Origin of the sequence: Candidatus Pelagibacter sp. RS40 (assembly GCF_002101295.1) — a bacterium.
Lineage (GTDB): Bacteria > Pseudomonadota > Alphaproteobacteria > Pelagibacterales > Pelagibacteraceae > Pelagibacter.
This window is the reverse complement of the sequence record NZ_CP020778.1, coordinates 842672-958014: the sequence shown is the minus strand read 5'-3', so window position 1 is coordinate 958014 and position 115343 is coordinate 842672. Positions and strand designations below refer to the sequence as shown.

General features: G+C 31.0%; 107 protein-coding genes, 2 tRNA genes and 1 other RNA gene (2 of these 110 running past the window's edge). 36 read left to right on the top strand and 74 right to left on the bottom strand.

Annotated elements, in window-relative coordinates; all coding sequences use genetic code 11:
* The 13 genes from B8063_RS05040 to B8063_RS04980 form a co-directional block, all read left to right on the top strand.
* Positions 1–528, top strand: the 3' portion of a protein-coding gene (locus B8063_RS05040; protein ID WP_085070101.1) for a class II aldolase/adducin family protein. Its footprint begins 198 nt before the window's first position; 528 of the gene's 726 nt are visible here — the last part of the coding sequence; the start codon falls outside the window, past its left edge; it ends in the stop codon at positions 526–528.
* Between the two features lies 1 nt (position 529).
* Entirely contained in the window at positions 530–997 is a 468-nt protein-coding gene (locus B8063_RS05035) for a thioesterase family protein (protein ID WP_085070100.1), read from the top strand.
* Positions 998–999: 2 nt separating this feature from the next.
* The gene (locus B8063_RS05030) at positions 1000–1827 is read left to right on the top strand and encodes a TauD/TfdA dioxygenase family protein (RefSeq protein ID WP_085070099.1); all 828 of its coding nucleotides are present in this window, start codon (positions 1000–1002) and stop codon (positions 1825–1827) included.
* A 5-nt stretch (positions 1828–1832) separates the two neighbouring features.
* On the top strand, positions 1833–2369 hold the full coding sequence (locus B8063_RS05025) for an HD domain-containing protein (RefSeq protein WP_085070098.1): 537 nt from the start codon (positions 1833–1835) through the stop codon (positions 2367–2369).
* The gene (locus B8063_RS05020; RefSeq protein ID WP_085070097.1) at positions 2366–3949 is read left to right on the top strand and encodes a choline dehydrogenase; all 1584 of its coding nucleotides are present in this window, start codon (positions 2366–2368) and stop codon (positions 3947–3949) included. The genes B8063_RS05025 and B8063_RS05020 overlap by 4 nt, the downstream gene beginning before the upstream one ends.
* 35 nt (positions 3950–3984) lie before the next feature.
* Positions 3985–4935: a DMT family transporter gene (locus tag B8063_RS05015; RefSeq protein WP_085070096.1), complete on the top strand. Its 951-nt coding sequence runs from the start codon at positions 3985–3987 to the stop codon at positions 4933–4935.
* Positions 4935–5900, top strand: coding sequence for a 2OG-Fe(II) oxygenase family protein (locus B8063_RS05010; protein ID WP_232311383.1), 966 nt, complete (start codon positions 4935–4937; stop codon positions 5898–5900). Before B8063_RS05015 ends, B8063_RS05010 begins: the two co-directional genes overlap by 1 nt.
* A 107-nt stretch (positions 5901–6007) precedes the next feature.
* A complete protein-coding gene (locus B8063_RS05005) occupies positions 6008–7177 on the top strand; it encodes an LLM class flavin-dependent oxidoreductase (protein ID WP_085070094.1) in 1170 nt (389 codons plus the stop codon).
* The gene (locus tag B8063_RS05000; protein ID WP_085070093.1) at positions 7174–8871 is read left to right on the top strand and encodes a thiamine pyrophosphate-binding protein; all 1698 of its coding nucleotides are present in this window, start codon (positions 7174–7176) and stop codon (positions 8869–8871) included. The genes B8063_RS05005 and B8063_RS05000 overlap by 4 nt, the downstream gene beginning before the upstream one ends.
* A complete protein-coding gene (locus tag B8063_RS04995) occupies positions 8871–9455 on the top strand; it encodes an amino acid synthesis family protein (RefSeq protein WP_085070092.1) in 585 nt (194 codons plus the stop codon). The genes B8063_RS05000 and B8063_RS04995 overlap by 1 nt, the downstream gene beginning before the upstream one ends.
* A 3-nt stretch (positions 9456–9458) precedes the next feature.
* Positions 9459–10232, top strand: coding sequence for an alpha/beta fold hydrolase (locus B8063_RS04990; protein ID WP_085070091.1), 774 nt, complete (start codon positions 9459–9461; stop codon positions 10230–10232).
* The gene (locus B8063_RS04985) at positions 10225–11706 is read left to right on the top strand and encodes an aldehyde dehydrogenase (RefSeq protein WP_085070090.1); all 1482 of its coding nucleotides are present in this window, start codon (positions 10225–10227) and stop codon (positions 11704–11706) included. Before B8063_RS04990 ends, B8063_RS04985 begins: the two co-directional genes overlap by 8 nt.
* 91 nt (positions 11707–11797) lie before the next feature.
* Positions 11798–12979, top strand: a complete 1182-nt coding sequence (locus B8063_RS04980; protein WP_085070897.1) for an ABC transporter substrate-binding protein — start codon at positions 11798–11800, stop codon at positions 12977–12979.
* A gap of 188 nt (positions 12980–13167) precedes the next feature.
* Here the strand turns inward: B8063_RS04980 and B8063_RS04975 are convergent, their stop codons facing one another.
* The 7 genes from B8063_RS04975 to B8063_RS04945 all read right to left on the bottom strand — a co-directional run bounded on the left by B8063_RS04975 (position 13168) and on the right by B8063_RS04945 (position 19064).
* On the bottom strand, positions 13168–14499 hold the full coding sequence (locus B8063_RS04975; protein ID WP_085070895.1) for a branched-chain amino acid ABC transporter permease: 1332 nt from the start codon (positions 14497–14499) through the stop codon (positions 13168–13170).
* Positions 14500–14534: 35 nt separating this feature from the next.
* Entirely contained in the window at positions 14535–15545 is a 1011-nt protein-coding gene (locus B8063_RS04970; RefSeq protein WP_085070893.1) for a branched-chain amino acid ABC transporter permease, read from the bottom strand.
* Positions 15545–16252 carry an ABC transporter ATP-binding protein gene (locus tag B8063_RS04965; RefSeq protein ID WP_085070089.1) on the bottom strand — a complete coding sequence of 236 codons (708 nt, stop codon included), beginning with the start codon at positions 16250–16252 and terminating at the stop codon, positions 15545–15547. Before B8063_RS04965 ends, B8063_RS04970 begins: the two co-directional genes overlap by 1 nt.
* Positions 16252–17037: an ABC transporter ATP-binding protein gene (locus B8063_RS04960; protein ID WP_085070088.1), complete on the bottom strand. Its 786-nt coding sequence runs from the start codon at positions 17035–17037 to the stop codon at positions 16252–16254. Before B8063_RS04960 ends, B8063_RS04965 begins: the two co-directional genes overlap by 1 nt.
* Positions 17038–17042: 5 nt before the next feature.
* The gene (locus B8063_RS04955; protein ID WP_085070087.1) at positions 17043–17810 is read right to left on the bottom strand and encodes a pyrroline-5-carboxylate reductase; all 768 of its coding nucleotides are present in this window, start codon (positions 17808–17810) and stop codon (positions 17043–17045) included.
* 75 nt (positions 17811–17885) lie between these two features.
* Entirely contained in the window at positions 17886–18392 is a 507-nt protein-coding gene (locus B8063_RS04950) for a pentapeptide repeat-containing protein (RefSeq protein WP_085070085.1), read from the bottom strand.
* A gap of 57 nt (positions 18393–18449) precedes the next feature.
* Entirely contained in the window at positions 18450–19064 is a 615-nt protein-coding gene (locus B8063_RS04945) for a LysE family translocator (RefSeq protein ID WP_085070083.1), read from the bottom strand.
* Positions 19065–19181: 117 nt separating this feature from the next.
* Between B8063_RS04945 and B8063_RS04940 the strand changes: the two genes are divergently transcribed.
* Together B8063_RS04940 and grxC are read left to right on the top strand one after the other, a co-directional pair.
* Positions 19182–19478 (top strand): TIGR03643 family protein, encoded by a 297-nt coding sequence (locus B8063_RS04940; protein WP_085070081.1) that lies wholly within the window; start codon positions 19182–19184, stop codon positions 19476–19478.
* Positions 19479–19509: 31 nt separating this feature from the next.
* Positions 19510–19764 carry a glutaredoxin 3 gene (grxC, locus tag B8063_RS04935; RefSeq protein WP_085070079.1) on the top strand — a complete coding sequence of 85 codons (255 nt, stop codon included), beginning with the start codon at positions 19510–19512 and terminating at the stop codon, positions 19762–19764.
* Positions 19765–19777: 13 nt separating this feature from the next.
* On the opposite strand, the gene B8063_RS04930 is transcribed toward grxC, so the two are convergent.
* From B8063_RS04930 to B8063_RS07295, 17 genes are all read right to left on the bottom strand, one after another.
* Positions 19778–20635, bottom strand: coding sequence for a hypothetical protein (locus B8063_RS04930; protein ID WP_085070077.1), 858 nt, complete (start codon positions 20633–20635; stop codon positions 19778–19780).
* Positions 20636–21484 (bottom strand): inverse autotransporter beta domain-containing protein, encoded by an 849-nt coding sequence (locus B8063_RS04925; RefSeq protein WP_085070075.1) that lies wholly within the window; start codon positions 21482–21484, stop codon positions 20636–20638.
* Positions 21485–21520: 36 nt separating this feature from the next.
* Entirely contained in the window at positions 21521–21892 is a 372-nt protein-coding gene (gene msrB, locus B8063_RS04920; RefSeq protein ID WP_085070073.1) for a peptide-methionine (R)-S-oxide reductase MsrB, read from the bottom strand.
* A 1-nt stretch (position 21893) separates the two neighbouring features.
* A complete protein-coding gene (locus tag B8063_RS04915) occupies positions 21894–22787 on the bottom strand; it encodes a histone deacetylase family protein (RefSeq protein WP_085070071.1) in 894 nt (297 codons plus the stop codon).
* A 1-nt stretch (position 22788) separates the two neighbouring features.
* Entirely contained in the window at positions 22789–23739 is a 951-nt protein-coding gene (locus tag B8063_RS04910; RefSeq protein WP_085070069.1) for a D-2-hydroxyacid dehydrogenase family protein, read from the bottom strand.
* Entirely contained in the window at positions 23732–24643 is a 912-nt protein-coding gene (locus B8063_RS04905) for a DMT family transporter (protein ID WP_232311381.1), read from the bottom strand. The genes B8063_RS04910 and B8063_RS04905 overlap by 8 nt, the downstream gene beginning before the upstream one ends.
* A 58-nt stretch (positions 24644–24701) precedes the next feature.
* Positions 24702–29090, bottom strand: coding sequence for a PilC/PilY family type IV pilus protein (locus B8063_RS04900; RefSeq protein WP_085070067.1), 4389 nt, complete (start codon positions 29088–29090; stop codon positions 24702–24704).
* Between the two features lie 61 nt (positions 29091–29151).
* Positions 29152–33588, bottom strand: a complete 4437-nt coding sequence (locus B8063_RS04895; protein WP_085070065.1) for a PilC/PilY family type IV pilus protein — start codon at positions 33586–33588, stop codon at positions 29152–29154.
* A gap of 86 nt (positions 33589–33674) precedes the next feature.
* The gene (locus B8063_RS04890) at positions 33675–34916 is read right to left on the bottom strand and encodes an NAD(P)/FAD-dependent oxidoreductase (RefSeq protein ID WP_085070063.1); all 1242 of its coding nucleotides are present in this window, start codon (positions 34914–34916) and stop codon (positions 33675–33677) included.
* A gap of 66 nt (positions 34917–34982) precedes the next feature.
* Positions 34983–35324, bottom strand: coding sequence for a hypothetical protein (locus B8063_RS04885; protein WP_075521224.1), 342 nt, complete (start codon positions 35322–35324; stop codon positions 34983–34985).
* Complete coding sequence (locus B8063_RS04880) at positions 35325–35651, bottom strand: hypothetical protein (RefSeq protein WP_085070061.1); 327 nt, start codon at positions 35649–35651, stop codon at positions 35325–35327.
* A 105-nt stretch (positions 35652–35756) separates the two neighbouring features.
* Positions 35757–37988 (bottom strand): ammonium transporter, encoded by a 2232-nt coding sequence (amt, locus tag B8063_RS04875; RefSeq protein WP_085070059.1) that lies wholly within the window; start codon positions 37986–37988, stop codon positions 35757–35759.
* Positions 37989–37998: 10 nt separating this feature from the next.
* A complete protein-coding gene (locus tag B8063_RS04870; RefSeq protein WP_075521227.1) occupies positions 37999–38325 on the bottom strand; it encodes a heavy-metal-associated domain-containing protein in 327 nt (108 codons plus the stop codon).
* Between the two features lie 83 nt (positions 38326–38408).
* Positions 38409–40517: an ammonium transporter gene (gene amt / locus B8063_RS04865; RefSeq protein WP_085070057.1), complete on the bottom strand. Its 2109-nt coding sequence runs from the start codon at positions 40515–40517 to the stop codon at positions 38409–38411.
* A 9-nt stretch (positions 40518–40526) separates the two neighbouring features.
* Positions 40527–40769 (bottom strand): hypothetical protein, encoded by a 243-nt coding sequence (locus B8063_RS04860; protein ID WP_075521229.1) that lies wholly within the window; start codon positions 40767–40769, stop codon positions 40527–40529.
* Between the two features lie 15 nt (positions 40770–40784).
* Positions 40785–41219: a type IV pilin protein gene (locus tag B8063_RS04855; protein WP_075521230.1), complete on the bottom strand. Its 435-nt coding sequence runs from the start codon at positions 41217–41219 to the stop codon at positions 40785–40787.
* A 6-nt stretch (positions 41220–41225) separates the two neighbouring features.
* Positions 41226–41717, bottom strand: a complete 492-nt coding sequence (locus B8063_RS07295) for a type II secretion system protein (RefSeq protein ID WP_085070055.1) — start codon at positions 41715–41717, stop codon at positions 41226–41228.
* Between the two features lie 154 nt (positions 41718–41871).
* Here B8063_RS07295 and B8063_RS04845 point away from each other — a divergent pair, with 154 nt between their 5' ends.
* Entirely contained in the window at positions 41872–42171 is a 300-nt protein-coding gene (locus tag B8063_RS04845) for an STAS domain-containing protein (RefSeq protein ID WP_075521232.1), read from the top strand.
* Positions 42171–42581, top strand: coding sequence for an ATP-binding protein (locus B8063_RS04840; protein ID WP_085070053.1), 411 nt, complete (start codon positions 42171–42173; stop codon positions 42579–42581). Before B8063_RS04845 ends, B8063_RS04840 begins: the two co-directional genes overlap by 1 nt.
* A gap of 4 nt (positions 42582–42585) precedes the next feature.
* Here B8063_RS04840 and B8063_RS04835 read toward each other — a convergent pair whose 3' ends face one another.
* From B8063_RS04835 to pilM, 6 genes are read right to left on the bottom strand one after another with little or no spacing between them, the layout of a single operon-like run.
* Entirely contained in the window at positions 42586–43827 is a 1242-nt protein-coding gene (locus tag B8063_RS04835) for a type II secretion system F family protein (protein WP_085070051.1), read from the bottom strand.
* Between the two features lie 9 nt (positions 43828–43836).
* Positions 43837–45585 (bottom strand): GspE/PulE family protein, encoded by a 1749-nt coding sequence (locus B8063_RS04830; protein ID WP_085070049.1) that lies wholly within the window; start codon positions 45583–45585, stop codon positions 43837–43839.
* Positions 45585–47129, bottom strand: coding sequence for a type IV pilus secretin PilQ (gene pilQ / locus B8063_RS04825; protein ID WP_085070047.1), 1545 nt, complete (start codon positions 47127–47129; stop codon positions 45585–45587). Before pilQ ends, B8063_RS04830 begins: the two co-directional genes overlap by 1 nt.
* Positions 47119–47565 (bottom strand): hypothetical protein, encoded by a 447-nt coding sequence (locus B8063_RS04820; protein ID WP_085070045.1) that lies wholly within the window; start codon positions 47563–47565, stop codon positions 47119–47121. Before B8063_RS04820 ends, pilQ begins: the two co-directional genes overlap by 11 nt.
* Positions 47552–48190, bottom strand: coding sequence for a pilus assembly protein PilO (locus B8063_RS04815; RefSeq protein WP_085070043.1), 639 nt, complete (start codon positions 48188–48190; stop codon positions 47552–47554). The genes B8063_RS04820 and B8063_RS04815 overlap by 14 nt, the downstream gene beginning before the upstream one ends.
* Entirely contained in the window at positions 48190–49896 is a 1707-nt protein-coding gene (gene pilM / locus B8063_RS04810; RefSeq protein ID WP_085070041.1) for a pilus assembly protein PilM, read from the bottom strand. Before pilM ends, B8063_RS04815 begins: the two co-directional genes overlap by 1 nt.
* A gap of 163 nt (positions 49897–50059) precedes the next feature.
* On the opposite strand from pilM, the gene B8063_RS04805 reads away from it, so the two are divergent.
* The 7 genes from B8063_RS04805 to B8063_RS04775 all read left to right on the top strand — a co-directional run bounded on the left by B8063_RS04805 (position 50060) and on the right by B8063_RS04775 (position 58815).
* On the top strand, positions 50060–51076 hold the full coding sequence (locus tag B8063_RS04805; RefSeq protein ID WP_075521240.1) for a type IV pilus twitching motility protein PilT: 1017 nt from the start codon (positions 50060–50062) through the stop codon (positions 51074–51076).
* Entirely contained in the window at positions 51048–51713 is a 666-nt protein-coding gene (locus tag B8063_RS04800; protein WP_085070039.1) for a type II secretion system protein, read from the top strand. Before B8063_RS04805 ends, B8063_RS04800 begins: the two co-directional genes overlap by 29 nt.
* Positions 51694–52236, top strand: a complete 543-nt coding sequence (locus B8063_RS04795) for a type IV pilus modification PilV family protein (protein ID WP_085070037.1) — start codon at positions 51694–51696, stop codon at positions 52234–52236. Before B8063_RS04800 ends, B8063_RS04795 begins: the two co-directional genes overlap by 20 nt.
* Positions 52236–53075, top strand: a complete 840-nt coding sequence (locus B8063_RS04790) for a PilW family protein (RefSeq protein WP_085070035.1) — start codon at positions 52236–52238, stop codon at positions 53073–53075. Before B8063_RS04795 ends, B8063_RS04790 begins: the two co-directional genes overlap by 1 nt.
* Positions 53075–53743 carry a pilus assembly PilX family protein gene (locus B8063_RS07220; RefSeq protein ID WP_198150951.1) on the top strand — a complete coding sequence of 223 codons (669 nt, stop codon included), beginning with the start codon at positions 53075–53077 and terminating at the stop codon, positions 53741–53743. Before B8063_RS04790 ends, B8063_RS07220 begins: the two co-directional genes overlap by 1 nt.
* A 116-nt stretch (positions 53744–53859) precedes the next feature.
* Positions 53860–54405: a hypothetical protein gene (locus tag B8063_RS04780; RefSeq protein WP_085070033.1), complete on the top strand. Its 546-nt coding sequence runs from the start codon at positions 53860–53862 to the stop codon at positions 54403–54405.
* Entirely contained in the window at positions 54406–58815 is a 4410-nt protein-coding gene (locus B8063_RS04775; protein ID WP_085070031.1) for a PilC/PilY family type IV pilus protein, read from the top strand.
* Here the strand turns inward: B8063_RS04775 and B8063_RS04770 are convergent.
* The 5 genes from B8063_RS04770 to B8063_RS04750 are packed head-to-tail and all read right to left on the bottom strand — an operon-like array spanning position 58812 to position 64026.
* Positions 58812–59561: a DUF748 domain-containing protein gene (locus tag B8063_RS04770; RefSeq protein WP_085070029.1), complete on the bottom strand. Its 750-nt coding sequence runs from the start codon at positions 59559–59561 to the stop codon at positions 58812–58814. The two genes, B8063_RS04775 and B8063_RS04770, sit on opposite strands and share 4 nt — an antisense overlap.
* 4 nt (positions 59562–59565) lie before the next feature.
* On the bottom strand, positions 59566–61473 hold the full coding sequence (locus B8063_RS04765) for a transglutaminase family protein (RefSeq protein WP_085070027.1): 1908 nt from the start codon (positions 61471–61473) through the stop codon (positions 59566–59568).
* Positions 61460–62383: a DUF58 domain-containing protein gene (locus B8063_RS04760; RefSeq protein ID WP_085070025.1), complete on the bottom strand. Its 924-nt coding sequence runs from the start codon at positions 62381–62383 to the stop codon at positions 61460–61462. The genes B8063_RS04765 and B8063_RS04760 overlap by 14 nt, the downstream gene beginning before the upstream one ends.
* The gene (locus B8063_RS04755; protein ID WP_085070023.1) at positions 62380–63261 is read right to left on the bottom strand and encodes an AAA family ATPase; all 882 of its coding nucleotides are present in this window, start codon (positions 63259–63261) and stop codon (positions 62380–62382) included. Before B8063_RS04755 ends, B8063_RS04760 begins: the two co-directional genes overlap by 4 nt.
* 3 nt (positions 63262–63264) lie before the next feature.
* Positions 63265–64026 carry a prepilin peptidase gene (locus B8063_RS04750; protein WP_232311380.1) on the bottom strand — a complete coding sequence of 254 codons (762 nt, stop codon included), beginning with the start codon at positions 64024–64026 and terminating at the stop codon, positions 63265–63267.
* 173 nt (positions 64027–64199) lie between these two features.
* Between B8063_RS04750 and B8063_RS04745 the strand changes: the two genes are divergently transcribed.
* Positions 64200–65495, top strand: a complete 1296-nt coding sequence (locus B8063_RS04745) for a GAF domain-containing SpoIIE family protein phosphatase (RefSeq protein ID WP_085070020.1) — start codon at positions 64200–64202, stop codon at positions 65493–65495.
* Here the strand turns inward: B8063_RS04745 and B8063_RS04740 are convergent.
* From B8063_RS04740 to hflK, 16 genes are all read right to left on the bottom strand, one after another.
* Complete coding sequence (locus B8063_RS04740; RefSeq protein ID WP_085070018.1) at positions 65492–66484, bottom strand: DeoR family transcriptional regulator; 993 nt, start codon at positions 66482–66484, stop codon at positions 65492–65494. The genes B8063_RS04745 and B8063_RS04740 overlap by 4 nt on opposite strands.
* The gene (locus tag B8063_RS04735; protein WP_085070016.1) at positions 66471–67340 is read right to left on the bottom strand and encodes a bile acid:sodium symporter family protein; all 870 of its coding nucleotides are present in this window, start codon (positions 67338–67340) and stop codon (positions 66471–66473) included. The genes B8063_RS04740 and B8063_RS04735 overlap by 14 nt, the downstream gene beginning before the upstream one ends.
* A gap of 42 nt (positions 67341–67382) precedes the next feature.
* Positions 67383–68513: a rod shape-determining protein RodA gene (rodA, locus tag B8063_RS04730; RefSeq protein ID WP_085070015.1), complete on the bottom strand. Its 1131-nt coding sequence runs from the start codon at positions 68511–68513 to the stop codon at positions 67383–67385.
* Entirely contained in the window at positions 68513–70480 is a 1968-nt protein-coding gene (mrdA, locus tag B8063_RS04725; protein WP_085070014.1) for a penicillin-binding protein 2, read from the bottom strand. The genes rodA and mrdA overlap by 1 nt, the downstream gene beginning before the upstream one ends.
* Positions 70470–70994: a hypothetical protein gene (locus B8063_RS04720; RefSeq protein ID WP_085070012.1), complete on the bottom strand. Its 525-nt coding sequence runs from the start codon at positions 70992–70994 to the stop codon at positions 70470–70472. The genes mrdA and B8063_RS04720 overlap by 11 nt, the downstream gene beginning before the upstream one ends.
* A gap of 1 nt (position 70995) precedes the next feature.
* The gene (gene mreC / locus B8063_RS04715) at positions 70996–71832 is read right to left on the bottom strand and encodes a rod shape-determining protein MreC (protein ID WP_085070010.1); all 837 of its coding nucleotides are present in this window, start codon (positions 71830–71832) and stop codon (positions 70996–70998) included.
* Between the two features lie 5 nt (positions 71833–71837).
* Complete coding sequence (locus tag B8063_RS04710; RefSeq protein ID WP_085070008.1) at positions 71838–72869, bottom strand: rod shape-determining protein; 1032 nt, start codon at positions 72867–72869, stop codon at positions 71838–71840.
* A gap of 4 nt (positions 72870–72873) precedes the next feature.
* The gene (locus B8063_RS04705; RefSeq protein WP_085070006.1) at positions 72874–74448 is read right to left on the bottom strand and encodes a 2-isopropylmalate synthase; all 1575 of its coding nucleotides are present in this window, start codon (positions 74446–74448) and stop codon (positions 72874–72876) included.
* A gap of 94 nt (positions 74449–74542) precedes the next feature.
* Positions 74543–75565 carry a ketol-acid reductoisomerase gene (ilvC, locus tag B8063_RS04700; RefSeq protein ID WP_075521260.1) on the bottom strand — a complete coding sequence of 341 codons (1023 nt, stop codon included), beginning with the start codon at positions 75563–75565 and terminating at the stop codon, positions 74543–74545.
* Between the two features lie 15 nt (positions 75566–75580).
* On the bottom strand, positions 75581–76129 hold the full coding sequence (ilvN, locus tag B8063_RS04695) for an acetolactate synthase small subunit (protein WP_085070004.1): 549 nt from the start codon (positions 76127–76129) through the stop codon (positions 75581–75583).
* Positions 76129–77895 carry an acetolactate synthase 3 large subunit gene (locus tag B8063_RS04690; protein WP_085070001.1) on the bottom strand — a complete coding sequence of 589 codons (1767 nt, stop codon included), beginning with the start codon at positions 77893–77895 and terminating at the stop codon, positions 76129–76131. The genes ilvN and B8063_RS04690 overlap by 1 nt, the downstream gene beginning before the upstream one ends.
* Positions 77896–77948: 53 nt before the next feature.
* Positions 77949–78857 carry a tRNA (adenosine(37)-N6)-dimethylallyltransferase MiaA gene (miaA, locus tag B8063_RS04685; RefSeq protein WP_085069999.1) on the bottom strand — a complete coding sequence of 303 codons (909 nt, stop codon included), beginning with the start codon at positions 78855–78857 and terminating at the stop codon, positions 77949–77951.
* Positions 78857–80263, bottom strand: coding sequence for a Do family serine endopeptidase (locus tag B8063_RS04680; protein WP_085069997.1), 1407 nt, complete (start codon positions 80261–80263; stop codon positions 78857–78859). Before B8063_RS04680 ends, miaA begins: the two co-directional genes overlap by 1 nt.
* Positions 80260–80445: a DUF2065 domain-containing protein gene (locus B8063_RS04675; RefSeq protein ID WP_085069995.1), complete on the bottom strand. Its 186-nt coding sequence runs from the start codon at positions 80443–80445 to the stop codon at positions 80260–80262. The genes B8063_RS04680 and B8063_RS04675 overlap by 4 nt, the downstream gene beginning before the upstream one ends.
* A 9-nt stretch (positions 80446–80454) precedes the next feature.
* The gene (gene hflC, locus B8063_RS04670) at positions 80455–81324 is read right to left on the bottom strand and encodes a protease modulator HflC (protein ID WP_085069992.1); all 870 of its coding nucleotides are present in this window, start codon (positions 81322–81324) and stop codon (positions 80455–80457) included.
* Entirely contained in the window at positions 81325–82416 is a 1092-nt protein-coding gene (hflK, locus tag B8063_RS04665; RefSeq protein WP_085069990.1) for an FtsH protease activity modulator HflK, read from the bottom strand.
* Positions 82417–82468: 52 nt separating this feature from the next.
* On the opposite strand from hflK, the gene B8063_RS04660 reads away from it, so the two are divergent.
* Positions 82469–83293: an Mrp/NBP35 family ATP-binding protein gene (locus B8063_RS04660; RefSeq protein WP_085069989.1), complete on the top strand. Its 825-nt coding sequence runs from the start codon at positions 82469–82471 to the stop codon at positions 83291–83293.
* Here the strand turns inward: B8063_RS04660 and thyX are convergent.
* Positions 83274–84221, bottom strand: a complete 948-nt coding sequence (thyX, locus tag B8063_RS04655; RefSeq protein WP_085069988.1) for an FAD-dependent thymidylate synthase — start codon at positions 84219–84221, stop codon at positions 83274–83276. The two genes, B8063_RS04660 and thyX, sit on opposite strands and share 20 nt — an antisense overlap.
* Before the next feature lie 6 nt (positions 84222–84227).
* Between thyX and ssrA the strand changes: the two genes are divergently transcribed.
* Positions 84228–84526, top strand: a transfer-messenger RNA (tmRNA) gene (ssrA, locus tag B8063_RS04650).
* Positions 84527–84549: 23 nt separating this feature from the next.
* On the opposite strand, the gene B8063_RS04645 is transcribed toward ssrA, so the two are convergent.
* Positions 84550–84635: transfer RNA gene (locus B8063_RS04645), tRNA-Leu, on the bottom strand.
* 58 nt (positions 84636–84693) lie between these two features.
* Between B8063_RS04645 and nadA the strand changes: the two genes are divergently transcribed.
* Complete coding sequence (gene nadA, locus B8063_RS04640; RefSeq protein ID WP_085069986.1) at positions 84694–85683, top strand: quinolinate synthase NadA; 990 nt, start codon at positions 84694–84696, stop codon at positions 85681–85683.
* A gap of 5 nt (positions 85684–85688) precedes the next feature.
* Positions 85689–86525 (top strand): carboxylating nicotinate-nucleotide diphosphorylase, encoded by an 837-nt coding sequence (gene nadC / locus B8063_RS04635; RefSeq protein ID WP_085069984.1) that lies wholly within the window; start codon positions 85689–85691, stop codon positions 86523–86525.
* A gap of 5 nt (positions 86526–86530) precedes the next feature.
* On the opposite strand, the gene ppdK is transcribed toward nadC, so the two are convergent.
* The 4 genes from ppdK to B8063_RS04615 are packed head-to-tail and all read right to left on the bottom strand — an operon-like array spanning position 86531 to position 92936.
* A complete protein-coding gene (gene ppdK, locus B8063_RS04630) occupies positions 86531–89188 on the bottom strand; it encodes a pyruvate, phosphate dikinase (RefSeq protein ID WP_085069982.1) in 2658 nt (885 codons plus the stop codon).
* The gene (glyS, locus tag B8063_RS04625) at positions 89188–91251 is read right to left on the bottom strand and encodes a glycine--tRNA ligase subunit beta (protein WP_085069979.1); all 2064 of its coding nucleotides are present in this window, start codon (positions 91249–91251) and stop codon (positions 89188–89190) included. Before glyS ends, ppdK begins: the two co-directional genes overlap by 1 nt.
* A 1-nt stretch (position 91252) precedes the next feature.
* Positions 91253–92137: a glycine--tRNA ligase subunit alpha gene (locus B8063_RS04620; RefSeq protein ID WP_085069977.1), complete on the bottom strand. Its 885-nt coding sequence runs from the start codon at positions 92135–92137 to the stop codon at positions 91253–91255.
* Positions 92127–92936 (bottom strand): S49 family peptidase, encoded by an 810-nt coding sequence (locus tag B8063_RS04615; RefSeq protein ID WP_085069975.1) that lies wholly within the window; start codon positions 92934–92936, stop codon positions 92127–92129. Before B8063_RS04615 ends, B8063_RS04620 begins: the two co-directional genes overlap by 11 nt.
* A 109-nt stretch (positions 92937–93045) precedes the next feature.
* On the opposite strand from B8063_RS04615, the gene B8063_RS04610 reads away from it, so the two are divergent.
* Complete coding sequence (locus tag B8063_RS04610) at positions 93046–94059, top strand: polyprenyl synthetase family protein (protein ID WP_085069973.1); 1014 nt, start codon at positions 93046–93048, stop codon at positions 94057–94059.
* On the opposite strand, the gene pdxH is transcribed toward B8063_RS04610, so the two are convergent.
* Entirely contained in the window at positions 94056–94679 is a 624-nt protein-coding gene (pdxH, locus tag B8063_RS04605; protein WP_085070887.1) for a pyridoxamine 5'-phosphate oxidase, read from the bottom strand. The two genes, B8063_RS04610 and pdxH, sit on opposite strands and share 4 nt — an antisense overlap.
* Positions 94680–94711: 32 nt before the next feature.
* Between pdxH and aroC the strand changes: the two genes are divergently transcribed.
* Positions 94712–95797 carry a chorismate synthase gene (gene aroC, locus B8063_RS04600; protein ID WP_085069971.1) on the top strand — a complete coding sequence of 362 codons (1086 nt, stop codon included), beginning with the start codon at positions 94712–94714 and terminating at the stop codon, positions 95795–95797.
* Here the strand turns inward: aroC and dxs are convergent.
* The 3 genes from dxs to B8063_RS04585 are packed head-to-tail and all read right to left on the bottom strand — an operon-like array spanning position 95794 to position 98806.
* Positions 95794–97704: a 1-deoxy-D-xylulose-5-phosphate synthase gene (gene dxs, locus B8063_RS04595; RefSeq protein ID WP_085069969.1), complete on the bottom strand. Its 1911-nt coding sequence runs from the start codon at positions 97702–97704 to the stop codon at positions 95794–95796. The genes aroC and dxs overlap by 4 nt on opposite strands.
* Positions 97705–98574 (bottom strand): polyprenyl synthetase family protein, encoded by an 870-nt coding sequence (locus B8063_RS04590; RefSeq protein WP_085069967.1) that lies wholly within the window; start codon positions 98572–98574, stop codon positions 97705–97707. It lies immediately after the preceding gene.
* Complete coding sequence (locus B8063_RS04585; protein ID WP_085069965.1) at positions 98555–98806, bottom strand: exonuclease VII small subunit; 252 nt, start codon at positions 98804–98806, stop codon at positions 98555–98557. Before B8063_RS04585 ends, B8063_RS04590 begins: the two co-directional genes overlap by 20 nt.
* Before the next feature lie 20 nt (positions 98807–98826).
* Here B8063_RS04585 and B8063_RS04580 point away from each other — a divergent pair, with 20 nt between their 5' ends.
* From B8063_RS04580 to B8063_RS04570, 3 genes are read left to right on the top strand one after another with little or no spacing between them, the layout of a single operon-like run.
* Positions 98827–99756, top strand: coding sequence for an L-threonylcarbamoyladenylate synthase (locus tag B8063_RS04580; RefSeq protein ID WP_085069962.1), 930 nt, complete (start codon positions 98827–98829; stop codon positions 99754–99756).
* A complete protein-coding gene (locus tag B8063_RS04575; RefSeq protein WP_085069959.1) occupies positions 99753–100490 on the top strand; it encodes an ABC transporter ATP-binding protein in 738 nt (245 codons plus the stop codon). The genes B8063_RS04580 and B8063_RS04575 overlap by 4 nt, the downstream gene beginning before the upstream one ends.
* Positions 100477–101268 (top strand): ABC transporter permease, encoded by a 792-nt coding sequence (locus tag B8063_RS04570; protein WP_085069957.1) that lies wholly within the window; start codon positions 100477–100479, stop codon positions 101266–101268. Before B8063_RS04575 ends, B8063_RS04570 begins: the two co-directional genes overlap by 14 nt.
* On the opposite strand, the gene B8063_RS04565 is transcribed toward B8063_RS04570, so the two are convergent.
* Positions 101269–101345: transfer RNA gene (locus tag B8063_RS04565), tRNA-Arg, on the bottom strand. It lies immediately after the preceding gene.
* 23 nt (positions 101346–101368) lie between these two features.
* Between B8063_RS04565 and B8063_RS04560 the strand changes: the two genes are divergently transcribed.
* Both B8063_RS04560 and rpoH read left to right on the top strand, forming a co-directional pair.
* Positions 101369–102343 (top strand): RluA family pseudouridine synthase, encoded by a 975-nt coding sequence (locus B8063_RS04560; protein WP_085069954.1) that lies wholly within the window; start codon positions 101369–101371, stop codon positions 102341–102343.
* Positions 102344–102391: 48 nt separating this feature from the next.
* Positions 102392–103282 (top strand): RNA polymerase sigma factor RpoH, encoded by an 891-nt coding sequence (gene rpoH, locus B8063_RS04555; RefSeq protein ID WP_085069952.1) that lies wholly within the window; start codon positions 102392–102394, stop codon positions 103280–103282.
* On the opposite strand, the gene B8063_RS04550 is transcribed toward rpoH, so the two are convergent.
* The 12 genes from B8063_RS04550 to tolQ all read right to left on the bottom strand — a co-directional run.
* Positions 103279–104571 (bottom strand): adenylosuccinate synthase, encoded by a 1293-nt coding sequence (locus B8063_RS04550; protein ID WP_085069950.1) that lies wholly within the window; start codon positions 104569–104571, stop codon positions 103279–103281. The genes rpoH and B8063_RS04550 overlap by 4 nt on opposite strands.
* Positions 104568–105380: a bifunctional hydroxymethylpyrimidine kinase/phosphomethylpyrimidine kinase gene (thiD, locus tag B8063_RS04545; protein WP_085069947.1), complete on the bottom strand. Its 813-nt coding sequence runs from the start codon at positions 105378–105380 to the stop codon at positions 104568–104570. Before thiD ends, B8063_RS04550 begins: the two co-directional genes overlap by 4 nt.
* Before the next feature lies 1 nt (position 105381).
* A complete protein-coding gene (gene glmM / locus B8063_RS04540; protein ID WP_085069944.1) occupies positions 105382–106713 on the bottom strand; it encodes a phosphoglucosamine mutase in 1332 nt (443 codons plus the stop codon).
* Entirely contained in the window at positions 106713–107756 is a 1044-nt protein-coding gene (gene folP, locus B8063_RS04535; protein WP_085069942.1) for a dihydropteroate synthase, read from the bottom strand. The genes glmM and folP overlap by 1 nt, the downstream gene beginning before the upstream one ends.
* 5 nt (positions 107757–107761) lie before the next feature.
* Entirely contained in the window at positions 107762–109654 is a 1893-nt protein-coding gene (ftsH, locus tag B8063_RS04530; RefSeq protein WP_085069939.1) for an ATP-dependent zinc metalloprotease FtsH, read from the bottom strand.
* Between the two features lie 66 nt (positions 109655–109720).
* Positions 109721–110761: a tRNA lysidine(34) synthetase TilS gene (gene tilS / locus B8063_RS04525; protein ID WP_085069937.1), complete on the bottom strand. Its 1041-nt coding sequence runs from the start codon at positions 110759–110761 to the stop codon at positions 109721–109723.
* Complete coding sequence (ybgF, locus tag B8063_RS04520; protein ID WP_085069934.1) at positions 110721–111710, bottom strand: tol-pal system protein YbgF; 990 nt, start codon at positions 111708–111710, stop codon at positions 110721–110723. Before ybgF ends, tilS begins: the two co-directional genes overlap by 41 nt.
* A 79-nt stretch (positions 111711–111789) precedes the next feature.
* On the bottom strand, positions 111790–112278 hold the full coding sequence (pal, locus tag B8063_RS04515; RefSeq protein ID WP_085069932.1) for a peptidoglycan-associated lipoprotein Pal: 489 nt from the start codon (positions 112276–112278) through the stop codon (positions 111790–111792).
* A 97-nt stretch (positions 112279–112375) separates the two neighbouring features.
* Positions 112376–113728 (bottom strand): Tol-Pal system beta propeller repeat protein TolB, encoded by a 1353-nt coding sequence (gene tolB / locus B8063_RS04510; RefSeq protein ID WP_085069930.1) that lies wholly within the window; start codon positions 113726–113728, stop codon positions 112376–112378.
* Positions 113728–114672 (bottom strand): cell envelope biogenesis protein TolA, encoded by a 945-nt coding sequence (locus tag B8063_RS04505; protein WP_445082350.1) that lies wholly within the window; start codon positions 114670–114672, stop codon positions 113728–113730. Before B8063_RS04505 ends, tolB begins: the two co-directional genes overlap by 1 nt.
* Positions 114673–114701: 29 nt before the next feature.
* The gene (gene tolR, locus B8063_RS04500) at positions 114702–115118 is read right to left on the bottom strand and encodes a protein TolR (RefSeq protein WP_085069925.1); all 417 of its coding nucleotides are present in this window, start codon (positions 115116–115118) and stop codon (positions 114702–114704) included.
* A 2-nt stretch (positions 115119–115120) separates the two neighbouring features.
* A protein-coding gene (gene tolQ, locus B8063_RS04495; protein ID WP_085069923.1) for a protein TolQ crosses the window boundary here: on the bottom strand, positions 115121–115343 show its final stretch. 452 nt of this gene lie beyond the right edge of the window; the window shows 223 of its 675 coding nt (coding positions 453–675); the start codon falls outside the window, past its right edge; it ends in the stop codon at positions 115121–115123.

The window sequence follows — 115343 nt, the reverse complement described above, 5'->3', positions numbered from 1 at the left end:
GAACTTAGAAATAAACCTGAAGTAGTAGATTCAACAGCATTAAATATACATGGAACTATTCATGAAAAAGCTCCACATGCTAAATGCATTTTTCATCTTCACTCAAAATATGCAACTGTTCTTTCGACATTAAAAGATCCAACGCTTAAACCAATAGATCAAAATACTATGTTTTTTTATAATAGAGTTGCTGTTTATGATGATTTTGGAGGGTTGGGATTTGAGGAAGAGTCTATCAAAATGGCAAGTGCTCTTGGAAATAAACAGCATATGATTTTAGCAAATCATGGTATCATAACAACTGGAGAGACAGTTGCTGAAGGTTTTAATTCTTTGTACTATTTTGAAAAAGCTGCAGAAACTTACATTACAGCTCTATCAACAAACAAAAATTTAAATATTGTCAGTCATGAGGTTGCAGAAAAAACTTGTGAGGAAGCTGCAAATTATCCTGTTGATACGGCAAAACAATTCTTATCGCAAATTAGACTAATCTTAGATAAAGAAGAACCTGAATATGTAAATTAATATGAGTATATTTCTTAAAAGCCAAAAAATTATTAAAGATTGGATTGATTACAATGGCCATATGAATGTTGCCTATTATGTATTGATATTTGATGAAGCATCAGAGGGTATGCTTAATAAATTTAAAATGGGAGCAATTGATGCAAAGGCAAATAATAGAAGTACAATGGTCGTTGAGTCGAGAATTACATACAATAACGAGGTAAAAGAAAATGAGGAGGTTGACGTTTATTGTAATTTCTTCGATCATGACAAGAAAAGACTAGTTGTTAGATATGAAATGTATGAAAAAGAGACCAAAAAATTAGCCGCTACTTTAGAGTCTATGTCACTTTATATAGACCTTGAAAAAAGAAAAGTTACAGAATTTGAGCAAGAAAAATTAGATATCATGGATAAATTTATTAATGAAAATAAGGAAAAATTTAATTCAGAAAATTTAGTATTATCTGGTAAACTGAAAAAATAGATATGGAAGTAAAATTATTATCAGGCGCATTAGGTGCAGAAGTTTCTGGGATAGATTTAACAGATAGTTCAGATGAAAACTTTAATAAAATTAATGAATTATTATTAGAGCATAAAGTAATATTTTTTAGAGATCAACCTTTAACCTCTGAACAACAAGTTTTACTTGCAAAAAAATTTGGTCCTCTTGAAACGCATGCTTATGTAAAAGGTTTAGAAAATTTTCCAGAAATAGTAAGAATTAAAAAGGCACCTGAAGAAAAACATCAGTGGGGAGAAACGTGGCATACCGATGTAAGTTATAATCCAAAGCCTACAAAAGTTATTATTTTAAAATCAGTAAAAATTCCACCAGTTGGAGGGGATACCATGTTTTCAAATATGGAAACTGCTTATGACACTTTATCAGATGAGATGAAAGAAAAAATCAAAGGTAAAAAAGCTGTTCATAGTTCTCTTGGTGCAGAGGCGTTTGTAAAAAAATATAAAGAGATGGAAGGTAATGGAAATTTAGATGAATATTCAAATATCCATCCGATAGTTAGAGTTCACCCAGAAACAGGTAATAAAATACTTTATGTAAACTCGATGTACACAAAACAGATAATTGATATGGATAAAGATGAAAGTGATAAAATTTTAAAAGAATTATTCCTCCATCAAGAAAGATTAGATTTTACATGTAGGTTTAAATGGACTGAAAATGCTGTTGCAATTTGGGATAATAGAAGTACGCAACATCAAGGTCTAACCGATTTTTTTCCAAACAGAGGTCTTGGATTTGAAAGAGTAATGGATCGTATAGCTATTGAGGGTGATCATCCTCAATAATCTAGATGCAGATTATCGAAAAAATCATTTCAAATTTTTCTAATAATAATTCTTTATACATTGGGGAAAAACTTACAATGTCAGAGCACATGATCCAATCCGCGATGCTTGCTGAAAAATCTAAATGTAATGATGATTTAATATGTTCCTGTTTGCTGCATGACTATGGACATTTTTTAATAGATAGCCCTGATGAACTTGTAAAAAATAAATTAGACGGTGGGCATGAGTTAATTGGATATGAATATTTAAAAAAATTCTTTAAAAAACAAATAGTAGAGCCAATTAGATATCATGTATTAGCTAAAAGATATCTTGCAAGAAACAAAACATATTTTGAAAAACTATCGAAAGCATCAAAAGTAAGCTTAGAACTTCAAGGTGGTATATTAAATGATAAAGATACCGAGAGTTTTAAAAGGAAATCTTATTTCAAATCATCAATTTTACTGAGAAAATTTGATGAGGCTGCAAAAAAAACATATGTCAAAATGAAAACTATCCATGATTATAAAAAATTGCTAATTTCAAAAATAATATGAATTTCGATTATTTAATAGTTGGAGCTGGTTCGGCTGGATGTGTGGTTGCAAACAGATTATCGGAAGATACAAATAATACTGTTGCAATTTTTGAGGCAGGTGGTTCTAGTGATATTTGGAAAGTTAAGATGCCATTGGCGCTATTGTATACAATGCATGATCCAAAATATAATTGGAAGTATTATTCAGAACCTGAGCCATACTTAAATAATAGACGTGTTTTTTGTCCAAGGGGAAAGATGATTGGTGGATGTTCATCACATAACGGAATGGTTTTTGTTAGAGGTAATAGAGATGATTACACAAGATGGGAAAATTTTGGTTTAAGTAATTGGTCTTACGATAAAGTACTACCTTATTTTAAAAAAATAGAGACTTGGTCTGGTGGAGAAAATCAATTTAGAGGTTCCTTGGGTCCTCTTCCAGTAAATCTATCTAAAAATTCAAATCCATTATTTAAAGCATTTATTGATGCAGCAGCTGAAGCAGGCCACAGAACAAATATAGATATGAACGGTGAAGAGCAAGAAGGATTTGGTATGTTTGATACTACTATGCACGAAGGCGAAAGAGCTGGTGTTGCAAAATATTATTTAAATCCTGTTAAAAATAGAAAAAATTTAAATATTTTAAAAAATTCATTTGTTGAGAAAATATTATTTGAAGGGAAAAAGGCAGTCGGCCTTCAAGTAAAAATTAAAAATAAAGTACAAAAAATCTATGCAAATAAAGAGGTAATATTGAGCGGAGGATCTATAAATTCTCCTCAATTGTTAATGTTATCAGGTATTGGTGATGAAGCTCACTTAAGAGATAATGGAATTGAAGTTGTACATAACTCAAAAGGTGTTGGAAAAAATTTACAAGACCATCTTGAAACTTACATTCAACAAAAATGTAAGACACCCAACACTCTTTATACATACACAAAATTAATACCTAAAGTTTTAGCAGGTATACAATGGTTTATGTTTAAATCAGGACCTTGTTCAAAATCATTTTTGGAGGCTGGTGGTTTTGCAAAATCTTCACCAGAGAGAAAAGTTGCTAACATTCAATTTCATTTCTTTCCATCTTTTGTAATAAATCATGGATTAGAAGATCCAGACTCGCACGGTTATCAATTACACGCGAGTCCAAATCATCCAAAAAGTAGAGGTGAGATAACTCTAAATTCATCAGATCCATACGATTACCCTAAAATTTTATTTAATTATTTAAAAGAAGAAGAAGATCTAAAACAAACTAGAGAATGTATTCATGTTGCAAGAAAAATTCTATCTCAACCAGCTCTTGCAGAACATGCTGGAGATGAAGTTGGACCAGGTTTCAACGCTCAGTCAGATGATGAATTAAATGAATATATAAGATCTAAAGCTGATACTGCTTATCACCCTTGTGGAACTTGTAAAATGGGAGTGGATGACATGGCGGTTGTAGATCAAGATTTAAAAGTAAATGGAATTGGAAATTTAAGGGTAATTGATGCATCAGTTATACCTGAAATACCAAGCGCTAATTTAAATGCCCCTACCCTAATGATTGCTGAAAAAGGTTCTGAGGCTATTCTTAATAATTAATATTATAATCATTCTCGATTTGATATAGGTGTCTGATGGATACAAACCAAAATACCAAAGGCATTTTTTTTATAATGACTGGTATGGCATTTTTTTCAATTCAAGACGGTTTAATAAAATTTATTTTTGAGGATATAGCGTTATTTGAACTTTATTTTGGAAGAACACTTATCCAAGCAATATTTTTGTTATGTTTTATTATTATAACAAAAAAATCAATCTCATTAAAAACACACTATCCTATATTGACTTTAATAAGAGTTGTTTGTTTTTTCTTTGGATTTAGTTTTTTTTATATTTCTTTAACATTCATGACACTTGCTATGACGAGTGCGTTATTCTTCTCCTGTCCATTTTTTATGTCCATGTTTGCAAAGTTTTTTTTAAAAGAAAAAATCGGTATTAGAAGATGGAGTGCGATTGTTGTTGGTTTTATTGGTGTATTAATTGTTTTAAATCCAACATTGGGAGATTTTAATTTTTTTAAATTAGCACCAGTTGCTTGTGCGCTCTGTTATTCAATATCTATGACAATAACCAAATATACATCCGATAAAGATAGCATTTACACACAAATGACATGGCTTTATATTTTTGCATTACTTGCAAGTTTATTTATATTTGCTGTGAGTGGGGATGGTAAATTTAATACCTTCACTGATCCAACATTACAATTTATTGTGAGAGAATGGTTCACAAATCCATCCGATGCTTGGCCTTATGTTTTAATAATGGGAACAGTTGCATCAATTTCATTTTTTTGTGTATTTACTGCTTATAGTATTGCATCACCTTCGGTTGTATCATTGTTTGAATATTCTTACATAATCTGGGCGGTATTAGCTGGCTATATCTTATTTGAAACTATTCCAGTGCCGAGAACTTTGTTTGGAGCATGTATAATTATTGGAGCTGGTGTTTATATTTACTTCAGAGAGAAAGTTAGAGGTCAAATGATTGCAACTGATACACCACCAAATAAATAATGAAATCCTATATCCCTACAATTAATATATCCTCTTTAATAGATGGTAAATTCGTTTCAAAGGAAGCAAAAAAAACTATTCAATCAATTAAAAAAGCATGTGTAGAAGTTGGTTTTTTTCAAGTAATTGGTCATGGTTTAAAAAATGAAGAAATCAAAAACATTTGTGCTGTTGGAAATAAATTTTTCAATATGAAAGATAAATACAAAAGAAAATTGTCTCCTAAAAAATGGAATAAACAAAATAAAAATATTTATAGAGGCTATTTTCCCAATGATGTTAATGGAAAAGAAGGTTTAGACTTAGGAGATTTAAACGTCTCTTCTAAATACTCAAATAATATCAAAAACCAATATATTGAATATTTAAATCTTCAAAAATGTTTTAATTCAAAAGCAGTTAAAAAATTAAATAATTACTTTGATAATATTTTTAGTTTAAGTGAAATACTTTTTAAGAGTATTATAGTTTATTACAAAAAAGATCCCAAAATTTCAAATCAAGCTTTTTCAAGACTAAAAACTCTAAGCACATTAAGGTTCAATAATTATCCAAATCAAAAAAAGCCTGTTGAGATCTCAAAACAAGATGGTGTTGCATTAGGATGTGAAACACACGTAGATAGTGGTATTTTCACTGTTCTCTATCAAGATAAAAAAGGTGGATTACAAGTTCAAAACCTAAAGAGTAAAAAATGGTATGATGTACCATTTAATAAAAAGGCATTTGTGGTCAACACTGGAAGAGCTTTAGAATACTTAACCAAAGGAAAATTTAAGGCAACAAATCATCGTGTGCTTTGGAATAGATCAAAGAGGATGTCTATCCCATTTTTTTTTGAGCCGTCTTTTGATTTTAAAATGCATCCTTCATATTTGTTGAGCAAAAAAACTGTAAATAAAGGTCAAATTTACGAAAAGTTTTTAAATAGATCCTTAAAGAAATTTGTTGAATATCAACGATAGTAATAATAAGGTTATTAAATAAAGCGATACATAACTCGTCGTAACTATTTCTAGGCTATACGAAAGTGGGATCGGTCGTCTTTAAATTAAATTTTAAAGGAGGCTTTATGAAGTTTGGTTATTTTTGTAACACAACCAATTGGACACACAAACCATATCATCAATTACTAGATGAAACTAAAGAGATCACTGAATATTGTGATAAAAATAAGTGGAATTCTATATGGTTTACAGAACATCATTTTAATCATGAGGGAATGGAGTCATGCACTAATCCTTTAATGTTAGGAGTAGATGCAGCAGCAAGGACAAAAAATATTAGAATAGGACAAGCTGCGAACGTAATCACATTCCATAACCCAATTAGATTGGCAGAAGATATTGCAACACTTGATCAGCTTTCCAAAGGAAGAGTGGAAGTAGGTGTGGCCAGAGGTGTTTATGGGCGAGAAGCTATAAATTTAAATAAAGAGGCTGATTTAAAAGATCAAGCAAAAAACTTTAGATTGTTTGCTGAGACACTAGAAATTTTAAAAAAAGCTTGGTCCGAAAAATTTTTTAATCACGATGGAGAATTTTATACTTATCCATCCCCTAACTATGTATGGCAACATGATATGAGTCCGCCAAGTGAGGAATTTATGAATATGGAAGACAGCACCATGAAAAAAATAAGTGTTGTACCAAAGCCTTATCAGAACCCACACCCGCCTATTCATCAAGTTGTAGATGGAATAAGATCTATTGAGTGGGCAGCAGAAAATAATATTAATGTAATCATGTGGATTCCTACAGTAAAGGCTCTGAAAATAAGATTTGAGGCATACAAAAATAAAAGATCTGAAGTTACTAAAAAAAATGTTCCTTTAGGAGAAGGGGTTACTCTTGTTCGAGACATGTTTGTTGCTGATACAATGGAAGAGGCAAAAGAAATGGCAGGAGAACATATGGTTAATTACATGAAATGGGTTTGTCATTGGAGAGGTCTTGGTAATCATATGGATCCAGGTGAAGAGCTTCCAAAAACTAAAGGCAAATTAGATTTATTAAATTATGAATTCCTTCATCAAAGAAATATGCTTTTTGGTACGCCGGAGTATGTGATTGATAAAATTCATGAATTAAAATCAGAACTAAACTTACAAAATCTGCAAGTTTGGTCGAATTTTCCAGGTGTAAAACATAAAGATTGTATGAAAAGTATAAAGTTATTCACTGAAAAAGTAATGCCACATTTTAAAGATGATCTAGACACTGAAGTCAAAAAAGTTTCGTGAAGCTCAAGTCAAGAAAGCTTACCGGTGGTCAAGCTGCAATAAAGTCCTTAAGAAAAGAGCAAGTTAAACATGTATTTGGTTTAATTGGATCAGCTACTATGGAAATGTTTGATGCTATTTATCATGATAAAAAAATTAAATTTATTGATGTAAGAGATGAAAGAACAGGAACCCATATGGCTGATGGGTATGCAAGAGCATCTAATCAACCAGGTGTAATTATTGCTGGGCAAAATGGTCCTGGTGCAACAAATTTAGTTACAGGGCTTGCTCAAGCAAAAGCTGCTTTTTCACCAGTTGTATCCTTAGCGGGACTATATTCAACAAAAGATAAAATGGAGGATGCATTTCAAGGACTTGATCAGCAATCTTTGTTTGAACCTGTAACTAAAAAAACAATTACATTAAAGAACAGTAAAAATATTCCAAATGCGATATCAGATGGATTTAATGTTGCGATGTCACCAAGAAGAGGCCCAGTTTGTATAAATTTACCAAGAAACCTACTTGCTGAAAAAAATAATTATAAAATAAATGAAAAAATAAAATCGTTTAAAAACACAAATAATACTCAATCTAATCCTAATTCAATTAAAAGAGCTGCAAAATTAATAAGTAATTCATCTAAAGGAATAATTATTGTTGGAGGAGGAATAAAATATACTTCAGGTTTTAAACCAGTCATAGAACTTGCGGAATATTTGAATGTTCCAATTGTAACAGCTGCTGGTCATGGTGATGCAATTCCTTTTAATCATAAATTAAATGCTGGACAAATGGGACCAAGAGGAAATCCTGTTGCAACAAAATTGACTAAAGAGGCAGATATTATTTTAGCAATTGGAACAAGACTTGGTTTTAATTCAACTTTTTATTCTTTCGAGAACATAAATAAAAAAGCAAAAATTATACAAGTTGAACTAGAAAAAAAAATGTTAGGAAAATATTTTCCAATTAAAATTGGAATAAATGCAGATGCAGCAACAACTGCAAATCAATTGCTTAAAGAGTTTAAAAAACAAAAAATTAAATCTGAGGTAAAAATTTGGACAGAAAGGTTTAAAAATGAAAGATCAAAGTACTTGTTTCAACGTAATAATATACCTTCTAAAAACTATCCAATCCAACCACCAGGGCTTTTCAAAGAACTAAGAAAAGTTTTACCCAAAAACTCAGCAATTACTTTGGATGCTGGAACCCTTTGTTTGCAAGCGACAGATGCTTTAGAATATTACAATCCACCTAGTTTATTTACTCCTTTAGATTTTGGTTTAGTTGGATTTTCATATGCATGTGGATTAGGTGTAAAAGTTGCAAAACCTAAAAGAACTGTTGTAAGTCTAATGGGTGATGGTGGATTTGGTATGACAATATCTGAATTAAGCACCGCTGTAGAACATAAAATTAATACTATAACAATCGTAATGAATAATAAAAGTTGGGGTGCAGAAAAAGCATATCAAAAAGATTTTTTTGGAAAAAGATATTTAGGCGCTGATATTTCAAGTCCACCCTTTAGCAAAGTAGCAGAGCTCTATGGAGCTAAAGGATATAAAGTGAGGAAGTTGTCTGAAATTAATGATGCCGTTAAAAGTGCGCTTAAAGTAAATAAGCCTGTAGTGATTGATGTTGATGTAGATCCAAAAGCACTGTACAGTTTTAGGAGAGATAGCTTTAAACACAGATCAAAATAATGAAATTACAATTACGTAAATTTACGAAGTTTGTAGATAAAACATTTATAGAGGGTGGAAAGGATGCAAAGGAACCTGTACTTTTAGTTTCAGTTGCTGCTGTAATTGAAAATCCTTGGGCAGGAAGAGGTTTTGTTGAAGATATAAAGCCTGAAATTTTAGAACTGGCACCAAAGATTGGGGATATTTTAGTTCCAGAACTTATTAAAGAGATAGGTTCAGGAGATAAAATTCAAGCATATGGGAAGGCTGCAATAGTTGGTCTTAATGGAGAAATAGAACATGCATCTGCTTTTATACATACTTTGAGATTTGGAAATAAGTTTAGAGATGCAGTTGGTGGAACTGCCTATTTAAGTTTTACAAATACAAGGGGACCAGCAGGATCAAAGATTTCTATTCCCATGATGCATAAAACAGATCCTGGATTAAGGCCATTTTATTTAACACATGAATTTACAATTCATGACGCTCCAAATGAAGATGAGATAGTTGTTGCAATAGGTGGTGCTCCATTTGGGAGAGCGCATGCAAGAACTGGAGACAGATATCAAGATATGAAAGAAATGGGCATTGAACAATAAATAATGATCAATGCAAAAGATTCTCACAATACTTTTTACTCCTTAAATCAAAAATCTGGAATTCCTTTGGTATTTATCCATGGTGTAGGCTTGAATAATACGATTTGGGAACCTCAAGTAAACGCATTTGAAAATAGTGTATTAACATATGATATTCTAGGACATGGAAAAACACCTCTCGACAAAGATGAAATTTCATTTGATATTTTTTCAGATCAATTGTTAAATTTGATTAATGAACTTAATATTGAAAAAATCCACTTAATTGGTTTTTCAATTGGATCATTAATAGCAAGAAATTTTGCATGCAAATTTAATGAAAGACTTCAGTCTTTAACATTGCTCTGTTCAATATTTAAAAGAAGTACAGAACAACAAAAATTAGTAAATGATAGATTTGAACTTGCCAAAAAAAGTAAGAAATTATCTAAACAAGCGTTAAATAGATGGTTTACAGATGATTACTTAAAAAAAAATCCTGATACATATAATAAAATAAGTAGCTTATTGGACACCAATAACATGAATAATTTTTTAAAAGTATATTCACTTTTTGTAAATCATAAAGATCAAGAGGATTTTTCAAAAATAAAAGTAAAAACCTTAGTAATGACTGGAGAGGGTGATGTAGGTTCTACGCCTCAAATGTCTGAGGAATTAAGTAAAGAAATTGAGAATTCTTACTTTAAAATAATTCCTAAAGGGAAACATCTATGTAGTATTGAATGTTCTGATAATGTAAATTTAGAAATTAAAAAACATATAGAAAATGCCTGAATTAAAAAAATATAAAATGTTTATAAATGGTGAGTGGGTTAACTCAGATACTGAAAAGATTTTTGAAACACTTAATCCTGAAAATAATAAACCTTGGGCTGCAGTTCCAGAGGCAAGTGTAAGCGATGTTGACAGAGCTGTCAAAGCTGCACAAAATGCATTTGAAGGTGAGTGGCCAAAATTATTACCAAAAGAAAGAGCAAGATATCTGAGGATGATAGGAGATAAACTTAGAGAAAATGCTGAACATTTAGGAAAAATAGAAACAATTGATACTGGAAAACTTTATAGAGAAACATATAAACAGGCTAATTACATAGCTGAATATTATGATTATTATGCAGGTCTTGCTGATAAGGTTGAAGGAACCGTTCTTCCAATAGACAAACCAAACATTCAAGCAATAACGACAAGAATACCAATCGGTGTAATTGCTGCAATTGTTCCATGGAACTCGCAAATGTTTTTAACAGCTACAAAACTTGCACCGGCATTAGCAATGGGTAACACTGTTGTTATTAAATGCTCTGAGTTAGCGCCTGCAACAATGTTTGAATTTGCAAAGTTAATTCAAGAAACTGGTATTCCAAAAGGAGTTGTAAATGTTATTTCTGGTTTTGGAGAACCTTGTGGTAAAGCTCTTACATCACATAATCTAGTTGAAAAAATTGCATTCACTGGTGGGCCAGAAACAGCACGTCATATCATTAGAAATTCTGCAGAAAATTTATCTGAAGTAAGTTTAGAACTTGGAGGAAAAAGTCCTGTTGCAGTATTTAATGATGCAAATCAAGAAAATGCTATTAACGGAATTACCGCTGGAATTTTTGGTGCCAGTGGACAGAGTTGCATTGCTGGGTCTAGGCTTTATTTGCAGGAAGGAATTTATGATGAATTTTTAGACAAACTATCAAATAGAGCTAAGAAAATAAAAATTGGAGCTCCAATGGATCCTGAAACTGAGATGGGTCCGATAAGTAATTATAAACAATTAGAGGTCATTGAAAAAAATATCAAACTAACTCTTGAACAAGGTGGAAGATTAAAATGTGGTGGACAAAGACATTCATTTTCTAATGAAGGTTATTACTTTCCAGCAACAATTATAGAATGTGATAATCATAATTTACCAGTTGCTGAGAATGAATTGTTTGGACCTGTTTTATCAGTGATGAAATTTAAAACTGAAGAAGAAGTTGTTTCAAAAATGAATGATAACCAGTATGGATTATCATCAGGTGTATACACGTCCGACCTTGCAAGAGGCATGAGGGTTTCAAAAGCAATTAGAGCTGGAATTACTTTTGTTAATACTTATAGACTGATTTCACCAACTGCTCCATTTGGTGGTATAAAGGATAGTGGATATGGAAAAGAGGCTGGACTAGAATCTATTAAAGATTACACTCGAGTAAAGACTACATGGTTTTATACTTCTGACGAACCAACACTGGATCCATTTTCAATTAGATAACATCAAAAATATTAGCCAAAATTACTTATTGAAATATTAACTGAATAATATTTAAATTAGTCTTTATAAATTGTTAACAATTAGAGGAAAAATGAAAAAATTAATTATGACTGCAACAATTTTTGTCATGACAATGACATCAAATGTTCTTGCAGATATCAAAATGGGGATAATATTAGGATTTACAGGTCCTATTGAGTCTCTTACTCCAGCAATGGCTGCTTCAGCTGAGCTTGCATTTAAAGAAGCTTCAGACTCAGGTTCATTATTAGGTGGAGAAAAAATTTCAATTGAGAGAGCAGATTCTACCTGTGTAGATTCAGCGGCAGCTACTACAGCAGCTGAAGGCTTAGTATCTGGCGGAGTTGTTGCTATTATGGGTGCTGACTGTTCAGGTGTAACTGGTGCAATTGCAACTAATGTTGCTGTACCAAATGGTGTTGTTATGATTTCGCCATCTGCGACTTCTCCAGGATTAACAGATTTGAATGATAATGGTTATTTCTTCAGAACTGCACCGTCTGATGCAAGAGGTGGTCAAGTCTTAGCTGATATTACTAAAGACAGAAAAGTAAAATCAATTGCTGTTACTCACACAAACAATGACTATGGTAAAGGTTTAGCAGACGTATACGTAGCAGCTGTGAAAGCACACGGTATAAATGTTACAGCAGTCACTGCCCATGAAGAAGGTAAAGGAGACTATGGTGCAGAAGTAGCTACTCTAGCTGCAGCAGGAGGTGATGCTTTAGCAGTACTTGGTTACCTTGATCAAGCTGGTGGTATGATTATTCAAGGATCATTAGATTCTGGTGCATTTGATGTATTTGTGCTTTCAGATGGAATGATTGGCGACTCTTTAACTGACAGATTTGGAAAAGATTTGAACAAATCATTTGGCTCTTTACCTGGATCAACAGGAAAAGGTGCTGGAAAATTTGCTGAAGTTGCAAAAGCTGGTGGAATTGACTCGTCAGGGCCATACACTGGCGAATCATATGATGCAGCAGCATTAATAGCTCTTTCTATGCAAGCAGGTGGAAAAGCAGATAGAGGAACAATTCAAGCAAACGTTATGAATGTTGCAAACGCACCTGGAACAAAAATTTACCCAGGCGAACTAAAAAAAGCTCTTGATTTATTAGCTAAAGGAAAAAAGGTTAATTACGAGGGAGCAACTGGCGTTGAATTTACTGATGTTGGTGAAGCTTTTGGATCTTTCTTAGAAAAAGAAATCAAAGGTGGAAAGTTTAAAACAAAAAAACAAAGATAATACTTAATATTTTTATACCCCAGCGAATTCTTCGCTGGGGTTTTTTCGTAAATTAATTCCTTATAATTTTTTAATATGTAAAAAATTTATATATCTAAATCAGTTTTTGTAAAAATTTTAAAAAAATAAATACTTATCTGCCATGTACAAAGCCCAAGCTATTGCAGCACCTGTAATAATATATTTCATTATTGTTTAATTATTTTTTCTGGTATTATACCTTTAGGTCTATATCTCATAATCATCAATAATCCAATTCCAATCACGAGAAACCTAAAGTATGAAGCACTCTCAATTAAATGAACTCTTAAAGCATGAGTTTCAGGCATATGAGAAGTAAATAAATTGATCAAAAATAAAGCTATAGGAGCCGCCTCGACCCAAAGAAACCATACAACAAATCCACCAAGTATAGCCCCAAAGTTATTTCCAGTTCCACCTACAATAACCATAACCCATATAACAAAAGTATATCTCATTGGGCGATAACTCCCAGGAGTGAACAAGCCATCATTAGTAACCATCATTGCCCCAGCAAGTCCAACCACAGCAGATCCTAAAACAAATATAAGTAAATGTTCTTTGACAATATTTTTACCCATTGCACTGGCAGCTTCCTCATTGTCCCTAATTGCTCTCATCTTACGGCCCCATGGAGAGTATAAAGCCTTTTGAGTAACGATTAATAAAATAACCACAACTGTTAAAAATAGACCAGTAAAGCAAAGTTTCACATAAACAGAGGAAGCTTCTATAACCATTTGATTAAGAGCTTCCTGTTTTTCTGTTACTGAGCTAATTAAGCTTAATTTTTTTGAATGAAATTTTTCGACTAAATTAATAAACCAATCAGATTTTTGTAAATCAATTTCATATGGCGCAGGTCTTTTTAGTCCAATTACATTTTTGACACCTCTTGCTAACCATTCTTCATGTTTGATTATTGAGACTACGATTTCAGCAATTAAAAGTGTTGCGATTGCAAGATAATCTGCTCTCAAACCTAAGGCAATTTTTCCAATCACAAATGCTAACCCTGCAGCAAATAAACCTCCCACAAACCATGAGAATAAAACTGGCATGCCAAGTCCACCCAGAAAACCTGTTTTTGCAGGATCAATCGATTCGATAGCTTCTATGCCAGGAGTAGCGGTAATATTTAATAGAAGTATCCCTCCAATAATAATTGAAGTAATACTATAATTTCTTATTTTTGATTTTTTAAAATGTTTTAAAAGGTATTTTACAGTTACCACCATGGCCACTATTATCAATATACAGGCAAGAATGTTTAATCCACCCACTTGCCATGCTTTTTTAACTGGATCTACTGAAACTAAAACTACGGCTAATCCACCAAGTGCGGTATACCCCATGATACCAAAGTTTATTAAACCCGCATAACCCCATTGTATATTTGCACCAATAGTCATAACAGCTGAAATTAAACAATAATTCATTATAGTAAGAGCGATCGACCAAGATTGAAATATTCCTACCAATATTATTAAAACTAACATTATTGAATAGGCTGCAATTACATTTGAATAATTCCTCATAGGGTTTTGCCTTTAAATATTCCTGATGGTTTTACTAACAATACAATTACTAAAATTGAGAATGAAATCGCAAATTTATAATCTGTGGAAAGTAGCTGTAACAAAGAGTTGGGTTCTAAAGACTCTGGTAAAAGATATGAAATAAATCTTTTGTATGCATAAGTTAAAAATATTTCTGCAAATGCAATTACATATCCTCCAAGGAATGCTCCAAAAGGATTGCCTATACCTCCAACAATTGCAGCTGCAAAAATTGGAAGCATATTGTTAAAATAAACAAATGGCCTATAACTTTTATCCAAACCATATAAAACTCCACCGATTGTTGCTAATATTCCAGCAATAATCCAAGTTATCATTACAACTTTTTTAGGATCTATACCTGACAATAAAGCTAAATCTTCATTATCAGAGTAAGCTCTCATACTTTTTCCTGTTTTAGTCTTATTTAAAAACCAAAACATGATTGAAACTATAATTATAGTTACAATAACAGTAATTGCTTGAGAGGATTTTAAAGTTATCCCTTCATTTAATCCTGTGATTTCTTTAAATTCGTTTGCTTTTAAAATAAATTTTTCTCCGTCAATAAATCTTCTGTCTGATGGTCCTATAACAATTCTTATAATTGCTTGAGTTACAAACATAACCCCAACACTAACCATAGCAAATTGGACAGGAGGACTTTTTTTTATTCGATAATAACTAAAAACAAATTTATCAATTAAAAGCATATAAATAACCATCGCAATTATTGCAAAAGGAATTGTCAACAATGCCGTTGGTAGAAAACCAAAATTAATTCCAATAGTTTGAAAATAATAAGTCAACAAAACAGCAAACATGGTCCCAAAGGACATCATGTCTCCAGTTGCAAAATTAGCAAACCTTAAAACTGCATAAATTAATGTTACAAATATTGCACCTAATGCAAGCTGAGATCCATAAGCCAAGGCCGGTATAACTGTGAAATTTATCAAAACTGTTAAAGCGTTTAATAAGTCCATCATCCACCTAAGAAAGATCTTCTAACCTCTGGGTCTTTAAGTAGTTGGTCACCTGACCCCTCAAATTTATTTTTTCCAGTAACAAGCACATATCCCCTATCAGAGATATTAAGTGCCTGTTTTGCATTTTGTTCAACCATAATTATGGCAACATTAGTTTTTTTTACTTTTATAATATGTTCAAATAATTCATCCATTACTATTGGTGATACACCAGCCGTTGGTTCGTCTAACATCAACACAGATGGTTCGCTCATTAAAGCTCTTCCAAGTGCCACTTGTTGTCTTTGACCACCTGATAATTGACCAACAATTTGTGATTGTTTTTCTTTTAATATTGGAAATAGCTCATAGATATTATTAATCATTTCCTCTAATCCATCTTCTCTTAAGAAGCCTCCGATTTCTAAATTTTCTCTTACTGTTAACTCTGCAAAAACATTTTTTGTTTGAGGTACAAAAGAAATTCCTTTTTTTACTCTATCTTGAGGAGACATTTTTGAAATATCCTCGCCATCTAAACAAACACTTCCTGATTTCAAAGTAAGAAGACCTAACATAGCTTTCATTGCTGTAGATTTTCCTGCCCCGTTTGGGCCTAGTATGGCTACTATTTCTCCTCTATTAGCATTTATATTACATGAGCTAATAATATCTGGTCCATCTCCATAGCCACCTGTCATTTTTATTCCCTCAAAAAAAGCCATTATTTTCCTTTTGAAATTGTGGATTTTCCAAGATAACTCTCTATTACCTTATCATTTTTTTTTACTTCTTCAGACTTACCTTCAAACAGCACTGAACCTTCGGCCATTACGATAACTGGATCACACATTCTGCTTATAAAATCCATATCGTGTTCAATCATACAAAAAGTATAATTTTTTTCTTTATTTAGTTTTAAAATTGCAGTTCCTAAATCTTTAAGTAATGACCTATTTACTCCCGCTCCAACTTCATCCAATAAAACTAACTTAGCATCAACCATCATTGTTCTGCCTAATTCGAGAAGTTTTTTTTGACCTCCAGATAGATTTCCTGCTCTCTCGTTTGCTAAATGTTTTAAATTTAAAAATTCAATTACTTCATATGCTTTTAATCTATTAACTTCCTCCTCTTCTTTTACTTTTTTAGGCTTTAGAAGTGCATTTAATAGATTTTCACCAGATTGATTTGGGGGAACCATCATCAAATTTTCAAGCACACTTAAGTTTGAGAATTCATGTGCTATTTGAAATGTTCTTAAAAGTCCTTTTGAAAATAGTTCATGAGAGGGTAAATCGGTAATCTTTTCATTATTAAAAATAACACTACCCTTAGAAGATTTTAAATTCCCAGCAATTAAATTAAAAAGGGTAGTTTTTCCTGAACCATTTGGACCAATTATTCCAGTTATAGAACCCTTTTTAATTTTCAGCGAACAATTAGATACAGCTGCTAATCCACCAAAATATTTTGATAGATTTTCTACCTGTAAAATACTTTCGGACATTTAATTTATTTCTTAAGTCGCTTAAGAATACTATTTGTAGTTTTGTTTAAAGATTTATAAAAGCCAGATTTTCTAAGTTCATTTACAGCTTGTTCATTTAAACCTTTTGGAGTTTGTGAATTTTGGACCAACAATTTTAAATCATTTTTTGAATTAATTTTTGCATCCTCAGAAAGTGCTATAAAAAGAGAAGTAATATATTTTTGTGCATCTGATTTACTAATTCCTTTTTGATTAAGCCATACCGACAACGTATATAATAACTCGTAAAATGGTGCCATCATAGATGAAGTAGACCAAAAATTTAAAGATAAATTCTCATTTTCTATCTCAACAGTGGTGCCCAAATGATCAAAGAAATTTTTGACACTTTTGTTGGGTGGATATAAAGGTATAGGTCCCTTTCTAATTGAAATTGGGGGTAGTGGTATAGCCCTAAAAATTTTAGATTTCATATTTGTATATTTTTTAAGATCTTTCATTTTTATTGTAGAGATAAAGCTAATTATGGTTTGATTTTTTTTAAATTTAAGCTTAGGTAAAATTTGATGGCCTACCTCTGGTGTGACTGATAAAAAGATCCAATCGCTCTGATTAATAATATCTTGGTTGTTGTTTAAAACTAAAATTTTTTTACTTTTCCTTTTTAAACTCGATGAAATTTTATTACTTCTTTTTGATACAATTATTTTTCTAATTTTAAGTTTTGATCCTAAAATTCCATAGATTACAGATTTTGTAATATGGCCTGTTCCTATAAATCCAATTTTCATGATAAATATTATTACTATTACTAAATTAAATTAATTAATAAAAAAAGAATTAACTTAGTAATTAAATTGTCTAAATTATTTGTTGCATACTCCTATAGAATTGGGACCACATGTTTCTCCATTGGTCCATAAGGCTCCTATTAGATTAGCCCCATCAAAATTTGCATTCGTGATATTTGACGATGTAAAATTTGCCTCCATCAAATTAGAATTTTGAAAATTTGCTTCAATTAGTGTTGATCCCATAAAGTCTGCTCTAGTCAAATTAGCCCCAGTAAAATTTGCTTTTTCAAAGTTTGCGCCAACTAAAATAGACTCATATAAATTTGCCCTAATAAAACTTGATTCAGGAAAAGTTCCAAAAGATAAATTTGAACTCATCATAATGCTTTTATCAAAGTTTACCTGAATAAAACTTGTAAAAGATAATTTTGAATTCGGTAGATAGCTGCCTTGTAAATCTTGCCCATCAGAAAATCGACAATTAGTATAATCGACACCATCATTAATTGGATCCTCGCACCCAGCAATTGCATTTGTAGAAATCAAAAAAAATAATATTAAAACAAATATTTTTTTCATATTGAATAGTGAGTTAATAAATATGAATGATAACAGAAAAATACGTAGATGAGCTAGCTAATATTTTTGAGTTATAGCTATTAAACCAGCAATAACAATTAGAACACACGCTGAAATTGTGTTTATTACTTTTGGTTTTACTTTAATCCAGATAATTAATTTGTTTGCTAGCAAAGCATACCCAATCAAAGATAAAAAATCTAAAATCATATACGTAGAGATTAAAATTATAAATTGGATAATATAGTTAGAATTAAAATCAATAAATTGCGGAAAAATAAATGGAAAAAACATCCAAGCTTTTGGACTTGTACCTGCAACTAAAAAACCATCTTTTAAAAAGGAAAAGTTGCTTTTAGAAATATTATTACTTTTAGAAATGTTTTTTGGTCTGGATTTATAAATATCATATGCAAGATAAAGTAAATAGATTATACCTGCCCACTTAAAAATATTTAAAACTTTTGGATGATCTAAAAAAAAAGACCCAATTACAAATATAACTAAAGTAGCTTGGACAAAATTAGCTATTACATCACCTGTCGCTGACCATATACATTTTTTCATTCCATAATTAATAGAATATGAAATAATAACTACTCGAGGAGTACCAGGAGTAATGAATAGAAAAAAAATAATTTGAAGAAAAAGAAAAAAATCTGGGGGGAGCATAAAGGATAGTCCTAAAAAACCGGGAGCTAAAGATGGCTAGATAGGACTATCTAAAATGATAATATCACACCTTAACTTATTTGCATTAAAATTTTATATTAAATTTACTGAATTTTCATGAAAAAAAGTCACAGACCAGAAACAAGAGTAAAAAACCCCGAGCCCAAAATGGGCACTTCAGATTGGATAATTTGGGCTGCCTGGGCGGACCGTATTACTTTTGAAGATATAGAAAAAAAAACTGGAAAAACTGAAAGTGAAGTTATTAAAATAATGAGAAGATCTTTAAAACCCTCGTCATTTAGATTGTGGAGAAAAAGAGTAAATTCTCAAAGTATAAAACATAGAAAAAAATTTGAATATTCAAGAAAGCTTATAAGATCGAAGATAAAAAAAGAGGAATATTTAGACTAGTAATTACAGATAATAGAATTATATAGAGTTAATGAAAAATATCACAGTCTACTCAGGACCTTTATGTGCTTTTTGTGATGCTGCCAAAAGATTGTTAGGAAGAAATAATTTAGAATACAAAGAAATAGATATATCAACAGATCCAAATTTAATGGACGAGATGATTAAAAAAGCTGGTGGTAAAAGAACAATTCCTCAAATTTTTTTTGAAGAGCATCATGTTGGTGGGTATCAAGAATTAAGAGAGTTAGAAAAAAACGGAACTTTGTTAACCAGCTTAAAGTAATTTAATTATATAATTAATTTGCAACAAATATTGCTTGAAAAGGACCACTTCCTATGTGAATTGCGTCTCCTCCACCAGAATTTAGTGACATTCCCTCGCCTAAATTAAAACTCATTGTCAATGAAGTTGTTGCATCTGTAATTACTATTGAATCTGCGAAAGTAACCATTCCCTCAAGTTTATCTACCTCTCCTTCGTTTGCAGCTAAATGTCCATTTGTATCAACTAAAATTCCTTTAATCTCGGCAGATGTACCATTAATGTTTGTTGCAGTTGCAATTCTAGTCCATGAATCACCTGAACCACCAAAATGTGTTAAAGTTTCAGTAAACTTTCCGGCTGTAACTGCGCTTGACGAACAAACTGAGTTATTTGTATGCGATCCACTGCCTTTAGTATGACTACCAGATCCAGCAACTGTTCCACAAAAAACACCTGATCCACTTGAAAGACCATCCATTGAACCATCTATTTGAAAAGATGCAGTTATTCCAAATGAATTATTCATTATTGCATAACCATGGGTATAGGTACCACTTGGAGGCCTTGTATAAGTTCCTGTAAGATCGACTTCAGCATTCTGTGCAACAGATGCTGTTGCGCCACTCGCATTGTTAAATACTTGACTGCAATTAGTTAAATCTACTGTTGTGGTGACAGTTGGTAGTGTTGGAGAACTTGTGCACAAATACATCTTATAAATGACAATTTCATACAAGTCTGGAGTATATTCGCATCCACTTTTTATTTCAGCCTCTGAAAGGACACCACTAGATGTGCTACATGCGGCTGCTTTGGCCTCATTAGTAAATGATAACTCAAATATAAATATTGTTGCTAATATGAGTAATAAATTTCTAAAAATTTTCACTTAAAATCCTCCCGCTTTAACAGTAAATGCTGATCCACTTTTTACTATAATATTTTCTCTTCTTACTTTATCGTACTTTTGATCAACTATTGAAGTTTTTTCAAATACTTCATCACTAATAAATTCACGATCTTTATTTACCTTATTTGTGCTAAATCTTAATTGTAAAAACCATTCGTCTGTATGATGATCATAGTTTGTGTGCCCTAGCTCAAATGTTAAACCAGAGTTTGGTACCTCAACCTTTGTTGTATACTCGTAACCCTCAAAATCATTACCACTTGGTACATCAAATTTAAAAGCTTTCGTATAAAAAGTAGAAGAAGGGATATAAGGTATTTGAGCACCAAATTCTAAATCATACCCGTCCAAAGCTTCTTCTGCCTTACTATTTTTTCCTGTTTTACTATCACTGTTTGAAAAATATTGATTGTAATTTAATTCTAAATATGAAGATTTTATTTCTCCCCCTAAGCTCATTCTTGAATGATCGTAATCTAATTCGTGGTCATAAAATGCATTTAAACCATACATAGTTGTCTCATCCTCTGAGATATATCTTTTCCCAAGACCTAGGTTTAATGTTTCTCTATCTCCATCATGCATAAAAAAAGAACCTTGAAAGAAAGTTAGTTCTTCATCACTTTCATTAAGAGGCTTGAAAGTTTGTATGCTCAGTTCAGGTTTTGTCTCTTCAGTGGTTCTAATTGTAAAGTCTGTATGTTCGAAATTTCCATCTAAAAATGTCTCTAAAGAATTAAAAAAATTATCTTTGACTTGTTTAATATCTGCAAATGAAATAGTCGCAAAAGAAAGTACAAAAATAAACAGCTTTAATAGAAACTTCATACGATAACTATACGTTTTAATAGTTAAGAATGATAGCTAATTTTCTTCCTTAAAAACTAAGCAAATACCATTATTGCAATATCTTTTGCCAGTTGGATCTGGACCATCATCAAAAATATGTCCATGATGACCCCCACAATTCTTGCAATGATATTCTGTTCTTGCGTAACCTAAATGATAATCAGTTTTTGTTTCAAATACATCAGGTAAAGATTTATAAAATGATGGCCATCCTGACCCACTTTCATATTTGGTATCAGAATCAAATAACTTCACTCCACAATTTGCACAAAAATAGGAACCTTTTCTTTTTTCACTATTTAATTCACTAGAACCTGGTCTTTCTGTTCCCTCTTCAAATAAAACAAATTTTTGTTCTGCCGTTAAATTAGGATTATTTTTTGACATATTAAATATATTTAGCACAAGTTTTGTGTAAACTTGAATGTAATTCAATTAGTTTATTAAAATCTTTATTATAACCACCACCTAATACCCCACAAATTGGTATTCTTTTTGAAAAAAAGTTATCAATTACAATGCTATCTCTTAAATTTATGCCTTGATCAGTAATTTTGAGTTTGCCCAATCTATCATTATAGTGAATATCAACGCCAGCTATATAAAAAACAAAGTCAAAGTTCTCATCATTCAAATTTGCTAAATTAAATTTTAATATATCTAAATACTCTTTATCTTCAGTGTTATCTTTAAGCTCAACATCTAAGTCACTTAATGATTTTTTTGCAGGGTAATTGGACTTTGAATGCATGCTAAAAGTAAAAACATTTCTGTTATCTATAAATATATCTGAGTTTCCATTTCCTTGATGAACATCAAGATCAACTATTAATATTCTATTAGCAAGACCTCTGTTGAGTAAATACTTTGCTGCAACAGCAACATCATTAAAAACACAATAACCAGCACCTCCATCAAAATTTGCATGATGGGATCCTCCAGCTGTATTGCATGCTATTCCATAATTTATTGCAAGTTTCGATGCTAAAACCGTTCCGCCAGTAGCAACAAAAGATCTTCTTACAACACTATCATTTAATGGAAAGCCAATTTTTTTAATATCTTTTTCACTTAATTTTTTATTTTTTACATCTAAAATATATTTTTCTGAATGAGCCTCTTTTAATGTTTCAATTGAACATGGATTTGGTTCATAAAATTTTGAAACAACTTCTTTTTCAATTAAATATTTGGCAAGTTCACCAAATTTTTTGATTGGAAATTTATGATCATCATCAATTTTAGCCACATAGTCTTTATGATTAACAACAGGTAATTCCATTTTATTCAATTACACGAATAGGCTTTCCAGATAAATATGCCTCAATATTTTCAAACATTTGATTATAATAGATTGAATAATTTTCAGCTGTTACATAACCAATGTGAGGAACTAACAAAGCATTTGGTAAAAATCTTAATTTGTGACTAGAAGGTAAAGGCTCTTTTTCATAAACATCAATACCTGCACCTGCAATTTGATTTGTTGAAAGTGCAATGATTAAATCATCTTCATTTACAATAGGCCCTCTAGATGTGTTAATTAAATAAGCAGTTTTTTTCATTTTATCAAACTCTGCTAGCTTAATACAATCTTTATATCTTTCTCCTCCTTGAACATGAACAGATAGAAAATCTGAGTTTTGAATTAAATCTTCTTTGCTACAAGGTAAAACGTCCAGCTCTTTGCATTTGTCCAAGCTTAAGTTTTCGCTCCAAGCCATAACCTCCATGCCAAATGCTTTGCCAATTTTTGCAACTTGTGAACCAACGCGACCAAGTCCAATTAAACCCAATATTTTTCCTTTTAACTCAACTCCAATTGTTGTCTGCCAGTATCCTTGAAACATATTATCAATTTCAGTTTTAAGGTTTCTTGCCAATCCTAAAATTAAGGCCCAAGTTAATTCTGGAGTTGGATTAAGATTAGAGTCTGTTCCGGTAACAATGATTTTTTTCTTTTTACAAGCTTCAAGATCAATAGAGTTATTTCTCATTCCACTTGTTGCAATATATTTTAATTTTTTTAAGTTTTTTATTAGATTAGCTGTAATTTTAGTACGTTCTCTCATTATCAATAATGCCTCAAAATCATTTAATTTTTCGATTGCATCCTCCTCACCTTCAAATGGTTCATTAAAAACTTCTATTTCATATTTTCCTGATAATTTTTTAAGATCTACAAACTCTTGGGCAACGTTTTGATAGTCATCTAATATTGCAACTTTAAGCATTTTTTTTACTTTTATTTGAAAGGGTTATACCTGCAATTATGAATATTGCGCCAAGAAAATGATAAAACATAAATTTTTCACCAAGTATTACAATTGCCATTAAAGCTCCAAAAATTGTCATTAAATGTAAAAAAACCCCAGACCTATTTGCTCCTATGATGTCAATTCCTTTAATCCAAAACAAAAATGCAAATATGCCAGGAAATAAAACTACATAACCCAAGGTTAATATAAATGGTAATCCTAAAACAATCTTGTTTCCAAAACTCATCTCAATAAAATAAATTGGAACAAGGAATATAAAGCCACATATTATTATTATTTCTAATAAAGCTAACTGAGAAATAGGATGTGTTTTCTTGCGGAGTAAAGCTGAATAAATAGCCCAAGATAACATCCCTATTACCATTGATAGATCACCCTTATTAAACTCTAGTTCTTTAATAAGTTGAATATCGGCTTTCGTGACAATAAATAAAACTCCCGTTAATGATAAAATTACTCCTAAAATTTGAAATAGATTAGTTTTTTCAATTTTTAAAAATGATGCAAAAAAAAGTATCCAAACAGGAATTGTAGATATCATCAAGATACCACTGATAACTTGAGTATAATATAATGAGTAATAAACAATTGAATTAAATATTGTAATACTTGTAATACCTAAAATAATAAACAATCCAAGATTTTCAAAAACGTAATCTTTTTTATTTATTACCTCTTTATAAGTGAAAGGAAATAATATTAAAAAAGCAAAAAACCACCTATAAAAATTCAAAGAAAATGGTGGTATCTCATATGTGCTTGCAGCTTTTCCAACAATAAAATTACCTGACCAAAATAAAGCAGCTAATGTTAAAAATAAATATGCTTTAGTATTACTATTTATAATATTTGATTTCATAATCTTACTAATTAAACGAAACTAACTTAATAAAATAAATAACTGAAATGAATAATTTTTAGAATGAATCTCTCCAGCTCGATCTATAATTGATTAACCCAGTATCTATTGAATCAATTACTACTATATCGTCTTTATCAGTATTTGTAGACTCACCTGAAATATTTGCATACAATTTAGTTCCAAAACTAACTATCTTAGATAAAACTCCAGTACCAACATAAAAACATTCTTCAGTTGTTTCAGACCCTTTGTTAGTCCCAAGTTTTTTAGATAAATTGGTTCCACAATCTGCATCTACAGAACAAATATATGCCTTGCCATCTCCACACGATTTCGCTCCTCTGAGTGGTTTGAAAACTGGATAATAAACTACATTGCCTGTTAACGTTGGCTCATTTACAACTTTCTTTTGATCATCAAGATCTATAAACCATCCTCTATCAGCTATATCAGGACAACTAGAACCATCTTGATCTTTTGTAGTATTTTTGCATCTTAAAAAATTGTCAGGGCTTTGGCTAGCTTTTTGAGATCCAAAAAATGGGTAAGAGTAATCTTTAATACCAAACATCACGTTTTGAACTCTGCTAAGATTTACTTGGCTGTCACTTAAGTTCATTAGATCGCCCGTACCACCAAATAACCAAAAGCTTTTAGATCTAACACCAATACCTGCATCTAATGAATGATACATGTACCTATTATTTATTTGCGTTGAGGACATGACATCAAACAAAGTATACTTATCATAAAGTCTAACCGGCTTAGTATTTGAACTAAATTGCCCAGTCGTTACATCATACTCTGGTGTTTGTTGCATATTAGTTAAATTAATTTTCGTTATTTTGCCTTCTAAATCACTTACATAAAGTAGTGCACCTGAAAAGTTTGCTTGCGAGGCATCTGCTGTTATCACAACTGGTGATGATGGAATTGAGTTAACAATATCGTTTTTTGAATTGTTATCATATACTTTATCTTCTATTTTGATTTCTTTTTTAACTTTTCCAGTTAACCAATCAATTAAGTATACGTTTGATCCAATTGCAGGTGAAAAATTACCAAAACCACCTGTTAAAACCGCAACATATTCATCATCTAGTACATCGTTATCTCCAGCTCCTGTGTTTGGCATTCGAAAGACACGAGGTGATCCCCATGTTTCACCTAAATATCTATAATCATATTCTGCACCTGCGCTTGCTAAGTCTCCTATTTGAACAATACTAATACTATCAGAATTAGTATTTCCTGATGCATCAAATTTATATGCTTTATTAAAAGTAAGTCTTACCACTCCTGATATATTTGCGGCCGCTGTTGATTTTGTAACATCAATTCCATTTGCATAAATAGTGTAGGGTTCCGATGTATCTAAAATATTTGGCACCGTCCAAGTTTTGCTCAAATAACAAGAAGTGTTACCTGAAGCATCACAAGTATTTGATCCGCCAAGATTATTTGTTGCTGTTATAGATTGATTGAAATCTTTTATATTCAACCTAGTTGTTTTGTAAGGATATTCAAACAAATTACTTTGATGATCTACTCTTAATATTTTTTGACTAGTTGAGTCGTTTAATATTGAATATAAGTGAAGTGGTTTATTTGGATCTGTAACATCAATTGTAGAAAATCCTGCACCAGCTCTACCGTAAGGGATCATTAATAATGTGTACCAACCCTCTTTGTTTGTAATTGGGTGTTTAAAATAAGTATCATGAATAGTTGGTGAACCATCTAACAAGAACATAGGTATACTTCCCCCTCCTGATGCTTGATTTAAAGTTGGATTAATAATTCTTGGAAGTTTTGGAATTATTAAAGGAGGAACAAATCCCCAAATTTCTTCTCCTGTATCTGCATCCACCGCGTGTAATACACCATTGTTTGCAGCTCCATAAATTATATCTTTTCTATTAAAGTTGTTTGCTGCAAAAGTTACGTAATTATTTTTTTGTCTAAAGTAACTTTCTGTATTTTTCGTTTGTGCTTGAATGCTTGCAGATGGCTTTCCAACAATAGCTAATTCAGAATTATAAATATCTGCAATATATGCATTTTTTAATTTTCCATTATCATCTGTTCTTTTTCTTGGCTCTCTAAGATCACAGTCTCCATCATAATCAAAATAATCTTCACCTCTAACGAACCTAATAAGACCAGTAAGCTCATCCATTGTTCCATCTAATACACCACTAGAGCTTGCACATCTTGTTAGGTTAGATAAATTATTAGAACCAGTAGTTCTTCGATGATAGTCTTTAACTTGATTACCAGTAGCAAAAAAATAATTACTTATTGCTCTACTATTTGCATCGGTAAAATTATTTGATGTAGTATTTCCTTGTACGGCTGTCCAGATTTTTCTTTGAGCTGGTAATTTAATTTTGTCATTTAAATCCCAAACTTGTTTAGATGTTAAAGCATCCCCTGTTTGCGTTAGATCTGTTTTTAAAATTGTACCCCACCACTCCTTATTTCTTCTATTTTGAAATTTTCCTTGGAATAATTGTCCAGTTCTTGCAATTTCACTTGATATTGATGGTGCCGAATAAGAATATGTTTTTGCAACAATAGTTTGAACAATTTGATCAATTACAGCTTTTAAATCTGATGGGGTATTTGCGATAAAAAATCCTTGTTGTTTTACAACTCCTCCGGATTCTATGTGTGTTCCTCCTGCAATAGCAATATTTTTAAACATTTGTTTAGCTGAGTTGTCTTTAGTAACTCTCTCACCATATCCAACAGTAAAAGTTAAAACTCCTTGAGAACTAAATCTTGCTCTAGCTTCCGTAACTGGATGTCCTGCTGAGTTTTTTGTAAACTTTCCATCACCAATAATGATCATTGCATTAACCTGACAATCAAGCCCAGGTATTATTGGATTAACTATTCCTTTATTGTAGGTCCAATATTTCCTCATCAAAGTTCTAAGACCTGTGCCTAAGGTTCCATATTTTAGTTGTACTCTATCGTTAGCAAATAACTCTAAAATTTGTTGAGAGCCTTTTGGATTTATTCCAACTGCTATATTTCCTTCAGGGTTAGTTCTTTCATCATCTCTTGGCATATTAAAATTTGGATTATTGTCGTCATATTTAAATCCTGAAAAGTCTGCTTTTCCTCCTTGCCAAAAACCAACACCAAAGTTAGCCGATTGAGAAAGTGCTGAGTCTTTAACTACAAAACTTATTGAATCCTCTGCACCTTTCCACAGAGAAACACCAGAGTCTCCGAAGTGATCGACGTATGCTAAATTTGTATGGTTTAAAATAGTAATTTCGTTTCTTCCAAAACTTGTAACGTATATTCTATTTGATTCTGACGCACTTCCTTCACCAAGTCTAATTCCCATCGGCTTATCTAAAAAGATTTGTGAATTGCTTGCTGAATTTTGGCTATAGGCGTCTTTGATACCAACACTATGAGTTAATCTAATTGAACTTCCAGATTGTGTGTATCTACAAACCTTTGCACTTAAATACCCTGTTGTATAAATAACTCCATTTCTTACAGCAATACTTTGACCTCTTCCTGCTCCACAGGTGTCATAGTTGCTTGATTTGTTCCATCCTTGATAAAGACTGCCCGTTGGACATCCATTTTGACTTAGTTGTTGTTTTAAAATTTTACCATTTGGTCCGTCTTTGCTATAAGCAAAAAGATTTCCACTTTCTTGTACAACGTCTATTGCATCATCAAAAAGCGCTCTTAAAGTTGAGTTTGCATTCGAACAAATAACAGTTGAGGATTTATCTAAGTGTCCATTTAATGTAATTACTCTCCATACATCTTTTGAAATCGCCCACATTTTATTACCATTGATATCCATCGAAGGCTTACTTTTAAAATAAACTGCCATATTGCCACCAAGGTCTTTCGCTCCCTTTTTATGTTCTACTAATCCAGTTAAATTTTTGGCTTGTTTTTTTGTGTAGAAACGAGATAAATTTTTACAGTTTTTACATTTTTTTCCACCATCAGAATACCTTGAGTCTACTGACATCAATGTATAACCAGCTCTTTTATCTTGAGATTTATCTTGAAGTAAATAAATAAAATTGTTTCTATATTCCATATTGATTGGGCTGCCCATATTTCTACCTTTATAACCGTGAATTCTTGAGCCTCTGTTAACTCCACCAAAAACATTTCTATCTATTACTAATCTATTGGTATTAGGGTTCCAATAACCAAAACCACTTTCATCTACACTAACAGTAAAATAATTTCCGTTTCCCCTTGGTGTAACATCAATAAATGGTCTTACATATTTCTTCAAATCTCCACTAGCTGGGTCCCACATACTTTGTGATTTATCGACTAGAAATAAAATATTTGCAGGAACACTATTTCCAGTTCCTGGAGGAAGTGGTTTTGAATTTGCAATATTAGTTGCAAAAAAAATAAAAAAAATTGTGATAAATCTTAAAACCATAAAGACAAATTTATTTTACTTTGATCTTTATTCAAATTTTTTATGCCCAATATGGGTAAATTTAAAAGTTTTCTTTCCAGCTGCTTCTAAAATGATCAATATCCTCTGCTAAAGCTTCTATAATGACTAGATCATCTTTTGGATCATAAACTTCTGAAGTTCCAGAAATGTTTGCATATAATTTAGTTCCAAATGCAATTATTTTAGAAAGTACTCCAACACCTACATAGTAACACTCTTCCCCTGCCTCAGCTCCCGTATTGTCACCAAGTTGGGATGATAAATTTGTTCCACAGTCTGCATTTAAAGCACAGATGTAAGCATTTCCTGCGCCACAACTCTTACTTCCTGTTGTTGGTTTATAGATTGGAAAGTATACTGCATTTCCTCTCATAGTTGGTTCAGCAGTTATTTTTTTTCTATCATCAAGCTGAACATACCAGCCTGCATCACTTATATCTGGACAATTTTCTGTTCCATCTGTTGGAACGTCTTTGCATTTTTGAAGTGTGTCTGCAGTTTGTGGTGTATTTACATGACCAAAGAAAGGAAAATGAGAGTCTTTAATCCCAAACATAACATTTCTAACTTTTGTTTTATCAACTAAGACATCATTTAAATTCATAAAGTCACCAGTTCCAGCCCATAAATGAAGTTTTTTAGTCTTAATTCCAATACCAGCATCCATTGGATGGAACATTAGTCTGTTATTTAATTTAGTAGATGATTGTAAATTTAATAAAGTTGTTTGTTCGTATAAATCAATTTTTTCAGTTTTTTGACTTAGACTATTATCGTCTGGATCAAATGCGTGTTCGTACTCAAGATTTGTTAAATTAATTTTTGTTACTTTTCCTTCAAGATCATTTAGGTAAACCATTGCTCCTCTATATGGTCCAAGCGAGTCGTCTGAAGTTATAACAACTGGAGTGGCGGGAATTGAATTTGTAATATCATTTAATGATGCACTATATGGTAAATCTTCTATATCAACTCTTTTAACAACACTTCCATTTTCCCAATTAATTACATACAAATTTGATCCAATACCAGGAGATCCGACACCATATCCACCTGGCATCGCTGCAACATATAAATCATCATTTATAGATTTATCTCCTGCACCATCATTTGGCATTCTAAATACTCTTGCTGATCCCCAAGTATCCCCTAAAAATCTATAATCATAATTAACGCCTCTTGGATCAATTTTTCCAACCTGAGAAATATTTATGGTGCTATTAGATTTATCATTATCATCTCTTTTCGCGTTGTAAAATGGAACTGCTGAATTGAAAGTAATTTTAGTTTCCCCTGATGAATTATTTAATGTGTAATCGCCACTTCCTAAAAGATTTCCATTTAAACTTACTTTGATTTCTCCATCTGCAGGATCAAGAGCAACTCCAGTTAAAGTCCAAGTTCTTCCCTCATAACAATGGGTATTTAAAGAAGTATCACATGTTTTTGAAGAATTACCTAAATTAAAGTTTTCTACAACAGTAGTTGTTTCAGTGAAATCAAAAATATTATATCTAGCTGTTTTATAAGGATAAGACTTAAAATCATTTTTATGATCAACATGAAAAACTTTTTGAGAAACAGGATCATTTAGTACGGAATATAAGTGAAGAGGTTTGTATGGATCAGTCACATCTAAAGTTGTAAACCCAGCTCCACCTCTTCCATAATTTACCATCAATAAAGTGTACCAGCCCTCCTTATTTGTAATTGGATGTTTAAAATAAGTATCATGGACTGTGGGTGATCCATCTACTAAGAATAACGGATTAGTTCCACCTTCTGCTGAATTAGCAGCAGTTGGGTTTATTACTTCTGGAAGTCTTGCTGCTATTAGGGGAGGTACAAATCCCCACATTTCTTCTCCTGTATCTGCGTTAAATGCGTGTAATATTCCATTGTTTGCACCAACATAGATTGTTCTTTGTCTGTTATAATTATTAGGTGTATTAGCCCATGCTTCATAACCATTTATTCCTCTCCAATAAGACTCTTCATTTGTACTTTGTGATGTAAAGCTTGCTTTTGGTCTTCCAACAACAAGCAGCTGTGAATTATAAATGTCACCTAGGTAAGCTTTGAATACATTTCCATTTTTATCTTTTCTTGTTCGGTGCTCTGTTAAGTTACAGTTTCCATTATAATCAAACCAATCTTCTCCTCTTACAAATCCTATCAATCCCTTAGTATCATCTTCATTAGCTCCATCCTTTACTAATGTATTTGATTTACATCTTGTCCCTGAACCTGTTTTTCTATGATAATCAAGAACCGCATTTCCTCTTAAAGAGAAAAGATTATTTCTTATTGAATTGTAATTACTTTTGTTAAAATTATTATAATTAGTTTGATATGAAACATCTGGTAACACAGTCCAAATTTTTCTAGCAGACGGAGCTTTCATAATTTTCGCTGCATCCCATTTTTGATTTGCAGTTGTTGCGTCACCATTTTCTGTTAATTCTGTCTTAATAATTGTTCCCCACCACTCTTTGTCAGATCTATATTGAAATTTTGCTTGATATAATTCACCACTTTCTTTTAACTCAGCTGAAATAGATGGAGCTGAATAAGATACTGTTTGAGAAACAATTGATTGAACAATTGATTTTAAAAGAGTTTTTAACTCTGCTGCTGTTAGAGCTTTATAGTATGTATCGGTACCACCTTTTTCAGCAAGCAATTGGTAATTATCATATTTTTTTATTCCATCTCCATAAGGGACTGCGTAAGTTTTAATCCCTCTATTTTTTAGGGTTTCAATTTTACCCATAGCATCATTGAGATTATTTGCTTTGTCGTCCCACTCACCATCTCCAATGATAATAATTGCATTTACTTGGCAAGGTAAATCTTCGTCTTTTGGGGAAAAATCGCTGTTATAATAATCGTGCGCAAGTCTTGCAAAAGATAAGGCTCTAGTTTTTAACCTTAATGGGAATCCCTCTAGCATTTTATTGTATATTGCTTGTGCACCTTGTCGATGAATACCAATTTCTAAACAACCATCTCTTTTACAAGGGGTAGGTTTAGTTCTATCATCATTAATAAAAGATTTGAAAGATGCTTGTTCTTCTCTTGCCCATAAAGCAAGTCCAAAACTTGCCTCTTGTACCAAAGTTCCGTCTGTTACAACTGATGCTATTGCATCTTGTGCTCCTTGAATTCTAGTAACCCCATCGTTTCCATAATCGCCAATAAATTTTAAATTATTTGGATCAAGAATTGTAACTTCTAATCTTTCAGTATTTGCAACATGAATATTACCATTTACATAATTAATACCCATTGGATTTGCAAAGTATACTACTGGATGAGCAGCAACAGTATTAACAGTATCTGAACCTAATTGACCTGTAGAAGTAACAAATGTTCCATCCAATTGATACTTACAAACTTTACCTTTTGTAAACCCAGTTGTGTAAATATGATTATTATGAATAGTAATACTATCTCCTCTTCCCCATCCACAATGAGTATCTTGAATAATTTGAATTGGCGCACCAGTTATGCATCCATTGCTGGCAGTTCTAAATTTTGCGATCTCATTAGATTTATATTTTTTAATGTATACAAATATACCAGAACCTTCTCTTACAACCTCAATGCCTTCAGAATTTGAAAAATATTTTTTGTAATTTGTGTCTGATGTGCTGCAATTGACATAATTTTTATTATTAAGATGATGATTTTTCGTTTTACCATCTTTGTAAGAGTTTAAATTAAAACTTAAGTGAGTATGTTCACTTGTAAATATTAATATATCACCATTTACAGCTAATGCTCCGTGGTAAAAATCTTTATCGGGTGTTGGGTCTCCAGGATATGTAAAGCACTCTCCTTTATCAGTGTAATAATTACTTGAAACTGGCCCATTTTTTGATTTTTTTTTTTTCGCTTGTGAACAATTTTCAGTTCCAGATGCTGATTGTGCATAGGATTGGGTAAAGAAAAATGCAAAATCCTTTGTATTATTAGAGAGCTCTCCTTTTGTATCATATGAAATTAGATGGAGATAAGGTTTCAATAAACCAGTTTTTCCATATCTTGCGTCATAAGAAGTTGAGATAAAATATAAATATCCATCTTTATAACCTTCCATACTAGTTGGTAGGTCAAATGCTAAATCAAGAGCTTTTTTTGATAACACTCCTTTATTAGATAGCACTCCACTACCTTTCATGTGAAATGTATCTTCATTATGCTTCCAATAACTTGGGCCTGCATCTCTACCATTTAAAACAAATGAGCTTGAGCTATGTTCACCTTCAGCAACATCTATTGCACGTTGCAACCACCCAGTTTTTTTATTATCTTTTCCACTTAAAGGATCCAACATACTATATGTTCTATCCAACATAATTAATATGTTTGCAGGTGCACTCGCACCAGTTCCAGGAGGTAAAGGTTTTGCTATTGCAATCTCTTGCGCAAATAATGTTATTAAAATTACAATAAGAAAGTTTTTAAATTTCATTTTGCCTAAAATTATACTAACTATTGAAAAACATTTAGAATAAAAACTGTTTATTACCCAAAATGAACATACATAATTGTTTATTTTTATGAAAATCTTATCGAACTATAGGGTTGAAGGTCTAAATTAGTATTTTCATTAGCAACCATTTTAGACACAATTTTTCCTGAGATCGCACCTAATGTCCAACCTAAGTGATGATGACCGAATGAATAAAATACATTTTTATAATTTTTTGATGGTCCTATAACTGGTAAAAAATCTGGAAGCGTTGGTCTAAAACCTAACCACTCATCTTTATGTTCTGGAAGACCATCTATCATATCTTTTGCATTTAAAATTAAATTTTTAATTCTTGATTTTGATAATGGGTTTTCTAATCCACCAAATTCAACTGTTCCAACAACTCTTAAACCTTGTTCCATAGGTGTCATACCAAATCCACGATCTGCATAAACAACAGGTCGTGAAATTAAATGATCACATCCTTTAAAGTGAACATGATAACCACGCTCAGTATCGAGTGGAATATTTTCGTGAAGTTTATCTGTCAATCTTTTTGAAAAAGCACCACATGCAATTACAAGTTTATCAAATATAAATCTTTGTGCCTCTGATCTTAAAACAGGTAGCTCTCCATCGAAATCAACGTTTTGAATATTTAGTTTTAAAAATTTTCCACCTTTTTCAATAAACTTTTCAAATAATTTAACTAAAATTTTTCTTGGATTTCTTGCGTGCCTTGCATAATCATAAAACACACCACCATCATAAAATGGTTTTAAGTTTGGTTCTAAGTCATGAATTTCTTTTGGATTAACTAATTGTTGTTTTACACCTAGCTCATCTCTAATTTGTATTTCAAGCTCTCTACTTTTTATACTTTTGTTTGTCCAAACATATAAAATTCCTTTGCTTTCAACTAAACCTTCAAGATTTATATCTTGAAATAATTCATCAAATGCTGGAAGAGACTGATCTAATATTTGATGCATATATTTTGCTGTATGCATCATTTTTTCTTTTCTACAGTTTGCAACAAATCTTACAAACCAAGGAACCATCTTTGGAACGTAATTCCACTTCAGTGCTAAAGGTCCTCTTGAACTTATAAGCATTTGAGGAACATCAGTTAAAATATCTGTTCTGTTTAAAGATACAGATGCGTAAGGAGAAAAATGTCCGGCATTTCCATAGGAGGCAGCGTTACCAGGTTCATCTCTATCGAATAGAGTTACTTGAAAACCTTTTTTTTGCAAAAACAAAGCATTGCAAACACCTTGTATTCCAGCCCCAACTATTCCAATTTTTTGAGATTTTTCTGACACGCAGAAAATATAAATCTACTGTATTTTTAATTGTAGTGGATATTTGACGCGGGTTAATTGGATAATTTAATTTATTATTTTATATAAAATTAATGCCATCACTGAATAATCTAATACTGGTTTAATTTTACTAAAGTTTTCGTTTTTCTTACTTAAGATATCGTATCTTCTTCTAATACTATCATATAATAAATGCATTCCAATCATTACAATAGAAACTGAAAAGACTACAAAAATTATATCAAATTTGAATAAACCCATGATGATTGTTCCAATAAAAGTTATAAGTGAAATATTTGAAACAAAGATACTAAACAAAATGTTTTTACTAAAAGAAAATATTTTCTTAATTACCACAAAGAAATAAGACCAAATTAAAACTAATTCAAAAATTAAAATTTCAATCATTTATCTTAGATAATAAAGGTTAGCTTGGTTTAAGTAGCTTTTCTCGCAATCAAATTCATCAAGTGTTGTAAAAAAAATTTGATTAATTTCTGCTGAGTGTGAAACTGAACAATTTCTAAGTTCTGCATTAATAGTGCTATCTGCAACATGTTCAATTGGTTGTTTGCCAGTTTTTTCTTTTATGAATAAACCAGATCCTGATGCTGCGAATGCTTTAGTTGTGCTTCCCGATTGAGCAATTGTAATTCCAGTACTTACAATTGATGCAGTTGGACCACATCCTTGCAAAAGAATTGCAGCTAAGATTGATAGACAGATTTTTTTCACCGAAGCAAAATACGTAATTTTTCTAAATTTGTATCTTCATAACTGTTCATATTGGGCTTGCATGTAATTGAATCTGTATTGAAAAACCTTAAAAAATATGTGTGTCTATTTGCCTAGGCCAATAATAGTTAGATCATCTTCTAAAATATTTGCTTGATTATTGCTTTGATCAAAATTTTGTCCTTTAGTACTTTTTTTCTCAACATCTTTTGTAATTTTTAAAAGTTCTTTTTTTAAAGAAGTGTTTTGAAATGTTGTTATTAGTTGTTTAACACCATCTATACCTATTTCCTCCCCTTTTTCATTTCGGCATTCGGAAAAGCCATCTGTAAAACAATATAATCTTCCACTGCCTAACTGAAAACTCTCTAATTTATATACATTGCTATTATCAGCTTTTTTTACACCCAAAGGTAAAGAGGATGATTCATATTCATGAAAACCATTTCCATTTTTAAATAGTGCTGGCAGATGGCCAGCATTTGAAAGTTCTACAACATCTGTCTTTGAGTTATAGGATCCAACAATGCTAGTTACATAAACACCTTTTGGATTTGTTTGTTGAAGGTCATTGTTCATTTCGTAATGAATTTCATTAGGCTTAAACTTATTTTTAGAATAAATCTTGAATAATGTTATAGCTCTAGCCATAACCATTCCAGCATTCACTCCTTTTCCTGACACATCACACAATGTAAAATAAATTTGATCATTATGTTGATAAAAATCGTAAAAATCTCCTGATATTTCTCTTGCTGGAATGTTAATTCCCTCAATCGGAAAATTATTAATTGTTCTTCTTGGCATAAGCCTCTTTTGAACATCAATGGCTAGTTTAATTTCCTTGGATACTCTATTTTTCCAGATGTTTTTTTGATTTTCGGATTGCTCAAGCTTATCCATTATATTGTTGTATTGACTTGCAATTACTCCTGCTTCTGTGAAAGGGTCCTGTGGAGCTCTTAGACTAAAATCATCGGTTTCTTGTTGTTTATTTAAAACTTGTAACAATTCATGTGTTGCTGTTGAGGCGTTATGTTCAGAAATATTTAAACCCATATCTTCCTCTACTTTATTAACTCTTAATCTGAACAATAAATTTATTATGAAAAAAATTGTAAATGCAGAAAGAAAACAAAAAGCTCCAACACTAACTATTCCGATTAATTGAATATAAAGTTGATCTGCCATAGATCTTTCAATTCCCATTGCTTCTAAGTCACCAAAGATAGCAACTGCGATGGTTGCCCAAGTCCCTGCAAATAGATGAACAGGAACAGCGCTAACAACATCATCCACTTTAATTTTTTCTAATAATAAAATTCCTGATCCAGATACCAGACCTCCAATTGAACCTATAATAATTGCCTCAGTTGGTTCAACATATGCACAAGATGCTGTAATTGATACTAAACCAGCAATAGGGCCTGTGATCATGAACATTGGTTCTGGTTTTTTCATGACATAAATACCCATGATACTTGAGAGTACTAAGCCAGCTGAGGCTGCTAAAAAAGTATTTATTAAAATTAACGGTATTCTTAAATCCATTGCACCATTAGCGCCCCCGTTAAAACCAAACCACCCAAACCATAAAATTAGTGCACCAAGCGCTGCTAAAGGAGTATTACTTCCTTGAAAAGTTCTTTTCTTTCCTTCTTGAAATCTTCCTGTTCTATTTCCAATAATTAATAATACTGCAAGTGCAACCCATCCACCAACAGAGTGAACCACGCTAGACCCTGCAAAATCTATAAATCCTAATTTTCCTAACCAGCCAGTTTTTACATCGGGGTTTGAAAAATTTAATGACCACACCCAATGTCCAACGATAGGATAAATTATTCCAGAGGTAATAAATGTAATAATTACGTATGAAAAAAATTTAAGTCGCTCTGCAACTGCACCAGATACAATTGTTGCGGCAGTTGCAACAAACATTGCCTGAAATACAAAAAACGACTGGTATCCAGCAACTTTAGTTGTAAAGAAAAAGAATTTAGATCCAAAAAGTCCAGAAACACTTGTTCCATACATCAATGCAAAACCAAATGCCCAAAAAGTTGCTACTGAAATTCCAAAATCAGTTACATTTTTTAAGGCTACGTTAATGCTGCTTTTTGCTCTAGATAACCCAGACTCTAAACACATAAAGCCTGCTTGCATCAAGAAAACTAGAATAGCGCATATTAAAAGCCAAAACGTGTCTAGGTTTGCTTGGAGAACAGCCTCAAGCCTAAACTCTAGAGCTTTATTTGCACCTTTGTTTGTTAATTCTAATTGATTGATTTGTGACTGTAACTTTAAAACTAGAGCCTGTAATTCAGTTACAGTCATATAAATCTTTTTAGTCTAATATTTTAACAGCTTCACCAGCATCAGTAACTATTTTGTCAACGCTGACAACTTTTATTACTTCAAAACCTGTGCCTGCAATTGCACTTTTGTACTCTTCGTCAGACAAATTTGATTTGTCTTGAAAAGCAGAGACTGCTACGCCTTCAGGCCATGAGACTTTTATTTCTGCATCTGGGCTTGCTTTTTGTAACGCTTCAGTAACCATTTTTTGACATTTAATACACATCATTCCATTTACTTGTGCAATTTGAGTTTGTGCAGCAAATAAATTTGTGCTCATTAATGCAAAAAATAAACCAAAAATTATTTTTTTCATTGTTTTCCTTTTTTTTTTGATTTTCAAAACTTATATTTATTGCAATTTAAATCAAAAGAATTTTATATTTATTTGATAGATAATTAATTACCCAATCCAACTAAAGTAAGGTCATCGCTTAGGTTTTTTTCACCCGCGACTTTAATAACCTCAGAGGTTACATCCTTGAGTTGTTTTTTAAGATCAGAATTGAAATTATTTTCAATAATTTTTATTGAACCATCAATCCCAATTTCTTCACCATTTTTATTTAAGCTTTCAGACAATCCATCCGTAAATACATAAAATCTGGAAGATCCTAATTTTGTTTTTTCTAATTTATAAACACTTTTATCTTTATGCTTAACTACACCTAATGGAGTTGAACTTGAAATATACTCAGAATATTTACCATCTGAAGATCTTATAAGTGCAGGTTGGTGTCCAGCATTAACCCATCTAATTTCTTCACTGACCAAATCATATTCACCCAAAATACATGTCACAAACATTCCAGCAGTTTTAGTCTGATATAAATCATTGTTCATATGAAACATCATTTCATCAGGATCTACTTTATCCTTGGACATAATTTCAAATAATGTTGAAGCTTTTGCCATCACCATTCCTGCGTGTATTCCTTTTCCTGCTACATCTGCAATTATAAAATAAATACTTTCATTATGAGGATAAAAACTAAAAAAATCACCAGAAACTTCTCTTGCTGGAATATTTATTCCACTTACAGGAAAATTAGTTAAATTTCTTTTAGGTAAAAAGTTTTCTTGAACCTTAACTGCAAGATTTACTTCTTTTGATATTCTTTCTCTCCATTTATTTTTTTCTGTTTCACTATCCTCTAGCTTGCTCATAAGTTTATTGTAATATAGACCTATTACCCCACCAGCTGTAAAAGGATCTTGAGGTCCTCTAATTTTTAAATCACCCGATTTAGATTGCTTATCTAAAATTGCAATTAAGTCATGCTCAACTGATACTGCACCATGTTCTGCAATATTTAATCCAAGCTCTTCATGTAATGGACTTACTCTTAAAGGATAAAAGTAATTAACTATTTTAAAAAATATAAATGAGGAAACAAAAGAAAAGATACCAATTGCACCTATACCAATTAATTGCGCTTTGATTTGATCCATTCTACTTAAACCTGTACCTAAAATTTCTAAATTAGAAAATATTCCAACTGCAAGAGTTCCCCAAACACCTGCTGCTAAATGTACTGGCACTGCTCCAACAACATCATCTATTTCTTTTTTATTTAAAAGTTCATGAACAATGATCGCGATTATAGTTCCAATAATTCCAATCAGTATTGCAATTAAAGAATTTACTGAATTACATGCTGCGGTAATTGAAACTAAGCCTGCTAATGGACCGAGGATGACATAAAATGGATCTGGTTTTTTAAAAATAGCAAATGAAATAACTAAACTTGTTAACAATCCAAATGCAGCTGCAAGGAATGTATTAATTAAAATTAATGGAACAGCATCATCCATAGCTCCATTACTTCCACCATTAAAACCAAACCAACCAAACCAAAGAATTAGGGTACCAAGCACTGCAAGAGGGAAACTTGATCCTGTAAATTTTCCTTTATTTGCATCAGAGTATTTTCCTATTCTAGGCCCTAAAATTAAAACTCCTGATAATGCAATCCATCCACCAACGGAGTGAACAATAGTACTGCCGGCAAAATCAACAAAACCTAACGCTGCAAGCCAACCTTTATTCATTGCCTCTCCTAAATAACTAGAAGACCAAGCCCAGTGACCCACAATTGGATAAATAATTCCTGTTGCAAATATAGTCATAACTAAATAGCCAACAAACTTTAATCTCTCAGCAACTGCACCAGAAATTATTGTTGCAGCTGTTGCAACAAACATTGCCTGGAAAACAAAATAAGTTTGGTACTGAGATATATCTGTTGCAAACATAAAGAGATCTGTTCCAAACAGTCCATTAAAGCTTTTTCCAAACATCAAACCAAAACCAAAAAGCCAGAAAACAACAACTGATACACCAAAATCAGCTGCATTTTTTAATGCAACATTAATGCTATTTTTGTGTCTCGATAATCCACTTTCAACACACATAAATCCTGCCTGCATGATGAAAACAAGAATTGCACAATCAATTACCCAAAGGGTATCTATAAATGATTTTACATCACCCACTTCTATTTCCATGCGTGTATTTTAATCTTTTTTTTTCCAAATATAGTAAAAAAAATAAGGAGATATTGCTGGGACTAGTCCGAACCAAAACCACTCATCCCATCTAAAACTTTTATCAACTGCAAAGCTTTTAAGACCATTCCACCATGTAAGATAACCAATAAATATTATCCAAGCTAAACTTGCAGTTGTACAAATTTTTTGATTTTGTGAAAGTTCACCACTAAACAACCAAAAAAAGAAATTTTTTAAATCTTGCCACATTTAAATTAAAATTAATTAACAGTTTTCTCTTGAAGATGTTTGATTTCCATCCACTCTAATTATGCAACTTGATGTGGTTTGCTTTCCTACAATTTTATAATTAGAAGGGCTTGCTTCATGAATGCACATTTCAAAACCTATTTCATCAGTAATTAAATCTGCACCATTTAATAATGCTCCTTCAATTGCAGTTGAAGTTGTGCTGGTTGGGGTACAATTTGTTCCAGATCCTGTAGTATAATACGTTGAGGTGTCCGAATAATATTCTGTTTGAGCTAAACCTATCTGCATCATTATATTTTCTGCAGATTTTTTTTTTGATGAATCAACGTAACCGTTGTAAGAAGCTATGCCAATTGCTGCTAGTATTCCTAATATTGCTACAACCACTAGAAGCTCTATCAAGGTAAATCCTGAAGAGCCTCTAGTAATTTTAGAATTTAAAGTCAAATTTTATTATTCAACTTGAACTGTGTTTGTTACCACGTTAGCGTCACTTGCTCCTGGGCAAGCATCATCACCTGATCCACCACTTGTGAAACAAGTTGCAATAGTGACTATTCCACCTGAAACACTCACGTTAGTTTGTCCACCTTTTGTAGTATCTGTACCAGCTACAACAGCTGCTGCTTTTGTGTTATGAGGATTTTTAAAATCACTTGTTCCAGCAACAATTGCGGTTTGCAAACTTGCATCAGTATTTCTGTCTTTACATTTTAAAGAAGCGTGGTTCATTAATGCAGCTTCACCATCACCATTGATGTCACACTTTTTAAGTTCACTCGCAACAAATTTAATTACAGACGATTGGTTAGATTTACTTGCTGATTTTTTAGCACCTGAAGTATAACCAGAGTACGCAACAACACCTACTGCTGCAAGAATACCTATGATTGCTACAACAACTAGCAACTCGATCAGCGTAAAACCTTTTTCTTTTTTCTTCATTATAGTTTTCCTTTTTATTAATTAATAAAACTACGTAATGAATACATCTTTTTAGATTATCCTCAAATATGCAAGTGTTAAAAATGGGTCATTTATGCCATGAAACGCTTGATTTTAAACTAAAATTAATAAATATTCGTGCTATAAGTAATTCATGTCATACAAAATAACAGAAGAAGGAAATGTAGCCACAGTTCATCTTGATGGTGAAATAGACATGGACGTTACTGAAAAAGCCAAAGAGGTAATCATGCCTCTAATTGAAGCTGGTAAAGAAGTTCATTTAAACCTTAAAGAAGTTCAATACATGGATTCTTCTGGAATATCTGTTCTAATTGAAAGTCATCAAAAGGCTGCTGAACTTGGAACCAAAGTTATTCTTAAAGAAATTAGCAAATCAGTTCTTAAAGTAATAATGATGGCAAAATTAGAACAAATATTAATTATTGAGTGATGACGTTAGAAGAACATAAAGAATTTCCAGTAGACTCAGCTAGTTTGAAAGAAATAAGAAATTTCGCAAGAGAAGTTCTTGCTAAAGATGAAATGTTTAGTTCAACAAAAGATGATGTTGTTTTAGCAATTGCAGAGGCTGCACAAAATATTGTTAAACATGCTTATAGTGGACAACCAACAGGAGACACTATGAGAGTAGAAATAACATTTAATGATAATACACTTAAAATTGATTTATTTGACAAAGGAAAACCTGTTATCCCTCAAAACATCAAACCTAGAAAAATTGATGACGTTAAACCGGGTGGACTTGGAACTTTCTTTATTGGTCAAATAATGGATGAAGTATTATTTAAAACTTCAGCATCAGACTGGGTGAACCACCTAATACTTACAAAACACTATTAATTTATTATTGTCCGATAATTGCACCGACGTTGAATATCGGTGAATACATCGCAATCATTAATCCACCAATCATTACACCCATGAAAACAATCATGATTGGCTCGATCAAACTAGACATATTATCTACTGCTGTATCAAACTCTTCCTCAAAATAATTTGCAACTGAAGTAAACATTTCATCCAAGTTACCCGTTTGCTCACCAACAGATATAAGCTGACTAAATGTTGGTGGAAAAGTTGGTTCTTTTAAAAATAGTTTTGTTAAAGTGTCTCCAGAGAAAACACCTTTTTTAACATTTTCTAAAGCCTGGGTTACTACATCATTGTTACTAACTTGTTTTGCAATTTCAATACTTTCAAGTAAGTTTACACCTGCAGAACTTAAATTACCCATAATCAGCGAAATTCTTGCAATCAAAGATTTTAAAATCATATCACCAAATACGGGCATTTTTAAAACTCTTCCATGCCATTTATATCGTATCGCTGGAATTTTAGTTGTTACATATTTAAATATTACAAATCCTGTGGCACTAAATATTGCAACCATAAGTCCACCCGTTCCTCGCATAAAATTACTAGCTCCCATAATAACTGCGGTTGGGGTTGGTAGTGGAACACCCATTCCCTCATACATTTCAGCAAAAATTGGAACAACTTTAATTAACATAAAAACCATAACCGTTATTGCAACAACAAACATGACAACGGGATAAGTTAAGGCACTTTTAATTTTCTTTTTAACTTTTTCCCTTTTCTCTAACGAGTCTACAAGTTTCATCAAGAATACATCAAGTTTACCACTAGCCTCTCCAGCTTTAATCAGGTTAATGTAAACGTTATCGAATATTTTTGGATATTTCTCAAAACACTTCGAAAGTGTAAGACCACCTTCAAGATTTTTTCTAATATCTTCAACAATAATTTTTAATTCAGGATGTTCTAATTGATCCCTGAGCATTGTTAATACGTTCAAAATAGGAAGACCTGCTTTGACCATGGTTGCAAATTGTTTTGAGAAAATTACAACATCTTCTGGTTTTATTTTTTTCTTGAATAAACTAAAGCCGCCTCCTGCACTCTTTTTCTTCTCTGCAGCTTTTTTCTTAGTTCGTATTAATTTAGTAATGATTATTTTTTGCTCTTTTAACTTAAATGAGGCCTCATCTTGGTTCATGGCCTCAATGGTACCCTCAACGTATTTTCCTGCTGATATGCCTTTATAAGTATATGTTTCTGCTGACATTTATTTATTTTAGTCCATGCTGAGAACTCTATCGAATTCTCTAAAGTTTAGGTCTCCACTGATAATCATTTCTCTTCCCATATCCGACATGGTTCTAAACCCTTCTTTTTTAGCAATCTCTTTTAGTTCTGGCGTAGTTGCTTTTCTTAATATTGCTTCTTTAACTGGTTTCGTAACATTCAATACTTCATAAATACCCATTCTACCTTTGTAACCAGTATCTTTACATTTAGGACATCCTTTTCCTCTAAAAGCTTTTGCTCTTGATGCCTGCTCTGCAGTAAATCCTATCTCTTCTAAAACTTTTGGTGTTACATCTGGATCTGGTTCTCTGCAATCTTTGCAAGTTTTTCTAGCTAATCTTTGTGCAAGAACTAATGAACAAGCAGCTGAAATTAAATAATCTGGTGTGCCCATGTTTTGTAATCTAGTAATAGAACTTGGAGCATCATTTGTGTGCAGTGTACTAAATACCAAGTGACCTGTTAGTGCAGCTTTCAATCCAATATCTACAGTTTCTTTATCCCGCATCTCTCCAACTAGAATTATCTCTGGGTCTTGTCTTAAAAAAGATCTCAGTGCCCTATTAAAGTCATAACCAATATCATCTTTAATTTGAACTTGCCCTACTCCATCTAATTCATACTCAACCGGATCTTCAGCAGTTAAAATATTTAGGTGAGGTTTAGATACCTCCTTTAGAATACTATAAAGAGTTGTAGTTTTTCCTGAACCTGTTGGACCAGTAACCAATATTAATCCCTGAGTTCCATGAATAGCTTTTCTTAAATTTTTCAAATCGTTTTCTTCAAAATTTAACTGTTCTAAACTTATGTTACCAGCATCTTTGTTAAGAATCCTCATTACAATTCTTTCATTAGTTGCTGTAGGTAATATTGAAAGACGAAGGTCTACAACTTTCCCATCAATTTTAAATGGAATTGCTCCATCTTGAGGCAGCCTTCTTTCAGCGATATCAAGTTTACCCATAATTTTAAATCTCGTAACAACTGCTCCATAATTTGAGTGTAAGAATTTTGCAAAATGCTCTTGCTCTTGTAGCATTCCATCCAATCTATATCTTACTCTTGCGCTAAATCTGTAAGGTTCGATATGAATATCTGATACACCAGATTTAATTGCTTCTGCTACTACTGCTGTTGAAAATTTAATAACCTCAGACTCGTTTTCTAATGCCTCAATATCCTCTTCTGGTTTTTCATCTAAAACTTCTGCATTTTCATCAACTTCATAATCAAAGGTTTGTATTTTTTCTTTGTTTGCTTTTTGAATAGCTTCAATTGTAGTCTCACCTTCTTTAAGAAGTTTTTGAATAAAATCTGAAATTTGAGTAACTTTTGCTGCGTGTAGTTCAATATCTTTTTTAGTTATTGTTTTTAAGTTTCTCATTAAACTTAATTTTGAACTATCAGAAATTGCAATATGTAGTGTTTTGCCCTCTATTTTAAATGGAGCAATGAAATTCATTCTAACATAGTTTGAGGGAAGAACAGATTTAACTTCATCTGCAACAGGCATTGATGATAAATCAACTACTTGTAAAGACTGTTCTTTAACTAGTAGCTCTAAAATTTTTTCTTCATCAGTAATTTTTAATTCGAAGACAGCATCTAGTTGAGATTTTTCTCCATCAGCAGATGCTTTTTTTATATCTATTAAATCTTTTCCTGAAATAATATCCTGGTCTATAAGGATATTAATTAAATTTATTTCTGACTCTCTACTAATATCTATCATTACAAAATTCTTGGAGCTATAAACACCAACAATTCGTCTAAGTTATCAGAATTTGACTTACCTTTAAAGAGATTACCTATAACTGGCACATTACCTAGTCCTGGAGTTTGACTTTTTGATTGTGCTATAACGTTTTTCTTAATTCCACCAATAACAACAATATCTCCATCTGCTACCAATAACTTGGTCACAATCTCCATTTTGTTAATAGGTGGCTCATCAGACTCTGCCGCTCTATTTGGTGTGTCATTATTTACTTTAATATTTAACAATACATTTCCATCTCCAATGATACTTGGGGTAACCTCTAATTTTAATGCAGCCTCTTTAAACGATGTGGAGGTTGTTCCTTCTGATGTTGTTTGGTATGGAATTTCTTCACCTTGTGTAACTGTTGCTGATTGATTATCTAAAGTGAAAACTTTTGGATTAGAAATTGTTTTACCTAAACCCATACTTTCAAGAGCGGTAATCTCAGCTTTTAAAACACCTGTTCCAGTTCTTCTTAGAATTCCAATACCACTTGTTGCACCAGTTGCTCCAAAGTTAGTTAAACTATCTGTTGCAGATCCTAAATTAGCAACTGTATTTAAATCTGTTCCATCAGCACTTCCTGAGCTTGTCCCAGAAACGCCTCCAATGTTGTTTCCTTTTCTCAAATAATATCCACCTAGTCTTGTACCAAGCGCTCTTTCAAAATCTGAACTTGCCTCAACTATGAAAGCTTCAATTAGAACTTGTTTAGTTCTAATGTCAATTTCTCTCATTAATTTATCAACTACATCTAAATCTTTTTCTTTTCCTCTTACAATTACCGATCTTGTAGTTTTTTCTTCTGTAACTTGTATTGGTATAAATGAACTATCGCCAGATCTTTGAGTAAATAGTTCCTCTAGTGTAGCTTTAGCTTGTTCGGGAGTTATATAATAAAGTCTGAAGATTTCAGATATTATTGGTTCAACACTATCTTCTAATTCTACTTTTCTCTTAACAGCTTGTGCTCTGTCTGATTTGTAATTTTCTTGTTCTGTTAAAATTCCTGGAGAGTGAACTCTAATCAAATTTGAATTTACATCAATATCAGATGCGTAATTTTTCATATCTAACAAAGCTTGGAATGCTTTATCCCAAGGCACATCAACCAGCTCTGCACTTATTGCACCAGCTACCTCATCGCCTACTAAAACATTTATTTCACCAATTTTACCCATCAAGTGCATTGTTTCTTTGAAATCCAAATTTTTAAATTTCAAAGTAATTCTTTGTTTCAACATCGGGTAAGTGTCAGGAATTAATAGATAATTTCTTTGCGCCTCAGATGAAATTTTCTTTCTTTTTCCATAAACTTTTTTTCCTGTAGCTGGTTTTGGACCAAGCTCTAAAGTTTTTTGAATTTCAGCTCTACCATCCTTTTTAATATTTTCTTTGATAAGTGGTGTGTTATGTTTGAAAGGCTTATTTACATCTTTCATTTGTTGACATGCAGTCAATACAAATGAAAATAAAATAATCCCAATTAATTTAAAGAGAGTTTTAGTATTCATCTGCCTCTCTTACTAGGTTGTTAAAATCAATCATTATAAAAGTTTTATCTTCCTTTTCAAAAATTGCCTCATTCAGTCTAAGATCAACTAATTTTACTTTTCCTAAAAACTGTCCAAGAGTTAAAGTTAAAACTTCACCGCTTGTGTTTACTAATGAAATGTAACTATTATCTTTTCCTGAAATTAATCCTGCTAACTTAAAGTTATACAAACTCATCTCATCTTCTTGTTCCTCAGGAGAAATGGATGCATCTAAAGATCCTGTTGATCCCTCGTTTCCTGCAAATGGATCGTTCAAAGGTACTTCCTCATCTTCTTGAATTTCTTGTGCTATTTCACTTACTGTTTCGCTTTGAGTTTCGCCATGATTATCTGCGTATGATAATGTAGAAAATAATAAAAACAGAAGTGTTAGGAAAATTTTAAAAAAATTCATTTGGTAAACCTACAATTGTTAGTTCTCCACTAGCTATGACTGCGCCATTTTTGTCGTTTTGTACAACATTTATCATCTCTTTGTCAAAGTTTAACATCTTCTTTGATCTTGAAACTGCTCTTTTAAACTTAATGTAACTTAAAAAATTGCCTTTTATCTCATAATCAACAGGTATTCTATAATATGAAATTTGGTTGGGTTGCAATAATTCTTCAGCTTGTTGAGCTATACCAGCTTTTAAAACTGGTTTTGGTTTTTTCTTTTCAATTTTTGAAATAACCAATCCAAATGCACCAGCGAATCTACTTAAGCTTTGATACAAACCTTCAACTTCTTCTTTTGAATGAAACAAAGTTGAATTTTTTGCAACAACAGGTTCCATTTTTTTTATTCTAGCTTTTATGGTTACAATGTCATTTTCCATTTGTTGGATTTCTTGCTGTTTTAGAACTTTGTCATCAAATTTTGCTTTTCGCTCCTTGACCATCGGATTTAAAATTGCGTAATAAATAATTAAGAACAAAATTATAGATCCAATTCCAATTCCAAATTTGATTAAAGTCTTTCGATCAAAAGCTGCAAACTTTTCTTTTAAATCATCCATTGTCATATTTTTAAGATCCATTATGCATTCTCCAATTTACAAGCGATTAAAAATCCCTTCATAGCATTATTTGCATTTGAGCTGTTTGGTAAGGTCATACTTGCAAGTGATGCTTGTGAGATTAGTTTTTTATTATTTAAATTACTTATTAGTTTTAAAATATCTTGGTCGCTTGCAGCCATTCCTTCAATTAGAATTTGATTACTTCCGTTGTAATCAAGTTTAGTAAACTTTACTCTTTTTGGAACTGCTGAAGCTATTTGTGCTAATACTCTGAAACTAATTTTTTTATTTGATTTAATTGAATTACTTAGTTCCATTTGTTTTTTTAGCTTACCCAGTTCTTTTGATAACTTTGCAACTTCGCCTGATTTAATTTCGTGATTTTGAACAACTTGATCGTAGTCGCTTATTTTATTATTTAGTGTCGTTATTTGCCAAAAGGATAAGCCAAATAAAACAATGTAAATAGCAGCTACTACTCCAACAATTCCTTTGAATGCAAAATTTGAAAAAGCTTTTGCTCTTTTTTGTTGCATCATTGAATCTCTGTTGGGAAGAAGGTTAATGTTTTTTACTGCTGTTACAAATTTGAAATAACCAAAAACATCTAATTGTCTAAAAGCTAAACCAAGAACTGTTGATAAATATGATCTATTTTCTAATCTAACATTTTCCTCCAGTTGCGCTGGAATTTTTATTCCATCTAGTGGATCAAATAAATTGAAGCCTGTGTTTACTAAATTTTTTCTAAAACTTGCAAGATAAGTTTCAACATTTGGAAGATTTGAAGTTACTTTTAAATTTCTAATTCTTTTTTCGTATTTTGTTTCAAAATCTTGAACAGCTTGTTTAACTTGAGTGATATATCTTCTTACCAAAGCTTCCATTTCTTCTTGGTTATCAGATGCAATCAATGTGTTTCTGTCTTGCCCTCTAATAAAGATATCTGTGATGATTGGATTGTTTTCATATAAAATCATTACATAGTTTTCATCTAAACCAAATTCTAAAACTGCTGTTAAATTAGACTCTTCTATTGATCCTGAAATTTGATTAATTTGATCAACTGCAGATTTTAATGCAAAACATTTAACATCAATGATAACTGCATTAAGACCACCCTTTTTAATAATATCTGTGTAGCTGTTAATGTCTGCAAGCTTTGATGCAACGAACAAAATATCCATAGTATTTTCTGTTGCATTTCTATTTATTACTTGATGGAAAATTGAATAATCATCTAAATTATCAGTTAGTTGAACTAAATTTTCCCAAAGTGAATCTGTTTTAACTGCATTATTTAACTCTTCATCAGTCATTAGAGGACTTGTTACAACTCTTATAATTGCGCTAGTAACTGGTATTGCAATTGCAGCATTAGAAGTATCTATCTTAGCCTTTTGGATAGCAACTTTTAATTCATCTGCTAATTTATCAGGGTGTTCAAGTACAGTTGAGTTTTCTGGAAGACCATCAAATTTATGACTGTAAAATTTTTCTAGAACCCATTGGTTTGCTTTGTTAGTTGAAATTTGTGCTAATCTGATTTCATTGGTAGTTAAATCTACACCAACTATTTGTTCACCTTTAACAGATGACTTTCCTAATCTATTTTTTATTAACTTTTGAAAAAAATTCTCTTTTTTTCCACTTGGTGCTGGAGTAACGCTTGGAGCTTCGCCTGCATCCTTTTTTTTAAACAAATTAGCTAAAGGGTTTTTCATACTTTTATTTGCAAATCAAAATTAACAGTCTTTATATATAAAACATTCTAATTATTAAGTATTTAATTATAAAGTACGCTTTATAAGGCCAAAACAGTGACTAAATTGGGCCGAATATAGAAATTCTGTACATCAAAATAACTTTTTATAGTATCAATGTTGCATGTTTGAAAAATTAGAAGAATTAGCCAAAGATAATAAAAAAATTTCCGACTTTCACATTAGAGCCGGTTCACCATTAGCTTTTAGACAAACTGGTGAAATAATTATGGTTCAAGACGTAATGGTAACAGCTCAAGATTTAAAAGATTTGTTATCTATGAATTGTAATGAAGGAGAATTAGAAAAATTTGAGACAACTCACGAGCTTGATACGGCAATTACTTTAAGTGGATTAAGATTTAGAGCTAACTTTTATAAAACAATAAATGGTCCTGCGTGCGTTTGTAGAAGAGTTGAAAGTAAAATTCCTGATATGGAACAATTTAGTCTTCCACAAGTGCTTTATGATATAATTGATATGCACAAAGGTTTAGTTTTAGTTACAGGTCCAACAGGATCTGGTAAATCAACAACGCTTGCTGCAATTGTAAATGAAATAAATAAAACAAGAACTGCAAATATTATAACAGTTGAAGACCCCGTTGAATTTATTCATACAGATAGCAAAAGCATTATCTCGCACAGAGAGGTTGGAAAACAAACTCAATCATTTGCTGCAGCATTAAAAGCAGCACTTAGAGAAGATCCAGATGTAATTTTAGTTGGAGAGATGAGAGATTTAGAAACAGTATCTCTTGCTTTAACAGCTGCAGAAACAGGTCACTTAGTTTTTGGAACTCTACACACGAGTGGTGCACCAAGTACAATAAACAGGATCATTGACGTATTTCCACCAGAACAACAAGCACAAATTAGAGCACAAATTTCAACTTCATTAAAAATGGTTGTAACGCAAAGATTGTTTAAAACAAAAGATGGACAAGGAAGATGTGGTGCGTTTGAAGTTATGAAATGTACAGCTCCAGTTCAAAACTTAATTCGTGAAGCAAAGATCCACCAAATTCCAAGTATCATGCAAACTGCAGTAAGAGAAGGAATGATCACTATGGAAAAATCAATTCAAGATCTTGTAACTTCAGGAAAAATTGATGCTAGTGCAGCAAAAGCAGAACATTAAAGGTTTTACTCTTTTAGAACTATTAGTCGTACTCGCAATCATCGGTGCGATAGCAGGAGTAGGTTTTCCAAATTTTAATAAATGGAGTGTGGACAGAGAACTTAGAACTCAATCGGAAAAAATTGCAACTATGTTTACATCTGCAACCACTCAAGTTGAAAGAGGTAGTTATCCATATGTTAGACTTAATGTTGTAACTCCTTCAGGAGATGGAACTTCTGCAAAAATTACAGTTAAAGGAATTTCTCAAAGAAATTTATCAGATTTAGTAAATGCTGGAACAAAACCAAGCTGTTCAAATAGTAATTTTAATTCAGGAACCGATATCGCTGAATTTACATTAAATGATAAAACTAAAATCTTTCATCTTCAAAGTGGATCTGTTTGTTTTTCAAAAGGTGGAAAATATTTTAAACAAGAAGGTAAATTTGATACTCAAGGAAATACAGGATTTGAAAGCAATAAAGTTGCATCAAATAATTATGTAGTAACTTGCCATAAAAATAGCAAATCGTGCGATCCTATTGCAAAAAAATTTGATGAAAATTATCCAGTTTATTTAGTAAAGTATTCTCGATTTGGTATGGTAAGTAAGTATAAATGGAGTTTTAAAAGAAATGATTGGATCAGTAGATAAAAAAATAAAAAGAATATCTGAAAAAGGAATAACGCTTCTAGAAGGGTTAGTATCTACAGCAATTATAGGTATTGGATTTGTTGCAGTATTTCAAATGGTTCAATATTCAGTTAGATCAATTGATGTCTCTGGAGAAAGAACAAAAGCTACATATATTGTTGGAACAATTGCAGAGGATATTTATGCATTTAAAAATCAGGAAAAGGGAACAGCTAAGTTTGTTGATTTATTAAAAGATAATCAATGGAAATCTGATACATGCGGAGGTGGAATTACTCCATCCTATAACCAATCTAACGCTTACGATAATAAAATACAGAAATGGAATGCTAGAGTATCAACAGATAATATCAAATGTGTAGACGGTCAAAAAGATAAAAAAGTTTTAAAGATGCATCAAATCTGTCATAGCGGTTGTTCTATTACAAAACCACAAGCACACGATAAAATATATGTAGGTAGAATGGAATTAAATATGCAGGGTGGAACAAAGAAAAAATATTTATATTTCCAAGTAAAATAATGAAAAAAAAATTAAGTAATATTGCAGGTCTTACATTAATTGAAATTTTAATTGCAATTGTAATTTCAAGTTTAATGATGGCTGCAATGTTTACTTCATATACAATTGTAAACAGTACTTATAGACAAGTAACAGATCGTGCAAAAATTTCCCAATCAGGAAGAGATTTAGTTGGACAAATATTAAGAGAAGTCAGAATGGCTGGCTTTAGATATATCAATGATAACATTGCTGCAAACGATGATCATAACCCAATTAAAATCACTAAAGGAACAGGAATTGGTGGAACATGTGATAAGTTAGAAATTGTATATGGTGGTGTAGATTATGATATTACAAAACCAGAGGGAAGCAGGTACACTTACACAAGATATAAAATTACTTATAGATGTGAAGCTTCTGATAAAATTGATGATACCATACCAGGTGGTACAACTAAAATTAAAGGCTTTAAAGTTTTAAAATCAAAAGAGAAATGGCAAACAACTCCTGCAGGATGGGTAACAGGAACAGATGATACTTTATATAAAGATGAACAAGTTTTAGATTATGTTCAAGACTTTGTATTTGTGCCTCACGATGAAGATGGAAAAATAATTGGAAATATTTCATCGGGTACAGTAACACCATCGAATACAAGAGCCTTTGATGTAAGAACTGTTGATGTTGGATTAGTTATTCGATCAACCAAACCTTTTTATAGAAATGATACCAAAGGTGGAGGTGTTATTAGAAAAGTAGTTTCTTTAACAACTGGAAGAAATATTCAAGAAAAAGATAAATATCTTAGAGAAATAATTACAGTTACAGCTAATGCTAGAAATGTAGGATTAAACTAATGAATAGAAAAAACGAAAAAGGCTTTGCATTAGTTTTATCTTTAGTTTTGTTAATGGCAATGTCATTGATGGGTGGTGCTCTAATTGTAATTTCAGCAAGTGATCACCAAAGTAATAATGTTAGTGATGAATACCAACAAACATTTTATGTTGCAGAAACAGCTTTGTATGAGGGAGAAAAATATTTACTCAATCAATTCTTAGGACCCTACAAAACAGATGGCAAAAGAGATTTAACAAAAAGAGGTTTGTTAGCTAATGCTACAACTAAATTTACACCTCCAGCAACAATTGAAGCTTGTTTTAATAGTTATGCAGATATTGATCGTGCAACGTTTAAATCTATTTTAGGACCAGACCCTGACACCCCTCTTTCAACATCTAAAGTTCAAGTAAATGAAACAAAAAGCTATTACGACTTTTTAGGATCTTCAGTCATTGAGGCGGGGTTAAATAATAGGGAGAAAAAGAGGATGCAAAAATTTCAATTTCAGTATTTTCTAACAAGAGTAGGATCAGCTCCATTTAAAGGCTACGGCACAAGTATTAAGAAAGATGCTACAGATGCTGGAAATGATGGAATGGCATATAGAATATATGGATGTGGAAACTTTGATAATGGCACAATTATTGTACCACTTGAAAGCACATTAGTTCTTCCAAAGTAAAATCAACAAAAACTACCCGATTTGAACATATAATATTAAGAAAAGGGTCAATTTGAACGTCTAAGTGGCTATTGATCCCTATTTAATTAATTGAATATCCATTAATATAAAGAGTAATGAAAATTGCTTTTCATAATAAAGTTATTCTTCTTCTAAGTCTCTTTTTATTAAACTTTTCAATTGTAGAGGCTAAGTGCAAATTCATCATGGATATAGGTGGAAGATATATAAAGTCTCATGAAAAAAAATATGGTCCCCTATCCGAAGATGAAACTGGCTATGCTGAAGTAGAAATTTTAGCACCAGAACTTTGTCCAAATGATAACTTTGATGACAACTTTAGAATTAAACACATATTTCTAGATCAAAAATTAATGGCTATCCAATTTTACGTGGATAACTCTATAGATAATTCTCCAACTGAAAGCATGAAGTTAATGAATTATGCAAAAAGAAATTATGGTGATTTTGATACAGGTGGTAATCCAAAATATTACAGCAACTATCATATTTGGGAACGAGTTAGAAAATTTATAGTTTATAACCGACATCTTGAAAAAGAAACATGGCTAGAGGAAATTTATATCTCTAACGATAAGTATGGAGAACAACTTGCTCTTAGAAATAGTCTTTTAGAGGGTGGACAAATAGAACAAAATTAAATGAAAAAAATTAAATTATTTATTATTCAGATATTTTTATTTTCATGTCTGATAATTTCTAATTCGTTTTCAAAAGCTTTACCTCCTGGTTCAGGAGTAGCAGATGTTCCTGCTAACGTTTTAATTTTATTAGATAAATCTGGAAGTATGGGTGCAACATCTTATAGTGGTGCAAACATAGGAATTCCATATTCAATAACACCTATATCCAATACTGGAAATTATATTTCACATAGTGGCAACACACTTTATGGAGTTAATCATTCTTCTAATGCTCTAACATCAATTGTGAGTAGCAGAAATACTTATAGAGTTAGGATACGGAATTCATGTTCAACTTATTATGATAATGGTCAAAATGTTATATATCATAATAATCATATTTATTTCACAGGCAAATATTACTATTCTGACACTCCTAGGTTCTGCAAAGTTAATACTACGACTGGCAATGTAAAATATATAAAAAATATTGGTAGTAGATATTCCCATGTGGGTATGCAAAAACATAATGATATTATTTTTGTTGTTGCAAATGATAGAACAATTACATTGCACAATACATCAACCAATCAAACCAAAGTGTGTGGTTCAGGAGGAACACTCAATAGGGCTATTAGTGGGTCGTCAGTAAACTCTAGAATGAGATTTACAGTTGATGCATCAGGTAACTTAGTTTTCCTGACTCAAAATTTACTCTATAAATTTTCTAGAAGTGGAATGAATTGCCCAGGTAATAATCCCTCATATACTAATGTTCGCTTTACAGGTCAATTATCCAATCCAATTGCAATGGCAGGTCATCCAAGTAATGAAAATATATTGTATCTTATTAGAAGAGACTCAATAACTAAAGCCACATTAACTGGGAGCGGAAATAATGTGGGCAGTAATTCTGTGAGCAGAGAAGTTGTAGGACGTTTCGGAAGTATTAATCCTAACACTTATAATCCAACCTCAAAATCAGCTATAAGATTTCGTAGCCTAAGAGATATAAAAATAGATCACGCTTTAAATAGAATATTTGTTTCAGATGGACACCAGAGATTGGTTCAAACATTTGATCTTGATATGAATTATCATGGTCATTCGGGTTATAGTTCAAGACAATCAAGAATGGCAGGTGCTCATGAAGCCATCCAATCTTTAGTAACAGATAGTAGTTTAGTATCCTCTGTAAACTTTGGTTTTGGTTACTGGTCCCATGATACTGGCAATTATATATATTGGCATTATTACAGGGTTAATAGTAGTTACGTACCATGTAGAAGTTTAGTTAGTAGTACGTGGTTGTATAATAGTCATTGGCTAGTTCGTTATAATAGATGGTGTAGAAAACCATCAGGGGGTGTGGGTTATACTAGTTGGAATAACTCTAGAAATGAAGCAAATCCATGTGGTAGTCAAAATTGTTTAAAAGTAAAAGTAGATAGAAATGGCGCCGCAAGGATAAATAGTTACATTAAAAATGTAAGACCAGGTGGAGGTACCGATGCTAACACGTGGGCAAAAATTGCTGAACAATATTATAATCATAATTCAGACAGCCCAATAGACAAAAACAGTCCTTGCCAAGGCTCATATGTTATCGTCATTGGTGATGGAGACATGAGTAATACTTCTTCAGCAGAGAACAAAGTAAAAAATCTTTTAAATCAGAAAAAAGTAAAAACATTTACAGTTGCTTATGGTGGTGGTTTAAGTTCAAATGGTATCAGGCAATTAGATAGGATTGCAAAAGCAGGTGGTACAAGCAGAGTAATTAAAGCTGATACAACTGATCAATTAAAAGCACAATTAAATGCAGCCATTAGATCTGTAATTGCAGATAAATTATCTTTTACAGCTCCTGCAATCACTGCAACGATTGAGGAAGGTGGATCATTATTCCAAGCACAGTTTAAATATAAACAAAATATGGAATGGCAAGGTGCATTAACAAGAACTGCAATATCAAAAGATGGTGTTGTAAACGAAAAAGATAGTGGTAATTGGAATGCATCTGACATGATACCAGCGCCTGCTGCAAGAAAAATTTGGGGAATAATTCCAGGTGTTGATTATAAAACTGATTATAACAATTATGTTGAAGCTAATTCTGCATTAATTCAAAGTCAATTTTCTTTATTTGGAAATGCTGTTGGAGATTATCATAGAGACACACCAAAAGTTTCAGGAGTAACAGGTAATACGCGTTGCAGCAGAAAAGGAGATAGTACGGCAACTATTGCAGATGGTATTGATGATGATGTTAAAGGTTTAATTAGTTTTTCTAGGGGAGAAGATTATTTTGATTATGATGGAGATTGTATATTAAATGAACCAAGAAAAGCAGATGGTAAAAAAGCTTATCTTGGAGACATATTCCATTCTGAAATGGTTGTGGTAGGTGCGCCTTCAGCTGATACGGCTTTCACTTCAACAGCACAAGAAGCATATTGGAGATCAATTAAAGGTTATGATGCTTGGGCACAATCTTTGTCAGGAAGAGCAGAAAGAATTTATGTTGGAGGTAACGATGGTATGTTGCACTCAATTGACAGTAAAACAGGAGTTGAGAAATGGGCGTTTATACCTCCGTTTATAATGTCACAAATGCCGTTAATGGTGAACACAAATTTAAATAACGATCTTGCAAAAGTTAAAGGTGGAACAAATGCAATTTATGGTGTCGATGGATCACCTGTTGTGCATGATATGTACTTCCACAGTCCGCTTGGTAGTTCAAAAAATTGGCATACGATTTTGATGGTACCTTATGGAAGAGGTGGCAATGGCTTTACAGTATTAGATGTTACAAACCCTGATAAACCGCTTCATTTATATAGTGTTTATAACGATCATATTAAAAATAAGGTTTTTGTAATGAACCATTTAGATGTGGTTTCAGAGTATGAGTATATCGATGATACTTATTCAGTCATTGACCTGGTAGAAAGTCAAACAGTAACAGATAATTATAACAACGATAATAATATTGATGATGAGTGTAAGGCTAATACAACTACGTCATGTTATGAAAGTAGAACCTGGACTTTCCCAGTTGCAGGATTAACAAAAACTGATTTTCTAGTAAATATTAATAATAAAAATATTCCAAACTTTACTGTCCAAACGGGAAGCACTGGTCTGCCTGAAATTACTTTCCCACAAATATTATCTCACCAGGCAAATCCGGATAGAGCTGGCTCTTCCGATACACTTATTATAAAATTAACAAGAGCTGCAACTCAGAGACTAAGCACAAATTTACCTGCAGAATATAATTATAAAGAATTAGGAGAAACTTGGTCTGCTCCTAGAATATTTAGATTACCAAATACAGGAGCTGGTGATAGCAATATTGAAGATGATATTTATGTTGCTGTTATGGGTGGTGGATATGGTGGAAGAAATGATGGAGTTGGATCTGCATTATTTGTAATTAATTTAGAGGATAGAGCAACACCAGGTAAAGTTGAAAAAGTAATACAAGTAACAGATAGTAAGGCTTCAGATATTACAAATTCGCTACCAGGAACTCCTGTGGTAATAACAGCAGACACAACCAGAGGAATTACATTTAAAGGTGCATTAGTTTATACAAATGACTTTGAAGGAAAAGTTACCAAGTACAATTTAACTAACATGGATAATGATGGAGCAAGAAATCCAATAAGCTTATATGATAATACTACATTGTTAAATATTGGAGCTACTAAAGAAAATGGAAGATATCAGTATCACTCGATGGATGCTGGAATTGGAAAAACATCAAAACATTTGTGGTTATTTTCAGGAACGGGAGATTATGAAAGATTAACTTACAGAGACAATAAACTAAAAAATATTATGTATGGTTTCAGAGATAAAGATTTCCCATTGTATGTAAAGAGGAATAGTAGCTTAGCGGACTTGTACAAACTTGAAAAATGTATGGATACCACGAATGATTCAACTGGTGTGAATTGCCCACTCACAACAAGTAGGGTAAGTCCGTTAGCAAGAAGCATGAAAGATTTTGGTTGGTATATAAATTTACCTGCAAGTCAAAAAATTTCTGCAGAACCAACTCTATCAAATGGTTTAGTTTATTATCCAATATTTGAACCATCACAATCTCAAAATAAATGCAGCCTTGGACTTGCTTTGATTTGCGCAGTAGATGATGAATGTGGAACAAACGTCTCTACACAATTAAATAATAATAAATCCTTGAAGAGCCAAACAATTGATGGAAAAGTTTATGCTGGAAGAACTTGTAAAGCAGTTGGACAAGGGGTTCTTTCAAGATTAGTTGTTTTTGCAAACAAATTATTTGCAAACATTGCTGGTAAATCAATTCAAAATAAAACTGACCTAGTAGTTATTGATACAGGAATGGGTGATATTGAAAGCTTCAGAAGTTCTTGGAGAGAAGGAAACTTCTAATTTTTCTTAAGTAGTTTCTTAAGTTTATCTTTTACTTTATCTTTATTTTCGTAGAGTTCTTTTTTAATTTTCTCTTTGATTTTTTCCTCATCAATATTCTTTATTTTATCTAAAGTATTGCCAACATTGCCTGATAACACTTTGTTTTTGACTGATTTAAAAGCCTTATCAAATGTATCTTTTAATACAGTTTTATAATCTTTACTGTCTTTAGTATTACCAATATTTTCAAAGCTCATATCTTTAAGACTAATCTGTTGACTAATATTTAATTTTTCAGAGTTTGCTGAAATTTTAATATTTTTTACATCTAATTTTTTAATGATAAATTCTTTTGTACTTGAGTTGCTGCTACCTTTGTTTAAATTTTCTTTAATAGATTTTACATTATCATTTACTTTTAAGCTTTTATTTACATTGAAATAATAATTAAGGTTTATTCCATCTAAAGTAATTTGATCTATTTCAATTTTATCACTAAAAATTGATGAGGTATTTAGTTTTGCAAATGCATTATTAATAGTTAAAAGTTTTCCAGGAAAGTCTTTGTTCTTCACTTGTAGATTTTCTATCTCTGCCTTACCATTTAAGTATCCAATACTTAGACTTTCAATTTTTATATCTCTTCCTAATGAATTTGATAAATTACTTTCAAGCGAACCTTTGATGATACTGTCACCAATAAATTCAACAACAATATAAATTATAATAATAAAGGCAATTAATATTGAAATTATTTTTTTCATCTTATTATTTTGCTGACATAAAAGTTCTAAAGATTGTTGTCAACTCGATATTTTTATTTTGGTATCTAAAACTTTCATAAAGATTAAAAAATGATTGATATTTTCTTTGATAGTCCGATTTGAGTTTTTTTAATACTTCTTGATGAGTATCAGAGTTCAAAATTTTATTTTCTTTTTTACTTGTCCAAATAATATAATTAAACATCCATGTTAAAATATTTGCTTTATTGATTTTGAAAAATAATCTTAAAACTATAAAAATTATAATTGGTGCAAAAATCCAATAAAATATATTTGAAAATTGAAGGTTGATAATATCTTTTATGAATGATTTTCTTTTATTGTTGTCGTAAGACAATAAATGTCTGGTCCAAATAAAATCTGCATAGGTAATATAATAGCTTAAATTTTTAAATATTTTTAATGTAAATATTGAACTTGCAGTATTGACTTCGTCATTAAATATATTGTTAAGACTATTTCTTACATTAGAACTTGGTATCACCGAGGTTGGATCAACCCTTACCCAGCCTTTTCCATTAAACCAAACTTCGGCCCATGCATGGGTATCTCTTTGTCTAAATTCATAAAAGTCACCTACAGTATTTAATTCTCCACCATAATATCCAGATACTATTCTACTCGGTATATTGGCTAATCTTGCAAGTAAGACAAATGTTCCAGCAAAATATTCGCAGTATCCTTCTTTTCCTCTTAAGAAAAAATCTGCATAACTATTTTGTGAATTATTTTCTGGACTTAAATTATAATAGTAAGAGCCATCTGCAAAAGTACTTAATATATGATTTAAATATTCTGTATTTGATCTTGATTGCTTGTTAGTTTTTACCCAATCAACTAATTCATTTGAAACTGATTGAGGTAAAAGAGTATAGTAATCAATTACTGGTTTACCAAGTTGGTAATTGATCTGATATTTTTGAAATTCTAATTGTTTTTTCCTATCAATAGGATCTAAACTTATAAATGTTTGGTTAAATGGATCTTCAGTAATTTTGATACTCTGATCGGTTAATCTAGAATTGTCTAAGACAGGGATCCATTTTCTCTTATATGGCTCTAGTATAATTTGGTATTTTTCCTCAATAGCCTTAAAACCACTAATTTTTATAGAGTTTTTATAAGTATTATATAGATAATATGAGGACGAAGGACGCCATGATTTATCCTCTTCCATATAATCAAAAATTTTAACTCTAAAATACAAATCCTCTTTCTTGTAATTTTGGTTTATTAATGTGAAAACTTTTTCATCAGAATTTGCAAAACTTTCAAATGATCCAAGTCTTATTGTATCAGGAATTCCAAGTGAGCTTTTTGAAGGATCAAATAATCTAAAATTAATTTCTGCTCTAGGAAAAATTAAATAGAAAATAATTATTATTGGAAAAATACTAAATCCAAATCCAAGGTATTTTAATATATTTTTAACATTAAAATCCATGACTTCTTTTTGTTGTATTAAATACATATTAATCACTAATAAAATTATGATCGATAAAGAAATAATTGAACTTAAAATATCTTGTCCTGAAATCAAACTTGCAACACTTAGAACCATACAGATTAAATTATAAGACAGAAGATTATTTTTATTATCTAGTTCTGCATATTTAACAATTAATAATACACCTAAACAGTTTATAAAAAACTCTTCTGAGAAAATATATTGGTTAAAGATAAATTGAGCATAAAGTAACCCAACTGCATAGATTGACAAAAAGAAACTTTTAAATCTAAATTTAAATTTATTTATAAATATACTTCCAATTATAATTACTACCCAAAAAATTTTATTAGCAAATGATATATTTTCTGAAATGGACAATAGGCAAATCGCTAGAATTACTAAAGACAAGAATTTTGTATTACTAAAATTAATTTTTAACATTCGCTAGGTATTTTAAAATTTGATTAAGTGAATTTAAAGATTGATTTAAGTAAAAAGTATTGTCTCTGTGTTTAATAGTGAGTTCTATTTTATTTTTATAATAGTAATCTACAATATAAGAAACGTAACTTAATAAATCTTCAAAATTTATATCTTTATAATTATCTAAGTTTAAAATTAAATTATTTTCTTTTTTTGGTTCTTCAAATTTTTTGATATATTTTTTATTTTTTATAATTGATTTTTTCCAAGCAATTTTTGAAAAACTATCTCCATTTTTATAATCTTCAATTCCTTCGAATTCATCATTAGCGTGGCCTTTTAGATTTATATTAAACTCATTTAATAAATTTATATTTGGTTGAAGTTTATTTGGGAATACGACTATTTTAGATTGAGAATTAAAATATCTTTTAGTTCTTATAATTCCAAATGGATAAATTGATTTTAATGTTATTTTTCCAATAGAAAAAGTTCCTCTTTCAAAATATTGTTCATTTAATCTAATTGTATTTATTTTTTTAGTAAAATTTAATTCTATCAAATTTTGTTTTTTATAATCTAAATCAATATTCAATTTTTTTTCATTAACATGATTTATTACTTGAATATCTATTACTCCCTTTTTTTTAGCTTCTAAGTAATAATTATCTAAAGCATTAATTGATAAATGATTTAAGTTTTGGTTTGAAACAAAAATTGAAATGAAGAATATAAAAAAAATAATTATTGATAAAAGTAAACCAAAATTATTTTCATAAAAAACAGCAATTAAAAAACAAAGGAATACAAAAAACCCTAAACCTACCCCATTCCAATTTGGATAAATAATGATTTTGCTTCTATTTTTTTCTTTAAGAGATTGAATAAACGGACTTTTGGCTATTCCTTGAATAGTCTTTGTTATCATTTTTGGATACTTATCTTCGATAAAATCTCTTGATTTACATAGTTAAATTTATCTTCTTGCTTAATAAACTTTATTCGATGTCTAAATATATATGGAAGAATGTCTTTAACTTCTTGATGCGTTACATAGTCTTTGCCATGAACAACTGCCCAACCTTTTGCAAGATCTATGATTTGTTTTAAACATCTTGCCGACACATGAATGTGCTGATCTAATGATTTAATTGTTTCTTCAATTTCAATTACATATTTATAAATTTCATCATTAACTTTAACTTTGCTCTTTCTAGTTTGTAAATCTTCCCAGTTTATTGGATCTGATTTTATAGAGGATAAATCATATCCATTTTTTAACATGTCAACTTTTTCATTTTCATTTAGATCAGACAGTGAATAAGAAATCATAAATCTATCTAATTGTGAGTCTGGTAAACTGCTAGTTCCAGAAGAGTCCATTGGATTTTGTGTTGCAATAACAAAAAAAGGTTCTGGTAATTTATGTGTCTCACCATCTATTGAAACACTTTTTTCTTCCATGGCCTCCAAAAATGCACTTTGTGATTTTGGACTACCTCTGTTTAATTCATCAGCTAAAACTATATTTGTAAATATAGGTCCTTTTTGAAAAATTAATTTCTCATCTTTTAAAATGTTATATCCTAAAATATCACTTGGTAATAAGTCTGAAGTAAATTGAATTCTTTTAAAATTCAAACCCAAGTTAAGAGTAATTGTTTTTGCAAGTGTTGTTTTTCCTGATCCAGGGTTATCCTCAATTAAAATACTCCCTTCAGAAATAATAGCTGCCAATGTTAATTTTATTTTATCAACATTTCCAACAACTGTTTTTGATATATTGCTAATTAAATTTTCAAACATAATTTATAATATAAAAAATTTTAACTTATCTTCTAAAAGTAAAAATATTAAATTTGCCGCAATGATATAGGGGCCAAAGGGTATTTGTGTTGACATTTTTTTAGATTTTTTAATCAAATCTGGAGCTACACTAATTAAAGCGATTGTTGAGGATAAAAAGATTATAAAAGGCACTGCATCTAATCCAAACCAAAAACCTATTACTGCAAGCAATTTTGCATCTCCTAAACCCATGCCTTCTTTTTTTTTAACTTGTTTATAAAAGAATATAATTCCCCATATTATTCCATAACCAAATACACCTCCAATTAATGATAGGACGTGGTATGGAAATAATGGATCTAAATTAGGAATAAATGACTTTATAAATCCAAGTGCCATTAGAGGAAATGTAATTACATCTGGAATGATAAAATGCTTTAGATCTATAAAAAAAATAATGATAAAACCTAAACTAAGAATAATAAGTAATAATGTTGTGAAGGAAAATCCGTAAATTAAATATATTGTAACAAAAGAAACTATACTTAGTAACTCAACAACAACATATTGAAATGAAATTGGTTTTTTGCATTTCCTACATTTGCCATTTAAAATAAAATAAGAAATGATTGGTATGTTGTCATACCAATTAATTTGTTTTTTGCATTTTGGACAATTAGATCTTCCTGATACAACACCTTTATCCTCTGGCAATCGAACTATGCAAACGTTAGCAAAGCTACCCCAAAGCCCACCTATAATAATTAAAAAAATTAGATCCACTGATGAAAAAAGTTTTATAATTTGAAGTTGGAAGTTACATGAATGATGCCATCAATCAAGAACTGAACCATCAAGGCTGCATCATGTAGATGTATATATAGATTAGGACTACTAATAATTAACTCCATAGTTGTAAAATTTATCAAAATCGGCTTAAAATACTAGTTAAATAAATGTTTCTATTTAAACCAAAAAAACAGGAAGAGCCTAAAGCACAGGTTGTGTCTAAAGCAAATGCTGATCTTGAGATCATAACGAAGATGAATCAAGAATTTGCATCCTCTTTAGACTTAAACGAGACTTTAAATACAGCCCTTAAAGTAATTATTGAAAGAATAAACGCTCAGGCAGCAAACATTTTTTTAATAAATGAAAAAATAAAAAAATTTGAATGTATCGCATCACTTCACCAAGATTATTTAGATGAATATCAACTAGATCTTAAAGATGGTGTAATGGGTAAGGCCGTTGAACAAAAAAAATGTATTCGTGTAGGAGATGTAAGAAAAGATGTAAGAGAAATTGCAAACTTTTATTTTGATTTAGATAATAAAACTAATTTTACAACTTTTTCAGTTTTATGTTCACCATTAATTGCAGCAAATGAATGTATAGGCGTTATTCATTGCTTAAATAAAAAAACTAGTACAAAATTATTTGAAGAAGGAGATCGTCAATTATTAGAAACCCTATCTGCGCCTGCTGCATTTGCAATTAGAAATGCAAAAATGGCTAAAGAAATGATTGAAAAAAATAAAATTCAAAAAGAAGTTGAAATCGTTGGAGATATACAGAAATCACTTTTATCTAAAAATAAGAAAGAAGATTTTCCAATTGCCGGAATAAACATTCCAGCAAAAGTAGTATCAGGAGACTTTTATAATTTTTCAGATTTAGGAGATGGAAAATATGGATTTGGGGTTGCTGATGTATCTGGTAAAGGAATTAAATCTTCATTACTTATGTCTAAAGCATCAAGTTTATACAGTTGTTTAAGCAAAACAAATTTTTCTGCAGCAGAACTTTTAATACAATTAAATAATGAAATTTGTGAAACAATTTCAAGAGGTATGTTCGTTACTATGTTAATAGGCATTTACGATAGTAATAAAAAAGAATTACTTTTATCAAGCGCAGGTCATGAGCCACCAATTATTTTTTCTAAAGATGGAACTTTTACAAATTATAACGAATCTGGTCCACCTTTAGGTATTATGCCAAAGACAAAATATACAGAGCACACTATACCTTTTGATAATAGCTCGATGTATATTTTTACAGATGGAATTACTGAAATAAAAAATCCAAAAGGTGAAATGTTGGGTTCAGAAGGTTTTCAAAATTACATAAAAAAATATAAAGATAAACCCAACAACGAAAGATTAAAAATCATCATTGAGGATATTTTGAATACAGGCCATATTCAAAAAGATGATTTAACAATTGTAGTAATAGATGGTAACAATTAAACAATTGTATAATTTAAAAATTCTCTAATTGTCTCTCTAATATTTGGTTGATTTGAAACAAAAAATTTTGTTAACTTACTAAATCCTGCTGAGCCTTTTTTAGGTGTAGAAGTTGTATATAAATTTTGATCATTTTGAATAATATATTGTAACTTAATTAAGTCGTTTAATTTTCTAATCACACTTGCTCTTGGTATTCCAGTTAGTTCTGAAATAGTCGTTGGATTTAACCCTTTTGAATTTTCTAATGTATATTGTGATATTGTAGTTGTGTAACTATAATGAATTTTATCTGTATTTTCACCACTAATTTGTTGATTGGCATTTTTCATATTATATGCCTGATTAAGCAAGCATACTAAAAAAACCATTGCATTTTCATAGTTTCCAAACAAATCTTTAACTCTTAAAAGATAGGTTATCTGAGAGTTTAAAAAAGTATTCCAATAGTGTGTATAATTTTTTTTAATTTTATCCTCAAAGTAATCTGTGTCATAAAACTGAATTTTGTTATCTATTTTTAAAGTTTCCGTAGCTGCTGAAAGAAGATTTGAGAAATTTTTAATGCTTGCGGTTGGTTTTTGATAAATAAAAGCACTATGTTGAATAGTAATTTTTTTTTTATTTCTTGTTATAATTCCATCATTAGTCATTTCATTAAGTTTTCTTCTTGCTGTCTCTTTACTTAAATTTATATCTTTGACTAAATCACTGATACTAATTTTTTCAATATCAACAGATTTGTTTGAATAAAAATCTTCAAAACTAAGATTATAAAAATGTTTATTATATGTAGCTAAAGTTTTATTTATTAAATATGCTAAAATTATATACTTATCTATATCCTTAAAAGAATTGTATGCATTGTGAAACCATCCAAATTGTAGTTGGTAATATTTAAGCATTACTACTTGATAATTTTTATCACAAGCATCATTGACGGTATCAATAGATATTTGTTTTGAAATATTAGGTTTAGTATTTTTCATAGCCTTTTTTAAATCTTACAAATGAATAATAAATCAATATAAAAAGATATTGAAGAAGGGCATAAGCTGCAACAGGGAATATAAATTTAGGATTATCAAACATAAGAGCACCTATTACAATTCCAATACCACCATTTTGTAAAGTGGTTTCTAACGTTACTGTTATTTTATCCTTTTCGTTTAATTTAAATAATTTTGATAATGCAATACACATAATAAATGCAATAATAAATATAAGGATAGTTTTAATTCCAGCATATCTGATATATTCTGGTATTAGATATAAATCTTGGTAAACAGCCACACCGATTATAAATAAGAAAACTATCAAGGAAAGTTTATCAAAAATAGGGTCAATTTTTTTTGAGAATTCATCAAATATTGTGTTGAATATTATTCCAAGAATTACAGGAATTGTAACTATTGCAAATAATTTAAATGATGTGCCTATTAAACTTGTTTGAAATATTATTATACTTTGGTCTTGAATTACAAAATAAAAATATATTTTAATTATTATTGGAATTGTTAAAAAAGCAATCAGAGAAGAAACTGCTGTTAAAGATATAGATAAGGCAACATCTCCTCCCATCTTTTTTGACAAATAATTTGAAGTAACAGCACTTGGAAGACATGTAATTAAAACTATCCCTACTTTTACCTCAACTGGAAATGGGACTGATAAAGCAATAATAAAACCAATTAATGGCATACCAATTAATTGTAAAACTAATCCTAAATAAAAACTCAGAGGATTCGATACAATTGCTTTAAATGCAGATGTTTTTAAAGACAATGCTAATGAAAACATTATAAAAAACATTCCAGCTGGACCAGCCAACTTTACAAATTCCATTGTTCCTCCCTGAATGGTTTATATTAATAAATCTAAAAATTTCTAGTAATTTGAAATCTGATCTTGGCTATAAATCTTACAGCTCATAACTATACTTAAACCTAACATAATAGATAACATTGATGAGCCTCCATAAGACATAATAGGAAGTGGAGCGCCTACTATTGGTAATAAGCCTAAAACCATTGATATATTAACAAAAATATAGAGAAATATTGCAGAGGCAAATCCAAAACAAAACAGTTTTGAAAAGAAACTTTTTGCATAAAAGCCAATACTTATAATTCTATAAATAAGCAAAATATATAAGAGTAAAAGCATTATAGAACCTAGAAATCCAAACTCTTCTGAAAATAGAGTAAATATAAAGTCAGTATGTTTTTCAGGCAAGAATTCTAAATAACTTTGTGTGCCCTTTAAAAAACCTTTACCGAAAAAACCTCCTGAACCAATTGCTATTTTTGATTGGATAATCTGATAACCCGCACCAAGAGGATCTCTATCAGGATTAAAAAAAGTTAAAATTCTTGATTTTTGATATGGTTTTAAAAGTGAAACAGCAAAAGGTAATGATACAATCAATAATAACCCTGAGTAAACAAAATATTTAATATTAAGTCCAGCTAACCATATTATTATAATACCAGTTCCAGCAATTAAAATTGATGTTCCAAGATCAGGTTGTTGAATAACTAAGTAACATGGAATTAATAATAAAATTAATGGGACTAAAATAAATTTATAATTTTGTATCTCCGCAGTTTGAATACGATGATAATATCTTGCAAAACATACTATAATTGCAATTTTCATTATTTCAGAAGGTTGGAGATTTAAAAAATACAAATCTAACCACCTTCTTGATCCTGATGCCATCAAACCAAAAAAAAGAGTAATAACTAATAGTGAAACACAAAATATGTAAAAGAAATATGCATTTTTATACCAAAACGTAATTCTAATAAAAGACAACACTAAAAACATTCCAAAAAAAACAATTAATCTCAACAAATGATTTTTGGTATAAAAAGAAAATTCACCACTTTCTGTCGAATAAATTGCAAAAACACTAACCACACCAATTAACATTACGATTAATATAAGAAAGTAATCAACAGATTTTAATTTTTCAAAAAATGTATAATTACGTGTATTTAATCTTTCTGTTAACATTACGCTAAACTAGAACTCCCATTTTTAATTTGATCTCTTAATTTATGACGGTCAATAATTTTCTTGATTAGTTTGCTTGCAAGAGGTGCGGCAGCACTACTTCCTGAACCTCCATGTTCAACGAGAACACTAATTGCATACCTTGGATTTTTATAAGGTGCAAATGCAACAAATAAAGCATGATCTCTATTTTTATATTCGATTTGAGATTGATCTAAATCAAGTTTTCTTTCTTCCTCTGTAATTCTTTTAACCTGAGATGTTCCTGTTTTACCAGCATACTGATATTTTATATCATCGTACCTTGATTTATATGAGGTTCCATATTGCTCGTTTGTAGAACCAAACATTGCATCTTTTACAAAATTTATATTTCTTGGATCTTTATATAGTCTCTCGTAAAGTCTGTACTCCCTATCTACTAAATATTTTTGATCATCTTCTTCTGAAAAATTCAATGGACTGTTTATAAATTGATTTGCAATTTTTAATTTAACATTTTCATAAGTTATACTTTCATCTTGAATAATATGAGGTTTGATTTTGTAACCTCCATTTGCAATTTGTGCTGTCATTAAACAAAGCTGTAATGGGGTTGTTTGAATATATCCTTGTCCAATTCCATTAATTACTGTTTCTCCTAAGTACCAACTCTTACCAATTGCGTTCTTTTTCCAAAAAGTATTAGGAACAACGCCTTTTTTTTCATCAAAATATAGGTCTTTTAGTATATTTGAGCCAAGACCATATCTTTTTGCAATGATTGCAAGTCTATCTACACCTAGCAATCTTGCCATTTCATAAAAATAAATATCACAAGATTGTTTTATGGCATTTCTAAGTTTCATGTATCCATGACCATTTTTTTTCCAACAATGATATTTTACTCCGTAAAGTTCATAGGGATGTTTATGACCCTTGCACAGAATTGGTCTTTCAGGATCAATGGTTCCAAACTCTAAAGCCGCAAGAGCAACTAAAGGTTTAAAAGTTGAACCAGGAGAATATAAACCAGCAATAGATTTATTTACTAAAGGTTTTAAAGGATCATCTCTAATTTCTTCCCAGTCTTTATGGCCAATTCCATGTGTAAATTTATTTGGATCATATGTAGGAGAAGATGCCATTGCAATTATTTCCCCCGTATAAATATCCATTGCAGAAATTGATCCTGCTTTTCCTTTCAAAAGTTCTTGAGCTAATCGTTGAACTTCTAAATCAACAGTAAGTTTAATTTTTTCTCCTTGTGTTTCTTTTATGTGATCAATTTGACTTATTCTTTTACCAGATGAATTAACTTCGTATCTTTTTATTCCATATCTTCCAATTAATTGATGTTCTTTGGCAAACTCTATTCCTGATTTTCCAACTTTTAAACCTGGTACTAGATTTTCTTTAATAATATCATCTCGCTCGATATCTTTTTGACTAGCAGCACCCACATAACCAATAACATGAACTAAATCATCTTTATATGGATAAAATCTTGATGAAGAAACAACAGGTTTAACACCTTCAAGTTCATGTAAATACAAATTTAATTTAGAAAATTGTGCCCAATTTAAATTATCAGATACAACTAAAATATCCCATGGCTTTAGTCTTTCTTTTTCTCTGTATATTTTTTTTAATTCATTATTTGATAATTCTAAAATATTTTTAAGTTTAAAAATGGTATTATTAAAATCTTGAATTTGATCTAAATCTAAATGTACTTGAAACACTCTATCATTATCAGCTAGGACATTATTAAAATGATCTGTTATAAAACCTCTTTGAGGTGGTGTTTTCCATTCTCTAATTCTATTTTTATCAGATAATAATTCATATTTTTCTCTATCAGAAATTTGGAGACTGTATAACCTTGATGTAATACCACCCAATAAAATAAGTTTAGCAGCAGAGAGCATAAATACTCTTCTTGTAATCAATCTTCCTTTTTCTACGCTACTAGCTCTATTTTGCATTTTCCTGCCTTAAATCAATTAAGTAAATTTGGTAAAATAATTTTGAAAATAGAGGATAAACTAAAAATGTTAATACCGAATTAAACATCAAAACGCCATATCTTATCGGAATATCAAATATTACTGTCAAAATGCTATAATGTATTGAGCTAATAATTAAAATTGCAACTACAAAAAACACCCAATCATACATTAAGTTTGGCATTAATGTTCTTGATCTTATGAATAAAGCTATAGAGCATAGTAATAAATAATTAATTGATGAGACACCAATTGGAAAGTTTTGTACCACATCATTAATTATTCCTGCAAAAAATACTAGTCCATAACCTAATCTTTCAGGTTTTTTTAAAATCCAGAAAAAAATTAGTATGTAAATAAAGTTAAACGAAAAACTAATGTTTAGAAAAAAGAACGATAAATCAAAGCCTGTAAAAGCTATGAAAAATAACAATAATATTGGAAAGCTATGGATAAAGCTTTTATAGGCTCTTTTTGGAAAAGACAGCGCCATATCAGTTGTTTACCCTTATAAGCTTTAACTGATTGTAATTAACAAAAAATTCTACGTACTTAACATCATCCTTAATTTTAATTTTTCCAACTGGTATTGCTGGAGAAATTATGCCATCGATACCTGAAGTATAAACAATTGCACCTTCCTCTATCTCATTTAATTTTGGTAAAAATTCTAAATCACCATAAAGATTACTACCATTACCAGATAGAATTGCATTTATACCGTTAGGTTCAATGATTACAGGAATTTTGCTATTTAAGTCTGTTGCAAGAAGAATTCGAGAAGTCAGTAAATTAACATTAATAATTTTTCCAACATAATACGATTGATCTTTAACTGCTACACCTAATTTAATTCCATGCTTATATCCTTTATTAATAATCATTGATTTTAAAAAAGGACTTTGCTGATCAAGTAATACTTTAGCAATTAAATAGTTTTCAGATGCAATTTCTCTTTCATCTATCAATTTTTTAAGTCGAATATTTTCAGATTTATAAAAATCTACTTCATTTTTTAATTTTTCAATATTGTAATTTTTTTCTCTTAAAACTGTAAATTCTTCATACATATTTAGGTGGTCTTGAAATAAGAAATATTGATCTTTTGCATAAACAAAGGGTGCTGAAACAAAAAAAGATCCCTTAAATATTAAGTCCTTTGTTATTGATCTTAATTTACTAATCGGTCCTGATTTAAAATACTCTAGTGATAAAACTAATATTGAAATTATTAATAGAGTAAGTAATGAGAAATTTTGACGAGTACCTTTTTTAAGAAAAGCTGATCGAATAGCAATTATAAAATCATCTCTACCCGAATCTGCCGCCATAATTTTTAGTACTCAGATAATACAGTAGAAAATATTTCTTCTTGGTCTAGCGCTTTTCCTGTTCCAATTGCAACACATGATAATGGATCATCTGCTATATTAACTGGTAATCCTGTTTCTTTTGAGAATCTTTTATCAATATTTTTTAATAAAGATCCACCACCTGTCATGGTTAATCCCATATCCACTAAGTCTGCTGACAATTCTGGAGGTGTGTGTTCTAAAGCTTTTTTAATTCCTGAAACAATTTCTTTTAAAATTGGATTTAAGGCTTCTGCAGTGTCTTCCTCTGAAATGTTTACTTCTTTTGGAGTTCCAGATCTTATATCCCTTCCTTTAACTGCATAAGTATTGTTGTTAGTTGGAATAGCTGTTCCTATATCTTTTTTAATTTTTTCAGATGTACTGTCTCCAATCATCAAATTATATTCTTCTCTCATATAATCTCTTAATGCATTATCCATTGCATCACCTGCAACTCTTAAAGATTCTGAATAAACAACTCCACCTAAAGACATCACAGCAATTTCGGTTGTTCCACCCCCTATATCAATAACCATTGAACCTGTTGCCTCTGAAATTGGAAGTCCAGCACCGATTGCAGCCGCGATAGGTTCCTCAATTAACTGAACCCTTCTTGCACCAGCAGCAAGGGCACTATCTTGAATTGCTTTTCTCTCAACTGGAGTTGATCCTGTTGGAACACAAATTAGAATTCTAGGATTTGCTAAAGTTTTTTTATGAACTTTTTTAATAAAGTGTTTAATCATTTCTTCAGTAACTATGAAGTCTGCAATTACTCCATCTCTTAATGGTCTTATTGCTTGAATGTTACCCGGGGTTCTTCCAAGCATAGTTTTTGCTTCATCACCTACCGCTAAAACTGATTTTTTTCCTTTATTATCAACAACTGCAACAACAGATGGTTCATTTAAAACCACTCCTTTTCCCTTCAAAACAACAAGTGTATTAGCCGTTCCAAGGTCAATCGCCATATCTTGGCTCCAAAATTTCTTAAGTGATCCTATAAGTTCCATTCTATTATATTCCTTTCATTTGTTTATTTTCAAATTGCTCTTCAGGAGCAGTTTTATCTCTTTTAATAATCATTTTATTTAATGAGTTGATGTATGCATTAGCAGATGCAACTAAGGTGTCAGTATCGGCTGCTTGACCAACAGTTGTCTTGCCATTTTCTTCAATTTTCACACTAACAGTTGCTTGAGCATCTGTTCCCTCTGTAACTGCATGAACTTGATAAAGCTGTAAGTTAACATCATGAGGATAAAGTTTCTTAATGCATTTAAATATTGCATCTACCGGTCCATCTCCTGTTTCTGAAGTTTTTTTAACATCTCCAAATACATCTAAAGTCATCTCTGCTTTTTGAGGTTCACCAGTTCCAGCAAATACTTTTAATGATTTTAAGTTTATTGCATTTACTTTATTGTCAATAATCAAACTATCATCTATTAGTGCAATAATATCTTCATCATAAACATGCTTTTTCTTATCAGCTAAAACTTTAAATTTTGCAAACGCATTACTTACAACATCATCAGTTAAATCAGGATAACCTAATGAGTTTAATTTATCTTTAAAAGCATGACGCCCTGAATGTTTTCCCATCACAAGTGATGTTTGTTTAACACCTACACTTTCAGGTGTCATAATTTCATAAGTTTGTCTGTTCTTTAACATTCCATCTTGATGAATTCCTGCTTCATGCGCAAATGCATTTTTCCCAACAATTGCTTTGTTGTACTGAACTGGAAAACCTGTTGCATTTGAAACAATTTTAGATGCTTTACTTAAAAGAGTTGTATTAATTCCTGTATCATACGGCATTAAATCTGGTCTTGTTTTAATTGCCATCACCACTTCCTCTAAAGCAGCATTACCAGCTCTTTCACCTAATCCATTAATTGTACACTCAATTTGTCTAGCTCCTGCTTGAACACCTGCAAGGGAGTTTGCAACTGCTAAACCTAAATCATTATGACAATGTGTTGAAAGGATAGCTTTATCTATATTTGGAACTTTGTTTAACAAAGTTTGAATAATTTTTGTAAATTCAGACGGTATTGTGTAGCCAACTGTATCTGGAATATTAATTGTTTTTGCACCGCATTTAATTGCAAGCTCAACTGTTTTGCACATGTAATCTAAATCAGTTCTTGTTCCATCTTCACATGACCACTCAACATCATCTGTAAATTTTCTTGCATATGTTACATGTTCTTTTATTGCCTCATAAACTTCCTCTGGTGACTTATTAAGTTTATGCTTCATATGTAATGGACTTGTTGAAATAAATGTATGAATTCTAAATCTTGGAGCGTGCTTTAATGCTTCATAGCAACGATCAATATCTTTTTTAGAGTGTCTTGATAATCCTGCTGGAATTGAATTTTTTAAAATTTTGCTTACTTCAGTTACAGCTTCAAAGTCTCCAGGAGATGCAATTGGAAAACCAGCTTCAATGATATCAATTCCTAGTTCATCAAACACCCTTGCGATTTGGATTTTTTCTTCCAAACTCATTGATGCGCCAGGTGATTGTTCACCATCTCGCATTGTCGTATCAAAAATATAAACTCTATCTTTATCAGCCATAAAATGTAAATTTATTACCGCTGAGCATAATACATGCTCTCGTTCAGATTGCAAAATAAATTGGGTTTATAAACTCAAATCCTCCAACTTGAGTCTATTTCTTATCGCTATCAACTAATTTCTTCTTAGCAATCCAAGGCATCATAGCACGAAGTCCTGCCCCAACCTTTTCAACTGGATGTTCTGCAAGTTTTGCTCTAGTTGCAAGGAAGTTTTTTTGACCGTTCTTACACTCATCCATCCACTCTTTTGTGAACTTACCAGATTGAATGTCTGCAAGCACTTCCTTCATTCTTTTCTTAGTTTCTTCTTTATTAATTATTCTAGGGCCTGATTGGTACTCACCGTATTCAGCTGTATTTGATATAGAATAATTCATGTTTGCAATTCCACCTTCATAAATTAAATCAACAATTAATTTTACCTCATGTACAGTCTCAAAATACGCCATCTCAGGTTCATATCCTGCTTCAACTAAAGTTTCATAACCGTTTTTAATTAATTCTACTAATCCTCCACAAAGAACGGTTTGCTCTCCAAATAAATCAGTTTCAACTTCATCTTTAAAAGTTGTTTCAATAATTCCTGATCTACCACCGCCCACAGCTGATGCATAAGACATTGCAAGATCTCTTGCTTTACCTGAACCATTTTGATGAACTGCAAAAAGGCAGGGTACCCCTCCTCCTTTTTCAAACTCAGATCTAACTAAGTGACCTGGTCCTTTTGGAGCAACCATAAAAACATCTAAATCTTTTCTTGCTTTAATTAAATCGTAGTGAACATTTAAACCATGAGCAAATGCAATTGATTTTCCTTCTCTAACTCTTTGTTCAATATGATTTTTATAAATTTCTGCTTGTAATTCATCTGGTGTTAAAATCATGACAACATCAGCCCATTCAGCTGCATCTGATAAGTTCATAACTTTCAAACCTTTAGATTCTGCTTTTGGTGCACTTGATGATCCTTCTCTTAATGCTACAACTACTTCTTTAACTCCACTGTCTTTTAAATTTAAAGCGTGTGCATGACCTTGGCTTCCGTATCCAAAAATTGCAATTTTTTTATCCTTAATTAGATTTACGTCTGTGTCTTTTTCATAAAACATTTTCATAGTTTTTCTCCTTAATTATTTAAATACTTTTTCACCTCTAGTCATAGCGACCGCTCCAGTTCTCGATACACTTACTAGACCAAACTTTCTCAAATTTTTTGCCATTGTATCTATTTCTCGTCTAAGTGCTGTTATTTGAACAACTTTAGATTTATTTGTGCTATCCAATATTACAGCATTATACTTTTTACAAGCTTTAATGGCTTTATCGATTTTCCCATTATTTCCAACAAGTTTAAATAATGCCATCTCTTTAAATATCACATTTTTATCTTCTCGTTTAAAGTCAGCAACTTTATGCACTGGAACCAATTTTTTTAATTGTAGTTTAATTTGGTCAATTACTTGGGGTGTTCCTGTTGTAACGATTGTTATTCTTGAAATATTTAATTTTGAATCAATTTCTGCAACTGCTAAAGACTCGATATTATATCCTCTTCCAGAAAAAAGACCCACAACTCTTGCTAAAACACCAGCTTCATTATCAACCCACACTACAATAATATGAGTATCTAATTTCTCTTTCTTGCCAGCAAAGCTGTATGCAGATTTTGATTTTGGCATTAAACGAGTGTTCTTCCTTTGCCTGTAATTTTATTCTGTTCCTTATCTTTTGGACCTAATATCATTTGATTGTGCGGCTTTCCTGATGGTATCATAGGAAAGCAGTTCTCTTGCTTATCAACTAAACAATCAAAAATAACTGGTCTATCAGTATTTAACATTTCTATAATTTTATCGTCTAATTCTTCAGGTGTTTTGGCTCTTATACCAACACATCCATAAGCCTCCGCCATTTGAACAAAGTCTGGAAGCGCAGCAGTATAACTTTCAGAATAATTTTTATCATGAAGTAATTCTTGCCATTGTCGAACCATTCCCATGTATTCATTGTTCAAAATAAATATTTTTATTGGCAAACTATATTGCACAGCAGTAGACATTTCTTGCATCGTCATTAATACAGATGCCTCTCCTGCAATATCAATTACTAACTTTTGCGGGTGTGCAATTTGAACTCCAACAGCTGCAGGCAAACCATATCCCATGGTTCCCAACCCTCCAGATGTCATCCATCTATTTGGTTTGTTAAATTTATAGTGTTGTGCAGCCCACATTTGATGTTGTCCAACTTCAGTAGTTATGAAAGTGTCTTTGTCTTTTGTAAGTTCATACAATCTTTCTATTGCATACTGAGGTTTAATCGTTTCTTCACTGCCAATATAATCTAAAGATCTTTTTGATCTCCATTTTTGAATTTTTTCCCACCATTTAGATGTTTTTTGTTTATTAGATCTTATAAAATTTGGTTTTGATTTCTTTAAAGTTTTTAAAGTTGATGTAATTACTGATTTTACATCTCCAACAATTGCAAGATCTACTTTAACATTTTTATTAATTGAGGAAGGATCTATATCAATATGAACTTTTTTAGATTTTGGAGAAAACTCATCTATTTTTCCTGTGATCCTATCATCAAACCTTGCACCAATGTTGATCATTAAATCACATTCGTACATTGCATTATTTGCTTCATACGTTCCGTGCATTCCTAGCATTCCTAAAAATTGATTATCATCTCCCGGGAAAGATCCTAATCCTTGCAATGTTGTAGTTATTGGAAAACCAGTTGTATATACTAATTCTCTCAGTAATTCACTGGCCTTAGGACCTGAATTAATAACACCACCCCCAGTATAAAAAATCGGTTTGGTTGCTTTGCTCATTAAATTAATTAATTCATTAATACTTTCTTGAGAAAAATTATTATGACTTGCACCATTTGATTTATTTTTTCTTTTAAATTTTTTGTAAGGTGCTTTTTGAAATTGAATATCTTTAGGAATATCAACAAGCACTGGGCCTGGTCTACCCGTTGTTGCAACTTCAAATGCTTTATGCATTATTTCTGCTAAATCGTTTATATCTTTAACCAGCCAATTATGTTTTGTACACGGTCTTGTAATTCCTGTAGTGTCACATTCTTGAAACGCATCTGTACCAATTAAGTGTGTTGGCACTTGTCCAGAGATACAAACTAAAGGTACACTATCCATATAAGCATCTGTTAGAGCTGTAACTACATTTGTTGCACCTGGTCCTGATGTAACAAGAACAACACCTGGTTTTCCAGTTGATCTTGCATAACCTTCTGCAGCATGACCTGCTCCTTGTTCGTGTCTTACTAAAATATGTTTTACAGAATTATGATTTTTTAATTCATCATATATTGGAAGCACTGCGCCACCTGGATAACCAAAGATATGAGATACATCTTGGTCTTCAAGACATTTAAATACGATCTCAGCTCCAGAAAATAATTTTGGCATTCAGCCAATCTAGCTGAAGTTGTACTTAAAGGTCAAGTTTAAGAGTGTTCAAATTAGATTTTTTTCAAAAATTTTTTTAGGTCCTTGGAGTTTATTTTATTCCAGCTCGACATCTGACCTCTCGCCCATGTGCTTTGTCTTTTAGCGTATTGTCTAGTTTTTATAGTAATTTTTTCATGAACTTCTTTAAGATCTAATTTATTTTCCAAATGTTCTTTAATCTCGGCAATACCAATTACCTTATTTGAGCTATTATCTTTCTTAATTTTAAGTTTTAAAAATTTTTTAACCTCACTAATTGCTCCATCTTTTAACATTTGTTCTGATCTAGAAGCTATTCTCTCAATTAGTTTAGGTCTTGGATAATCGATATAAATTTTAAAAAATTCCTCATCTTGAAACTTGGATTTTGTGTTTTTAAACCAATCAAATAAAGATTTTTTCGTATGATACTTTACTTCGTATGCTCTAATTGATCTTTGGGCATCCGTTTCAATAATTTTGCCTTTAATATAAGGATCTAGTTTTAAAAGTTTTGAATAAAATTTTTTTTGTCCATTTTTTTTTTGTAAATTTCTTATCTTATTTCTAACTTTTAAAGGAATGTTTGGAATTTTTACCAACCCATCAGTAAGTGCTTTAAAATAAAGACCTGTTCCACCTACAAGTATTGGTGTTTTATTTCTTGATTGAATTTCTTTAATTTTTTTTTGACAAAACTTCAGCCACTCCCCTGTTGAAAAATTTTTTGTAACATTTAAAAATCCATATAAGTGATGTCTGATTTTTTGATAGTCTTTTTGTTTAGGTCTTGCAGTTAAGATCCGAAGTTCTTTATATACCTGCATACTATCTGCATTGATAATTTCTCCATTTATTTTCTTAGCAAGGCTTATTGCAAAATTTGATTTTCCTGATGCAGTGGGTCCTGAGATTAAAATAATTTTGGACTTAAGGTCCATTAATCTAATTTAACACCAATATATCTTCTTTGATTTTGGTTATTATAAATTGCAATTAACAAAGTTTTTTCTGAACTTCTTTTTGTAATTTTTATAATATTTTCTAAGTCACCAATGGTGTTAATTTTTTTCTTTTGTGCTTCAACAATAATGTTACCAGTTTCCAAATAATTTACTGGGCTATCTTGTGCAATTTTAGTAATCACCACTCCTGTAACATCCTTTGATAATTTTCTTTCCTCTAAATCTTTTTTATCAACTAATCTTACAGTTATTTTTAATCCTTCAATTTCAACTTCTTTTGGCTTTTCTGTAATTATTGATTTTTGTTTAAAGTCTTCTGAAGTTTCTAGTCTTCCAAGAATAATATTTTTAGTAATTTCTCTTTTATTTCTCCAAACTTTAACTATTACTTTTTTTCCAACATCAGTTTGTGCAACTATTTTTGGAAGTTCAACCATTTCTTTAATTGGTTTTCCGTCAAACTCTAAAATAATATCTCCAGCTTTAATTCCACCCTTGTCAGATGGGCTACCGTCTGCAACACTTGCAACTAAAGCACCTCTTGGTTTATCTAATTTTTCAACATCAGCAATTTCTTTTGTAACAGTTTGAATTCTAACACCTAACCATCCTCTTTTTGTTTCACCAAATTCTATTAATTGTTTTATAACTCTATCTGCACTATTTGAAGGAATTGCAAAACCTATTCCAATAGATCCAGATTGTCCTAAGATTGCTGTATTAATTCCAATTACATCTCCTTTCATATTAAATAAGGGTCCACCAGAATTTCCTTGATTGATAGATGCATCTGTTTGAATAAAATCTTCGTATCTTGATAACCCAATTGATCTATTCCTTGCTGAAATAATTCCTGCAGTAACTGTTCCACCTAATCCAAACGGATTTCCAATTGCAATAACCCAATCACCAATTCGTGATTTATCAGAGTCGCCAAATTTCACTGGTACAAATTTTTCATCACTTTCAATTTTTAAAACAGCTAGATCCATTCCAGGATCTGCACCTAAAATTTTTGCTTTGAACTCTTGATCTCCATTTACTCTTACAAAAACATCCTCAGCACCTTGAATTACATGGTTATTAGTAATTACTATTCCATCATCACTAATAATAAATCCAGATCCTAATGCACTTGTTTTTCTCTCTTGAGGAGTGCCAAAATCTTTAAACATATCCTCAAATGGTGATCCTGGAGGAAATTGGAACGGGAAAGGATTTGATCTTGTTGTAACTGTTGTAGTTGTTGAAATATTTACAACTGATGGCATTAATCTTTCAGCTAAATCTGCAAATGAAGCGGGTATATCCTTTGCATTTGATAAAGTTGTGAAGTTTAGACAAAAGATAAGAAGAACTAATGACTTTAAATATTTTTTCATGACTTTAAGTACCAAATTATTAAAAACCCTATAACTGCAAATACCAATCCACCTGTACGAAGTTGACTGTCATTTACCTCGTTTAATTTTGATAGCATATTTTTCATTTTTGATGGAAATAAGGCATATAAAATTCCTTCAATGAATAAGAACAGACCAAATGCAATGATCAATTCCTTCATAGGATTAGTTTATTCTGATTTAGGTTTTATATTTCCAAAAAATTTAAAAAATTCACTATCAGGAGATAAGATCATAGATGTTTCTCCTGCATTAAATGCTTTACCGTATGCTTGCATAGATCTATAGAAAGCAAAAAACTCTGGATCTTGACCGAAGGCATCAGCAAAAATTTTATTTCTTTGACCATCACCTTCCCCTTTCATGATCTCTGATTTTTTTTGAGCATCAGCTAATATTACTGTCACTTCTTTATCTGCAGTAGAAGTAATAGTTACTGCCATCTCAGCACCTTTTGCTCTAAATTCTTTTGCTTCTCTCTCTCTTTCAGTTTGCATTCTTCTAAAGATTGCATCACTGTTTGCTTGTGGAAGATCAGCTCTTTTAATTCTTACATCAACAATTTTAATACCAAAATTTTCAGCTTCATTATTTACACCTTCCTGAATTAAAGTCATTTGTTTTGTTCTATCTTGAGATAACAAGGTTTGAAGTTCTTGTTGACCAAGAACGTTTCTTATTCTTGAATTGATAATTGTTGAGAGTCTTGATCTTGCAACTCTTTCATTTCCAACTGAAATATAAAATTTTAGTGGGTCTACAATTTGAAATCTTGCAAATGCATCAACAATCAGTCGTTTTTGGTCTGATGCAATTACTTCCTCTGGTGGAGTATCTAAATTTAAAATTCTTTTATCTAAAAAAACTACGTTTTGAATAAATGGTATTTTAAAGTTTAAACCTGGTTTTAATAAAATTCTTTTTGGATCACCAAATTGAAGAACAATTGCTTGATTTACCTCTTTTACTATAAAAATAGAAAAGAATATTGTTGCAGCAATTACAATTATAATCGGGATTAAAATTTTTCCAGCTTTCATTTAATTATTCTCCGCCTTTTTTAGTTCAGGAAGTGGTAGATAAGGAACTACTCCTGATCCAGAATTTTTATCGATTATTATTTTATTAATGTCACCTAAAACTGTTTCCATTGTCTCTAAAAACATTCTTTCTTGTGTTACTTGTTTAGCTTTTGCATATTCATTATAAATTGCTAAAAATCTGCTAGCTTCACCTTCTGCTTTTGCAACTACTTCTTTTTTATAAGCTTCTGCTGCTTGTAAAATTTTTTGAGCTTCTCCCCGTGCTCTTGGGATCACATCATTTGCATACGCCTCAGCTTCGTTTTTAGATCTTTCCATATCAGCTCTTGCTGCTTGAACATCTCTAAATGCATCAATAACTTGATCTGGTGGGTCGGCTTTTTGGGTTTGAACTTGAGTAATTTGAATACCTGAAGTGTATTCATCTAAAATCTTTTGAATAATTTCTTGGGTTTCTGTCTCAATTACTGATCTTCCTTCTGTTAAAATTGGTTGAATGTTTGATCTAGCGATTACTTCCCTCATAGCAGTTTCTGCTGCAGCTTTTACTGTCCCTTCAGGATCTTGAATTTTGAATAAGAAATTTCCTGCATCTTTAATTACCCAAAATACAGAAAAGTCGATGTTAACAATATTTTCATCACCAGTTAACATTAAGCTTTCTTCTGGTACATCAGCAACACCGCCTGATGAAAATCCACTGTCTCTTTCAGATCTAAAACCAATATCCATTCTGTTTACTTTTGTAACTTTTGGAGTGATCACACTCTCAATTGGATATGGAAAATGATAGTTAAGACCAGGTTGTGTAGTATTTACAAATTTTCCAAATCTTAAAACAACTCCTTGTTCGTCAGGAAGTACTCTATAAAGTCCGCTAAGTCCCCAAAGAGTAACTATGATTAATAAACCAACAATGATGGGTTTAGCCCCACCTTTGCCACCACCTAAAAATCTGTTTAATAAACTTTGAACTTTTTTAATAACTTCATCAATATCAGGTGGAGTTGGGCCTCTTCTAAATCCACCGTTGCCTCCGCCGCCTCCTGGAGGTCTGCCCCAAGGGCTTTGATTTCTGAAATCATTCATACGACACTGTATATAGTGTCTTTATTGCTAAAAACAAGGTAATGGTATTTCAATGAATGACAAAAAAGTAGGCCTTAGTGACACAATGAAGGCTAAAACTGAGCCAAAAAGCTTTCAAAAAAACCCTATACCAGGCACCAAATTCACGATTGCAATTTCAAGTGCAAAAGGAGGAGTTGGTAAATCTACTTTTGCAACGAATCTTGCTTTAGCTTTAAAAAAAGTTGGGTGCAAAGTTGGATTGTTAGATGCTGATATTTACGGTCCATCTCTTCCTAAGTTATTTTCAATAAATGAAAAGCCAGAAAGCGATGGTCAGACTTTAAAACCAATTATTAAGTATGATATTCAATGCATGTCTATTGGTTTTTTGACTGATGAACAGACACCAATGATTTGGCGTGGACCCATGGTAACAAGTGCAATTAAAACATTTACACAAAAAGTTGCTTGGAAAGATTTAGATTTTATTATTGTTGATATGCCTCCTGGAACAGGAGACACGCAATTAACATTTGCTCAAGAAATAAATATGGATGGAGCAATTATTGTTTCCACGCCTCAAGAAATTGCTCTTCAAGATGTAAAAAGAGGAATAAGAATGTTTGATAAATTAAAAGTAAAAATAATTGGGTTAATAGATAATATGAGTCATTTTGTTGGTGATGATGGAAAAAAATATGCAATCTTTGGAGAAGGTGGTGTTAAAAGGACTGCAGAAGAATTTCAAAAAGAATTTTTAGGTGAAATACCAATTAATTCAGAGGTTGGAAAGCAAGGTGATTTGGGATCTCCAATAGTTGAAAGCAAACCCGATCATGAAATTTCTAAGATTTATTTGGAATTTGCAACTAAAATTAAATCAAATTATCTTTAAGATCAAAAGCTTCCATTAATTCATTCCATTCTCTTTTAGAAAGTCCTGATTGATCCATGTCAACTTTATCGCCTTTGATTAGTTTTTTAAGTACTTCTTTTCCTTTTGCAGAAACTTCTGTTCCTCCTACCCTATAATCCATAAAAGCCTCATAAGTTATTGGCACCCATTTTTTAAGTGTATCCAACATTACATCTGCATAAGCGCGTATTTCATATTGAGCGTGGTGATCAGCTCTTAGCCTTAAAAAATTCATTAGGTTTAGCAAATCTGTTTTCCAGTACCACTGCGTATAAGTATTTAAAGTTAAATTCATACGTGCGAGTTCCCTTGCAAGTCCTACTGCATTTTCATCAATTACAGAACCATCGTATCTTTCATTAAGCATTGTTTGATAATTATTATATGTCTGCTCAGCATCTCCTTTTAAAAGTTCTAAAACTTCTTTAGCTTTTTCACCTTCAAGAACATCGCCTCTTCCTTGCCTATTACTCTGCGACTGTGCTGCTAAATGCTCAGGTGCTGGTAAATAAAATTCTTTATCCAAGATTGAATATCTAGCAGAGTATTCATTTACATTTGCAGTTCTATGCCTAATCCATTGTCTTGCAATAAATATTGGAAGCTTAACGTGATATTTAATTTCACACATTTCAAATGGAGTACTATGCCAGTGTCTCATTAAATACTTTATTAATCCTTCGTCTGTTGAGACTTTCTTTGTACCTTTGCCATAAGAAACTCTAGCTGACTGAACTATCGAAGTATCATCACCCATATAGTCAACTACCCTAATAAATCCATGATCTAATATTGGAAGAGCCTCATAAAGAATTTTCTCTAATTCTGGCGCTGTTACTCTTTTAGTCTTATATTCTTGTGATTGTTGATCTTTTATTTCTTGTGCTTGTTCGCTGGTTAATTTCATGAATAAAATATTGAATCTCTTTAATTAGGTTTTATATTAATAAGGTTGGTTTTCCAACTATGACGATAAACGAATTTCGTAATAACCATTACGGACGTGGGGGCAGTACCCACCACCTCCACCATTTTCAACTTACGGGGGTGAATTAGGATCGACGGGTGTCTAAAAGTTATTCTTTCGTTCGGTATTGTTCCGCCGTGATGGGCTAATTTATAAATGCTAACGAAAGTTACGCACTTGCAGCTTAATTAATTTATTAATTAAGTTACGGGGTTTGGGGCACCTGGCAACAGAACGCCCCTATTTTAAAATTTCATTTTTTAATATTTGGTGCGGCCAGAGAGACTCGAACTCTCATGGGCTAGGCCCACACGGCCCTCAACCGTGCCTGTCTACCAATTTCAGCATGGCCGCAAATTATGTCTCAGATTAATTGAATGACAATTCTAATTCAAGTTGATAAGTTTTTAATATGGAATTCACTGCTGAAATAAAAAAAGCAACCAGTTCAATCTACGAAAAAGTACAAAAAAAAATTCCAGAAATTGAATGGGCTACACACGCTCCATATATTTATAAAATCAATAAGCTTAAAAAAGAAAAAAATGCTGTGATTCTAGCACATAATTATCAAACACCAGAAATCTACCATGGGATTTCAGATTTTTCGGCGGACTCTTTGGCTTTAGCTGTAGAAGCTGCGAAAACAAAAGCAGATATAATTGTTATGTGCGGTGTTCATTTTATGGCTGAGACGGCAAAATTAATGAGCCCTGAAAAGAAAGTATTATTACCTGATATGAAAGCAGGATGTTCTTTGTCATCTTCTATTACAGGAGATGATGTTAGAAAATTAAAAAAACAATATCCAGGTGTACCAGTAGTTTCTTATGTAAATACTTCTGCTGAGGTAAAAGCAGAAACAGACGTTTGTTGTACATCTGCAAATGCTGTTAAGATTGTAGAGTCTCTTAAAGTTAAAAAAGTTATATTTTTACCTGATGACTTTTTAGCTAAATATGTTGCTTCGCAAACAAATACTGAAATTATATCATGGAAAGGAACTTGTGAAGTTCATGAACAATTCAAAGATGAGGAAATTAATGAAATTAGAAAAGCTAATCCTGGGATTAAAATAATTGCACATCCTGAGTGTCCTCCTGATGTTATTCAAGCATCTGATTTTGCTGGATCGACTAGCGGTATGATAAAGTATGTTAGAGATAATCAACCTGAAAAAGTTATGATGGTTACTGAGTGTTCAATGAGTGACAATGTTCAAATTGATAATCCAAATGTTGAGTTTATAAGACCATGTAATCTATGTCCTCACATGAAAAGAATAACGTTGCCTAAAATATTAAATTGTTTGGAAAATGAGTCTAATGAGCTTGTAATGGATGATCAAACTATTGCAAAAGCAAGAAAGTCTGTAGAAAGAATGGCAGAAATAGGCAGATAAAATCTGTGTCAAATATTCTATTAAGTAATCAATTTATAAAATCTACATGTAAATTAGCTCTGAATGAAGATCTTTATCCTTCGGGTGATATAACTTCAGATCTTATAAATAATAATATTAATAAAAAAGTTAAAATGATAAGTAATCAAAGTGGAATCATTGGTGGTTTAGCATTTGCGAAAGAAACATTTAAATTAATTGATAAAAAAATAAAATTTAAAATAAAAAAAAAAGAAGGCTCTTATATCCAAAAAGGTAATATTGTAGCAATAATTGAAGGTAATCTTAAGAATATACTAATAGGAGAAAGAGTTGCTTTAAACTTTGTTTCCCATATCTCGGGTATTGCATCAAAAACAAACAAATTTGTAAGACTAGCTGGAAAAAAAACCAAGGTCTGTTGTACTAGAAAAACTATACCAAATTTAAGAGTACTTCAAAAATATGCTGTCAAATTAGGTGGAGGGGTTAATCATCGTTTTAATTTAAGCGATGAATTTTTAATTAAAGATAACCATCTGAGTTCGGAAAAGAATTTTGAAAATATTATTAAAAGGGCAATTAAAAATAAAAAAAGAAAAAAAATTACGGTCGAGGTTGATAATTTAAAACAATTACACAAAATATACGGACTAAAATTTGATACAGTTTTGCTAGACAATATGAGTATTAAAAACCTTAAAGATGCTGTTAAATTAGTTAAAAAAAAATACACAACGGAAGCCTCAGGTGGTGTTAATTTGAATAATATCAAAAAAATTGCATCAACTGGGGTTGATAGAGTTTCAATTGGCATGTTAACTCAAAGCGTTTCGGCAATTGATATAAAACTAGAAATATAAATTATTTATTTTTTTAATTGCGCCTGGGCTGCAGCTAATCTTGCTACTGGAACCCTGTAAGGGGAGCACGAAACATAGTTTAATCCTATTTTAGCACAAAATTCTATACTTTTTGGATCTCCTCCATGCTCACCACATATACCTAACTTTATTTTTTTATTTTGCGAACGCCCTTTTTCAGAGGCGATATCGATTAAGTCGGCTACCCCCTCGTCAATTGATACAAAAGGATCTATATCAAATATTTTATTTTCAATATAATCGTTTAGAAATTTACCACTATCGTCTCTACTAATACCAAATGTGGTTTGTGTTAAGTCGTTAGTACCAAAACTAAAAAATTCCGCATGTTTAGCAATATCATTTGCTTTTATAGCAGCTCTAGGCAATTCAATCATTGTACCTACCAAAAAATTTAACTTTATTTTTTTTTCACTCTCAACCTGTTTCGCAGTCCTTATCACTAAATCTTTCATAATTTTTATTTCAGCTTCGGTTGAAACTAAAGGTATCATTATTTCTGGTATTATTGATTTAACTTTTTGTTTTTTGCATTGAACCAAAGCTTCAAAAATTGCTCTACACTGCATTTCATAAATTTCAGGAAAAGATATTCCAAGTCTACAACCTCTGTGCCCAAGCATTGGATTTTGTTCATGAAGTTCAGTAATTCTTACTTTTAATTCCTTAATTGGAATATTTAACGAGCTTGCAACTTCACTTATTTCCTTATCAGTTCTTGGTAAAAATTCATGTAATGGAGGGTCTAATAATCTAACTGTTACTGGCAAACCATTCATAATTTTGAAAATATCAATAAAATCTTTTTTCTGATGTGGTAATAATTTTGAAAGTGCTAATAATCTATCATCTTTAGTTTTTGAAAGTATCATTTCTCTAACTGATAATATTCTCTCTTCGTCGAAAAACATATGCTCAGTTCTACATAACCCAATTCCTTCTGCTCCAAAGTCTCTTGCTATTTTGCTATCAAGAGGTGTCTCAGAATTTGTTCGTATTTTTAATTTTCTATAATTGTCAGCCCAATTCATAAGCTTAGAAAATTCTCCTGAAATTTCAGGCTTAACAGTTTTCACTTCACCTAGAATTATCCTACCAGTAGATCCATCAATAGTGATTAAATCTCCCTCTTTTATTTCTCTGTCTTGAACTTTGAATAATTTTTTCTCATAATCAATTTCGATTTCACTTGAGCCTGACACACAAGGTCTTCCCATTCCTCTAGCCACTACAGCTGCATGACTGGTCATACCTCCTCTTGCAGTTAATATGCCTTTAGCAGCATGCATACCATGAATATCTTCAGGTGAAGTTTCAACTCGAACTAATATAGTATTTTGCATTGATGCGTTTAACCTTTCAGCATCATCTGATGTAAATACCACTTTGCCACTTGCTGCACCAGGTGATGCCGGCAATCCCTTCGCAATTATTTCTATATTTGATTTTTCATCTAAAGTTGGATGAAGCAAAGTATCTAATGAATTTGGTTCAACTCTTAATACTGCCTCTTTTTTTGAAATTAAATTTTCTTTAACCATATCGACAGCAATTTTTACAGCTGATTTAGCTGTTCTTTTTCCTGATCTTGTTTGAAGCATCCAAAGTTTTTTATTTTCAATTGTAAATTCAACATCCTGCATATCTTTGTAATGTTTCTCTAATTTATGTAATATTTTTTTTAATTCTTTGTACGCGATAGGCATAGACTCTTCCATTGACGGTAAGCTTTCATTTGAGGCTATTCTTGCTTTTTTAGTTATGTGTTGTGGCGTTCTTGTTCCTGCAACTACATCTTCTCCTTGTGCATTAATTAAATATTCCCCGTATATCTGGTGATTGCCATTGGATGGATTCCTTGTAAACACCACACCTGTTGCACAATCATTGCCCATGTTTCCAAAAACCATTGACTGAACATTTACTGCAGTGCCCCACTCTGATGGAATTTGATTTAACTTTCTGTAAACTTTAGCTCTATGACTTTCCCAGGATAAAAAAACTGCACTAATTGCCCCAAACAATTGCTCTCTTACATTTTGAGGAAATTCTTTATTTGTTTTTTTCTTAACAATATTTTTAAAATCTTTTATTAATCCATCCCAATCATTTTCATCCAATTCTGTATCTAACAAGACGCCTTTTGTTAATTTATAATTTTCAATTAATTCCTCAAAATTATAATTCTCAACTCCTAAAACAACATTTGAATACATTTGAATAAAACGTCTGTAGCTATCTTTTGCAAAACGCATATTTGAAGTTCTATTTGCAAGAGCATGAACTGTTTCATCATTAAGTCCTAAATTTAGAATAGTATCCATCATGCCTGGCATTGATACTCTTGCTCCAGACCTTACTGAAACTAGTAATGGGTTATTCAAATCTCCAAACTTTTTTCCAGTGTCTTTCTCAATATTTTTTAACTCTTTATCAATTTCCCCTAAAATTTTATAATTTATTTTTTTTTTATTTTTGTAAAATAACTCGCAAACTTCTGTCGAGATTGTAAAACCTGGTGGAACTGGCAAGCCCATTCTGCCCATTTCAGATAAATTTGCACCTTTTCCACCCAGAATATTTTTTGAGAAGTTTATTTTATTGGAAACTTTAGATTTAAAATTAAATATATACTTTTTCATTAACCTTCTATTTTTGAAAAATTGAAATAGTTATCAAAACTCTTACATAACATTGATAAAAGTTCTAGTCTGTTTTTTTTAATCGTTTCGTCATTATCGTTTACAACAACGTTTTCAAAAAAATCATAAACTTCTGATTTGCAAAATGAAAGTATTTTTAAACTTTCTTCAAAATTTTCGTCTCTACCTACACTTGAATAGTATTTTTTAATTTCGTGTATTTTTTTATAAAGATTTTTTTCATAATCATTTTTAAATAAACCTGGATCAACATTGCCATTAAAATTGGATAAACTTTTATTTTCGCTTAATAGAATACTTGCGGACCTTTTGTAAATAGCAACAACATCTTTCCCAAAATCTTTGTTTATGCTTTTATTTAAAACGTTTGTTTTTTTATAAACTTTTAATAATTCATCAATTGAAAAATTATGACTTACACTTTCTATAATATCATTTCTAATTTGTTTTTCTTTAAGATAGTTCTTTACCCTTTCATATAAAAAATCCCCAAGTTCTAAATTCAATTTCTTTAAATCAAATTCAAAGCCTTGTTCTTTATAAAACATACAAGAATAATTTATTAAATCTCTAAGTTTTACTGTTAGGTTATTTTCAATTATTAATCGTACCACACTTATTGCTGTTCTTCTTATGGCATAAGGATCTTTTGAGCTGGACGGCTTTAGATTAATTCCAAAAAAACCAACTAAAGAGTCAATTTTATCACTCAGTGATAAAGCAATGCTATAAATTTTCTTTGGTAACTTACTATCCATACCAATAGGATAATAATGCTCTGCTACAGCTAGACTGACATCTTTTTCAAAGCCTTGTGTTTCTGCAAAGTAACCTCCCATTACACCTTGAAGCTCAGGAAATTCACCCACTAAGTCTGACATTAAATCAACTTTACAAATTGTTGATGCGATTTCTATTTTTTCTTTACTAATCATAAATTCATCAGATATTAGACCACTGAGTTTTCGCATTCTTTGAACCTTATCAAAATACGTTCCTAGACCTTTGAAGTAATTGACATTTTTTAATTTTGTAACCTGCTTAACTAAATTTTGAGATTTGTTTTTATTCCAAAAAAATTCTGCATCTCTCAATCTAGCATCAATAACTCTTTCATTTCCTGACTTAATAAGTCCTTTTTTATCGTTCGCATCAGAGATTACAAAAAATAAGTTTGTTAAATTTTCTTTTTTGTCAAAAGTCGGTATATATTTTTGGTGTGATTGCATTGTAATAATCAATATTTCTTTAGGTATGTTTAGAAATTTTTTATCAAACTCACAAATTAATACTTTCGGTTTTTCAACAATATTTGTTATTTCATTTAATAAACTTTCATTTGTATTTATTAAAATATTTTTGTTATTTGATAACTTTTGTAATTCAGAATTTATGAAATCCTTTCTTTTTTTGTGGTCAATAATTACCCCTTTGGTTTTAAAAAATTTTAAATATTGGTCGAAGTTATTAAATGACTTAGTTTTTTCTTCTATATCTTTTTCTATAAAAGTGAGATTAGAACTTTTCAGGTGCTTAAAATCAAACTCAAGTTTTTTGCCATCAAATATTGATAAAATAGATTTCAATGGCCTACCCCAAAGAAGGGTATGTTCCCCCCATTTCATTGATTTTTCCCATGTAATTTTAAACAGAATGTGAGGAAGATTTTCTCTCAACATGTTATAAAGACTTATCTTCTTCTGTGGCTTCTTAAAAAAATAAAATTCTCCCTTTTCAGTTTTTTTTTTATAAATCTTATTTTTATTTATTTGATTAGAATTTAAAAAGCCGTCTAATGCTTTATCTGGTGCATTTATACTTGGACCTTTTACCTCTTTAGACTTGAATAAAACTTCTTTTGGAAAGCCTTTGGCATTAATAGCAATCCTGTTTGGTGTTGAAAAAATTCTAATTTCACCTTTATATTTTACACCATGTTGTTCAAAAAAATTTGAAAGAATTTCTTTTAATTGTTCTCTTGCTTTGATTTGTAACTTTGCTGGAACTTCTTCGCTAAATAGTTCAATAAATAATTCAGACACTTTAACTCTGACTTTCTATCCAAATTTTTCCAATCTCTTTGGTTAAATCTCGAATTCTTGAGATATATTCTGCTCGTTGCGCAACACTTATAACGCCTCTGGAATCTAATATATTAAATACATGACTCGATTTTAAACATTGATCATAAGCAGGGAGAGAAATTTTATTTTCAATCATCGATCTTGCCTCACTTTCTAACATATCAAACATTTTAAAAAGTTTTTCAGTATTTGCGTATTCAAAATTGTATGCTGAAAATTCTTTTTCAGCTTGATGGAAGACATCTTTATAGAAGATTCCATTATTATTCCAATCAAGTTCAAAAACATTTTTTTTGTTTTGTATAAACATGCACAATCTTTCTAATCCATAAGTAATTTCAACAGAAATAGGATCACATTCAACTCCTGCCATTTGTTGAAAGTAAGTAAACTGTGTTACTTCCATTCCATCACACCAGACTTCCCATCCAAGCCCAGCTGCTCCTAAAGTAGGGCTTTCCCAGTCGTCCTCTACAAATCTTATATCATGCTCTTCGTGTTTTATTCCAATTGATGCAATGCTATTAAGATAAAGTTTTTTTATATTTTTTGGAGAAGGTTTTATTAATACTTGGAATTGATAATAGTGCTGAAGTCTATTTGGATTTTCTCCATATCTTCCATCTGTAGGTCTTCTAGATGGTTGAACATACGCTGTTTTCCATGGCTTCTTTCCTAAAGATCTCAATGTTGTTGCTGGATGAAATGTTCCAGCTCCAACCTCAACATCATAGGGTTGTAAAATAATACATCCCTGTTTTGCCCAAAATTTTTGTAAGCTAAATATTGTATCTTGAAATGATAAAATTTTTTCTTTTTTCAATTTAGGTCTTTTAGAAACCATATTTTTGCCAAATAGATCTTTCTTCGATCAAGTTCAAAATTTTATCTGCTTGATTTTCTGAAGAAGATAATTTTTTTGCAAGCCATCCTTTACTTTTCTCAAAAATTTTCACTTCAACGTCATCACCAAATTTTTCTCTTAGAATTTGTTCGGAATTACCCAAACCATCAATTAAACCAAGATCCTTAGATTTTTTTCCTGACCAAAATTCTCCTGAAAATAATTCAACCCCAATATCTTTTTTCAACTTTGTCTTTCTACTTTCTTCAACTACATCAATAAATTCTTGATGAAGTTCTAATTGTATATTCTTTAACCTTTTTATATCTTCTTCTTTTTCATCAAGAAATGGATCGAGTGTACTTTTATTTTTTCCAGCTGTATAAACTCTTCTTTGAACACCAATTTTTTGAATAAGATCTTTAAATCCGAATGAAGAATAAATAACTCCAATAGAACCAATTATTGAACTAGGATTAGCATATATTTCATCTCCAGAACAAGCAATTAAGTAGCCGCCAGAAGCCGCAACATCCTCTGCAAATACAATCACTTTTTTTTTATATTTGTCTGCCTGATTTCTAATTAGTTTATAAATTAAGTGTGACTGTACTGGTGACCCACCTGGAGAATTAATTGTTATTGCTACTGTTTGGGCTTTTTTCAATGAAAAAGCTTTTTTTATAATTTCCTCTTGGCTCGAATAATCAATCCCCTGTTTAAATTTTCCAACATTTCCAATAACACCAGATAGCCTGATATGACTAACAATTTTTTTTTTTTTGAAAAAGGAAAACATAAATATGCTTATTAAAAATTTAGATATTAATAAAGCATACTTATAGTTGAAGAAATAGGTGCGTCAATTGATAAGTATTATAATAGACTTAATGTAATATTTTCAATTTATGGGATCTGTAGTTCAATTAAAAAAGACGATTAACAACTCATATTCGGATTTACTTAAGTCTGTTGAGGATAAACTTATATTGGTTAATGAAAAAATATCATCAAAATTAACAAGTAAAGTTGATTTGATTCAAAATATGACAGACTATCATTTAGACACAGGTGGTAAGAAATTAAGAGCCCTTTTAACTTTATCTAGCTCAAAGCTTTGTGGATACTCAAAAGGTGGTAGAGATATAAACCTAGCAGCATGCGTAGAATTAATTCACGCTGCCACCTTAATGCATGATGATGTTATTGATAACGCGCTTGTTAGAAGAAACAAAAAAACACTCAACACTATATGGGGAAACAAATCCTCTATTTTGGTTGGTGATTATCTGCTTAGCAGATGTTTCGAAATGATGGTAGAAGATGGAAGCTTAGAAATTTTAAAACTTCTTTCCTCTACCTCGTCAGAAATTGCACAAGGAGAAGTGTTACAACTTCAGCATCACGGAGAGATAGATATGCTAGAAGAAACATACCTAAAAATTATTTCTTTGAAAACTGCAGCACTTTTTTCAGCATCTACTAAAGTTGGAGCAATATTAGCGAATAGAGATAATAAATATAAAGAAGCTCTAGAGTTTTATGGAAAAAATTTAGGTCTTACATTTCAAATAGCAGATGATGCTTTAGATTATAATTCAGAGCTTAAATTATTTGGAAAAAAAATAGGTAATGATTTTTATGAGGGAAAAATTACTTTACCAATAATACTGTTATATCAAAAGTGTTCGGGTGAAGAAAAAAAATATCTGAAAAATTTGTTTGAAAAACAAAATAGAGATGAAAATGAATTTAAAAATACTCTTGAAAAAATAAAAAAATATAAAATTATTAATGAGTGCTATATAAAAGCTGAATATTTTATAAACTTAGCATCTAACTCATTATCAATATTCGAGGAGAACCAAGATAAAAATATTCTTAAAAATTTGACATCATTTAGTTTAGAAAGAAATTTTTAAGGAGATAATAAAATCTTTTTCCAATCGTTTTTTTCTTTAATATATTTCAGTCTCTCGTGTATTCTAAATTCACCATCTAGCCAGAATTCTACTGACCTTGGCTTTAGCCGCCATCCTGACCAATGTTTTGGTCTGGGGACATTATTTTGTTCAGGATATTTGGATTTAAAGTTTCTAATTGAGTCTGTAAGTTCTTTTCGATTTGAAATTTCTGAGCTTTGATTTGATGCCCAGGCACCGATTCTGCTTTCATATTTTCTAGAGGAATAATATTCGTCTGCCTCAATATCAGAAACTTGTTCAGCTGAACCTTCGATCCTTATTTGCCTAAGTAAACTTTTCCAATGAAAACACATCGATATATTTGGATTTTTTTTAATAGCTAATCCTTTAGCACTGTTAAAATTTGTATAAAAAACAAATCCTGTTTCATTAAAATCTTTTAACAAAACCATTCTGACCGAGGTGTATCCACGGTCATCTGATGTGCCTAGTGCAACTGCATTTGGGTCATTTAACTCTGTTTTTTTTGCTTCATCAAACCATTCCTTAAATAATTCAAATGGATTATTTTTTTCACCAAAACATATATCTAGACCAAAAGAGTTTTTTTCGTTCATAATTTTAACAAAATAACTTATATAATAAATATATGTCATTTAATACCTTTGGGAAAATATTTAGATTCACGACGTGGGGAGAGTCTCATGGACCAGCAATTGGATGTGTAGTCGATGGTTGCCCACCCAATATCAAAATAAATATTGACGAAATTCAGAAAGATTTAAATAAAAGAAAACCTGGTCAATCAAAATTTACAACTCAAAGAAAAGAAGATGATAGAGTTGAAATTTTATCTGGAATTTTTGAAGGCAAAACAACTGGAACTCCGATTTCAATGATAATTTATAATAAAGATATGAGATCTAAAGACTATGGAAATATAAAAAATAAATTTAGGCCAGGACATGCAGATTTTACTTATTTTAAAAAATATGGAATTAGAGATTATAGAGGAGGAGGAAGACAATCTGCAAGAGAGACAGCCTCTAGGGTTGCAGCAGGAGGTATAGCAAAACAAATATTAAAATTTATTCTAGGAAAAAAATATGATGTTGTTGGAGGAGTAACTCAATTAGGAATCTTAGGAACTAATCCAGAAAATTGGAACGAAAAATTTATCAAAAAAAATCAATTATTTTGTCCAGATAAATCTGTGCTAAAGCTTTGGGAAAAATATTTACTTAGTATAAGAAAAGCGGGATCATCTTGTGGTGCAATTATTGAAATCAGAGCTAAGGGAGTACCTGTAGGATTAGGGGCGCCAATTTATTCAAAATTAGATATGGACCTTGCATCAGCTATGATGAGCATCAATGCTGTAAAGGGAGTAAACATAGGATCTGGAATAAATTCTGCTCAATTGACAGGTGAAGAAAATTCAGATGAAATTAATCAAAGAGGGAAATCTACAAAATTCAATTCGAACAATGCTGGTGGTATTTTGGGCGGTATATCAAGCGGTCAAGATATAATTGTATCATTTGCTGTCAAACCAACTTCATCGATATTATCTACTAGAAAAACAATTGATAAGTTTGGGAAAAATACAACTATATCTGTTAAAGGCCGACATGATCCTTGCGTAGGGATAAGAGCTGTTCCTATAGGAGAGGCTATGATGCATTGTGTAATACTTGATCACTACTTGCTAAATAAAGCTCAATGTGGGAACTAATTAATCTTTTTTACTATTACTTTTGAATTTAAAACTTCTAGTACTTTATTTTCAATAGATAAAGCATCCAGTCCAGCAGATTTATACATATTTTCAGGCTTATCTTGATCTATAAACTTGTCTGGGAGTATCATTGATCTAAATTTAAGATTTGAATCTAAAAGATTTTTATCATTTAAAAAATTACTTACGTGTGCCCCAAAACCACCTATAGATCCTTCTTCAATTGTAATTATCACCTCATGATTTGTTGCTAATTGCCAAATTAAATTTTCATCAAGAGGTTTGGCAAAACGTGCATCTACGATACTTGCATTAACTCCTTTTTTTCGCAAATTTTCTTCAGCAATTAAACATTCATTTAATCTTGCTCCAAAATTCAAAATAGCAATTTTCTTTCCTTCTCTAACAACTTTTGCTTTTCCTATTTGGATTTTCTCACTTGTATCAGGTAACTGAACTCCAGTGCCATTTCCTCTGGGATATCTAAATGCACATGGTTTATCATTAATTTCTACTGATGTGTTTATCATTTTTACCAATTCTGCCTCATCACTAGCTGCCATAACAATAAAATTTGGTAGAGTAGCCAGATATGTTATATCAAAAGATCCAGCATGTGTTGGGCCATCTGCTCCCACCAGACCTGCTCTATCTATTGCAAATCTTACCGGTAAACTTTGAATTGCAACATCATGTACCACTTGGTCATAAGCTCTCTGTAAAAAAGTAGAATATATTGATGCATAAGGCTTATAACCTTCTGTTGCTAGACCAGCAGCAAAAGTTACCGCATGTTGTTCTGCTATTCCCACATCAAACATTCTATTAGGAAATTTATTTCCAAAAATATCCATTCCTGTACCTGAAGGCATCGCGGCAGTTATACCAATTATTTTGCTGTCATTTTCAGCATGCTTAACAAGAGTATTTGCATATACTTTTGTGTAAGATGGCGCTTTTGAATCACTTTTTTGCTGTATGCCTGTTTTTATATTAAACTTAGATACCCCATGATATTTATCCTCTGACTTTTCTGCAAAACTGTAACCTTTCCCTTTTTGTGTTTTAATGTGAATTAATATTGGTCCTTTATGTTTTGATTCTTTTGCATTTTTTAAAACAGGTAGCAAAACATCCAGATCGTGTCCATCTATTGGGCCAATGTAATAAAAACCTAATGAATTAAACAAAGTTCCACCAGTAACAACTGATCTAAGAAAATCCTCTGCTTCGCCAGCTTTTTTACTAAATCTTTTTGAAAATGATGAAAAAATTAATTTTAATGTTTCTCTAAAGTTAAAATAAATTTTTCCTGAAAAAATTTTTGCTAGATAAGACTTCATTGCCCCAACGGGTTTTGCAATGGACATATCATTATCATTTAAAATAACTATCATTTTTGTTTTTGATGCACCGGCATTATTCATAGCCTCATATGCCATTCCAGCACTCATTGCTCCATCTCCTATTACAGCAACTACCTCTTCTGATTTATTTGAAAGTTTATTTGCAGTTGCTATTCCTAATCCAGCAGATATTGAAGTCGAGCTGTGTGCTGCACCAAATGGATCAAACTCACTTTCTGATCTTTTTGTAAAACCTGATAAACCATTGCCTTGTCTAAGAGTTTTAATTTTATCTTTTCTTCCAGTTAATATTTTGTGAGGATAAGATTGATGACCAACATCCCAAATAATTTTATCTTTTGGTGTATCAAAAATATAATGTAAAGCTACTGTTAACTCTACAACTCCAAGACCAGCACCTAAATGACCACCAGTTTCTGATACCGCATTTATCATTTCCTCTCTTAACTCATCATTAAGTATTTTAAGTTCAGAATGATTCAACTGTTTCAAATCTGTTGGAAAATTAATTTTATTTAAGAATTTTGTTTTGCTCATTTACTTATTTCTATTTAAAATATAATTAACAGATGCTTTTAAATTATTAGAATTTTTACCATATTTTTTTAATGTGGCAAAAATTTCTTCTTTAAGAATATTGGCATAATTGATTGAATTTTGTTGTCCTAAAACGCGAATAATAGTTGCCTTACCCCTCGCTAAATCTTTTTGAGTTTTTTTACCAGCAATTTGCATATTTCCATTATAATCAATTAAATCATCAGCAATTTGAAATAAAAGTCCAATTTTTTCTCCTATTTTTTCAAATTTTTTTATTTCTTTAAATTTTCCAGAAACAATAACTGGTGCCAAACAACAAAAAGAAAATAATTTACCAGTTTTTTTAATTTGCATATCTATAATTTTATTTAGTGATATTTTTTTTTTTTCAAAATTTAAATCTGAAAACTGTCCTCCAGCCACACCTTCATGACCAGAACATTTTGATATAGAATTAATTAATAAATTTTTTTTTTTATCATTTATATTTAAAATTTTATCTGACAAAATTTCAAAGGCTAAGGTTAGAAGAGAATTCCCTGCTAAAACCGCTGTAGATTCACCAAATTTTTTATGCGTACTTAATTTTCCCCTTCTAAAATCATCATCATCCATGCAAGGCAAATCATCATGAATGAGTGAATAAGCATGTATGCACTCAACTGCAGCTCCAATATGGATTACAGATCTATAATTTATTTTAAATATACTTCCAATATCATAAATTATTTTTGATCTTATCTTCTTACCGCCTGAAAATAGGCCATAAGACATTGGTTTAATTAAATCAGTTTTATTTTGTTTTTTTAAATATTTTTTAAGAAAATTATTTGTGTCTGTTGCAATTTTATTTAATCTTTTTTGCATTTTTAATTGATATTTCGTTAATTTTAAATTTTGCTGACTCTGAAATTTCTTTAGAGGATTTTTGGAATTTTTTTTCAATTAAATTATTTAATCTAATAAGTTTTTGATATTCATCTAGTGACTCTTCTAAATTTTTTTGATTTTCTAAATTTTGAATAATTTTATTAGCAATTTCTGTTAACTCATTCAAAGTTTTTGAATTAATATCATCTGGCAAATTTTTTTCATTCATATAATAGTTGGTAATATTATATGAATATCAATCTTTCAAATATTAAAAAAGCAGTAAAATATCTCAATAAAAATGAGTGTATTGGAATTCCTACAGAGACAGTTTATGGTTTAGCGGCGAACGCTTACTCGGATAAAGCAACAGATAAGATTTTTAAATTAAAAAAAAGACCAAGAAAAAATCCTCTTATTGTTCATTATTATAATTTAAAAGATCTAAAAAATGATTGTAAAATTGACAATCAATTTTTGAGTCTATATTCAAAGTTTTGTCCTGGACCAATAACCTTTGTTTTAGAGTTAAAAGAAAAAAGTAAGATTTCGAATAATGTTACTAATAATAAAAGTACTATTGCAGTTCGCTTCCCAAAACACAAAGTTACTAGAAAACTATTAAAAAATTTAAATTTTCCTTTAGCTGCACCTAGTGCTAATATTTCTAAGAGTATTAGTGCTGTATGTAAAACCGATGTAATTGAAGAGTTTGGGAATAAAATCAAATTTGTCTTAGATGGTGGGAAGTCAAAAGAGGGTCTAGAATCTACAATAGTTAGTTTAGTAGGTAATCAAAAAATATTGAGGTTAGGCAGTCTAGACAGAAGTAAAATAGAAAAATATTTAATTAAAAAAAAAACTAACAAAAAAAAAAATATAGTAATGCCCGGGCAAGGAAGAATTCACTACTCACCGGGATTGCCTATAAGACTAAACATTAAAAGACCAAAAAAATTTGAAGCTTTCTTATTAATTTCAAAAAGAATTAAATCAAATAAAAATTTTTTTTACCTAAGTAAAAATAAAAATTTAAAGGAAGTAGCAAAAAATTTATATAAAACATTAAGAAAAGTTAAAAAAAAAGGTTTTAAACAAATCTCTATCGAGAGGATTCCTAATCGAGGTATCGGTGAGGCAATTAATGATAGATTGTTACGGGCAGCTGTAAAAAAATGAAAACTTTAGTTGAAGTACAAAATTTAAAAAAAAACTATGGTGATAAGCAAGCCGTAAAATCAATATCATTTAAAATAAATGAAAATGAAATTTTAGGCCTTTTAGGCCCAAATGGTTCTGGAAAAACAACTACTATTGGTATGATGTTAGGTTTACTAAAACCAACAAGTGGAGAAATTTTAATTGATGGCGATAAAATAGAGGAAGATAGAATTAAAATACTTCAAAAAATTAATTTCATATCCCCTTATATTGAACTACCAAAAAAATTAACTGTTAAACAAAATTTAATTGTCTTTGGAAAACTTTATAAAATTAAAAATTTAAATGATAGAATTGACTACCTGACATCAAAACTTCGTTTAAGTGATATACTAAACCGAATAACTGGTGAACTTTCATCTGGACAAAAAAATAGAGCGAGTTTAGCAAAATCATTAATAAATGATCCTAAAGTGCTATTATTAGATGAGCCTACAGCATCTCTAGATCCAGAAATTGGCGATTTTATAAGATCTTTTTTAGAAGATTATAAGAAAGAAAAAAAAATATCTATTTTGCTTGCTTCACATAACATGAATGAAGTCAATAGATTATGCAAATCAATTTTGATGATGAAAGATGGGATAATTGTTGACAGTGGGAGCCCTGCTAACCTTATAGAGAAACATGGTAGAAAAAATTTAGAGGAAGTATTTTTAAAACTTTCAAGGAGACCTAATGAGCATAATTAAAATGTATGGGTTATTTTTAAGGCATTTTTATTTAATCACTAGATCATTTCCAAGAATACTGGATTTAATCTACTGGCCATCAATTCAAATTACATTGTGGGGTTTTATTTCAAATTTTTTTGCATCTCACACCACTTATTACAACAATGCAGTTGGTGTTATATTAACATGTGCAATACTTTATGATTTTTTATTTAGAACAAGTATTGGTTTTAACATGTTGTTCCTTGAAGAAATTTGGAGCAGAAACTTTACAAATCTCTTTATAGCTCCAATGAAAATTAGTGAAATTCTAACCTCACTAATTTTCACTGCTTTGGTGCGAGCATTAATTGGTTTAATACCTGCTGTATTATTAACTTCTCCGCTATTTGGAATTTCAATCTTAGAACTTGGAATTTATCTATTTTTTCTTTTTTTAAGTCTTTATATATTTGGGATTACATTGGGAATTTTAGTATCAGCAGGGCTTCTAAGATTTGGACCTTCGTTTGAAAATATTGCTTGGTCAACTATGTTTTTATTAGCTCCATTTGGTTGTATATATTACCCAATTGAGATTCTTCCAGAGATTTTTCAAAAAATAGCTTATATGTTACCACTTGTTTATATTTTTGAAGAGGCAAGAAACATATTAATAAATAATACAGTTGATATATCAAATTTAATACGGGCTTATATGTTGAATATGGTTTATATTATTATTTCAATTACATTATTTTTTTACTCATTTAATAAAGCAAGAGATAAAGGCACACTAATAAATATTGGTGAATAATGGCGCGCCCGCAAGGAGTCGAACCCTGAACCTCCAGAGCCGAAATCTGGCGCTCTATCCAGTTGAGCTACGAGCGCATTATGTACTATTATATCAATAAATGAAAAATATCATTAATTTAGTTGTAGAGGAAGAATTATACGGAAAAAGAATTGATGTAGTAATAGCTAAAAAAAATGATTCTCTTAGCAGAACCAGGATCAAAAACCTGATAATAAATGGAAATCTTAGTATTAATAATAAAATTGTAAATGACCCCTCAAAAAAAATTTATAAAGATGATAAGGTTTTTTTAACAATTCCACTGCCTAAAAAGGCGTCTCTAAAACCATTCAAATATAAATTAGACATAATTTATAATGATGAAGATTTATTAGTTATAAATAAATCAGCAGGAATTTCGATGCACCCTGGGGCAGGAAATTATGATAATACGATTGTGAATGCTTTAATGAACTTAAATGATAACAATCTATCAAATATTGGGGATGAGCTAAGACCAGGTATAGTCCATAGAATTGATAAGGATACATCAGGACTGGTAGTAGTTGCAAAAAATAATAAATCACACGAAAATTTATCTAATCAGTTTTCCAAACATACAATTACAAGAATATATCAAGCTTTGATCTGGGGAAAACTGAGACCGCAAAATGGAAAAATCGAAACTTTAATAACCAGAAGCACAAAGAATAGACAATTAATGGAAGTTGGTTTTGCAAAAGGAAAACAAGCAATAACGAATTATAAAACTATTGAAATTTTTGAAAACTCTAAAGTACCAACATTAAGTTTAGTAGAATGTAAACTTGAAACAGGCAGAACACATCAAATAAGAGTACATATGAGTTTTAAAGGAAATAATATCTTAGGAGATAAAAAATATAAAAAAAAATTTAAAAAATTAAAAAATATTGATTTTGAATTAGAAGATCTTTTATTAAAACTTGACAGACAATTCTTGCATGCAAAAGTTCTTGGTTTTAATCACCCTTCAAATGGAAGAAGATTAGAATTTTCATCAAATTTACCTCCTGAACTAAAAAATATTCTCAAAAAGCTAAGGAAAACATGAAAATATAAATATTGTAAATTTCCTTTTCTTTATTAAATAAATATCTCGATGAGTACAACGTCTTATAATTTGCCAGCTTTGTCTAATGAGGGTGGTTTAGCCGCCTACTTAGCGCAAATAAAAAAATTTCCTATGCTCGATGCAGAGGAAGAATATATGCTTGCAAAAAATTGGCAAACTACTGGAAATGTAAAATCTGCAGAAAAACTTGTGACAAGTCACCTTAGATTAGTTGCAAAGATTGCAATGGGATATAAGGGTTATGGTTTACCTCTAAATGAGATGATATCAGAAGGGAATGTCGGATTAATGCAAGCCGTAAAAAAATTTGAACCGGAAAAAGGCTTTAGACTTGCAACCTACGCGATGTGGTGGATCAAAGCATCAATTCAAGAGTATATTTTGAGATCATGGAGCTTGGTAAAAATTGGGACAACCACCGCTCAAAAAAAATTATTTTTTAATCTAAAAAAACTTAAAAACCAAATTGCACCAAGAGCTGAGGGTGATTTAAGAGATGAGCACGTAAAAGATATTGCCAACAGATTAGATGTAAGTGAGGAAGAAGTTGTTTCAATGAACAGAAGATTGTCTGGAAAAGAACAATCTTTAAATGCTCCGATTGGTGAAGATGGCGATGAATGGCAAGATTGGGTTGTAGATAATGAAATGGATCATGAATTGAAATTTGCACAAAATGAAGAAATGGAGCAGAGAAAAGATCTTCTACAAGATTCTATTAAAATCTTAAATGACCGAGAAAAAGAAATTCTTTACTCAAGAAGACTTACAGATAACCCGGTAACCTTAGAAGATTTAAGTAAAAAATTTAAAATTAGTAGAGAAAGAATAAGACAAATAGAAAACAAAGCTTTTGAAAAATTACAAAAGCACATGTTAAATAGTGCTAAGTCAAAAAATCTTCTGCCAGCAAATTAATTATTAAAAGGATCGTAAACCAGTATTGTATCGTTTCTTTCTGGACTAGTAGAAATACTTGAAATTTTTGCTTCAATAAATTTTTCTAGGTCTCTTATATAAATTTTTGCATTTTCAGGGAGATCATTGAAATTTTTACATCCCACTGTTGAAGTTTTCCATCCTTGATACGTTTTATAAATCGGCTTAACTTTTAATTGATCCGTTACCGCTGCAGGTAAGTAATCAATTTCTTTTCCATTGATTTCATATGCAACACAAATTTTTATTTGATCTAGTTCATCTAACACATCTAACTTTGTTAATGCAATTCCATCAATTCCTGAAATTTTTATTGTTTGCCTCACTAATACGCCGTCAAACCATCCACATCTTCTTTTTCGACTTGTGACAGTACCAAATTCCTTACCTCTGGTACCTAAAAGCTCACCTATTTTATCAGTAAGTTCAGTTGGAAATGGTCCTTCACCAACTCTTGTAGTATATGCCTTAGTTATCCCTAAAACATAATTTATTGAGTTAGGTCCACATCCAGAACCTGTTGCTGCTGAAGATGCAACAGTATTTGATGAGGTAACATACGGATAGGTGCCATGATCAACGTCTAAAAGTATTCCTTGAGCACCTTCAAATAAAATTTTTTTTCCAGATAACTTGAATTGATCAATTTTTTTCCATACAGGCTGAGAAAACTGAAGTATATGAGGTGCTAATTTTAGCAAATCTTCTAATAATTTTTCCTTATTAAAAAGTGGTTTATTTAAACCTTTCCTTATTGCATTATGATGAGACAAAACGTTGTCTAATCTACTGTTTAAGTTTGTTTCAGAAATTAAATCCATTATTCTAATTGATCTTCTGCCGACTTTATCTTCGTAGGCTGGACCAATGCCTCTTCTGGTTGTTCCGATTTTAGAATTTCCAGCTGCATCTTCTCTTATTTCATCCATTTCTTTATGGAATGGAAGTATTAATGTTGCTGACTCAGAGATAATTAAATTTTTTTCGTTAATAGTTACGCCTTTGGATTTAATTTCCTCTATTTCCTCCAAAAGAGCCCATGGATCAATAACAACTCCATTGCCAATTACAGAAATCTTATCTTTTCTAACAATACCCGAAGGAAGAAGTCTCAGTTTATATGTAATTCCATCAATTACTAATGTGTGTCCAGCGTTATGACCTCCCTGAAATCTTACTACAACATCGGCTTCACTTGATAACCAATCAACTATTTTACCTTTACCTTCATCTCCCCATTGGGAACCTACAACAACAACATTTTTCATAAAAATCTTCTTTTAATCTCTATACTATTTAAATGGTTTATTGGTCCATGACCTTTTCCATAATTAGGTCTAGATGCAATTGCTTCGTTAACATATTTGATAGCCATCTCACAAGATTTCTTTAATGTTTTTCCACATGCAAAGTAAGCTGTAATAGCACTAGATAATGTACAACCTGTGCCATGGGTGTTTTTGGTATTAATCTTTTTATTTTTAAAAATTGATATTTCTTTTTTGTTAACAAAAACATCAATAATGTTTTGTTTCTTTAGATGACCTCCTTTTATTAAAACATTCTTCGCTCCAAGATTTAATAAAATATTTGCTGCAAATATCATATCCTCTTTTGAATTGATTTTAGTTTTAGTGATTATTTCAGCCTCAGGAATATTTGGAGTAATTAATGAAACTTTATTCAACATTTTTTTTTTTAACATTTCTGTTGAATTTTTATCAATTAACCTTGTGCCTCCCTTTGCTACCATTACAGGATCTAATACTATTTTATTAACCTTTATCTTTTCCAATGAACTTAAAACTGAATTAATAACTTTACTTGAATGAAGCATACCAATTTTAATTGCATCTGGTTGAATATCTCTGCAGGTGAATTCAATTTGTTTAGATATTTCTTTATAGTTTACTGGCATAATAGAATTCACTCCTGTAGTATTTTGTGACGTAACAGCAGTAATAGCAGTCATTGCATATCCGCCTAGGGAAGTTATAGTTTTTATATCAGCTTGAATTCCTGCTCCACCAGAAGAATCTGATCCTGCAATAATTAGAATTTTAGATTTCGGTTTCAATTTATCTTAGTGAGTTAGAAACTATTCTTGTGCACTTTTTTAAAAGAATTTCGTCCTTTGATTCACACATTATTCTTATTTTAGGCTCTGTTCCAGATTTTCTTACCAATAATCTCCCTTTTCCAAAAATAATCTTTTCTGCTTTTTTAATTGCTAGTCTACATTTTTTTGAACTGATTACTGATTTATCCTTAACCGAAATATTTTCTAATATTTGAGGTGTTGGCTTAAAAATAGAAAATAATTCACTAGCTTTTTTACCTTTTCTCAAAGAAAAAAGTATTTCAAGTGCTACAAGCAATCCGTCTCCAGTGGTTGCAAAATTTCCTAATATAATATGGCCAGACTGCTCCCCACCTAAATTAAATTTTTTGTTTTGCATTAGCTCTTTTACATATCTATCTCCGACATTTGATCTGAAAAATTTAATTTTTTTTTCTTTAAAAAACTTCTCTAGACCATAATTTGACATTAAAGTGCCAATTACCCCCCCTCTTAGTATTTTTTTTCTTTTCCATCTCTCGGCTAAAACAGCAATAATTTTATCTCCATCTACAATATTTGCCTTTTCATCAGTCAAAATTATTCTATCTGCATCTCCATCTAGAGAAATACCTAAATCAGTTTTAAATTTTTTCGTTAATGATTTAATTTTTTCTGGATATGTTGAGCCACATTTAAAATTAATATTTGTTCCATTAGGTTTGGTTCCAACTTCAAAAACTTTAGCACCTAAAGATCTTAGTAATTTTGGAGCACTTTTGTATGCAGCTCCATTAGCACAATCAATTGCAATTTTAAGACCTTTCAGTGAGAAATTATTTGGAAAATTACTTTTTAAAATATTTATGTAATTTTCATTTGCATCCTCTAATCTTTTTACCCTCCCAAGATTTAGAGGTTTTGTCAATTTAGATGAAATATTTGAGTCTATTAATTTCTCAATTTTTTTTTCAATTTTGTCAGATAATTTCATTCCATCAGGCCCAAATAATTTCATTCCATTGTCAGTAAACTGATTATGTGAGGCAGTAATCATTATACCAAGATTGGCTTTCATTTTTTTTGTAAGCATCGCTAATCCATTTGTTGGTAACGGTCCAAGGGTAAATACATGCATTCCTGCTGAGGCAAGTCCAGAAACCAATGCTGATTCTAAGGTGTAACCAGATAATCTTGTGTCCTTTGCAATAATTGCGATTTGTTTTTTTTTTTTTAAATTTTTAAAATAAGTACCCGCTGCTAAACCGAACTTAAAAAACATTTCGCCATTAATTTTAGAATTATTAACTTTTCCTCTTATTCCGTCGGTTCCAAAATATTTTTTTTTCATTAGAAATTTAATTTTTTAAAAACTTTAATTGATTGGTTAACTTCATTAACATCATGCACTCTTAAAATTTGAACACCTTGTAACATAGAGAATATACAAGATGATACGGTTCCACCTATCCTATCTTTGCTATCATTTTCATTAGATATATCTTTAATAAATCTTTTCCTAGATAAACCAAGTAATATTGGAAAACCTAATGTATGAAAAATAGAAATCTTATTAATTAATGTAATATTATGTTTCAAATTTTTACCAAAGCCTATTCCCGGATCTAATATGATATTGTTATGTTTAATACCAATTGATCTTAAATATTTAATTTTTGCCTCGAAATAATCATAAATATCTAGCAAAACATTTTTATATTTTGGACTATTTTGCATTGTTTTAGGTGAGCCTTTCATATGATGTATTACAAATGGTACTTTACTTTTTTTTAAAAAATTTATTGTTTTTTTGTCATACTCAAAACCTGAAACATCATTTATAATTTTTATTCCATAATTTAAACTTTTTTCCATCACCAGGCTTTTTCTTGTATCCAGAGAGAAGATCGCCTTTTTTTTTTTAATCAACCTTAGTTTATTGGATATTCTTTTCCACTCATCAGATGCTGGGATTTCTTTAGCACCTGGGCGGGTAGACTCACCACCAATATCAATTATATTTGCTCCAGAGTTTATTAAATTATTTATTTGTCTTTCTGCAGATTTAAATTTTATGAATTTCCCGCCATCTGAAAAGCTATCAGGTGTTAAATTTAAAATACCCATCATTATTGGAGTATTATTAAATTTTAAACCTTTAAATTTTTTTTTTTTGGATATATTTTTTAAATCTTTTTTTATTTTATTTTGTAATCTAAATGGTAGTTTTTTTATCTCATCTAAGTTAATTATTTTTTCTGATTTCCTTGTTAAAAGCTCAATAGACCTAAATTTAATGCCAGAGTTTCCATTTAAAGGTAAATGATTTTTTTTTATTTTACCAGATTTTGAAGTATAAAAAAAATTACACGCTCTTGTGTAATATTTTTCCATTAAGTTTAATGGACTATCTTAGGTTTTAAACCAATTGATCCAAGTGCTGAACCTTGATCGTCTTCCTCAACTTTTAAATCTTCTTTATTTTTAGGGTAAACGTTCTTGTCGACTATGTCTAAAATTTCATCACCAGTTAGTGTTTCATAAGTAAGCAACGCTTTTGCAAGTTTATGAAGGTCGTCTATTTTATCAGTAAGAACTTTTTTAGCTCTATCATACCCTTTATCAACAATTTTTCTAATTTCATTATCAACTTTTCGTGCTGTTTCCTCTGACATATTTTGTTGTCTCGCAACAGATCTTCCTAAAAATACTTCCTCCTCATTTTCTCCATACGCAACTGGGCCTAACTCTTTACTAAGTCCAGCTCTCATAACCATAGCTCTTGCTCTTTTTGTTGCTTGCTCAATGTCACTCGCAGCACCTGTAGTAACTTTATCCTCTCCAAATATTATTTCTTCGGCTACTCTTCCTCCCATAGCTATAGCGAGTTGAGCGTGTAATTGCTCTCTAGTTTGAGAAACTTCATCTCTTTCTGGAAGTTGCATAACCATACCTAAAGCTCTTCCTCTAGGGATTATCGTAGCCTTGTGAATTGGATAAGCGGCTTTCTCATTAATTGTAACTATGGCATGACCTGCCTCATGATAAGCAGTAAGTCTTTTCTCCTCCTCAGACATTACCATTGAACGTCTTTCAGCTCCCATCATTACTTTATCTTTTGCTTCTTCAAACTCCTGATAAGTTACAATCCTTTTATTTTTTCTAGCAGCTAGCAATGCAGCCTCATTTACTAGGTTGGCCAAATCAGCTCCCGAAAATCCTGGTGTTCCTCGAGCAATAGTTCTTAAATTTACATCTGGAGCCATCGATATTTTTTTTGCGTGTACTTTTAATATTTTTTCTCTTCCTATGATGTCTGGATTTGAAACTACAACTTGTCTATCAAATCTTCCTGGTCTTAAGAGTGCGGGATCAAGAACATCTGGTCTATTAGTTGCAGCTATAATTATCACACCTTCATTTGTATCAAAACCGTCCATTTCAACTAACAATTGGTTTAAAGTTTGCTCTCTTTCATCGTTTCCACCTCCTAGGCCTGCGCCTCTACTTCTTCCAACTGCATCTATTTCGTCTATAAAGATTATACAAGGCGAATGTTTTTTTCCTTGTTCAAACATGTCTCTAACTCTAGACGCTCCAACACCAACAAACATTTCTACAAAATCTGATCCTGATATTGTAAAGAATGGAACTCCAGCTTCACCTGCTATAGCTCTTGCCAATAAAGTTTTTCCAGTTCCTGGAGGCCCAACTAATAAACAACCTCTTGGAATTTTTCCACCCAATCTACTAAATTTTCTTGGATCTTTTAAAAATTCTACAACCTCTTCTACTTCTTCTTTTGCTTCTTCAACTCCAGCAACATCATTAAATGTAACCTTGCCCTTGACCTCATTCATCATTTTAGCTTTAGATCTTCCAAAACCCATCGCTCCACCTTTGCCACCTTGCATTTGTCTCATAAAAAATATCCAAACGGCTATTAAAAGTAACATGGGGAACCAAGATAATAATATGCCTAGGAGTGATGGCATTTTCTCCTCTAATGGACTCGCAGAAATGCTAACACCTTTGTCACTTAATTTTTGAATAAGGTTTGGATCGTCAGGTGCATAAGTATTAAACTGTTGACCATTTGACAAAACACCTTTTATATTTTTTCCAGAAATCTCAACTTGAACTACTCTTCCATTGTCTACCTCTGTCAAAAATTCAGAGAAAATAATATTATTTTTTTGAGCCATAGTTCCCTGTGGGTTTTTAAACATGTTGTAAAGACCAATTGTAAGGAGAACTATAATTCCCCACATGGCTAAGTTTTTGAAGTTCATGTTGATAAAGTAAGAATTATTAGAGAATAAACAAGTGTCAATTTGTACATATATTCTGCAAAATAACTAAATTTCTCTTGAAATAATCATTGTATTGCTGACTTTTTTAAAAACACACCCTGATAATGTTGTTTTATAAGTATCTTTTGAATTTTTGAAATTTTTTATGAGATTCATTATTTTGCTCCCTCTGGATAGTTTTGCTTTGTATGAAAAAGAATTTAAAACAATATTTAGTGATCTAAATACTACTTCATCAGGTTCTGAAAAAAAATTTTTACTAACAATTACTTTTTCTTTATTTTTAATAACATTTAAATCAATATTTTTTTTTATATAATGCTCAAGAGCTTTATTGCTCTTATGAAGATTTGATAAAGATTTATCAAAATTTTTGTTTTTTTTGTTAAATTTAAAATTATTTAAAATATTTCTAACGTAAACTCTTAAATACTTGTTATCTAGGTTTGATGGATCTTTGATATAGTTACCAAATGTATTTTCAGAGATATATATCAACTCATTTTTAGAAAAATTCAAAAGAGGCCTAAAAATCAAAATTTTTTCATTTATCTTTAATTTAGAGTATTTTTTTTTGAAGGATATAAGTCCATTTAAACCCGACCCTCGAAGCAATCTTATAAAAAAATTTTCGTATAAATCATCTTTGTGATGAGCTGTTAAAATTTTATTTAGTTTATGATTCCTACATTTTTTAATTAATAATTCGTATCTCTTTAATCGAGCTTGCTCTTGAATATTATTAAGATTGTTATTTTTTACCCATTTTAAAATATTTAAATTAACGTCAAATTTTTTTAGAATTTTTTTAATAAATAACGCCTCTTTTTTTGATTCTTTTCTTAATTTATGATCGATGTGAAAATAAACATTACTTGTGCCCCTCTCCATAGACATGCATTTCGTTAAGAAAGCCAATGCCATACTGTCTGGACCACCAGAGATCGCAACACAATAATTTTTATCAGTATCTTTTGAAATTATTCTTTTAAACCTTGAATAAAGTTTTTTTATTTTTGGGTTTTTAAGTTTGGATAAATAAAAATTATGAATTGTTTTGTTTACACTCGAATTTCTTTTCTTCATACTTTGCTTTTTGAAGCACAGATTGAGTTGCTCCTGGATATTGTTTCTTTACACCAGAAATCATAAGACACCCTTGATCTTTTTCTCCAATTTGTACTAATGATACTCCGAGTTTTAATAGATTGATAGGTGCTTTTTCACTTTTAGGATATTTTTGATAACCCTCTAAATATGCAGATGCTGCATCAGTATAAAGTTGTCTAATTCTAAAAGTTTCAGCATACCAGTACTGAGCATTTCCAGATAATTTATGTTCCGGATTAGTATCAACAAATTCTTTAAATGCTCTTTCTGCCATATTGTAATCTCCAACTTTTAGAAAACTTGTTGCAAATTCATATTGATTTTCTGGTGTACCATCTGGTAATATTTTTTCCTCTGATTGAAATGTTTCAGTCACAACAGTTTTGGTCGCATCTATAGATTGAACAGATTGGCTTTCACTTTCATTTGTCATGTCTTTATAAGAAACCGTTCCTAAATCTTGAGGTTGAGTAGAACCTGGTAGAATTTTTTCTTTATCATTAGTTGTGTCTGTAGGAAGCTTTGTTAAAGAACTACTATCAATTCCTACATTACTAGTTTCTAGCTGTTGAAACCTTAATTGATTATCTGCTTGAACTTTTGATAATCTAGAATTTAATTTATCAATTTTAAAATTGATCTCCTCATATTTGTTTGTTAATTGTTGAAACTGTTTTTCTATTTCAGATAATTTTAACAAATGTCTTGTTAGTACATCTTCGCTTTCTTTAACTGAATTATTTGAATTCGAATTTGAGGATTGAGAAAAAGACTCTGAATAAACTGCTCTTTCTAACGTCCTTAAATCTTTTTGGATTAATTGCAAAATTTCTTTTATTTCTGATGTATCTGCAGTCAAACTTGTTGGGGAGAGTAAATAAAAAAAAATAAACAAATAACCAAAGTTTTTTTTGATATTTAACATTGAATAAAATTTTAAGTATAAAAATGGCAAAAAAAAGACCCCAAACTAAAGGGGTCTTTTTTAAAAATCTTTTTATTTTTTAGTTAGCTTTTACAGTAACTGATCTTCTATTTTTAGACCATGAGAGAGGATTTGATCCTGAATCAACTGGTCTTTCTTTTCCATAACTAATCACTGATATTCTATCTGCCGAAACTCCATAAGTCATTAGGTAATCTTTAGCTGCGTTAGCTCTTCTTTCTCCTAATGCTAAATTGTATTCTCTTGTTCCTCTTTCATCGGCATGCCCTTCAAGAACAACATTGACACTAGGATTATCTCTTAACCATGCTGCTTGTTTTCTTAATGTATCTCTTGACATTGTCGTAAGTATAGACTCGTTTGTAGCAAAGAATACTCTATCTGGAACACCTTTAGCTAAATACTCAACTGTATCTGTTCCTGTATAAACATCCCCTTGAATTTGAGAATCTAAAGTAGTTGCTGTTTTTTTAGTTGCGCAAGCAGATACAACCATACTTAATAAAATTATTAGAAAAGTATTTTTTAGGATTTTGCTTAAATTCATTAATGCTCCTTAGTATTTTTTAGAACTTTTTCACAACTAATTAGATCTTTCAAGTCAAAAAATCAACATTATTTGTGTTTTTTTTAAAAAATTTAGACTAATTACTTAATAAAGACGACCAAGATGGGTCTGAAGCATCTGTCTCTGTGCTCACCATTCTTTCATTATATCCTGTTAAATCAATCGACCAAAGCTTTGCAGTAAAACCTTCACCTTTATCATTTGATTTTGTCTCTCTATAAAAAATAAGAACTCTTCCATTTGGAGCCCATGACGGTGCTTCTTGATAGTAATTTTCTGTTAGTAGCCTTTCGCCTTTACCATCTACACGCATAACCCCAATATAAAACTTACCTTTATGAAGTTTAGTAAAAGCAATTAAATCTCCTCGTGGTGACCATACAGGTGTGCCATACAGTCCTTTCCCAAAAGAAATTCTTTTTACATTTGAACCGTCACTTTTCATAACATAAATCTGTTGGTATCCACTTCTGTCTGAATTGAATGTAATAAATTTACCATCTGGTGAGTAAGAAGGGGATGTATCTATTGATGGATGATTGGTAATTCTCTCAACAATTCTATTTTCAATATCCATAGTATAAATATCTGAATTTCCATCTTTCGCAAAACTCATTATTATTTTTTTTCCATCAGGTGAAAATCTTGGAGCAAATGTCATCCCTGGAAAATCGCCTACAACTTCTTGGATTCCTGTCTCAATATCTAATAAATAAACTCTAGGTAAATTTCTAAAATACGAGAGGTATGTTACCATTTGATTGGTAGGATTAAATCTTGGAGTAAGCACTAGCTCATTACCAAGAGTTAAATATTTTGTGTTAAATCCATCTTGATCCATTATAGCAAGTTTTTTTATCCGTTGAGTTTTTGGACCTTCCTCTGAAACATAGATTATTCTTGTATCAAAATATCCTTTTTCACCAGTAAGTCTTTGATAAACTTTATCTGTAATAATATGTCCTACTCTTCTCCAATTACTTGGCACTGTTGTGAACGCAAGCGCGAGCATTTCTCTACCTGCTAGCACATCCCATAATCTAAACTCAACTTTGAGTTTTTCATTGATGGCTGTTACTTTGCCAGTTATCAAAGCTTGAGATTTTATTAACGCCCAATCCTCAAATCTAGGTTTAAGATGAGCAATATCAGGTTTTTGTAGAAACGCATCCTTGCTCAAAGGATTAAACAATCCTGATTGTTTTAAGTTATTTTCAATTACTTTTGAAATTTCTGATCCTATATCTTTAATTTCCAATTCCTTTTCAAAAAAAATATTAGAGTTATTATCTTGAAACAATGGTGAGACAGCAATAGGAAGTGGATTTAAATTCCCACGAGTTATATCCACTTCAACAAGCGAGTAAGACTTTGAAATACTTATAAATAATATAAAAATTGCATTTAAAATTAATTTAAATTGTTTCATTAACCTCCTATCATTTCTCTAGCATCAAAGTTTAGTTGAAGATTTTTCCACCTATCATAACCACTAGTAGGTACTTTTAGAGGTTGACACAATTGAATAGCTCTAAGAGCACTCTCGGCTAGCACTTTGTAGAAACCTTGTCCTGGCATATTCATTCTCGCATGATCTAAAATTTCAGACTTAATAAGTGTTCCGTCTGGTTTTAATTTTAATTTAATTCTAACTAACAAATTTTCATTGTATGGTAAACCTAAGGGAATGCTCCAACAACCAAAAATTTGGGCTTTCAAGGCATCTTCTTCGCTCAATGTTAATGAGGATATATTCATAGTATCATCTTGAGATTGCGAAATTTTATCCGTTATTTTGTTTGTTTCACCAATATCCTCTTTAGATTTATCTATTAAAGCTGCAATATTATTTGGATCAAATAATTCTTTTTTTTCAAATTCAGATGCTTGTTTCACTTTCGTATCATCTATTTTTGGTTTTTTGGGTTTAATTATCTCTTTTAAATTTTCGTCTTCTGTTAGATCTTTAGAAGGTTTTTGTTTTTTTTCTTCCTCAACTGAAAGTTTTTCATTATTTTTATCAGGTAGAGGGATTGCATCTAATTTCTCTTTTTTAACAATCTCTTTTTTTGTATCTGGTGTAGGTGTTTTTTTTGAAGTCAACTCTGTAATATTTTCCTTATTTTTTTCTGGAGTAATCTCTTTTTTTTCATCTTTCTTTATTTTTTTTGGTGGAGCTTGTTCAGAAACCAATTTTTCTTTATCTTTTTTTACTTTCTCTATAATTTTCTTTGCCTTTGGGGCAAAAGGTATATTTGTTTTGTCAGAAATCTGAATGAGCTCGACTGAAACTAGTGGAGGTATATCTAATGGCGGCTTAGCTATAAAGGGTAATGTAAATATACTTAAAACAACTATAGCTGTGTGAAAGATTGATGAAATAAATAAACTTTTATACAAGTTTACCTCTCTTTATATGGTTCAGATATCAAGGCTACTTTGGTAAATCCTGAACCCGAGAGCATACCCATGATTTCTAGTACTCTTCCATAGTTTATGGTTTTATCTCCTCTAACAAAAATTCTTGTATCAGTTCTATTATTTGAAACAGCTAAAATTTTTGCGATTATTTTTTCATACTCAACTTTTGTTTCTTGAATAAAAATCTCTCCTTTAGAATTTATTGTTAACGTTAAGGGCTCAGTTTCTTCTGGCAAAGTATCAGCAGATGACTCTGGCAAATCAACTTGAACACCAACAGTTAATAAAGGAGCAGTAACCATAAAAATTATAAGCAGCACAAGCATAACATCAACAAAAGGAGTTACGTTTATTTCGCTCATTGGTTCTTTTTTTGAACGTTTTAAATTAAATGCCATTTCTAAATTATAGAAATAAATCTCTTTGAAAAGTTTTCTAGTTTTTGAGAATATTTTTTAGAATCATTGCTAAATTTATTGTATGCAATAACAGCTGGAATTGCCGCCAACAAACCTAAGGCTGTAGCGAATAATGCTTCTGCAATACCTGGAGCAACAATTGCTAAACTTGTATTTCTTGAAATGGCAATTGATTGAAATGAATTCATAATGCCCCATACAGTT

Excerpts from the sequence above, each read along its gene's own strand:
- B8063_RS05035 (WP_085070100.1), top strand. The coding sequence starts at position 530 with ATGAGTATATTTCTTAAAAGCCAAAAAATTATTAAAGATTGGATTGAT.
- B8063_RS05030 (WP_085070099.1), top strand. The coding sequence starts at position 1,000 with ATGGAAGTAAAATTATTATCAGGCGCATTAGGTGCAGAAGTTTCTGGG.
- B8063_RS05025 (WP_085070098.1), top strand. The coding sequence starts at position 1,833 with ATGCAGATTATCGAAAAAATCATTTCAAATTTTTCTAATAATAATTCT.
- B8063_RS05020 (WP_085070097.1), top strand. The coding sequence starts at position 2,366 with ATGAATTTCGATTATTTAATAGTTGGAGCTGGTTCGGCTGGATGTGTG.
- B8063_RS05015 (WP_085070096.1), top strand. The coding sequence starts at position 3,985 with ATGGATACAAACCAAAATACCAAAGGCATTTTTTTTATAATGACTGGT.
- B8063_RS05010 (WP_232311383.1), top strand. The coding sequence starts at position 4,935 with ATGAAATCCTATATCCCTACAATTAATATATCCTCTTTAATAGATGGT.
- B8063_RS05005 (WP_085070094.1), top strand. The coding sequence starts at position 6,008 with ATGAAGTTTGGTTATTTTTGTAACACAACCAATTGGACACACAAACCA.
- B8063_RS04995 (WP_085070092.1), top strand. The coding sequence starts at position 8,871 with ATGAAATTACAATTACGTAAATTTACGAAGTTTGTAGATAAAACATTT.
- B8063_RS04990 (WP_085070091.1), top strand. The coding sequence starts at position 9,459 with ATGATCAATGCAAAAGATTCTCACAATACTTTTTACTCCTTAAATCAA.
- B8063_RS04985 (WP_085070090.1), top strand. The coding sequence starts at position 10,225 with ATGCCTGAATTAAAAAAATATAAAATGTTTATAAATGGTGAGTGGGTT.
- B8063_RS04980 (WP_085070897.1), top strand. The coding sequence starts at position 11,798 with ATGAAAAAATTAATTATGACTGCAACAATTTTTGTCATGACAATGACA.
- B8063_RS04975 (WP_085070895.1), bottom strand. The coding sequence starts at position 14,499 with ATGTTAGTTTTAATAATATTGGTAGGAATATTTCAATCTTGGTCGATC.
- B8063_RS04970 (WP_085070893.1), bottom strand. The coding sequence starts at position 15,545 with ATGGACTTATTAAACGCTTTAACAGTTTTGATAAATTTCACAGTTATA.
- B8063_RS04965 (WP_085070089.1), bottom strand. The coding sequence starts at position 16,252 with ATGGCTTTTTTTGAGGGAATAAAAATGACAGGTGGCTATGGAGATGGA.
- B8063_RS04960 (WP_085070088.1), bottom strand. The coding sequence starts at position 17,037 with ATGTCCGAAAGTATTTTACAGGTAGAAAATCTATCAAAATATTTTGGT.
- B8063_RS04955 (WP_085070087.1), bottom strand. The coding sequence starts at position 17,810 with ATGAAAATTGGATTTATAGGAACAGGCCATATTACAAAATCTGTAATC.
- B8063_RS04950 (WP_085070085.1), bottom strand. The coding sequence starts at position 18,392 with ATGAAAAAAATATTTGTTTTAATATTATTTTTTTTGATTTCTACAAAT.
- B8063_RS04945 (WP_085070083.1), bottom strand. The coding sequence starts at position 19,064 with ATGCTCCCCCCAGATTTTTTTCTTTTTCTTCAAATTATTTTTTTTCTA.
- B8063_RS04940 (WP_085070081.1), top strand. The coding sequence starts at position 19,182 with ATGAAAAAAAGTCACAGACCAGAAACAAGAGTAAAAAACCCCGAGCCC.
- grxC (WP_085070079.1), top strand. The coding sequence starts at position 19,510 with ATGAAAAATATCACAGTCTACTCAGGACCTTTATGTGCTTTTTGTGAT.
- B8063_RS04925 (WP_085070075.1), bottom strand. The coding sequence starts at position 21,484 with ATGAAGTTTCTATTAAAGCTGTTTATTTTTGTACTTTCTTTTGCGACT.
- msrB (WP_085070073.1), bottom strand. The coding sequence starts at position 21,892 with ATGTCAAAAAATAATCCTAATTTAACGGCAGAACAAAAATTTGTTTTA.
- B8063_RS04915 (WP_085070071.1), bottom strand. The coding sequence starts at position 22,787 with ATGGAATTACCTGTTGTTAATCATAAAGACTATGTGGCTAAAATTGAT.
- B8063_RS04910 (WP_085070069.1), bottom strand. The coding sequence starts at position 23,739 with ATGCTTAAAGTTGCAATATTAGATGACTATCAAAACGTTGCCCAAGAG.
- B8063_RS04905 (WP_232311381.1), bottom strand. The coding sequence starts at position 24,643 with ATGAAATCAAATATTATAAATAGTAATACTAAAGCATATTTATTTTTA.
- B8063_RS04900 (WP_085070067.1), bottom strand. The coding sequence starts at position 29,090 with ATGGTTTTAAGATTTATCACAATTTTTTTTATTTTTTTTGCAACTAAT.
- B8063_RS04895 (WP_085070065.1), bottom strand. The coding sequence starts at position 33,588 with ATGAAATTTAAAAACTTTCTTATTGTAATTTTAATAACATTATTTGCG.
- B8063_RS04885 (WP_075521224.1), bottom strand. The coding sequence starts at position 35,324 with ATGATTGAAATTTTAATTTTTGAATTAGTTTTAATTTGGTCTTATTTC.
- amt (WP_085070059.1), bottom strand. The coding sequence starts at position 37,988 with ATGACTGTAACTGAATTACAGGCTCTAGTTTTAAAGTTACAGTCACAA.
- B8063_RS04870 (WP_075521227.1), bottom strand. The coding sequence starts at position 38,325 with ATGAAAAAAATAATTTTTGGTTTATTTTTTGCATTAATGAGCACAAAT.
- amt (WP_085070057.1), bottom strand. The coding sequence starts at position 40,517 with ATGGAAATAGAAGTGGGTGATGTAAAATCATTTATAGATACCCTTTGG.
- B8063_RS04860 (WP_075521229.1), bottom strand. The coding sequence starts at position 40,769 with ATGTGGCAAGATTTAAAAAATTTCTTTTTTTGGTTGTTTAGTGGTGAA.
- B8063_RS07295 (WP_085070055.1), bottom strand. The coding sequence starts at position 41,717 with ATGAAGAAAAAAGAAAAAGGTTTTACGCTGATCGAGTTGCTAGTTGTT.
- B8063_RS04845 (WP_075521232.1), top strand. The coding sequence starts at position 41,872 with ATGTCATACAAAATAACAGAAGAAGGAAATGTAGCCACAGTTCATCTT.
- B8063_RS04840 (WP_085070053.1), top strand. The coding sequence starts at position 42,171 with ATGACGTTAGAAGAACATAAAGAATTTCCAGTAGACTCAGCTAGTTTG.
- B8063_RS04835 (WP_085070051.1), bottom strand. The coding sequence starts at position 43,827 with ATGTCAGCAGAAACATATACTTATAAAGGCATATCAGCAGGAAAATAC.
- B8063_RS04830 (WP_085070049.1), bottom strand. The coding sequence starts at position 45,585 with ATGATAGATATTAGTAGAGAGTCAGAAATAAATTTAATTAATATCCTT.
- pilQ (WP_085070047.1), bottom strand. The coding sequence starts at position 47,129 with ATGAATACTAAAACTCTCTTTAAATTAATTGGGATTATTTTATTTTCA.
- B8063_RS04820 (WP_085070045.1), bottom strand. The coding sequence starts at position 47,565 with ATGAATTTTTTTAAAATTTTCCTAACACTTCTGTTTTTATTATTTTCT.
- B8063_RS04815 (WP_085070043.1), bottom strand. The coding sequence starts at position 48,190 with ATGGATCTTAAAAATATGACAATGGATGATTTAAAAGAAAAGTTTGCA.
- pilM (WP_085070041.1), bottom strand. The coding sequence starts at position 49,896 with ATGAAAAACCCTTTAGCTAATTTGTTTAAAAAAAAGGATGCAGGCGAA.
- B8063_RS04805 (WP_075521240.1), top strand. The coding sequence starts at position 50,060 with ATGTTTGAAAAATTAGAAGAATTAGCCAAAGATAATAAAAAAATTTCC.
- B8063_RS04800 (WP_085070039.1), top strand. The coding sequence starts at position 51,048 with ATGCTAGTGCAGCAAAAGCAGAACATTAAAGGTTTTACTCTTTTAGAA.
- B8063_RS04795 (WP_085070037.1), top strand. The coding sequence starts at position 51,694 with ATGATTGGATCAGTAGATAAAAAAATAAAAAGAATATCTGAAAAAGGA.
- B8063_RS04790 (WP_085070035.1), top strand. The coding sequence starts at position 52,236 with ATGAAAAAAAAATTAAGTAATATTGCAGGTCTTACATTAATTGAAATT.
- B8063_RS07220 (WP_198150951.1), top strand. The coding sequence starts at position 53,075 with ATGAATAGAAAAAACGAAAAAGGCTTTGCATTAGTTTTATCTTTAGTT.
- B8063_RS04780 (WP_085070033.1), top strand. The coding sequence starts at position 53,860 with ATGAAAATTGCTTTTCATAATAAAGTTATTCTTCTTCTAAGTCTCTTT.
- B8063_RS04775 (WP_085070031.1), top strand. The coding sequence starts at position 54,406 with ATGAAAAAAATTAAATTATTTATTATTCAGATATTTTTATTTTCATGT.
- B8063_RS04770 (WP_085070029.1), bottom strand. The coding sequence starts at position 59,561 with ATGAAAAAAATAATTTCAATATTAATTGCCTTTATTATTATAATTTAT.
- B8063_RS04765 (WP_085070027.1), bottom strand. The coding sequence starts at position 61,473 with ATGTTAAAAATTAATTTTAGTAATACAAAATTCTTGTCTTTAGTAATT.
- B8063_RS04760 (WP_085070025.1), bottom strand. The coding sequence starts at position 62,383 with ATGATAACAAAGACTATTCAAGGAATAGCCAAAAGTCCGTTTATTCAA.
- B8063_RS04755 (WP_085070023.1), bottom strand. The coding sequence starts at position 63,261 with ATGTTTGAAAATTTAATTAGCAATATATCAAAAACAGTTGTTGGAAAT.
- B8063_RS04745 (WP_085070020.1), top strand. The coding sequence starts at position 64,200 with ATGTTTCTATTTAAACCAAAAAAACAGGAAGAGCCTAAAGCACAGGTT.
- B8063_RS04740 (WP_085070018.1), bottom strand. The coding sequence starts at position 66,484 with ATGAAAAATACTAAACCTAATATTTCAAAACAAATATCTATTGATACC.
- B8063_RS04735 (WP_085070016.1), bottom strand. The coding sequence starts at position 67,340 with ATGGAATTTGTAAAGTTGGCTGGTCCAGCTGGAATGTTTTTTATAATG.
- rodA (WP_085070015.1), bottom strand. The coding sequence starts at position 68,513 with ATGTTAACAGAAAGATTAAATACACGTAATTATACATTTTTTGAAAAA.
- mrdA (WP_085070014.1), bottom strand. The coding sequence starts at position 70,480 with ATGCAAAATAGAGCTAGTAGCGTAGAAAAAGGAAGATTGATTACAAGA.
- B8063_RS04720 (WP_085070012.1), bottom strand. The coding sequence starts at position 70,994 with ATGGCGCTGTCTTTTCCAAAAAGAGCCTATAAAAGCTTTATCCATAGC.
- mreC (WP_085070010.1), bottom strand. The coding sequence starts at position 71,832 with ATGGCGGCAGATTCGGGTAGAGATGATTTTATAATTGCTATTCGATCA.
- B8063_RS04710 (WP_085070008.1), bottom strand. The coding sequence starts at position 72,869 with ATGGAACTTATAGGATCACTTAAGAAATTTTGGAGCCAAGATATGGCG.
- B8063_RS04705 (WP_085070006.1), bottom strand. The coding sequence starts at position 74,448 with ATGGCTGATAAAGATAGAGTTTATATTTTTGATACGACAATGCGAGAT.
- ilvC (WP_075521260.1), bottom strand. The coding sequence starts at position 75,565 with ATGAAAATGTTTTATGAAAAAGACACAGACGTAAATCTAATTAAGGAT.
- ilvN (WP_085070004.1), bottom strand. The coding sequence starts at position 76,129 with ATGCCAAAATCAAAATCTGCATACAGCTTTGCTGGCAAGAAAGAGAAA.
- B8063_RS04690 (WP_085070001.1), bottom strand. The coding sequence starts at position 77,895 with ATGCCAAAATTATTTTCTGGAGCTGAGATCGTATTTAAATGTCTTGAA.
- miaA (WP_085069999.1), bottom strand. The coding sequence starts at position 78,857 with ATGGACCTTAAGTCCAAAATTATTTTAATCTCAGGACCCACTGCATCA.
- B8063_RS04680 (WP_085069997.1), bottom strand. The coding sequence starts at position 80,263 with ATGAAAAAATATTTAAAGTCATTAGTTCTTCTTATCTTTTGTCTAAAC.
- B8063_RS04675 (WP_085069995.1), bottom strand. The coding sequence starts at position 80,445 with ATGAAGGAATTGATCATTGCATTTGGTCTGTTCTTATTCATTGAAGGA.
- hflC (WP_085069992.1), bottom strand. The coding sequence starts at position 81,324 with ATGAAAGCTGGAAAAATTTTAATCCCGATTATAATTGTAATTGCTGCA.
- hflK (WP_085069990.1), bottom strand. The coding sequence starts at position 82,416 with ATGAATGATTTCAGAAATCAAAGCCCTTGGGGCAGACCTCCAGGAGGC.
- B8063_RS04660 (WP_085069989.1), top strand. The coding sequence starts at position 82,469 with ATGAATGACAAAAAAGTAGGCCTTAGTGACACAATGAAGGCTAAAACT.
- thyX (WP_085069988.1), bottom strand. The coding sequence starts at position 84,221 with ATGAAATTAACCAGCGAACAAGCACAAGAAATAAAAGATCAACAATCA.
- nadA (WP_085069986.1), top strand. The coding sequence starts at position 84,694 with ATGGAATTCACTGCTGAAATAAAAAAAGCAACCAGTTCAATCTACGAA.
- ppdK (WP_085069982.1), bottom strand. The coding sequence starts at position 89,188 with ATGAAAAAGTATATATTTAATTTTAAATCTAAAGTTTCCAATAAAATA.
- B8063_RS04620 (WP_085069977.1), bottom strand. The coding sequence starts at position 92,137 with ATGGTTTCTAAAAGACCTAAATTGAAAAAAGAAAAAATTTTATCATTT.
- B8063_RS04615 (WP_085069975.1), bottom strand. The coding sequence starts at position 92,936 with ATGTTTTCCTTTTTCAAAAAAAAAAAAATTGTTAGTCATATCAGGCTA.
- B8063_RS04610 (WP_085069973.1), top strand. The coding sequence starts at position 93,046 with ATGGGATCTGTAGTTCAATTAAAAAAGACGATTAACAACTCATATTCG.
- pdxH (WP_085070887.1), bottom strand. The coding sequence starts at position 94,679 with ATGAACGAAAAAAACTCTTTTGGTCTAGATATATGTTTTGGTGAAAAA.
- aroC (WP_085069971.1), top strand. The coding sequence starts at position 94,712 with ATGTCATTTAATACCTTTGGGAAAATATTTAGATTCACGACGTGGGGA.
- dxs (WP_085069969.1), bottom strand. The coding sequence starts at position 97,704 with ATGAGCAAAACAAAATTCTTAAATAAAATTAATTTTCCAACAGATTTG.
- B8063_RS04590 (WP_085069967.1), bottom strand. The coding sequence starts at position 98,574 with ATGCAAAAAAGATTAAATAAAATTGCAACAGACACAAATAATTTTCTT.
- B8063_RS04585 (WP_085069965.1), bottom strand. The coding sequence starts at position 98,806 with ATGAATGAAAAAAATTTGCCAGATGATATTAATTCAAAAACTTTGAAT.
- B8063_RS04580 (WP_085069962.1), top strand. The coding sequence starts at position 98,827 with ATGAATATCAATCTTTCAAATATTAAAAAAGCAGTAAAATATCTCAAT.
- B8063_RS04575 (WP_085069959.1), top strand. The coding sequence starts at position 99,753 with ATGAAAACTTTAGTTGAAGTACAAAATTTAAAAAAAAACTATGGTGAT.
- B8063_RS04570 (WP_085069957.1), top strand. The coding sequence starts at position 100,477 with ATGAGCATAATTAAAATGTATGGGTTATTTTTAAGGCATTTTTATTTA.
- B8063_RS04560 (WP_085069954.1), top strand. The coding sequence starts at position 101,369 with ATGAAAAATATCATTAATTTAGTTGTAGAGGAAGAATTATACGGAAAA.
- rpoH (WP_085069952.1), top strand. The coding sequence starts at position 102,392 with ATGAGTACAACGTCTTATAATTTGCCAGCTTTGTCTAATGAGGGTGGT.
- B8063_RS04550 (WP_085069950.1), bottom strand. The coding sequence starts at position 104,571 with ATGAAAAATGTTGTTGTTGTAGGTTCCCAATGGGGAGATGAAGGTAAA.
- glmM (WP_085069944.1), bottom strand. The coding sequence starts at position 106,713 with ATGAAAAAAAAATATTTTGGAACCGACGGAATAAGAGGAAAAGTTAAT.
- folP (WP_085069942.1), bottom strand. The coding sequence starts at position 107,756 with ATGGAAAAATATTACACAAGAGCGTGTAATTTTTTTTATACTTCAAAA.
- ftsH (WP_085069939.1), bottom strand. The coding sequence starts at position 109,654 with ATGAACTTCAAAAACTTAGCCATGTGGGGAATTATAGTTCTCCTTACA.
- tilS (WP_085069937.1), bottom strand. The coding sequence starts at position 110,761 with ATGAAGAAAAGAAATTCGAGTGTAAACAAAACAATTCATAATTTTTAT.
- ybgF (WP_085069934.1), bottom strand. The coding sequence starts at position 111,710 with ATGTTAAATATCAAAAAAAACTTTGGTTATTTGTTTATTTTTTTTTAT.
- pal (WP_085069932.1), bottom strand. The coding sequence starts at position 112,278 with ATGAATTTAAGCAAAATCCTAAAAAATACTTTTCTAATAATTTTATTA.
- tolB (WP_085069930.1), bottom strand. The coding sequence starts at position 113,728 with ATGAAACAATTTAAATTAATTTTAAATGCAATTTTTATATTATTTATA.
- tolR (WP_085069925.1), bottom strand. The coding sequence starts at position 115,118 with ATGGCATTTAATTTAAAACGTTCAAAAAAAGAACCAATGAGCGAAATA.